Raw genomic sequence first — 97137 nt, 5'->3', positions numbered from 1 at the left:
TCCGACGCCACCACGCTCGACGCCGTGATCGCCGAGATCGCCGCATCCCGCCTCACCGAACGGGGCGCGACCCGCGCCGACGACAAGCTCTCCGAGGCCGCGATGGAAGACCGCAAGCGCGAGGGGTACTTCTAGACATGACCAGCACCACCACCATCCCCGGCCCCACGACCGGCACGGGGCACACCGCCATGCCCGAAGTCGACACCCTGCGCTTCGCGACGGCCGGTTCCGTGGACGACGGCAAGTCCACGCTCGTCGGCCGCCTGCTCCACGACTCCAAGTCGGTCCTCGCCGACCAGCTCGAAGCCGTCGAGCGCGCATCCGCCAGCCGCGGCCAGGACGCCCCCGACCTCGCACTCCTCACCGACGGCCTGCGCGCCGAACGCGAGCAGGGCATCACCATCGACGTGGCCTACCGCTACTTCGCCACGCCCCGGCGCCGGTTCATCCTTGCCGACACCCCCGGCCACGTGCAGTACACCCGCAACATGGTCACCGGCGCATCGACGGCCGAACTGACGGTCATCCTGGTGGACGCCCGCAACGGCGTCGTCGAGCAGACCCGCCGCCACGCCGCCATCGCCGCCCTCCTCCGCGTCCCCCACGTCGTCCTCGCCGTCAACAAGATGGACCTCGTCGACTACGCAGAGCCGGTCTTCACCAAGGTCGCCGCGGAGTTCGTCCAGTACGCGACGGAACTGGGCGTACCCGAGATCACCGCCATCCCGATCTCCGCGCTCGCCGGAGACAACGTCGTCGAACCGTCCGCGAACATGGACTGGTACGGCGGCCCGACCGTCCTCGAACACCTGGAGACGGTGCCGGTCGGCGACGACGCGGCAGCGGCGCCGCCGCGCTTCCCCGTCCAATACGTGATCAGGCACGACGGAGTGCGCTACTACGCGGGCCAGTTGGTCTCGGGCACGCTGCGCGTCGGCGACGAGGTCACGGTGCTGCCGTCCGGACGTACGTCGACGATCACCGCGATCGACGTACTGGGCCGGGAGGCGGCTGCTGCCTGCGCGCCGCAGTCCCTCACCCTGTGCCTCGCGGACGAACTGGACATCGCCCGCGGCGACCTGATCGTGCCGACGGCCGCCGCGCCGTGCACCACCCAGGACGTCGAGGCGGACGTCTGCCATCTGGCGGACCGGCCGCTGCGGAACGGGGACCGGGTGCTGCTGCGCCACACCACCCGTACCGTCCGGGCGATCGTCAAGGACCTCCACGGTGCCGGGGAGTTCGCGGCCAACGACCTGGGCCGCGTCACGCTCCGCACGGCCGAGCCGCTCGCGCTCGACCCGTACGCCGATGTGCGCCGCACCGGCTCGTTCCTGCTGATCGACCCGGCGGACGGTGCGACCCTGACCGCAGGCATGGCGCGGTGACCTGAATGGCCCGCACGTCTGTAACCAGCACGTCCGTAGCAGACACGGCTGCCGCACCGGCCGTACGACTGGCAGGGGCCACCAAGCGGTTCGGCGACGCGCTGATCCTGGACCGCATCGACCTCGATGTGGCCGAGGGCGAGTTCGTCTGCCTGCTCGGCGCCTCCGGCTGCGGCAAGTCCACGCTGCTCAACCTGGTGGCGGGCCTCGACCGGCCGACCGCGGGCACGGTGACGGCCCGCGCCGCCCGGCCCGCGCTGATGTTCCAGGACCATGCGCTGTTCCCCTGGCTGACGGCCGGCGGAAACGTCGAACTCGCCTTGGAACTAGGCGGGATGGACCGCAGGGAGCGGCGGGCGGAGGCCGAGCGGCTGCTCGCCCTCGTCCGTCTCCAGGGTGCTCACGGCAAACGCATCCACGAGATGTCGGGCGGTATGCGGCAGCGCGTGGCGCTGGCGCGTGCCCTCGCGCAGGGCAGTCGGATCCTGCTGATGGACGAGCCGTTCGCCGCGCTCGACGCGATCACCCGCGACGTCCTGCACGAGGTGCTGACCGACGTCTGGGAACAACGGAAGCTGAGCATCGTCTTCGTCACGCACAACGTCCGGGAGGCGGTCCGGCTGGGACAGCGGGTCGTACTGCTCTCATCCCGGCCCGGCCGGATCGCCCACGAATGGCAGGTCGGCATCCCCTACCCCCGTCGTATCGAGGACCACGACGTCGCCGAACTGTCCCTCGAGATCACCGGACATCTGCGTGAGGAGATCCGCCGTCATGCCCGCCACTGACCTGAAGCCCACCGGCACGTCCTCCCTCGAAGGCGGGGACGACATCTCCTCGGGCCTGGACGCCCTGGAGTCGCCGTCCGCGCCCGCGGCGCGCCGGGCCGCGAAGAAGGCGGTGGCGCCGCTCGCCGCCGTCGTCTTCGTCCTGGTGGTGTGGCAGCTTGCGTACGCCCTGGGCGTCCCGTCCACCCTGCCCGCGCCCGCCTCGGTGGCCGGGGAGCTCGGTGATCTGTGGCGCGACGGCACGTTGCTGCCCGCCCTGGGGCACAGCCTGGAGCGCTGTCTTTTCGGGTTCGCCGCCTCGGTGCTGGTCGGCGCCCCGCTGGGGCTCCTCGTCTACCGTTACGCGCCGGTCCGCACCGTCATCGCGCCCGTCCTGTCCGCCTTCCAGTCGCTGCCCGCGGCCGCGCTGGTACCGCTGGCGGTGATCGCGCTCGGCGAGTCGGAACAGGCCGTGTACGCGGTCGTCCTGCTCGGCGCCGTGCCGTCGGTCTCGATGGGGCTGGTCAGCGCGCTCGACCAGATTCCGCCGTTGCTGCGGCGGGCGGGCGTGACGATGGGGGCGACGGGGGTCCGCGCGGTGCGCAAGGTGCTGCTGCCGGCCGCGCTGCCCGGCCTTGTCACGGCCCTTCGGCAGGGCTGGACCTTCGGCTGGCGGGCTCTGATGACCGCCGAACTGATCACCGCGACGCCCCTGCCGGGGGTCGGGCAGATCCTCAATGCGGGCAAGGAGAGCGAGAGCTTCACGCTGATCGTGGCCGCGGTGGTGGTGATCCTGGCGATCGGGGTCCTGGTGGAGGCGCTGATCTTCCGGCCGGTGGAGCGGCGGGTGCTGCGGGATCGAGGGCTTACGGGGCCCAGGTGAGCCGGCTCACACGGCCAGCGGGCGGTCAGCTCAACAGGGACGTTCGTCACACATACACCTGACCGGAGCCTCTGCTCATACACCCCTTACCATTCATACGGTTGAAAGCAGGACCACATGGACCACCTGCTCCCGAACGGACCCCGCCGTGCACGATTTCCCTGCCCCCGCCCCTGCCAGCTGGCGCATCGCACTGCCGCACTCCGCAGCGGCCGTGCCCGTCGCCCGTGCCCTGGTCCGTACGGCGTTCGCCGACATCGAGTGCTGCGCAGCCGAAAGCGACACCGCCGAGCTGCTCACCGCCGAGCTCGTCGCCAACGCGGTCGAGCACACCGACGGCCACACCCCCATAGAGCTCGTCGTGGAACTGCTGCCCAGCGGCTGCCAGGTCGAGGTGCACGACCCCGACCCCGCGCCGCCCACGCAGCTCACCCAGCCGGAGCCCATCGAACCGCCGGACCCGTGGCAGGAAGGAGGGCGCGGCCTGCTTCTGATCCGCGCCCTGAGCTCCTCCTGCGGTCACCGCCCCACCGCGACCGGCAAGGCGGTCTGGTTCAGGCTCCCCGCGGTGCCTGAGCAGCGGCGGCCTTCTTAGCCCCCGGCGCGTCGGCCTCCGGCTCGTCATCAGCCCCGGCACCGGGCCCGGCCTCCGCCGATGCACCGTCCGCCCGGAACCTCGAGTGACGGCGCCCGTACCCCGCGTACACCAGCACACCCACCGCCAGGAACACGGCGAACTGCACCCAGGTCTCGACCCCGGTGCCGTACATCAGATACACGCAGAAGCCGATGCCGAGCAGCGGGCTGACCGGGTAGAACGGCACCCGGAAGCTGCGCTTCAGCTGCGGGCGGCTGCGGCGCAGCGCGATCACCGCGAAGTTGACGACGGCCATGACGGCGAGCGTGCCGATGGTCGTCAGGTTCATGATCGCGTCGAGCGGTACGACGGCCGCGGGGATCGCGAAGACGACGGCGACGATCCAGGTGCCGGCGACCGGCGTGGACGTCTTCGGGGAGATCCGCTCGAACACGCGCGGGATCAGGCCGTCGCGGGACATCGACATCAGGATGCGGGTCTGCCCGTACATCACGGCGAGCACAACCGAGGCGATCGCCACGACCGCGCCGAAGGCGATGACGGCGCCGCCGACGGTCGAGCCGGTGACCTCGTTGACGATCATCGAGAGCGCCGCAGGCGTGCCGGCCACGCCGTCCGCCGAGAACGCGCCGATCGCGGCGACCGCGACCAGGCAGTACAGCACGGTGACGATGCCGAGGCAGATCAGGATGGCGAGCGGGATGTTGCGCCGCGGGTTCTTGACCTCTTCACCGGCCGTGGTGACGGCGTCGAAGCCGATGTACGAGAAGAAGGCCAGCGAGGCGCCCGAGGTGATGCCCGAGAGTCCGAAGGGCGCGAAGTCGGAGAGGTTGCCCTGCTGGTAGGCGGTGAAGGCGATGCCGCAGAACAGCACCAGGATGGCGATCTTCAGGACGGCCATGGCGGCGGTCGCCCGCGCGCTCTCGCGCATGCCGCGCACCAGGAGCAGCGCGGCGAGCACCATCACGATCACGGCGGGGACGTTCACGACGCCGCCGTCACCGGGCGGGTTCGCGAGGGCTGCGGGCAGCTCCCAGCCGATGAGGCTGTTCAGCAGTTCGTTGAGGTACTGGCCCCAGCCGACGGCGACCGCGGAGGCCGAGACGCCGTACTCGAGGAGCAGGCACCAGCCCACGAGGAACGCCATGCGCTCACCGAGGGTGGCGTAGGCGAAGGAGTAGGAGGACCCGGATACCGGGATCGCGCCGCCCAGCTCGGCGAAGGAGAAGGCCGTGAAGATACAGGTGATCGCGGCCAGCACGAAGGAGATGACGACGGCCGGGCCGGCCTCCGCGACCGTGTCGGACAGGCCGACGAAGATGCCGGTGCCGACGACCGCGCCGACACCGAAGCACACCAGCTGGAACAGCCCCATGGTGCGCCTCAGGCCATGGCCTTCGAGGTCCGCCCCCGATTCGGCGACGAGCAGTTCGGGGGACTTGATGCGGAGTCCGGCTCCTGAGGGGCGTGGACGGGCCATGGGTTGTTCTCGTTTCTGGTGGTGCTGTGCGCGACGGGGTGGGCCGCGCGACGGCGGGGGCACGGGAAGGGTGGTCCGGGCCCGCCGGTGTCACGGGTGGTGCGAAGGGCTCAGGGCAATTACTCAGGCAAGCGTCGCGACGAGCACCGCCTTGATGGTGTGCAGCCGGTTCTCGGCCTCGTCGAAGACGACCGAGTGCTCGGACTCGAAGACCTCGTCGGTGACCTCGAGCGAGTCCAGGCCATGGCGGTCGTGGATCTCGCGGCCGACCTTGGTGCCCAGGTCGTGGAAGGCCGGCAGGCAGTGCAGGAACTTCACATCGGGGTTGCCGGTCGCGCGCAGCACATCCATGGTCACGGCGTACGGCGCGAGCGCGGTGATGCGCTCGTCCCACACCTCCTTGGGCTCCCCCATCGACACCCAGACGTCGGTCGCGACGAAGTCGGCGCCCTGCACGCCCTCGGCGACGTCCTCAGTGAGCGTGATCCGGGCGCCCGAGGTCTCGGCGAGCTTCCGGGCCTCGGTGACGATCTCGTCCGCCGGCCAGTACGACTTCGGGGCGACGATCCGTACGTCCATGCCGAGCAGCGCGCCGGTGACCAGGTAGGAGTTGCCCATGTTGAAGCGGGCGTCGCCGAGGTAGGCGAAGGCGATCCGCTCCAGCGGCTTGCTGGTGTGCTCGGTCATCGTGAGCACGTCGGCCAGCATCTGGGTGGGGTGCCAGTCGTCGGTGAGCCCGTTGTAGACGGGCACGCCCGCGTGGGCGGCGAGATCCTCGACACCGGCCTGGCTGTCGCCCCGGTACTCGATGGCGTCGAACATCCGCCCGAGCACGCGCGCCGTGTCCTTCACCGACTCCTTGTGCCCGATCTGCGAGCCGGACGGGTCCAGATACGTCGTGGAGGCGCCCTGGTCGGCGGCCGCCACCTCGAAGGCGCAGCGCGTACGGGTCGAGGTCTTCTCGAAGATCAGCGCGATGTTCCGGCCGGTCAGGTGCCGGGTCTCGGTCCCCGCCTTCTTGGCCGCCTTGAGCTCGGCGGCCAGGTCGATCAGGCTCCTGAACTCCTCGGCGGTGAAATCCAGCTCCTTGAGGAGGTGGCGGCCGGTGAGACCGGTCGGGACTGTCGCCATGGGAGCTCTCCTGGGTGTACGAATGCGGGAACCATGGAAGTCTATACGATCGTCAACATTTCTATGCGATCTTGCGGTCGGATTGGTGCACGTTCAGCGCGACCACAGGGCCTACCCGGCCACCGCGTCCCGCTCCACCGGACAGCTCATGCAGCGCGGCCCGCCCCGCCCCCGTCCCAGCTCGCTTCCCCGTATCTCTATGACCTCGATGCCCTGTTTGCGCAGGTGGGTGTTTGTCGTGGAGTTCCGCTCGTAGGCGATGACCACGCCCGGCTCGACGGCGAGGACGTTGCAGCCGTCGTCCCACTGCTCGCGCTCGGCGGAGTGCACGTCCTGTGTGGCGGTCAGCACACGGATCTCGCTCAGCCCGAGGGCCGCGGCGATCGCCCGGTGCATGTGCTCCGGCGGATGGTCGGTGACCTTCAGCTCCCTGGCGTCGACGCCCGGCTCGATGGTGTACGAGCGGAGCATGCCGAGCCCGGCGTACTGAGTGAACGTATCGCCGTCGACCATCGTCATGACGGTGTCGAGGTGCATCAGCGCACGCCGCTTGGGCATGTCGAGCGCCACGATGGTCTGCGCGGAGCCAGCGGCGAACAGCTTGTGCGCCAGCATCTCGACGGCCTGCGGCGTGGTGCGCTCGCTCATGCCGATGAGTACGGCGCCGTTGCCGATCACCAGGACGTCGCCGCCCTCGATGGTCGACGGATAGTCGTGCTGCCCCTCCGACCAGATGTGGAACGGTCCGGCCCGGTCGGCGTGGAACAGCGGGTGGTGCCGGTAGATCGCCTCGAAGTGCACGGTCTCGCGCTGCCTGGCGGGCCAGCGCATCGCGTTGATCGACACCCCGTCGTAGATCCAGGCCGAGGTGTCCCGGGTGAAGAGGTGGTTGGGCAGCGGGTGGAGCAGGAAGTCGTCGAGCTCCATGACATGGAAGCGGACGGATGTGGGCTCCGGGTGCCGCTCCAGGAACTCCCGCTTCGTCATCCCCCCGACCAGCGCCTTCGTGAGCTCGGCCGAGCCCATCGTCTCGAACGCCGCCCGCAGATGGTCGGTGGCCAGCGGTCCGTACTCCTTCTCGTCGAAGACCCGGTCCAGTACGAGGTTCCTGGCCGCCGGGACGTCGAGGGTCTCGGTGAGCAGATCGCCGAAGAGGTGGACGGTCACACCGCGGTCGCGGAGCACGTCGGCGAACCCGTCGTGCTCCTGCCGGGCCCGGCGCACCCACAGCACGTCGTCGAAGAGAAGTGCGTCCTTGTTGCTCGGAGTGAGCCGCTTGAGCTCCAGATCGGGGCGGTGCAGGATGACGCGCCGCAGCCGTCCGGCCTCGGAGTCGACATGGAATCCCATGCCCTCATCCTGACCACTCGGCCACCCCTTCACCCCTCGGTTGCAGCGGTCAGCAGTTCGGGGCGGGCCAGTGCGCGCCGGGCGTCGCCGCGGCCGGGGTGCAGCGCGGCCCGGGCGACGATCCAGCCCGCGAGGGTGGCCGGATCGTCGGGGGTGCGCGCCAGCATGTCGGCGTACCGGACAACGGCACCGGCGGGGTCGCCGGCGGCCAGGTACTCGTCGGCTGTGCGGGGCGCGGCGGGCGGCTCGGCGAAGGCGTGGGTGCGGGTGTCGGCCCACGAAAGGGCGCCGGCACGGAGGCGGGGCCGGGCACCGGGGCCGTCGAGGTTGCGCAGCCGCCATTCGGTGCGGTGCAGGGCGGCGGCCGTGCGCGCCCGGGCGAGGGCGGCCGCGTCCACCGGCTCGCGCAGCCACCCGTCGAGGGTCGCGGCGAGCCCGGACACCAGGCGCCGCCCGGGTGCGGTGAGCCGGCCGCTGCCGAGCAGAGTCCGCACGACGACACGGGTCTGGAGCCGGCGCAGCGCGAAGTGGTACGCGGCGGTGGGGCTGCCGGAATCGTCGGCGAGGCGGTCGCGCCAGAAGCCGGTGACGGCCGTGAAGGCGTACGCCCCGTGCAGCAGGCCGGTGAGGTGGCGGGGGTCGGGGCGCCAGGGGGCGTAGTGGCACTCCGCGCGGTCGTCGTCGAGCAGCTCGAAGAGGTGGAGGAGGGCGGCGAGTTTGCTGTGCTGGAACTCGTGGACCAGGGTCTCGGCGAGGGCGACGGCCGTCGCGGGGCGCGAGACCACCATGGCACCGTAGGCGTCGCCGCTGGTGGCGGAGGTGCGGACGAAGGGCGGGGGCGGAGGCGTGCTCGTGGTACGTCCCCAGGGGACGACGACACGGACCGCGGCTGGGACGAGCCGCCCGGGCCCGTACCCGGTGTCGGGCCCGCGCCCGGCGTCCGGCCCGTCCCCGCTACGCGCCCCGAGCAGCACCAGAGCCTCCTCGAACAACCGCTGCCAGGCCGCCGCCTCCTCGTCGTCGAGCCGTTCCGCCGGCACGGGCTCGTCGAGGTCGCGGTAGGGATCGAGGTCGTCGAGCAGTACCGTTCCGCCGCCCGCGGAGGCGGGGAGGGCGAGGGTGCGCAGCGGAAGCCAGTGCGGTCCTGCGCCGGCCGCCACTTCGGGGCTGCCCGCGGGGACGGTGACAGGGCGGCAGCGCACGGCCGGCACGCCGGGGGCACCCGGCACGGTCACCGTCACCTCTCCCCCGCTGACCCGCGCCCGCCCCACCGTGGGGTGAGGTGCCACGCCCGGCACCCGCAGGCGCCCGAGAGCGGGCAGGTGCAGGGCGCCGTCCATGAGGGGGACGAGGAGGTCGGCGGTGGTGCCGGCGTGCACGGCCGCGACGACGGCCAGTGCGCACAGGTGCCCGGCCTCGGCCCACATCGGCGGCCCGGAGGACGTGCCGTGGCTGCGGCGCAGTACGTGGCCGAGCCAGCTGCCCGTCCCCGGTGCGAGCAGCAGCCGCTCCACGGCCTCGGGCGCCACCCCGGCCGCCTCCGTGACGACGGCCCAGGCCCGCGCGGGCGGCGTCAGCGGCGTGGACAGGGCGTCGAGCCGGTCTAGCAGGGTGCGCAGAAGGAGCAGCCGACGCGCGCGCTCACCGCGCTCCAGGAATGCCAGGGCCTCGGCTGAGTGGCCGCCGGTGGCGAGCTGCGCGAAGAGGTGGTCGGGCATCGTGAGCGGCGGATGCGTGGGGCGGTGCGGCTCCGGGCGGTACGGGGGTGCCATGCCGTGCGTGGTCGTACCGTGCTGGTTCATTGCGCGCGGCCTTCGTGAGTGGGCGGGCGAGGGCGGCTACTCGGCGCGGCCGGGTGGATCGCCGCCCCCTCCGCGGATGCTGGAGCGGGCGCGGAGCACCTCCCCGAGCAGGCGGGCCTGTGGCGAGAGGGGGGCGAGTGACTCCACGTCGGTGAGGGGTATCCCCGTGAGGTCCGCCAGCTCCGACTCCCAGGCGGGGGCCCCCGCGGCGTCCGACGTGGGGGACGGATGGATGGCTACGACGTCGGCGTCGTGCCGGGCGGGTGCTGGCTGATCCAAGATCGGTCCCCCTTCACACACGGTGGCACGCAATGCCCCGTCTCCTACCATCATGGCCAAGCGGACCCTCGTCGGAAACCTGTGCGATCAGGCCACATGATCAGGCCGACCGCCCGGGTTCGTCCTGTCTCCGCGTCAACTCCCGCAGCGAGGCGTCGAGTTCGGCGGCCAGTGTCGGGTCGTCGTCGACGGCGACCACGGCGTCGTACAGCTCCTGCAGCGCGGCGGAACCCCGGCGGCGCAGCGCGGTGAGGATGCCGGTGACATCGGTACGCGCCTTGGTGTGCCGGGGCAGCGTTCCGGTGAGAGCGGAGCTGAGCTGCCCGACCACGGTCTGCCGTTCGGCCGGGTCGGCCATCAGCGGATACGCGAGCAGCGCGGCCACGGCGCGCGGCAGCGGGGAACGCGCGGGCAGTTGGGGCGCGGCGGGCACCTGAGGCGTGCCGGGTGGCAGCACCTCGGTCCGCCCAGGGCTGCGCAGCAGGATCTCCGGGTGCTGCGCGGTGCGATGCGCGGCCCGCAGTTCTTCCACCTTGGCGAGTACGGCGGGGAAGAACTCCTCCGGGTCGGGCAGAGCGGGCAAGTCGGCGGCCCGCTCGGCGAGCAGGGCGAGCACGATCTCGGAGAAGAGGCCGGTGGCACGGACGGGGTCGTTGGCGGCCTCCCGGCCACGGCCCGCTGCCCGCAGCACGATCTGACGGTGGGCCAGAGTCCGGTGCCCGCGGGGCAGGGCGTCCGGCGGCAGGGGATCCCGGAAGTCCAGGTCCTCCTCGAACGTCTCGCAGGCGTCGACGATCCACAACTGGTCGGTGAGGGAGGGCACTGCGTCGCTCGTGTACCGGTCGAGCGCCGACTCCAGGTCGATGGCCACCTTGTCGCCGGTCGTGGCGTCGGCGCAGAGCAGGCGGGTGTGGCCGGACCCGTCGAGGACGCCGTGGCCGCCCCACCACACCCACAGCACGTCGCCCTGCGCCGGGGAGAGTTCGTGGACGAGGGTACGTCGGAGGGTGGCGTGGTCGGCGCCCGCGTACGGAATGCCCGGCGCGAAGCCGTCCAACCCGGCCAGGTGAAGCCTGATTTGGGAGTCCGGGACCCCGGCGGAGCGCAGCAGGGCGTGGAAGGCGAGAGCGTCACGGGCAGGTCCCGGCAGGTCCCAGGTGGCCCCCGCGTCGTACCGCTCGATACCGACGATCAGTGCGTGCACCCGGTCGGGGCTGAGGTGGCTCACGGCAGGCGGCCCACGATGTGGCGGTAGACGGCTGGGTTGGTCCAGTACGCGCTGTGCGAGGCGGGGAAGGGCTGGCGGCTGTCGACGGACACGTCCGTGACGCGGCCCGGGAAGAGACCCGCGCCGAGGTAGGCGAGCAGGTCCCGGGGGTCGTACAGATTGAGCCAGTCGGGAACGTGGGGCGGCAGCGGCTGCGGGTGGGTGAGCGAGGGCAGGGAGCCGGACTCGTACAGGAACGGACCCTGAGAACCGGCCGTCACCAGGAGGCGGACCTGGGGCAGCGGCGCGCTGACGAGGGTGTCGAGGGCGATGATGCCGCCAAGGCTGTGCCCGATGAGGACCACGGGTCCGGGCAACTCGCCTATCAGGGCGCGCAGTTCGGCCCGCAGGGGCTCGCCACGGCTGAGGTAGCGCAGGATGTCGCCGGCGGCGGGGTGGGCGGCCTCGGTGAGGGCGCGGCGGCGGCGCAGGGCGGCCCGCGCCGCGGCGCCCGTCGCGATGCGCAGCAGGCGTCCGCGCAGTGTGCGCCCGCTGCCGGCGGGCGGCGCGCCCAGGGTCTCGGAGAGGCTGGCGGCCACGGCGTCGCGGGTGTCGCCGTCGGGGATCAGCGGTGCGTCGGCGTCGAGCGCGGCGGCGACGACACGGGCTGTCAGGGCGCGGGCGAGGAGGACGGCCAGGTCCTCCGGGGACAGGGCGGCGGCAGCCGGTGCGAGCAGCGGGTGGGCGGCCAGCGCGGTCGCGGACTCGGCGAGCCCGGGCCCCAGTTCGGCCGCGGCCGCGTCCCCTTGGGCGGCCAGCTCGCCCAGGCGGGCGCGCACGGCCTGCTCGGGGCGGGCCGCGCCGGGAGGGCGCTCGGCCTTGGGCGGCGCGGCGGCCGCGGCCAGGGCGAGTTCGGCGTCGGGGTCGTCGTAGAGGACTCCCCAGGCGGCGATGTCGTCCCCGTCGCCGGAGGCCAGGGTCCGGGCATGCCCGCTGGACGGCGGCAGACAGGCACCTCCGGCGCCGAGTGTCGCGCCATGGGTGTCGCCCCAGTAGAACGGCACGAACCGCAGCCCGGACCGCTCGGCATCGAGCGAGGCACGGACGCTCTCGGCCAGCGCGGTGAAGCGCGGCTCGCGCACCCCTGTCCCGTGGATGAAGACGACCGTCGTCCCTGTCATACGCGCAACCCCCCGTCGGCGTCATGACCGTGGCGGCACGGCCACGGCCGTCACATGACTGTCACAGCGTCACATCACCAGTGTGGCATGGACGTTCTGGATAGCACCCCGGGCGATGGCACGCGGTGTCACCGCCCCAGGAGCCGGACCTTCTACAGCGGTCTCCTACAGCGGCATCGGCGCAAGGTCGCACTCGATACGCCGGCGCTGCTGGGCCGCCAGCAGCCAGGGATGGTCGCTGCGCACCACGCGGGTGAAGCCCTCCACGGCCCGCCGGCCCACTTCGTCGGCCTCATCGCCCCGGCCCAGCCCCCTCAGGTCCAGGGCGAGGTTGGCGGTGCAGGCGAGGGTCAGCGGGTGGTCCGGGCCGACGGCCTCGGTCAGCAGCGGCAGATTGGCCTCGTCGACCTCGTGGGCGTGCTCGAAGTCCAGGCGGGCGTAGTGGTTGTTGGCCTGGCCGATGGCGACGGTCCGGGTCAGCACGTGGCGCTTGCCGAGGGTCGCCGTGAGGCGCGCCGCGGCCGCGTCGTCGAGTTCCTGCGCCGTGTACACGTCGCCGAGGGCACGCCGGGTGGCCGCCAGGTTGGCCATGGTGATGAGGGTGTGAGCGTGGTCGGTGCCGAGGCGCTGCGTGTTGCGCCGCACGGTCTCCTCTCCCAGGGAGCGCGACCCTTCCAGGTCGCCGACCAGGCGCCGGTCGACGACCACGTTGATCGCCACGGTGAGGGTGGCCGAGTGGTCGTCCCCATAGCGTGCCGTCAGACGGCGCAGCGTCTCCTCGGAGAGCTTCGCGGCCTCGGCCACGGCGCCGTCGCGGCGCCGGAACACGGCGAGGTTGCGAGCGGCGGCCATGGCGGTGGGGTTGCCCTCGCCGACGGCCTCGCGCTGCCTGCGGTACGTCTCCTCCTGGCGGTCCCGCGCCCCGGGGTAGTCGCCGCTCTCGCACATGTCGAGGGCGACGGCGTTGAGGGTGTTGAAGGTCAGGCCGCTGTTCGGGCCGAACAGCAGGTCGCGCAGACGGTACGTCTCCTGGTCGAGGGCGAGCGCCTCCCGGTACTGCCCGCACAGGCGCAGCCCCACACCGAGGGCGTGCGCCGCCTGGAGCGTCGTGGGGTCCTCGGGTCCGAACTGCGACGTGGCCCGGTCGTACGCCTCCTGGGCGAGGTCGCGTGCCTGCGTGAACGCGCCCTGGTAGCGCAGCGCGTCGCACATCTGGGTCATCGAGTCGAGGAGCTCCTCCTCGTCGACACCGCCGCGGCGGGAGACCTCCAGGGCCTGTTCGTTGAGCGGGATCGACTCGGCGACCCGGCCGAGCACACGCAGGCAGAAGGCGAGGAGCTTGGAGATCCGCAGGGCCTGGGCGTCTTCCTCGCCGGAGGTCCGGGTCCAGGTCTCGCGGGCCTGCCGTGCGAGGACGACCGCGTTTTCGTGGTCGCCCCAGTAGTACAGGAAAGACGTCGTGTCGTGGATGAGCTCGCGTACCCAGGTGTCGTTGCTGGCGACCGCCTCGGAGGTGAGGATGTGCGGCAGCAGCGCCAGGTAGGCCGGCCATTCCAGGGACGAGGAGGGCTGACCGGGCTTCGCCGCGGACAGCAGCTGGTGTGCGGCGTCACGGGTCGTCCGGCGCTCGTCCTCGCCGAGCTTGGTCAGCAGCACGTTCTGCAGCAGCCGGTGCATCTGCAGCGTGTCGTTGCGCAGGTCCAGTCTCACCAGCGAGAACTGGCCCAGATCGCGGATGGCCCGGCTGAGCTTGATCGACTCGCGCAGCACCGGGTTGACGTCGGGCGCGATGTCGATGCCGCGGCTACCGCGCAGGAGTGACAGCGGCACGGGCTCGGGGGCCATGCAGGCGCAGATGTCGAGGAGTTTGCGGGCGCCGGGGTTGTTCTCGCCGATCCGGCCGAGCGAGATGTCCCAGGCGGCGGCGACGGAGACCGGATAGTCCGGGTTGGGGTCGAGTTCGTGGATCTCCGGGCTGCGCTGGTCGAGGAGGGCCAGGTACTCGGTGACGAGCATGCCGGTGACCCCCAGCCACGCGCCCGCCTGCTCGACGGCGAGAGGCAGGTCGCCGAGCGCCTCGGCGAGCCGCCCGGCCTCCTCGCGGGACAGGTCGGGAGAGCGCTTCTGCAGCAGCTGGATCGACTCGTCGCGCTCGAAGACGTCCACCGGCAGAGGGGTGGCGACCCGCTCCCAGTCACGGTTGCGCGAGGTGACGATGATCTTGCCCGGGCCGTTCGCCGGGAAATAGCTGCGGACGGTGTCGATGTCCTCCGCGTTGTCGAACACCAGCAGCCAGTTGTCGTACGGAACGCCCGTGCGGAGTGCTTCCAGAGCCGCAGGCACCGCGGTGTTGGCGGCCGGGGCCCCCCGGTTCTCCGCGTCGGCAGGGACGACGCCGAGACGCGCGGCGAGCTGTGAGAGCGCGCCGAGGATGAGACTCTCGCGCTCGGCGGGGATCCAGCAGATCACCTTGTACTGCTGCTGGTGGGTGTAGACGTACTCCAGGGCGAGCTGTGACTTGCCGACACCGCCCAGGCCCTGCAGCGCGTGCGGCAGCACAGCCGCGGCGTCCTGGGCTTCGAGTTGCTCCTCCACTAGGGCCAGCAGCGCCGTACGCCCGACGAACGATGTGTTCCGCAGGGGTACGTTCACCAGAAGGGCGTTCCCTGCGCTGGTGGTGCTGCTGTGCATGGGCGGCTCAGCCTCCGGGGCTTGAGGGTCGGACGTGGCGGGGAGGACCGGAATCGGCACGAGCTCTCCAGAGGGTCTATCGGCGTTCTCCCCCTGGTCAACGCCGTCCGTGACGGACGGTGACGACTCCGGAGAATACCCGGCAGGAACAAGATCGTGTCGATTCATACCATTTTGCGGGGGTTCAATAGTTTGAGGTAGTTCAATGCGGTTGGCCCGGTCGCTGTACATGCTCCCGGAGAGCGCCCGCATGATGGCGAGCTCGGGGCGCCACCAGTCGTCCCACGGATCGGGCAGCGGACGGCCGGCGGGGTCGCGCACCGCGGCCCGCAGCGCCACCCCGCCTCGGCCGGCCGCGGGCAGTTCCCCGAGCAGGCCGACGATGCGGGCGAGTTGAGGGCGGGTCGTCGTGGCGAGCAGGGCCTCGCGCACTCCGTCGGCGAAGTCGGGGCGTCCTTCACTCGCACCGTCCCAGTCGATGAGGCCGCCCATGAAGATCTCCGCGAGATGAGCGGGGACCGTCTCGGGCATGGCGCGTCGGCGCAGTTGGTCGATGAGACCGAAGTCGAGGGGCACGGTGGCCAGATGGGCGGCGAGGCGGCGCGCCGCCGGGGTGGCGAGGGTGCGGAAGCGGCGCACGATGGCGCGGGCGGCGGCGGGCAGGCCGTGGCGCGGGGCGTTCAGGCCGGGTGCGGGTGAGCCCTTGGTGAGCGTGCCCGCCAGTACGACGGGCAGTGCGTGCCGCACTCCCCGTTCGCCGGTCACCAGGTCGGCCCAGGCGGCCAGCGACTGGGGCTTGAGCGAGAGCACCGGCACGGGCACGGTGTCGTCTCCGCCCTCCGGCAGGGGACGTACCGGGTCGGGTCCGCTGGTCGGCGGCCGGTGCAGCAGAACGGGGTTGGGTGCGCCGAAACCGCCCGCCTCGAGGACCGCGGGGTACGGGTAGAGCGACGAGCGGTGCCGTAAGTGGGGTGGCAGCAGATGGACGACCGCGGTGGGTCCGGCGCGGCCGAGGCGGGTCAGGAGCGCGTCTGCGGCCCGCCCCGCCCAGCCGTGCGCGAGGCCGTCGGTGACCACGAGGAAGATCCGGGTGCCGCTGCCGTCGAGGAGTTCGGCGGGGTCGGCGCCGGATGTGGTGTCCCAGCGCAGCGAGGGCGCGCCCTCCGTGGGCAGGACCACCTTGACGGGGCGGACGTCACGGAAGGCCCCGCTGGCCTCCGCCGCGGAGATCAGCCTCGCCAGGTCCTCGTCCCAGATGCGCATCGTGGGCGCGTCGTCCACGAGCAGGACCAGGTCGAACGCGGTGTCCTCGGCGCGCCGGAAGTACGGCAGCCACAGATCGTCGGCGAGAGCCCGCTCGGCGGTGAGGACCTCGTCGAGTTCCAGCGCGGTACGGGAGGGCACCCGGCGGCCGACTCGGTGCAGGGAGCGGGCGAGCAGGGCGGTGCGCCGGGCGGGGGCGGGCCGGTCGGAATCGGGCATGGGCAGCCGCGGCCGGTCCAGGCGCAGGGTCAGCGGGCCTTCGGGGTCGGCGTCCGGCACCGGCGGCGGCACGGTGCCCGTGTCAGGGAGCGGCGGCGTATACGGGATGTCGGGCATCGGCCCCGGCGGCGGCCCGGGCTCCGACGGCGGCAGGGGTGACGGCGCCTCGGCCTCACCGGTGCCGGGGGTGTGGCCTCGGCTGTCCCAGTACGCGGCGAGCCAGACGGCGTCGGCGAGTTCCTGCCAGTGCGGAGCGGACTCCGGCGCGTCGGGCGTGGCGTGGCCCGCGGGTGTGCGGGGTGGATGGGCCGACGGAACCGCCCGGCCGGTGTCGCCCTCGCCTGGACCGGGTGAACGCTCCCTGGGAAAGCCGTTCAATTCAGCGGCCCTTCGCGAGGTCGCGGAGCAACGACTCCACGAGCTTACGCCCGTTACCGTCCGCCTGGAAACCACCCATAGTGGTCAATTGGACAGCGTTGAGTAGTTGGTCGAGGGAATGCGTGCCGCCGCCCTGCACCCGCTGCAGGAACTGGTCGACCAGCGGCTCTGCCTGCTCCTCGTCGGCCTCGAGGTGGCTGCGCACGATCGCCAGGAGCTGCTCCTTGCCCGGCATACGCATATCCAGGGGCAGGCATCGCCTGCGGAACGCGGCCGGAAACTCACGCTCGCCGTTGCTGGTGATCACCACGATCGGGAACTGGCGGCACTCCACCCTGCCCCGCAGGATGTCCGCGCGGCCGCCGAGATCGTCGGTGTGGACGCTCGCCGTGTCGGCGGCGTCGCGGGCCAGCTCCGCGATCTCGTAACTGCCGTTCTCGAGCGCGTGCAACAGGTCGTTGGGCAGGTCGATGTCGCTCTTGTCGAGTTCGTCGACCAGGAGGACGCGGGGGCGGTCGTAGGGCAGCAGCGCGGTGCCGAGCGGGCCGAGGGTGATGAAGTCGCCCAGCCTGGGCGGTCGGTGCTGCGGGTCCACGGGGCCGCCGATGTGCTCCGGTGAGGACTCGGGCGGCGCAGGTGGACGCGGGGAGTCGTCGGGGCCGGCGGCGCGCGACTCGGCCCGCCACGCGGCTATGGCCTGGGCGCGGCCGATGGCGTCGTAGGCGTACAGGCCGTCGCGCAGGGAGGTGCGGCTGACGATGTTCCACGACAGGACGCGGCCCAGGCCGAGTTCACGGGCGATCAGATAGGCCAGAGTCGACTTGCCGACTCCGGGCGGGCCTGTGACGAGCAGCGGCCTGCGCAGCAGGAGGGCCGCGTTGACCGTGTCGACCTCGGACTCGTCGAGGTGCGGGGTGATGTCGACGCGGCCGAGGCGGCGCAGCTCGGCGGCCTCGTCCGCGGGCGGTGCGGGCAGCGCGGGGCCGCCCGCGAACCGGCGCCAGGCCGGTGGCTTCGGCAGGGACGGCGCCTTCCCCTTCGGGGGCACGCCCGTGGCTTGGAACACCCGCCAGGCGTGCGGGTCGCGCTCCTCCTGCGCCGTCATGGCCGTGCCTCCTCACTGTCGGTGCGCGGTTCTCCGCCGGGGTCGGCCGCGCGATCGGGGTGGACAGCGCCGGAGCCGTTGACGGAGCCGGCGGTGCTGGTCTCGTGGAGGTCGCGGCTCTCGTGGGCGCCGAAGCCCGCGCTCTGCCCGGTCGGCCCGCCGAGGGTCTCGTCGACGGTATCGCCGTATACGTCGGCCTCCGCGCCGACGAGCGCGTCCATGGCCGTGTCGGACGCGCCGTGCAGGGTCAGGCCGGCTCCCGCGTCGACGTCTACGAGGCGCGTCGGGTCGTCCCAGAAGAAGGCGATGTGCTTGCCCAGGAGCAGCGGGCCCGCCACGTCGTGCTCGGCCCGGCGCCTCAGCCGCTGGATCGCCAGGGGGATCTGGGTGGACGTCGAGACCGAGGCGAACACGGCACTGACCACTTCCCTGCGCTCGTGCGCGAAAACCCCCCTGCGGTCCCAGACCGCGAGGCCGATGCCCTCCGCGAGCGCCGCCTTGAGCGCCGTGAGGGCCGGCTCGTCGCCTGGCGCGTCGAGGACGACCGCCGTACAGCCGGGCTCGCCCGCGAGTGCGGTCTGCCATTTGGCCAGGTCACCGGGGTCGGGCCCGAGCCAGCTGTGGACCTTCACGCCGTCCCGGCGCAGTGTGCGCCATCGCTCGCGCCAGGCCGCCATGACGACCGGGTCGTCCGTGCGCATGCGGTCCAGGCTGCGTAGGTGCACTGCGTATTTCAGCGCGAGCGACATGGCCGCGCCGTCCCCGAAACGGAGCCTCAGTCCGGCCATGTCGTGGTTGAGCAGCTCGTACGGGAGCATGAACTCGACGTACGCCGCGGGGCGTTCGGGGTCGGGACGTTCGGCGGGTCCGTCGGTGCGCTGGTCGGCCCACAGGCGCGAGGCCCGCCGCAGGGCCCGTTCGAGTGCGGGGGCGAGTCCGTCGAGGGTGGTGTGCTCGGGCTCGGCCGGCTGCGGGTCCCAGCGGCCCGGCCCCGTGTTGAACCAGGACCGTACGACGATGTCTTCGGAGGTGTCCCGGGCGGGGTCCACGGCGACGATCAGGCAGCGCGGAATCTCCGGGTCGAGGACCGCGGTGGCGCGTCCGAGGCGCCGCTGCTCGAGGACGTGGGTCAGGCCGGCGTGCTGCGCCCAGGAGTCTGCCCAGCCGGTGAGGGCCCCGGCATGCTCGGTGCCCACTGCGTGCTCGGCGGCGTGGTCGAGGAGCAGGACGGCCGGCGGCAGACCGTCCGGTTCGACCATGAACTCCGCCAGGTAGCGCAGTAACTGTTTGGGAGTGCGGTGGAGAGGCACCTCGCACACGACGTCGGCGGCGAGGTCGTTGCGCAACCGGTCGGCGGGCAGGACGTCCTCGGCGGCCTCCAGCAGGCCCTGGGCGGTACGGATGTCGTACGCGCTGAGCGGCCCCTGCTGGAGGCTCACCGCAGGTGGCTGCTGGGCCGCCGTGGCGATGAGCCGGTGCAGTTCGGCGGCGGCGTCCGGACCCTCGTAGGCGTGGACGACGTCCGCCAACACGAGTTCACCGTCCGGGACGCTCAGCGCCGTACGCACCAGGGCGACCACGTCCGGGCGCTGTTTTCTGCCCTGCAGGTCTATCGGGCGGCCGAGGTCCTGCCCGAGTGACTGGGCCAGTTCCAGGCGGCTCTGGGCGTCCTCGGTGCAGCCGAGCCGGCACAGGGCATCGGTCAGCAGGTTCACGAGCGCACGCTCGGACGCACGCCTGGCATCGCCCCCGGGCCCACCGCGTCCCGCTCCTGCCTCCACCGACCGTCCCCCATGAGTCGGTACGCCTGTCTGTACCGCCCAGCGAAGTTAGCACGCCAACTCCCGGTTAACCAGGCGGGTTTGAGGCGACAAGCGGGGCGGCAGGGGCGGGCCCGGCTGCCACAGGCGTGGATCCAACGGCTCAGAGCCGAGGGTCCACCGGCTCAGAGCCGAGGGTCCACCGGCTCAGAGCCGAGGGTCCACCGGCTCAGAGCCGAGGGTCCACCGGCTCCGACTCCAGTGCCAGCACCGCGAACACCGCCTCGTGGACCCGCCACAGCGGCTCGCCCGCCGCAAGCCGGTCCAGTGCCTCGAGGCCGAGGCCGTACTCGCGCAGCGCGAGCGAGCGCTTGTGGCCGAGGAAGCGGCCGCGGAGCCGCTCCAGGTTGTCCGGGCGCGTGTACTCGGGACCGTAGATGATCCGCAGGTACTCGCGGCCGCGGCACTTGATGCCCGGCTGCACCAGCCTGCCCTGCCCGTCGCGGACCAGGGCCTCGACGGGCTTGACGACCATGCCCTCGCCGCCGCGGCCGGTCATCTCCAGCCACCAGTCGGTGCCCGCCTGGACGGATGCCGAGTCGCCGGTGTCCACGAAAAGCCTGCGGGTGGTCTGCAGCAGGCCGCTGCCGTCGTGCTCGACCATGCGGTCGATCAGCGACAGCTGCTCGTCGTGCGGCAGCGAGGCCAGGCTCCGACCCTGGACGGCGAGGATCTGGAACGGCGCCAGACGCACGCCCTCCAGACCCTCGGTCGTCCAGCAGTAGCGTCGGTAGGCGTCCGTGAACGCGGCGGCGTCCGCGGCCCGTTCCCTCTGCCTGGCGAGGAGATCGACCACCTCGGCCCCGCGCGCCGCGGCCGCCTCCAGGACGGCGATCGCGTCGGGGAAGACGGCATCGGAGGCGGCGCCCACGGCCGCGTACTGCGTGCGCAGCAGCCCGGACGCCTTGAGCGTCCAGGGCATCAACTCCGCGTCGAGCAGCAGCCAGTCGGTCTCCAGCTCCTCCCACAGACCGGCCTGGGTCACGGCGGCGCGCAGCCGTCCGAGGATCTCCTCGGTGACGCTCGCGTCGTCGAAGAACGGGCGGCCGGTACGGGTGTAGAGGGAGCCGGTCACGCCCGCCTCACCACCCGTGGTGGCCGTCGCGCCGAAGCGCTCGCGCGCCACGTCCGCGTCCCGGCACACCAGCGCCACCGCACGCGAGCCCATGTGCTTCTCCTCGCACACGACCCGCGCGACCCCGTCGGCCGCGTACTGCGCGAAAGCCTCCGCAGGATGCTCCAGGTAGCCCTCGATACGCGAAGTCGCGGTCGGCGCCATCGTCGGCGGCAGGTACGGCATCAGCCTCGGGTCGACGGCGAACCGGCTCATGACCTCCAGCGCCGCGGCCGCGTTCTCCTCGCGCACCGAGACGCGGCCGGCGTACCGGGTCTCCACGACCCGGCGGCCGTGCACGTCGGCAAGGTCCAGCGGCCGGCCCTCGTGCCCGCCGGGCGCCTCGGTCGCCAGCGGCTTGGCCGGTTCGTACCAGACCTTCTCGGCCGGTACGTCGACGAGCTCCCGCTCCGGCCAGCGCAGGGCGGTGAGCTTGCCGCCGAACACCACGCCGGTGTCGAGGCAGATCGTGTTGTTGAGCCAGGTGGCGGTGGGCACGGGTGTGTGGCCGTAGACCACTGCGGCGCGGCCGCGGTAGTCCTCGGCCCACGGGTAGCGCACGGGCAGCCCGAACTCGTCGGTCTCGCCGGTCGTGTCCCCATACAGCGCGTGCGAGCGGACCCGGCCCGACGTACGGCCGTGGTACTTCTCCGGCAAGCCCGCGTGGCAGACAACGAGCCGGCCGCCGTCGAGCACGTAGTGGCTGACGAGCCCGTCGACGAACTCCCCGACCTGCTTCCTGAACTCCTCGCTCTCCCCCTCGAGCTGCTCGACGGTTTCCGCCAGACCGTGCGTGTGCTGGACCTTTCTGCCCTTCAGCCAACGTCCGAGCTTGTTCTCGTGGTTCCCGGGCACGCACAGGGCGTTGCCCGACGCGGTCATGGACATCACGCGCCGCAGCACACCCGGTGTGTCCGGTCCGCGGTCCACGAGGTCGCCGACGAAGACGGCCGTACGGCCCTCGGGGTGGGCGCCGTCGACGTAGCCGAGCTTGCCGAGCAGCGCCTCCAGCTCGGAGCTGCAGCCGTGGATGTCGCCGATGATGTCGAACGGTCCGGTGAGGTGGGTCAGGTCGTTGAGGCGTCGCTCCCTTACCACCTGCGCCGCCTCGACCTGCTCGACGCCGCGCAGGATGTGCACCTTGCGGAAGCCCTCGCGCTCCAGGTGCCTGAGCGATCGGCGCAGTTCGCGGATGTGCCGCTGGATGACGCGGCGCGGCATCCCGGCCCGGTCGGAGCGGGCGGCGTTCCGCTCGGCGCACACCTCCTCGGGCACGTCGAGGACGATGGCGATGGGCAGCACGTCGTACTGCCGGGCCAGCTGGATCAGCTGCTTGCGGCTCTCCTGCTGCACGCTCGTCGCGTCGACGACGGTGAGCCGGCCGGCCGCGAGCCGCTTGCCCGCGATGTAGTGCAGGACATCGAAGGCGTCCTTGCTGGCGCTCTGGTCGTTCTCGTCGTCGGCGACCAGGCCGCGGCAGAAGTCCGAGGAGATGATCTCGGTGGGCCTGAAGTGCTTGCGCGCGAAGGTGGACTTGCCCGATCCGGAGGCTCCGACGAGGACCACGAGGGACAGGTCGGTCACGCCCAGGATGCGGGGGCTGCTGCCGGCGGTGCCGGTGCCCTTCTCGTACTGGTTCGTCATGCGGCCTTCTCCTCCTTCGCTTCCCGAGGGGCGTCCTGTGGGGTGTCCTGTGGGGTGTCCTCGACCGGCTGTGCGGTGTTCTTCGGGGCCTCCGGCCCCGTCTTCAAACGGAACGTGGCCATCTGCGTGGGCGGCCCCACCTCGGGGTCGTCCGGGCCTATGGGAGCGAACTCCACCTCGTACCCGTGCCGCTCGGCCACTCGGCCCGCCCAGCCGCGGAACTCATCCCGAGTCCACTCGAAGCGGTGGTCGCCGTGGCGGGCGTGGCCGGCCGGAAGGGTCTCCCAGCGCACGTTGTACTCGACGTTCGGCGTCGTCACCAGCACGGTCCGCGGGCGTGCCGAGCCGAAGACGGCGTACTCCAGGGCGGGCAGCCGTGCCAGGTCGACGTGCTCGACGACCTCGCAGAGCACCGCCGCGTCGTACCCCTTGAGCCGGGTGTCGGTGTAGGCCAGCGAGCCCTGGAGGAGTGTGACCCGCCCCGCCTGCCGCTCGCCCATCCGCTCCAGCTTCAGCCGCCGCGCGGCCGTGGTGAGCGCCCGCACCGACACGTCGACGCCGACGATCTCCTTGAACCGGCTGTCCTTCAGCAGTTCCTGCACGAGCTGACCCTGCCCGCAGCCAAGATCGAGCACCCGGCCGGCGCCGGCCTCGCGCAGTGCCTCGAGGATCGCCTGGCGTCGCTGCGCGGCCAGCGGTACGGGCCTGTCTTCGGTGTCGGTGGACTCGTCGACGGCGTTGTCGATCTCCTCGACCTCTGTGTCGTCCGCCTCCGCGAGCCGCACCAGCTCCAGCCGCTCCATTGCCGCACGGGTCAGCGACCAGCGCCGCGAGAGATAGCGGTTGGTGATCAGCTTGTGCTCCGGGTGCTCGGCCAGCCAGCCGTCACCGGCCCGCAGCAGCTTGTCGACCTCGTCGGACGCGACCCAGTAGTGCTTGGCGTCGTCGAGCACCGGCAGCAGGACATAGAGGTGCCGCAGCGCCTCCGCCAGCCTCAGCTCCCCCTCCAGTACCAGGCGTACGTAGCGCGAGTCGCCCCACTCGGGGAACTGCTCGTCCAGCGGGACGGCGTCCGCGGTGACCGTCCAGCCGAGCGGTTCGAAGAGCGCACGCACCAGTTCGGCGCCGCCGCGCGCGGGCAGCGCGGGCACCTCGATGCGCAGCGGCAGCGGCTGCCCGGCCCGCTCGGGCCGGGCAGTGCACTGCCCCTTCATCGCGCTGGAGAACACCCTGCTCAGCGCCACGGCGAGCAGCGACGACGCGGCGTACGGGCGGTCGTTCACGTACTGCGCGAGCGCGGCGTCCGGTGCGCCTCCGCGCCCCTTGCCCTTGCCCCGCCGCACCAGTGCCACAGGATCCACCTCCAGCAGCAGCGCCGCCGTGCAGCGCTGCGCGGACGCCTCGGGGTACAGGACGTGCGCGGTGCCGTAGGAGGTCGAGAACGCCTGCGCGTTGTCGGGATGCTTGTGCAGCAGAAACCCGAGGTCGGTCGCGGGGCGCTCTGGGGTTCCGGTGGTACTGATCGTCAGGAACACGTGTACGAGTATGGTCGCGTTCCGTCCGTGCCGACCAAGGAATTTCCGGCCTCCGCCTCGGCAGGTTCCGTGATGGCCGAGGGCGTCCGCGACCGCTGCGGCCTGCCGCCTGCGGCCTGCCGCTACGACAGCTGCGACATCACCTGCGACGAGATCAGCTCCAGGTGGTCCAGGTCGTCCAGATCGAGGATCTGCAGATAGACCCGCTGCGAGCCGATCGCCGCGTACTGCCCGAGCTTTTCCACCACCTCGGCCGGGGACCCGGCGAGGCCGTTGGCCTTGAGCTCGTCCACCTCCCGTCCGATCGCTGCGGCCCTGCGCGCGACCTCACTGTCGTCCTTGCCGACACACACGACCAGCGCGTTGGAGTACACCAGGTCGCTGCCCTTGCGGCCGGCCGCCTCCGCTGCCGCCCGCACCCGGCCGAACTGCCGCTCGCTGTCCTCGATCGAGGCGAACGGCATGTTGAACTCGTCGGCGTACTGGGCGGCGAGCCGCGGCGTGCGCGTCGCGCCGTGTCCGCCGATGAGCACCGGCACCTTGGCCTGCGCCGGCTTCGGCAGCGCCGGCGAGTCGGTCAGCTGGTAGTACTCGCCGTCGTGGCTGAAGGTCTTGCCGACCTCCGTGCCCCACAGACCGGTGACGATCGCCAGCTGCTCCTCGAGCCGGGCGAACTTCTCCTTGGGGAACGGGATGCCGTACGCCTTGTGCTCCTCCTCGAACCAGCCAGCGCCGAGGCCGAGTTCGACGCGGCCGCCCGACATCTGGTCGACCTGCGCCACCTGGATCGCCAGCACGCCGGGCAGCCGGAAGGTGCCGGCCGTCATGAGCGTGCCGAGCCGGATCCGCTTGGTCTCCCGGGCCAGCCCGGCGAGCGTGATCCAGGCGTCGGTGGGACCCGGCAGCCCGTCGACGGACCCCATCCGGAGATAGTGGTCCGACCGGAAGAACGCGTCGAATCCGAGGTCCTCGGTGGCCTTGGCCACGGTCAGAAGAGTGTCGTAGGTAGCCCCCTGCTGGGGCTCGGTGAAGATGCGAAGATCCATACCTCCATCCTGCACGGTGGTGCACCCGACGTGCCATGCGTCCCCTGAGTCCCACCGGCCTCGTCATGCACCGCACGGGGCGGGCGGCGGTCGATCACACGCCTCCCTCCTCCGCCACGCCCTTCGCCCCCTCCGCCCCCGCCCCTACCCGGCCGCCGAATCCGGCTCCGGTTCCGGCACGCTCTGCTCCCGCACCGCGAGCCGGCGCAGCATCTCCAGCACCCGGTCTCGGCACTCGTCAGCCGCGTCGATCGCCTCCATGCACTGCCAGTACGCCCCTTCCTCATCCGCGGAGCAGGCGATACCGACGAGGGCGATGCCGACCTCGCCCAGCAGGGCGCCGAGGCCGAGGAGCGCCCGGCGCGCGTCGCCGATCTCGGTCAGCTGCGCCGCCCGTATCTCCCCGACGCCCAGCGTCGGCGCGCCCAGCGCGCCGCAGCCTCTGCCGCCCACCTCGCTCAGGCCGAGCGCCTCGCCCCGTAATTCGGGCGGCCCGGTGACCGCCAGCCGGCTCCCGATCGCCTGGGCCAGCGCCTGCGCCTGCCATGACTCCACCACGATGTCCGGCACCCCTTGGCTCTGCGCCAGAGCACGCCTGTTCGCTTCGATGAGCCGCACCGCCTCCATCGCCGCCCCCGTCCGTCCCGCACGCGCTGTCGCGCGCTGCCCGCACTCCTGTGTCCACTACCCAGAGTGAGTTGCCAGGAAATGAAAAGCCAGAGGTCGTCCGGAATCTGTGGACAGAAAACAAGATGTGGACAACTCAACCACTCCGGAGAGTGACGAAGGGCGGGTCTCCGCGGCGCATCAGCCCCTAAAGGGGCGGCTCCCGGCGCATTCAAGGGCTTCCAGGCCTCAACGGCCCAGGGCTTCAATGGCTCGGGACTTCAACGGCTCAGGGCTTCAACGCTTCAACGGCTTCACCCGCGTCGAGGGCTTCAAGGGATCGGAAACCGCCGCTCATTGCGGTCGATCTTGGCGTCCAGCGCCGCCAGCGCATCGATCCCGAGCACCTCGCACAGCTGCAGCAGATACGCGAGGACGTCGGCGACCTCGTCCGTCACCCGGTGCGCCGACTCGGGGTGGTCCATCACCGCGGCCGACTCCTCCGGCGTCAGCCACTGGAAGATCTCGACCAGCTCGGACGCCTCCACGCTGAGCGCGGCGGCCAGGTTCTTCGGCGTGTGGTACTGCTGCCAGTTACGGGCGGCCGCGAACTCGGCCAGTCGGCGCTGCAGCCCCGCCACATCAAGTTCTTTCACGGTCCAGGTCTACCACCGTGACACCGTCCGCCTCAGCGGCCCATGACGCGTTCTGTACCGCCCCCACCAGCCGGATGTGCCCACGCTCGCAGGTCAGGACGGCCAGCCTCGCGAGCTCCCGCAACTGCCGCTCGTCCAGGCAGCGGTCGAAACCGTCGACAAGCACCGTGAGGCACTGCAGCGCCTGCGGCACCTCGGCCACCGGATCGACCTCCAGGACGCCCGGCCCGGTGAGCAGCACGAGAGCCAGCGCCAGAAACCGCAGCTCACCGTCGCCGAGCCGCCCCGTGGGAGTGCGCACGCCGTCGCCCCGGTCGAGCACCGCGCGCACCGTCCGGCTGTCCAGCTGCTCCGCCCGTACGTCCGCGACGCTGCCCGCGCAGCCCGCCCGTACCGCCGCGACCAGCTGCGCGTGCCGCTGGCCGCACTCCGACCGGGTGCGCCACAGGACCTCGGCGAGGTTGTCGCAGCCGCCGAGCAGCCGCCCCTCGTCGAGCGGCACCGCGCCGCGCATGCGCCGGGGCAGCGGGTCGCAGGCGAAGACCGACCGCAGCGCGACCACCACCTGTTCCGCCGCGGCGAGCACATGGCGCTGGCCGTCCGTCTTGCCCGCGACACGGAGCGGCAGCAGCGCCGTGCCGAGCCGGTCGTCGGGCAGCGGGGCGCGGGTCACCGGAGAGGTGCCCGCGGTGTACCAGGCGGCCTGGACGGCGCGCCGCCCCGGGTCGCGCAGTGCCGTCTCGAGCAGCGTGAGCCCGCCGGCCGTCAACCGCTCGCCGACGATGCGCAGTTCTGGCTCGGCCTGTACGGCGACGTCGAGCCGTACGGCACCGGCCGGGCCGTCGACCGTACAGCCGAGGCGGAATCCGCGCCGCTGCTGGGCGTCCGGCCTGGCGCGCTCGGGCACGCAGGCGATCGGGTCGGGGAAGACCTCGCCGAGCTCCGCCCCGCCGGCGAGCCGCGCCAGTGCCTCGTACGCCCGCAGGGCACTTGACTTGCCGGTGCCGCTGGGCCCGGCGAAGAAGGTGAGCGGGCCGAGCGGGAAGACGGCGCGGCGGTGTGACGCGAAGGCGGAGAGCCTGAGTTCGGTGATGCTCGGCCGGTCCTGACGCGTCGCGGGCGCCGCCGGGGTCGCGCCTCGGGAGAGCACGGTCATGTCCGGGACCGTAAGCAGCGAAGAATCAGGAGAATCGTTCCGCTGGAGCGGTTTTCCTACGATCGGGGGACCGTCTCTGCAGCGGTGTCGACGTCCGGGCCGGTCCGGGACGGCACGCCGGTCAACGGCCGCGCTTACGCCGCCGGGCCCGGCCCTCGTCCGTCGCAGCCACGGGCCTCACACGCCGCGCCTCCCTGCCCCGGCGACGAGCCCCTGGACCTCGGTCCCGGGCGGAGCCAGCAGGAAGACGTTGCGGTCGACGCGGTGCATGCCGCTGCCGAGGCCGAAGACGACGCCGCTGGCGAAGTCCAAGACGCGCTTGGCGACTTCGGTCTCCGCGCCGGTCAGGTCCAGCAGGACCGGGACCTGCGCCATCAGGGTCTCCGCGACCTTCCGGGCGTCGGCGAACACGTTGACGCGCAGCACCACGAAGCGCCGGTTCGTCTCGGTCTCCGCGTCCGGCAGCGCTCGATGCCCCGGCCAGGACGGCCATTCGTCGCGGTTTCGCAGCGGTACGACCTGGGCGAGCCCTTCCCACTGTTCGTCGGTGACGTCGTGGCTGTTCATGCCCCCACCCCGTCCGGGCTCGTCCTCATTGTCTGCACCGGCCAATTCTTACAAGCAGTCACCCGTTCAGCCCAACAGCGACACGGAGTGAAACGAGAACACTGACCGAACTCCGCGTGCGGGATGGGCGTCATGGACGCCTGCGTCAGTGATGGATGCGCGCCTGGGAGCGATACGGTGCGGGCCTCGGCACGGTGTGGGGCAGGCAGACGGCCCGTCCGCATGCTGCGCGATACCGGATCCGCCGATTCTGCGGTCCGGGAGCGAAGGAGATCCGCTCAAGGTGTACTACATCGCCCGGGCCGGCAAACCGGCACGGGGCGAGGGGCGAGTCCCTGGGACGCCGACCCTGCGGGCACGAGCCTCCGGGACCCTGAGGCCGCTAGCCCTGAGGGCGCAAGCTCTGAGCTGGGAAATCCCCGGAGCGGCTGCCAGGATCGGCCCCCTCCCTGCTGACGATGACGGCGAGCTCGCCCGTCGCCTGACGGAGCGCCAGTTCGAGCGCGGCGGGGGTGTGCAGATCGCCGCTGCCGTCGGGCGGGACAAGCCACTGCAGGGACCGCCCGGACCGGTAGGGGGGCGGCACGGCGACCCAGGAGCCCTTGCCTGCGTAGCGGATACCGGAGCCGATCCAGCGGCAGGCCGGATCCGGCGGCAGGAAGAAGCCGACTCTGTGGGATGCGAAATCCGCGAGTGTGGGCCCGGGCTCGTACTGCGGGGTGCGCAGCAGGGTGTCCAGCGTGAGCAGGCCTAGCTCCTCGGGAACGCTGAGCACGTCCCAGAACCGTCCCGAAGCCAGTACCACCGTCCCGTGTTCGCCGTATTCCCACTCCCGTTTGCATGCCCGGGGATCCTTCGCGGCCGCGGCGAGCCACTCCATGGCTTGCCTCGTGGCCGAATTCCTCATGACCCTCCTCCATCGAAATATCTGGTCTGCATGATCGGACGGGCGATCAACTCACGCCGGGCACAAATCTGTTCGGATTCGTGGACCCGGTCCCGACGCGCTCATGCTGGTAGATATTTCTACGGTGCGGAAGGGGTGGCGAAGCCTGGCGTTTCTTGTAAATGCGTTCGGATGTGGTGACGCATTCACAATCCGCTCACGCCTCAGGCGTTTTGGATTCACCCTTGCGACGGCTGTCCGAATCACCAGTGGGGTCAAAAGGCCGGCACGACTGCGGAGTTGGGGCGCGGAACCGGCTCGCGAGGCGGCACCGCTGCCCCGGACGAATGCGACAACTTCCGCGCCCCCGAGGTGTGTCGAGAGGCGTACTGAGTGTGGCTCCTGGCGTACTCCGTGCCGTAGCAGGTCAGATGCTGTATGCCACAACGGCCTCGACGAACCGGCCCACCTCCTTCTCCGGCAGGTTGCGCGCCAGGTCGGCCTCGCTGATCATGCCGACCAGCCGCTTGTTCTCGTCAATGATCGGAACGCGGCGGATCCGGTGCTCCTCCATCGTCTGCAGCACCTGCTTGATGTCCGCGTCCGCCTTCACCGTGACGGGCTTGCCCTGTGCCAGTTCACCGGCGGTCATCTTCGTCGGGTCACCCCCGGCAGCCAGGCACTTCACCACGATGTCGCGGTCGGTGATGATGCCGTGCAGCTTGTCGTCGTCACCGCAGATCGGCAGCGCGCCCACATCGAGGTCCCGCATGCGTCGCGCCGCGGCGTCCAGCGTGTCGTGCTCGCCCACACAGTCCGCACCGGTATGCATGACGTCTCGCGCATTGGTCATGACAGCCTCCTTGGCAGCGGATCGGCCCCCGGAGGCGCGGAGGGGCGCCACGGCATCCGATCGATGTGCCACGACGCGACTCCCCGGTCGCCTCCTGATGCCTTGGCCCACGTCCATTCTCACTCCGGCGGATCAGCGGTGCATCCGAGGCACTGGGCGGAACATCGGCCTCAGCCGTCCCCATCCGTCCCGCCGTCGTCCGCATCCGACCCGCCGTCGTCCGCATCCGACCCGCCGACGGTCAGCGGGAGCATCCGCCGGCGCTGTTCCGTCAGCCGACGCCGTTCCTCGTCGCCGAGCCCGGCGAACACCTGATCACGCTTCCGGTTGAGTTCGGCGAGCTCCTCCTCGCCGAGCCCGGCAGCCCACTTCCTACGGGCCTCGATCAGCCTGGCGGCCTGCTCCGGTGTCAGCGGTTGGGTCATGGTCGTCATCTCCTCGATCACCTGCAGGAACTGTTCGGTAGACGTCCCGGCCGTCCGGCCGAGCGCGCCGAGCACCCCAAGCAGGCGGGACCGCAGTTCCAGGGTCTGCCGAAGCCGCTCCTCGACCACGTCCAGCTGCCGCCGGACCAGCTCGGCCGGGTCGTGGTCCGGTTCGGCGGCCAGCGTCTCCCGGATCTGGCCCAGCGAGAACCCGAAGCTCCGCAGCGACAGGATGCGGTGCAGCCGCCGGACGTCGCCGCCGGTGTAGCAGCGGTGCCCGCCGGACGTCCGCGCGGACGGCGACAGCAGTCCGAGCTGGTCGTAGTGGCGCAGTGTCCGTACGGTGAGGCCGGTCTCGCGCGCCAGCTCGCCGATCCGCCGAATGCTCTCGTCCCGCTCTGCCATCCGTCTCCTCCCAGGGGTGCGAGGCTCACGCTAGAAGGTGACGTGACGTCAGTTTCAAGGGGATGCGTCCAGCTGCTTCCTGCGGGGCGGGGGCGCCGGCGCGGCCCCCTGGTATCGCCCGCGCGGCCGCCGGGTCACGACACCCAGGTCGTGGCGGTGTCGGAGTAGCGCAGCAACACCCCGACGCCGTCGGCCAGCCGCGGTTCCTCCTGCGGCGGTACGACGACCAGCTCGGCGCCCGTACCGACGGCCGCGCGGATCAGGGCGGCGTCGGCCGGCTGCTCCTCGACGGCGCTCACGCCGAAGGACCGCAGGTCGGCAGGGGAGAGCGCGATGTGCGTCGGCTGAGGTCCGGTCCACACCCGCGTGCTGAACTCCGTACGCTCGTTGATCAGGAGCGACCTCGCCTGGCTTCGCTGCAGCGCGGCGACGGTGGCCGCCATACCCTCCGCCGCACTGCCGTACCGGGCGCGGTGCGCCATGAACGTCTCCGCCTGGGCCCGGTCCCGTACCGCCATGCGTCCACGGAACAGCTCGGCGAGTTCCCCCTCGAGCAGCGCCCGGCCGTCGCCGTCTTCTCCCGTGCCGCCCTCGGCGACGACCGTGCGCTCGCTCAGGCGCCGGGGCAGCCGGTGGAGCAGGACGCCACGCGCCCACACCTCACCGCATACGACGATCACCTCGGCGCCGCCCCGGTCAGCCAGTTCCTCCAGCTCGCCGACGACCTGTGCGACGCCCCTCTGCCAGTCCGCCGCGGGGATGCGCCGACGGGCATGGGTGCCGGGAGTGACCCTGCTGATGGGCCACCTGCCTGTCTCCAGGTCGGCCTGCAGTTCCTCCTCGACGCCGGTCTCGCCTCGCTGGTCGACGCGGTGCACGACGACAGCCGCGTACGGGATGTCCGGTGCATGCTGAACCGCCAGCGGCATGGCATCGGGCAGTGAGGTGAACTCGGCCAGGTCACGGACGGGCGGATCGGGCAGCTCCGCGACCAGAGCCAGCCGTCCGTGCGCCGCGAAGACCGCCTGGCCGTGCCGGCCCGGGACGGCCCTGTCGGTCCCGATCACGGCGGCCACGGCAGCGACGGTGGCGGTGTCGGCGCCCTGTGCGGTCAGGTCGTCGCGCACATGACGTCGTCGCAGGTCGTTGGCGGTTTCCGGGTCCTCGATGTTCCGGGAGGTGTCCACATAGGCGCAGGCATAGGGGCCCGGCCGTGCGTACAGCGGTTCAAGAAAGGACAGCTTCACGGTTGCCTCCTGGCCTCACCCTGTCCAGGGGCCGGCCGCGACCGCGGTGGCTTGGCATGACCATGGAGCACCGTCCATCGAGTCCCCGTTCAGCCTGGTCCGACGGTCTGGCTCCGGTCGGCGCGCCGGCGGGACGCCTCGATCTCGGCGTAGGCCTGGTCGCGGCCTTCCCAGTGGGAGCCCTCGACGGACTTGCCGGGTTCCAGGTCCTTGTAGACCTCGAAGAAGTGGGTGATCTCCAGCCGGTCGAACTCCGGGACGTCACCGATGTCCTGGACGGCGGCGTAGCGCGGGTCGTGGGCGGGCACGCACAGGACCTTCTGGTCCATGCCCTTCTCGTCGCGCATGACGAACATCGCGATCGCCCTGCACTCGATGACGCAGCCCGGGAACGTGGGGTCACCGGTGATGACCAGAGCGTCCAGGGGGTCGCCGTCGCCCCCGAGGGTGCCGTCTATGTATCCGTAGTCGGCCGGGTATTGCGTGGAGGTGAAGAGCATCCGATCCAGACGGATCCGCCCCATCGAGTGATCCATCTCATACTTGTTACGGGACCCCTGCGGGATCTCCACAGTCACATCGAATTCCACGGTGGCCCTCCTTGTCCGCGTCCTCGGCCCGTCCACCGGGACCCGATCGCTCAGGGCGCGGGTCCCGGTGGCGGGCCGAGCATGGTCGCATCACAGGTCGGCCGCTTTCTTGCCGTTCGGCTACCCCTTCGGATCGGCCATGAACGGGATCGGTGCGCGCGTTTTACCTGGATTTCCGCGGTACGTCAGTAGGCACCGAAGACGTTGTCCATCGAGCCGTACCTCTTGGCCGCGTAGTTGCACGCAGCAGTGATGTTGGCGACCGGGTCGAAAATGTCCCACGACGTACCGGGCACGTGATAGGCGCGGAACGTGGGGTCGATCACCTGGAGGAGGCCCTTGGAGGGCGTTCCCTTTGCGGCGTTGGAGTCCCAGTTGTTGACGGCCCGCGGATTGCCCGAGGACTCGCGCATGATGTTCCGGTGGATTCCGTCGTAGGTGCCGGGAATGCCCTGCGCGGCCATGATGTCGAGCGACTGCCTGATCCAGCCGTCGAGGTTGTTGGCGTACGTCTTGGCGGACGCCTGCGTGGCGGCAGCGGTAGTGGTCGACGTCTGCGGTGTGGCTTTCTCACCGAGCGTCAGCTTTAGGCCCGCGTAGATCTTCGACGGGTCGTTGCCGATGACTGCCCGGTTGTCCTCGTACAGCTTCTTCCAGCCGCCCTTCAGGTTTTGCGCGCGTGCGATCTTGGCCAAGGTGTCGCCCTTGACCACGGTGTATGTGGTCGTGGCGGTGTTCAGGGCGGCGGCGGGCGAGAGCGCCGCCGCAGCGGCGGCGGACTGCACCGCCGGTGCCGCTTCGGCTTGGGTCACCGCCGTCAGCGGTACGGCGAATACGGCACCACCCGCGCCCAGGGCGACGAGGCCTCGAGCAAGCGGATTGGCCCTGGGGCGACGGTGCTTTCCCTTTGCACGCATGACAAATTCCTCTCCGTCGCCTGCGAGGTGAGCTGTCGGGTTCGGGCTGGAGATGCCCGGCCGCAGTGTGAATGCGGCTTCACCCCTAGCCGGTCCGGTTTCCGGATCGGCGGCTTACCTGGTTTCCCCGCTCCTGCCATACGTGATTGATCGCGGTTTCCGTGGCGGCGACAGGATTCGGCGGGGCCGCCCGGATTGGCGTGAAACGTAAGCGAGAACGCCCGGGCGGAACAAGGGCCGAATTCACACACGGAAATACACATGGCGAATCCAGCGGGGGCGGGGTGGGCTGCCTGCCGGCCACCCGGCAGCCCAACTCCCTTTACCCGAAGGCCGGATGACACAAGAAGCGAGACAAGCAGAAAACGGGACAGATCATCTCGACGTGAGGCATATCACTGACGAGACGACATTTCTCGCCCCACAACGCTATTCAAAGCACAGAAAGTTGAGCTAATGGAACGGAAGGGAGTTTTAGTAGAAAAGGGGCAAATCGTCCATATGGTCAGCTCTAGCGGCTCTCGCGCCCTGCTCGGTTCCTCGTGAGCCGCTCAACTGACGCGGCATCAAGAGCCCCTGCGGCGAACGGACGTCGACGTCCGCGAGTTGCGTCGCCAGCTCGATCCGCGAGGACGCGGGCGGCCGGCCCTCGGCCAGCTGCATGAGCACCCGGGTCGCCTCGTGGCCCAGCTCCCCGAACGGCTGGCGCACCGCACTCAGCGGCGGACAGGACATGGCGGCCGCCCGGGTGTCGTCGAAGGACATGACCGCCAGGTCGTCCGGCACGCTCAGCCCCTGCTGGCGGGCTGCCTCCAGGACGCCGAGCGCCTGCGCGTCGCTGGCCGCGAAGACGGCCGTGGGCGGGTGGTCGCTGCGCAGGATCCGCAGGCCGGCGACCAGCGCCTCGTCGAAGTCGAAATCGGTCGAGCGCACGAGGTCCGGGTCGCAGGCAATCCCGGCCTCCTCCAGTGCGGCCCGGTAGCCGTGCAGCCGCGCCGACCCGGCCAGGGAGTGCGACCGGCCCGCGACCATGCCGATCCGGGTGTGCCCGGGCCCAGCAGGTGCTGCACCGCGTCCCTGGCTCCGCTCCAGTTCGTCACACCGATGCTCGGGATGTCGAGCGTGGGCGCGCTGAGCGGATCGACCAGCACCACCGGAAGCCGCTGCTCGACGATGCGGCGCTGGTCGTCCTCCGCCAGCATCGAGATGACGATGATCAGCCCCGCCGCGTCGAGCGCCACGCACTGCTCCAGCCACTGGGATATCGAGCGCCTGCCCGTGGTCCCGGTGATGACGTCGACGCCGAGCTCCGCCGCCGCGTCCACGATCCCCCGGACGACCTCCAGCGTGTAGGGGCCGGACAGATCCCGGAACACCGCGATGATCTGCCGCGGGACCGCGGGGTTCCGCTCCCACGGGCGCACGTACCCGTGGCGCGCCAGCAACTCCTCGACACGGGCACGCGTCGCGGCACCGACGTCACGACGCCGGTGCACCACCTTCGACACGTGCTGAGGGACACACCCGCCTCAGCGGCGATGCCCGTCAGCAGACCGTACTGCGCATCCGGGTGCGCCTTGTCCTGCGCCGTCACTCGATGCCCGCCCCTGCCCGCCCCTGTTCCGCCGACACCGATGCGCTGGTCAGCACCGACTCCCTCGCCGGATTCGGACGCAAGGTAACGAGGCGAAGTATCCGGTTGCAAGGCCGAGGCGAGGACGGCGACGAGAGCGCCGTCAGCTCTTCGCCACGAGTTCCCTGAGCGCGATGTTGAGTTCGAGGACGTTCACCCGGGGCTCGCCGATGAAGCCCAGAGTGCGGCCCTCGGTGTGCTCGGCCACGAGCTTCTGGACCCGCGCGACGGACAGGCCGTTCTTCTCCGCGACGCGGTGCACCTGGAGGTCGGCGTACTGCGGGGAGATATCCGGGTCCAGTCCGGAGCCTGAGGACGTCACCGCGTCGGCGGGGACGTCGGAGGGCTTGACCGTGTAGCCGGGCACCGAGTTGTCCTTGACGACCGCGGCCTTGGCGGCCTTGACCCAGTCGACCAGATCCTTGTTGTCGCCGGAGCGGTTGGTGGCACCGGACAGGATCAGCTTGTACTGCGTGTTGACGCTGTTGGTGCCGAGGCCGTTCTGCGGGCGCGCCTGGAACCACTTCAGGTCGGGCTCCGGGGTTTCCTGCCCCTTCTTCAGCGGCAGGTTGTACGCCTGGCCGATGAGCGAGGAGCCGACGACCTTGCCTTGGTACGTGATCTCGGAGCCGTTCGCCTTGCCGTTGAACAGCCCCTGGGCCACGCCGGTGATGACCAGCGGGTAGAGGATGCCCGTCACCACGGTCAGTACGAGGAGGGCCCGCAGGCCCGCCGCGAGCAGCCGGGCGGTGTTGATGACCGAGTTGTTCATGGCGATCAGCCGACTCCGGGGATCAGAGAGATGAGTACGTCGATGATCTTGATGCCGACGAAGGGGGCGATGAGCCCGCCCAGGCCGTAGATCCCGAGGTTGCGGCGGAGCATCCTGTCGGCGCTCACCGGCCGGTACTGCACACCCCGCAGGGCGAGCGGCACGAGCGCGATGATGATCAGCGCGTTGAAGATGACCGCTGACAGGATGGCGGAGTCGGGCGAGGAGAGCTGCATGATGTTCAGCTTGTCCAGGCCCGGGTAGACCGCCGCGAACAGCGCGGGGATGATCGCGAAGTACTTCGCGACGTCGTTGGCGATGGAGAACGTCGTCAACGCGCCTCGGGTGATAAGGAGTTGCTTGCCGATCTCGACGATCTCGATGAGCTTGGTCGGGTTGGAGTCGAGGTCGACCATGTTGCCGGCCTCCTTGGCGGCCGACGTACCGGTGTTCATCGCCACGCCGACGTCCGCCTGGGCCAGCGCGGGCGCGTCGTTCGTACCGTCGCCGGTCATCGCGACGAGCTTGCCGCCCGCCTGCTCGCGCTTGATGAGGGCCATCTTGTCCTCGGGCGTGGCCTCCGCGAGGAAGTCGTCGACACCCGCCTCCTCGGCGATCGCCTTGGCCGTCAGCGGGTTGTCACCCGTGATCATGATCGTCTTGATGCCCATGCGGCGCAGCTCGTCGAACCGCTCCCGCATGCCGTCCTTGACCACGTCCTTGAGGTGGACCACGCCGAGGACCCGTGCGCCGTCAGCGTCCTCGACGGCCACGAGCAGCGGCGTACCGCCCGCTTCCGAGATGCGGTCGGCGATCTCGACCGCATCATCGGCGACCGTGCCGCCCCGCTCCTGGACCCAGGCGACGACCGAACCGACGGCGCCCTTACGGATCCTGTGTCCGTCGACGTCCACGCCGGACATCCGCGTCTGGGCGGTGAAGGCGACCCACTCGGCATGCGCCAACTCGCCCTGCTGACGCTCCCGTAGCCCGTATTCCTCCTTCGCCAGTACGACGACGGAGCGGCCCTCGGGCGTCTCGTCGGCCAGCGAGGAGAGCTGGGCGGCGTCCGCGACCTCGGCGGCCGTCACGCCCCGCACCGGCACGAACTCGGCGGCCTGCCGGTTGCCGAGCGTGATGGTGCCCGTCTTGTCGAGCAGCAGCGTCGACACATCACCGGCGGCCTCGACCGCGCGCCCGGACATGGCGAGCACATTGCGCTGCACCAGCCGGTCCATGCCCGCGATGCCGATCGCCGACAGCAGCGCGCCGATCGTGGTGGGGATCAGGCAGACGAGCAGGGCCACCAGCACGACCATGGTCAGGTGCGTGCCCGCGTAGGCCGCGAACGGCGGCAGCGTGGCGACGGCCAGCAGGAAGACGATCGTGAGCGACGCGAGCAGGATGTTCAGCGCGATCTCGTTCGGGGTCTTCTGCCGGGCCGCGCCCTCTACCAGGTTGATCATCCGGTCGATGAAGGTCTCACCCGGCTTCGTCATGATCCTGATGACGATCCGGTCGGACAGCACCTTCGTACCGCCGGTGACGGCCGACCGGTCGCCGCCGGACTCGCGGATGACGGGCGCCGACTCACCGGTGATCGCCGACTCGTCCACCGAGGCCACACCTTCGACGACATCACCGTCGCCCGGGATGATGTCGCCCGCCTCGCACACGACCAGGTCGCCGACGTGCAGTTCGGTGCCGGGCACCCGCTCCTCGGCGGTGCCGTCCGCCGGCAGCCGGCGCGCGACGGTGTCGGTCTTGGCCTTCCGGAGCGTGTCGGCCTGCGCCTTGCCGCGGCCCTCGGCCACCGCCTCCGCCAGGTTGGCGAAGATCACGGTCAGCCAGAGCCAGGCGCTGATCGCCCAGCCGAACCAGTCGCCCGGGTCCTTGAAGGAGAAGACGGTCGTCAGGACGGACCCGACCAGGACGACGAACATGACGGGCGACTTGACCATCACGCGCGGGTCGAGCTTGCGGAAGGCGTCCGGCAGCGACTTCACCAGCTGCCGGGGGTCGAAGAGGCCCGCCCCGACACGGCTCTCGGTGGTCTTGTGCCCGGTGGGTACGTCGCTGTGCGGCGCCCGGGCCGGAGTGGCGGCGGTGGACATCGAGTCCTCTTGCTTCTCTGTACGGGTGGAAATGCCTGTACGGGTGGAAATGCCTGTACGCGTGGTCATGCCGCCAGCCCCTCGGCGAGCGGGCCCAGCGCGAGGGCCGGGAAGTACGTGAGACCGGTGATGATCAGGATCGCGCCCACCAGCAGGCCGGTGAACAGCGGTTTTTCGGTACGCAGCGTGCCCGCCGTGACCGGCACCGGATTCTGCCCGGCGAGCGAGCCGGCGAGCGCCAGCACGAACACCATCGGCAGGAACCGGCCGAGCAGCATCGCGAGCCCGATCGTGGTGTTGAACCACTGGGTGTCGGCGTTCAGACCGGCGAAGGCCGAGCCGTTGTTGTTGGCGCCGGAGGTGTAGGCGTAGAGGATCTCCGAGAACCCGTGCGCGCCGCTGTTGGTCATCGAGTTGCCCGGGGTGGGCAGCGCCATCGCCGCGGCGGTGAAGACGAGCACCAGCGCCGGGGTGACGAGGATGTAGCACGCGGCCAGCTTGATCTCGCGGGTGCCGATCTTCTTGCCCAGGTACTCGGGCGTACGGCCGACCATCAGACCGGCGATGAACACCGCGATGACCGCCATGATCAGCATGCCGTAGAGGCCGGAGCCGGTACCGCCGGGCGCGATCTCGCCCAGCATCATGCCCAGCAGGGTGATCCCGCCGCCCAGGCCGGTGAAGGAGGAGTGGAAGGAGTCCACCGCACCCGTCGAGGTCAGCGTCGTCGACACCGCGAAGATCGACGAGGAGCCGACGCCGAAGCGGACCTCCTTGCCCTCCATCGCACCGCCGGCGATCTCGAACGCCGGGCCGTGGTGCGCGAACTCGGTCCACATCATCAGGGCCACGAAGCCGACCCAGATGGTCGCCATCGTGGCGAGGATCGCGTAGCCCTGTTTGACCGAACCGACCATGATCCCGAACGTCCGGGTCAGCGCGAACGGGATCACCAGCAGCAGGAAGATCTCGAACAGGTTGGTGAACGGCGTCGGGTTCTCGAACGGGTGGGCCGAGTTGGCGTTGAAGTAGCCGCCGCCGTTGGTGCCGAGCTCCTTGATGGCCTCCTGCGAGGCGACCGCGCCGCCGTTCCACTGCTGCGTGCCGCCGAAGAACTGGCCGACCTCGTGGATGCCGGAGAAGTTCTGGATGGCACCGCAGGCCACGAGGACGATCGCGGCGACGACGGAGATCGGCAGCAGGATGCGGATCACGCCGCGCACCATGTCCGACCAGAAGTTGCCGAGTTCACCACTGCGCGACCGCGCGAAGCCGCGCACCAGCGCCACGGCCACGGCCATGCCGACAGCAGCGGATACGAAGTTCTGCACCGCCAGTCCGGCGGTCTGCACGACGTGGCCCATGGCCTGCTCGCCGTAGTACGACTGCCAGTTGGTGTTCGACACGAAGGACGCCGCGGTGTTGAACGCCTGGTCGGGGTCTATGGAGGAGAAGCCCAGCGAGCCGGGCAGGACGCCCTGGATGCGCTGCAGCAGGTAGAGGAAGAGGACCCCGGCAGCCGAGAAGGCGAGGACACCGCGCAGATAGGCGGGCCAGCGCATCTCGGTTTCCGGGTCGGCGCCGATGCCCTTGTAGATCCACTTCTCGACGCGCCAGTGCTTGTCGGAGGAGTAGACGCGGGCCATGTGGTCGCCGAGGGGGCGGTAGGCGAGCGCCAGAGCCGCTATGAGCGCGAGCAGCTGGAGTACGCCGGCAAGGACGGGACCCATAACGCTGGTCAGAACCTCTCCGGGAAGACGAGGGCGAGGACGAGATAACCCAGCAGGGCGACAGCCACGACCAGGCCGACGATGTTCTCGGCGGTCACAGCTTCGCCACCCCCTTGGCGACGAGAGCCACGAGCGCGAACACCGCGATCGTGGTGAGGACGAAGGCCACATCGGCCATCGCAAGCTCCTGGATGAGGTTCGGAAAAGAATCGGACGACTAGAGGAAAGCGCCTCTCCGGCCGGATGCGACCGCCGTTGACGGCTCCCTTACGGCGGCCCCGACGCCTTTGACGCGTCTCTTACGACTCCCGCTCACCCGACGGGCAAGCGGCTTCAGCGGAACTCGGCCAGCCTGGGCCGGAGCCCGAGGATCGTCAGCGCGCCCGCGGCCAGCAGCAGCCCGCATGCCCAGGGCAGCAGCCCCGTCACGGTGGAGCGACCGGCGCTCACGGAGGCGGCGAAGTGGTGGCGGTTGATGTCGGTGACCCTGTCCAGGGCGTCCATCCACGCCCCGAAGTGGTCGTTGGACATCCCCGGCTCCCAGCTGATGCAGAACTCCACGGCCTCGCGCTGTCTGCCCTCCGCGACCAGCGCGCGGATCCGCCGGTCGTCGCGCTGGTACACGGCGTACGCCTCGACCGTCCTCTCCGCCGCGGCACGCTCTCCGGTGAAGGTGATGTTGTCGAGCTCGCGCCGGAACTCCCCGGTGAACTCCCGGTCCCCGGGGTCGCGCCGGTACGCCCTCCAGGTCCTGTCGAGGCCGTCGTCGTACGTCGAGAGGATCGCCCCCTTCACCCCGTACAGCTGCTGCGACTTGTCCCAGAACGCCCGCTCGTATTGGCTGCGGCGCTGGGGGTCGAGGAGGTAGCGGCTCTCGTCGGCGTTGGCGTCGTAGGCGGTGGCGCGGGCACGGGAGAGGGCGACGACGGAGTCGAACGCGTCGCGGCGGGCGCCGCGCAGGTCCTCGCCGGACGCGTCGAGCATCTGGGCGCCGAGGAGGACGGCGAGGAGCGTGCAGACCGTGGCGGCCAGGACACCCGGGTTGAGGACGCGGCGGAAGGTGCGCGCCAGGTACCACTGGAGGACACCGAGCAGGGCCAGCAGCAGCGCGCCCAGCGTCACGCCGGCGGCCAGCCGCGCGGCGAGAGCCGAGCGTGCGGCCCGGTACTCCTCCTCGAAGGCACGGTTGTTGGAGTCCACCAACTTCCTTGCCTGCGGCAGGAGCCGGTCCTGGAGCAGGTCGGTGGCGGTGCGGTAGTCGGCGATGGCGGCAGCCTTGCCGCCGGGCCGCCCGTCGTTCTCCAGGGCCCGGCCGATCAGCTCCTGGTACTCGGCGAAGTCGTCGGTGAGCGACTCCACGGTCTTCTCGGCGGCGCGGTCGCCCTCCGCGGCCACGGCCAGCGTGCGCAGGTCGTGGCCGATGGCCCGGCGGGCGTCGCCGTAGAACGCGACCGCCTTGCGGTACGGCGTCTTCATCCGCCCTCTGCCCGTGGCGTCGCCGCTGGACAGCAGGATGTTGGCGGCCTGCGCGTCCATGTCGTTGAGGGAGAGGTCGAGGTCGGTGGCGCTGGTGGTGCGCGGCGCGTCGCGCCCGGCGATCGCGTCCCAGGTGCCGGAGACGGCGAGCCCGGAGAGCAGGAGCAGGAGGGCCAGGGCCGTGGTGAGGGAGGCCGTGGCCGCGCGCAGAAGACGCAGCCGCGCGGGGAGAGTCGCCCAGTGGCGGCGACGCAGCGCGTCCCACGCGGCCGCGGGCTCGCGGCGGAGGCGGTGCCCGGGGCCGTCCGGCCGCGGCCCGCCTCGTCGCCGCGGATCCGGACCGCCCGCTGGGTGTGTGGCCTGTCCATGCTGTGTCCGTGCGCCATGCCCTGTCCGTGCGGCGGTTGTGGCTTCCGCCTCAGGACTGCGCGTGGTTCCGGTGGTGATGGTCACGCGCCCTCCGACGTCACACCATGGACGGTCGCCCGTCCTTCGTGCCGCAGAGTCTGCGACCGGTATCGGCCATCGGCTGCGCGTGTTGATGCGCTCCTGACGCGTTCCGGGATCGCTTTGACGGAGGTTTGACGGCGCGGGCGGTCCGGCCGCCGAAGGCACGCTCCTCCGCACGCTCCTCCGTCTCTACCCCGGCACCGTCGTCGGGCCTCGTCCGGGGAGCCGGGTGCACAACCATGACGCTGTGTGTCCGCCCATGACCTGGTAGGTCGCCCGGCCTCCCCTCCCCGTACGACCCAGGCCCCGCCCCTTCTCATCCCGGTACGCCCGTACTACTGACGCGCCCCTGACAACCGACCGGCTGGTCTTAACGCAAGCTTGACGCGCTCGACCGCCTCAACCGAAGGCCCATGCATCACTCTCTGCTTACGCTGGTCCCGCCGTCCGAGTGATGGCCGGATTCCCACGCTGAGCCGCACTTCAGGAGAGCACCTCGATGGCCACCACGGAACACCCGCCTGTGAGCCGATTGCGCACGTGGATGCTGGAAGGCCTCTCCGACATGGCAGGCCACCAGCAGGGCCCGCACGCCGCGCCGGAGCCCGCCCACAAGGGACAGCGGTGGTGGCGGGTGATGTGCCTGACCGGCGTGGACTACTTCTCCACCCTCGGTTACCAGCCGGGCATCGCCGCCCTCGCGGCCGGCCTGCTGTCCCCCATCGCGACCATCGTGCTGGTGATCGTGACGCTGGCGGGCGCGCTGCCGGTGTACCGGCGGGTGGCCGATGAGAGCCCGCACGGACAGGGCTCGATCGCGATGCTGGAGCGGCTGCTGACGTTCTGGAAGGGCAAGCTCTTCGTCCTCACGCTGCTCGGGTTCGCCGCGACCGACTTCCTGATCACCATCACCCTGTCGGCGGCCGACGCCTCCACCCACCTGGTGGAGAACCCCCATCTCACCGACGCTCTGCACGACAAGCAGATGCTGATCACCCTGATCCTCATCGCGCTCCTCGGCGCCGTGTTCCTCAAGGGCTTCCTGGAGGCCATCGGCGTCGCCGTCGCGCTGGTGGGGGTCTATCTCGTGCTCAACGCCGTCGTCGTGGCGGTGGGACTGTGGCACGTGGCCACCGCGGGTCATGTCGTGACCGACTGGTCCTCCGCTCTGACCACCCAGCACGGAAACGTTTTCGTCATGGTCGGCGTGGCCCTGCTGGTCTTCCCGAAGCTGGCGCTCGGTCTGTCCGGCTTCGAGACCGGTGTGGCGGTCATGCCGCACGTCCAGGGCGACCCCGGCGACACGGAGGACAAGCCCGCCGGCCGGATCCGCGGCACGAAGAAACTGCTGACCTGGGCAGCGTTGATCATGAGCGTGTTCCTCATCGCCACGAGCTTCATCACCACGCTGCTCATCCCGGAGAAGCAGTTCGAGTCCGGTGGCGATGCCAACGGCCGCGCGCTCGCCTATCTCGCACACGAGTACCTGGGCAACACCTTCGGCACCGTCTACGACGCCTCGACGATCGCCATCCTGTGGTTCGCCGGCGCCTCCGCCATGGCCGGGCTGCTCAACCTGATGCCCCGCTACCTGCCCCGCTACGGCATGGCCCCGCACTGGGCCCGCGCCGTGCGCCCCATGGTGATCGTCTTCACCCTGATCGGCTTCTTCGTCACCTGGATCTTCGACGCGGACGTCGACGCGCAGGGCGGCGCGTACGCCACCGGTGTGCTGGTCCTGATCAGCTCCGCGGCCATCGCGGTCACCATCGCCGCGCGCAAGGCCGGCCAGAAGGGCTGGACCATCGGCTTCGCCGTCATCTCCGCGGTGTTCCTCTACACGACGGTCCTGAACGTCATCGAGCGCCCCGACGGTGTGAAGATCGGCGCCTGCTTCATCGCCGGGATCATCCTCGTCTCGCTCCTGTCGCGGCTCGCCCGCGCCTTCGAACTCCGCGTCACCCACGTCGCGCTCGACGACATGGCCGGACGGTTCGTCCGCGACATGGCCCACCGCAAGATCCGGTTCATCGCCAACGAGCCCGACCGCCGTGACGTCGCCGAGTACCGCGACAAGATCGAGCAGATCCGTCACGACAACGACCTCCCGGCCCAGGAGGACTTCGTCTTCGTCGAGGTCACCGTCGGCGACCCGTCGGAGTTCGAGGCGGGCCTCACGGTCCGCGGCGAAGTCCTCCACGACCGCTACCGCGTCCTGACCCTGGAGAGCTCCTCCATCCCCAACGCTCTGGCCGCCCTGGTCCTCCACGTCCGCGACACCACCGGCTGCACCCCGCACATCTACTTCGAGTGGACCGAGGGCAACCCCTTCGCCAACTTCCTGCGCTTCTTCCTGTTCGGCCAGGGCGAGGTCGCGCCGGTCACCCGCGAGGTCCTCCGCGAGGCCGAACCCGACCGCTCCCGCCGGCCCCGCGTGCACGTCGGCTGAACCGGCCAGGGGCGTCAGGACTGCGGGCGTCAGGACGGCGTCAAGAACCGGACGTACGGCGTCAGGGCACCGTCAGCGGCAGGCGCGCCCGCACATCGGGCCGCCTACCGTTGCGCCCGTGAATGGGAGCCCGCCCCACCCCACCGGCGACCGGCACTGGCGCGACAGCGCCCGCTTCGCGACCGGCTGCGCTCTTGTCCTGTGCGGCATGACCCTGCTGGTCGACTGGGACGCCGGCACCCTGACGCCGCCCCGCACGGCTCTGTGGTGCTCCCTGTCGGCCATGGCATTCGCCGTCCTGCTTCCGTCCCGCGTCACCGCGGACAACGGCTGGCTGACGGTACGCGGCCCCGTACGCAGGCGCATGGTGTGCACCGACGCACTCGTGGCCGTCCTGCAGTACGGCGACGTGACCTCGCCGCTCGTCCTGCGGGACGCCTACGGACACCGGCTGGAACTCGACCCCCGCGTCCTCATCGCCAACCCCCTGCTGTGGCACGAACTCGACACGGGCGCCCACCGCTCCCGTGAGCGCGGCAGTCTGTGCCAGGGAGGTGACGTGCTGCGGCAACTGGGCCGGCACATCGACGACGAGACCACGCAGGCTGTGCTGAGGGTTTCAGGGCTTTGCTGACGTCCCTGGACCGGTCGGCACCACGGTGCTCCTCCGGCTGCGGCGGTCGGCACCCAGGCGGGCGAAGTAGTCGATGAGGTCGGGGTTGTCGACCGCTGCGGGGTTGACGACCTGCTCGACCCATGCACCTTGGAGGAGGCGTTTGACGGGCACTTCGAGTTTCTTGCCGGTGCGGGTGTGCGGGATGGCGGGGACTTCGAGGATCTCGTCGGGGACGTGGCGGGGTGAGGCGCCGGTGCGGATGGCGTCGCGGATCCGGTCGCGGAGGGCGTCGTCCAGGGTCACTCCGGCCGCGGGGACGACGAACAGCGGCATCCAGTAGCCGCCGTCGGGTTCTTCGGCACCGATGACCAGGGCCTCGGTGATCTCGGGGAGCCGTTCGACGACGTCGTGGATGTCGGCGCTCCCGAGCCGTACGCCGTTGCGGTTGAGGGTGGAGTCGGAGCGGCCGTGCACGATCACCGAGCCGTGGGAGGTGAGGGTGATCCAGTCGCCGTGCCGCCAGGGGTAGGGCGACCAGCGGTGCAGGGCGGCGTAGTCGGAGCCCGTCTCCACACCCCGGTGGCGGGCGGCCCAGCGGGCGAAGTCCGCGATACGGCTGCGCGCGGCGGACTCCGGGTCCGGGGCCCAGAAGGGTTCTGACGAGAATGTGGGGTGCGGCGTGGTCATCGCGTGGTGCTCCTCGACACGGGTGCGGGGGCAGGCTGGTCGGTGGGGACGACGGGACGGGCGGTCCACAGCAGTCGCGCCCAGGCGGCGGTGTCCGTGAAGTCGCTGCCGCCCGACGGGAGTACGTCCAGGACGACGCGGTCGGGGCGCAGCAGGACGGCGTCCGCACGGCCTGCGCGCAGCCAGGCGGCGAGCGTGCCGTCGTCGCCGGTCTCCCGCACGTCGACGACCCGCGCGCCGAGCCCCTCGGTGAGAGCGCGCAGCGAGGGCGTGAGCGGCACCGCGGTCAGGACGGCGAAGGAGTCGCCGAGTACGTCGTCGAGGCGGGCCCGTCCGCCGTCGGCGGTCACCCAGGGCTGCGGGCAGAAGGTACCTCCGAGGCGGCTGCGACCTGTCAGCGGGCCCCGGGACAGGGGGCGGCTGAGGTCGCGGGTCGCCAGGGCCGTCACGCCGGGTATGCGGCAGACCGCGCCCACGGCCGCCCGGCGCAGTGCGGCGGCCCGGTCCTGGCCGCCGGTCATGGCCCAGCCGGTCGCGACCGCGAGGCGGATCACATGGCGGGCGTGGGGCTTGCGTTCGCTCTCGTACGGCGGCCTACTCCGACGAGTCTCAGGGGGACCATCGACAACTGGAAGCACCAGCTGTGGCGCTTCATCTCGATGGACACCGGAGACTTCGTCGTCATGCCTCGCAAGCACCTGCCTGTGGTGGCCGTCGGGCGGTTGATCGGCGGCTACGAGTACCGTGCGAAGGCAGCACCCGGTTTCCGCCATGTGCGGCCCGTCGACTGGGTGCGCCCGGCGGTGGAGCGCGCCGCGATCGGTGGTGACCTCTGGGACAGCATGGGCGCCTTCTCGACCGTCAGCGAACTGTCCCGCCGCGAGGCCGCCGAGCGCGTGCGGTCGCTGGCCGAGACAGGGACCGACCCGGGCTACGAAGGCGGGATCGAGCCTCCCGCCGACATCGGAGGCGCTCACGCGCGACGTCCGGGAGGACGGCACCCGTCAGATGACGGCCCGCGACCTCATCGGCCTGTGGGGCTGGTCCCGTCGCACCACCGACGTCATCGACCTGGTCGATCAGAACCTGACACCTCCGTCGATGTCCGAGCCAACAGGTGGGGCGACGCGCTCCCCCGAGGGCACCCTGGCGTGGTCGCGCAGCCGGCGAAACCGGAGATGGCCCCCACGAGAGTGGCGCCTCAGCGCCCACGTGCACTTCTTATTGCGGGCTCGCGAGGTGCTACTAGACCTTTTCAACCACCACCCGGGAGTGCTCGACCGTAAGCATCTCGACGTCCTCTACATCAGAGGTCAGGATCGTCACCCGACCCGGCTGCGCCAGCGCCGTCGCACACAGCATGGCGTCAATGGCGTACTTGTGCCCGTGCAGCTCGGCACCCCGCAGTAGGGCTGCCGCCGACTGCGCGACAGCCTGGGTGACCGGCTCGACGCGGAGACGGGAAAGGGTCCACTTCAGCGCGGCGTCATTGATCCTCGGGTGGATGACCTCGACCAGTACCGCGGCCGAGGTGATCACAGGGAGATCCGCGTCACGAGCTGCCGTCAGCCACTCGTGAACCTCTTGATCCCGCTGCACGGCCTTCGCCAGCCCCTCGCTGTCCAGAACCAGGGCTCCACTCACGCAGCGGCCCCGGACTCGGACGCAGAGCCGGTGAGCTTGGCCCGCTTGGCAGCCACGGCCTCCGGATCTGCCGGGCCGTGGGCCTTTTCGAAGTCTGCGATGAGCTCGTCCAGGTTGTCGCGCTCGATCTGACGCTGCGCTGCTCGCTCGAGATACGCGGAGATGCCGCGCCTGCCCACCCGCTCGCGGATGGCCTGCAGAGTGCCGGCGGTCAGTGACACGGAGATACCGCTACTCGGACCGTCGCCCGGGAGGAAGTCAGCATCATCAGCCATGGAAGTAGTTTGGCATTGGAAATGCCATAAAGCCAACCGCCTACCGCTCGGCTCCCGGAAACAGCGGACCCGGTCACGCCCGCGGACTCGACCGGGCAATGTGATGGGGTCTCAAAACGTGCGTCGTTCGAGCGTCAGCAGTCCCAGGAATGCGCTGATACCGCTGGCGCAGCAGCCGTCCTCCCTAACTGAATCCGCAGGTCAGACGGTATGAGGCAGGCCATCCCGCGCTTCACCCGTTGGACGGGGGGAAACAGGTCGAGCAGACGGGCCACCCAGGAAGCTGCAGGTCAGTGGCCCTTTTCGGTCGGCTCCAGAATCGCCACGCACTCCACGTGATGCGTCATCGGGATCACGTCGAATCTTCCACATGAGGGAGAAAGTGCAGGTCAGAGGTCATTCTGTGAGCGTCAGCAGAGCGGTTTCAAGATCGGAGCGTCAAACGAGCGTCACGTTTTCCCCCTCCCGACAGCCTCGCATCGATCGCTGGCCCCGAGTCCTTCACCCCCGGATGTCGTCGTGGAGGAGCAGGTCCACGGTGTCCAACAGAAAGGCGACGGGCCGGGGTCCCTTCCGGGCAGGCGTGCCTGACAGTCGAGCCTCAAGGGCTGTCAGCAGATCCCGGAGACGCCCCCTGCTCACTCTTCCTGGTGCCTCGGCGAAGGCTGTCGAGCTGCTCCCTCCTTGACAGCCTTGGCTGAGGCACCCGGGGTTCCGGGTTAGCCTGGATGGGTGAGACAGGAGTGCTACCCGGCATGACCAGCAAGAACACCCCCAGCACCCCAGACCCGAATCCGGCGCCGCGTCCGAAGCGGCGATCGTTCACCGCGGAGTACAAGCTGCGGATCGTCGCGGAGTGGCGATGAACGCCTCCTACTGGTCGAAAGATTGGTGAGCCACTGACGGCCCGGGCCGGACGGCGTAGGCCAGGCTCCGCACGGCGGAGCGCAGCTCAATAGCGCGCCGCCGTGCGACAACAGGACGAACAGCGCACCTGGCACGGCACCGGGCAGGGTCCCCGCCCTCTTCGCCCATGGGAAATACGGGAGCAGGACCGCCCGCTACCACGCGGCCAACAGAGCGTCACCAAAGCATCAGCGCAGCCTTCCCCGGCCCCCAGGTTGAGTACAGCCGGGTCCGGAGCACATACCGGCGCCCTTCGAAGAGCCTCACCTTCAGCCGGCCGTTGCTGTCCTCGCCGCTGTCGTCCACGGCGGTGAAGTACCGCAGTTCGCCGCCGACCTCCTCGAACAGCACCATGACGACATCGCTGTTCCCGAACGTGCCGATCTCGTACATCCGCGTCTCCGACGGGACGATGGCGAAGTCCGACTGCTCACCGGCGGCGAGGGTCAGTTCGACCGACTGGAACGGGTGGAGTTCGGCCGGACTGTCCTCCAGGGGCGGGTACCACCGCCTGACGTACTCCTTGTCGTGCTCGGAGATGACCAGGGGATCCGGAATGCCTTCGCGGTGGTACTTCTCCGGCCGGCGGATCAGGCCGGGAGGGAAGGCGTACTCCATGATCGATTCCGGGTCCCAGTCGGACCCCTCGACCTCGCTGGTGGACAGCTTGCGCAGGATGTTGTGGAAGGTCTGCTCCCGTGACCAGTTGTTCGGAGGGGCGCCGAGGGTGGGGTACACCTTCTCCTCGTCCCACTCGATCCCCGCGAACGGGTTCTGGTGCTCGTGCGAGTCGCCGAACATGTGCCCGATCTCGTGTCGGGCGGTGGCCTTCCCGGGTGCCCGGTCACCTCGCTCCAGAAGCGCGCCAGCTCTTACGCGTTCCTGCAGTCCACCGCCACGTTCGCCACTGTTGCAAGCATGCTGGTGATCTTGTCGGAAGGATCGGGCTGAGGCCAGGCCGTGCGCGGAATTCGGCCGGGGTCGGCCGGGGCCGGACCGGGTCCCGCCCGTCCACGTCCCGGTGCCGACGCACGCGGCCTCGGTCTGGCGGGCGGCATTCCGTCAGCCAGGTCAGGTGTCGCGGGGCGCCCAGCGTGCCGCGCGGGCGGTGCCCTGTTCGATGTCGGTGCGGGGCAGCCCGAGGCCGAGCGCGGTCTCAAGGGCGTGGAAGTACAGCTGGAACTCGTCGGTCACTTCCGGGTGGTCGAGCTCCGCTCGGCGTATGGCCCGGTTGAGGAAGTCCAGCTGGCCGCCACGGCGGTAGGGGGCGCGGCCCAGGTCGTACGAGATGAGCTCCAGGGCGCTGAGGACGTCGTCGGCGACGCAGACCCCGTCGCGCATGTAGTCGAAGGTATAGATCGCCTTGGCGGAGCAGGCGCTGAGCCACACGGACTCGGTGATGCCGAGCCGGTTGTACCGTTCCTCCTGCTCCTTCCGCTCCTTGTCGGAGCAGCCGCGCGGGGGCGTGTCGTGGTACAGCAGGTACGCCCATTCGCCCGCCTGGCCGTAGCAGAACGTCTGCCAGTCCAAAGAGGAACCGGGGTTCCGGCCCTGGGCGAGCAGGGCCGGCAGGTCGGAGAGCCGGACGCCTGCGGCGACGTCGTCCGGGTCGGCGCTGTGGAAGAGAGCGATCTCCTCGGGCTTGACGTTCTCGCCGCGGTAGAACGCGAGGTGGGTGTAGGGGGCCTGCTCCCTCCAACCCCCTGAGACCCAGGCGAAGCCGTCGATCGGGTCGGTCCCGCATGGCTCGACGGTTCCGGTGTCGTCCGTGCCGCCGCTGCGGAAGCGCCTGCCCCACGCCGCGTCGATATGGTCGAGCAGCTCGGCCTGCCGGACCACGGCGCCGGCGCCCCGGCCCGAGGACGCGCCGGCATCGGAATCCTGCCGGGCGAGCGTCCGCGTCACCTCCTCAGCGATGAAGTACAGCACCAGGTCGAGGTCGTCGGAGTCGAAGAGTTCCTCCTCGTCGCCGTTGGATCCGCGTACCGTGCCGTCGTCGGCCAACTCGATGTACAGCTCCTCGGGTTCGAGGCCCGGTGACGCGTGGTCGTAGTCGCCGGCCGCCACGATGGGCGGGAGCATCGCGTCGTCGAGCAGTTCGGAACCGGCGGCCTTCCGGTGCCAGGCCGAAGTGAGGGTCTCCTCTGTGATCCGCATGGACGTCATCGTGCCGCCCGCCACTGACACCGACGCCGCCACTGACACCGACACCGACACCGACCACCGGATCGACTCGCCCCGCGATCCGGTGCCGCGCGACACCCTTCAAAGGACTGGGGAAAAGAACCCTCCCACCCGCCTCGCCGTACCCCGCCTGCGGTGCGTGGGCGGCTGGCGTACGGCTCGCGTGCGGCGAGGCCGTCGGGCCACTCTCAGGGGTGAACTTCCCCGCCCGAACTGACGCGAGGCCACCTCCGTGGTGCAGCGTCAGCCTCGACAACTCAGAGACATGCATCGGCCCTCGCCGGGATTGCCGTCCCGGACGAGGGCCTGATCAGCCGGCGATCAGCCCAGGGACGAACGCGCGTGCCGCGGCGATGAAGTCATAGACCAGCGTGCGCGACTCCTCCCGTGCCGCAGCCAGCTCCTCCCGCGACCTGCCTGAGTGAAGCCGGTCGGCGGCCTTGAGCGCGCAGCGCACGAGAGCCGACAACTCGGCGGAGTCAGTGAGGAGTTCAACCCGGAACATGGCCTCCATCGCAACCGTGCGCAGGCGCTGCGCCTCCCGGGCGAACTCGTGCAGCTCCCCGTCGGTCACGTTCCGGCCGTCGTGCCCGGCGTACCAGTAATCCATCTGCCCCGGCGGTAGTCGGCCGGCGCACCGCCGAACGCGCAGTAGGCGTCTATTCGTTCCTGCCGCAGCCGCTCGTTCCGCGCGAACTGCTCGGACCGCTCGGCGTTCCTCCGCTGGAACACGTAGGTCAGGGCCGAACTCAGAAGGGTGCCCAGGACCGCGATGACACTCGTCGCCACAACCTGCATGGCCCCATGCGAAGCACGCCCCCGCCCGGGCCGGAGGCCGTTCGGCGGGTTGTCGAAGCTCAGCAAGACAACCATTTCCCCTGACGACATGAGGTCAATGCGCCTGCCCGTCGCGGAGGATTTCAGTGGCACGGGTGAGAACGAGCACTTCCGCGTTCATGCCGACAATGATGTCGCGACCGCTGACCACGAGGGTCTCAGCCGGGAGGGGCAGGGCGATTGTCTCCACGAGCCGGTCCCGGGCAAGGTCCCATACCCGGACCGTGCGATCTTTGCCCGCGGATACGACATGAGGACGATCCCCGATTGTGATGCACGCGACCGCTTCAACCGGGCCCTGGTGGCCCTTGAGGCAGGCTTTCTCCTCGCCTGTGGTCAGGTCCCACACTCGCACAGTATGGTCCTGAATTCCTCCGGACACAGCGTGGGGGCGATTGTCGATCTCTGTGCATGACACCGTCGAGATCTCATGTTCATTCCCACGCAAGACCATATCGCTCTTGCGGCGGCGCGAGAGAATCCGCCGTCCGGTCAATGGATCCCAGATCCGGAGTGCGTGTTCAAGGGTATTCCAATCGACCTTCGAATACCCCACGGCGATGATCTTATGTTTCCCATTTACTTCCGTCCAGGCCAGGGAGTCGTCCAATCCGTCGAAGCCGACCAGGACCGCTTTCTCGCGCCGATTATTCAGATCCCATACCCGGATCCTGGGATCTTCTCTCCCCCCACCGAAGGCAGCATAGCTTTGGCCATTGACAACCTTGCAGGCGACAGCATGGACTCCATCTTTCTGTTGGGTCAACCTGATAGGCTTGCTGTCAGGCGCCAGATCCCATACATACGCCGCATGCTGATTTCCATACACCACATGAGGACGTCCGTTGATCTCAGTCCACGCAAGGTCCCAAATCAGTCCATCATGATCTCGGCCAACGTACTCACTTCCTGTACTGACATCCTGGATCGAAATCCGATTGCTGTCCGCGATCGCAACATATGGAATTCCGTCGATCTCGCCACACGTCGTCCGCACCCTGATTCTTGTGGCTGACTCACTGGTCGAAGCTTTGCGATCGGTCAAGTCCCACACTCGGACCGTTCCGTCATGACTGCCGGACACCGCATGTGGGCGACCCTCAATATACGCGCAGGCAACCGCCTCAACCCATTCCTCGTGGCCTGTGAAGGCGGCATGCTCCATACCTGCTGACAGGTTCCACACCCGAATCACCTCGCCAACCGAATACACCACGTGCAGACCGTCGTTGATGGTGGTGAAAGTCAGGTCGCGGCAACCCAGCTCTCGCGGAAAATTCAGGTTTTTTCGCTCTTGGCATTCATGCAAGTCCCATACCTGGAGACAATCGGTCACGACGTGCGGGTGCCCGTCGATCTGCACGCACGCCAACGCGTCCACCCCGGCAACGCAGGAAAAGACAGCATGCTCACGTCTGTTGGTAAGATCCCATACTCGTACCGTTTCGTCCCGGCTGCCGGACACCGCGTACGGGGCGCCTTCGATTTCCGTGCATTCCATTGCCTCGACGCGATCCGTGTGCCCGGTCAGGGTCGCGTACTCGCTCCCGTCGAGCAGATCCCAGACCCGGACCGTGCCATCGTGTCCACATACCGCATGAGGCCGCCCGTCGATTTCCGTACAGGCCACGGACATGACCCATTCTTCCCGGCCGACCTGGCGAACGGAACGACGTTCCATCCCGGTGGTCAGATCCCACACCTGTGCGGAACCATCAAGGAAGCCGAACACAGCATGCGGGCGCCCCTCGATCTCCACACAGGCCACCGCGCTCGTGGACGAGTGGCCCTCTCCAAGAGCGTGGACCATGCTGCTCGTCGTGAGATCCCATACCCGCGCCACGGGCTCCGGGGGGTCGTCTCCCAACGAGTGGTACGTAGCAGCCGACACAACATGCGGCCTGCCGTCGATCACTGTGCACGCGACTGCCTCCACCCACCCGTTGCCGTCGCCGTCGCGCATGGTCGCGGCGTGCGCAGGGTGCACCAGATGTCCCGTCGCCCAGCGGGGGCGCCACGGCCGTTCCCGGGCCAACTCGGCTGCAAGGTCATGCTCTTCGAACCGGGCGGCGTCAATGGCCAGGATGTCCCGGCGGGCCTCCGGACCGGCCGTGGCGTGGACGCCCTCCGACGCCTGGTAGATGCTCCGCCGCAGGCGAGCCGCCTGCGACTTCACCGCCCGTAGGGCGGGCCGCAGGTATCGGGGAGTGGCGTGGACCAAGAAGTCACCGTCCGCGAGCAGGCCGTCCAGGCGTTCCGCGGCTGCGGCATGGGTGGCCAGATGGTCGCGCACATACCAGTGCGCCGCCTGCCAACCTCCGGGCCCGAGTACCGGATTCCTGGGGACGAGCCCCGTCAGGACTTCCGCGATCTTCTCGTGCGCTCTGCTGTCGTCCCGCAGGTAATCGGCCAGCATCTCGTGGCACAGGCGGAAGGTCGACTCGTGCTGATCGGCATGAGGGGCGACCTCGACGATGTACGCTCCGGCCTTCTCCCGTAGCCAGCGCAGATCATCCTGCGAGCAGGGAACCCCCGACAACGCGTGAGCCAGCTCCACCCACATCGCCGACCAGGGAAGCCCTGAACCCTGTGCGTAGGCCAGCGGGCGCAGCAGCCGCTCCACCTTCGCGCGATCGTGACCGAAGCGTTCCAGGTACTGCGCGAACGCCTGACGGGCATCAGTCGGCAGCCTCTGCTCCCAGCCTGGTTCGCCGATGTCGAGAACCGTCGGCCGGTGGACCAGGGCATGAGCCGTCATTCGGGCGACGAGGAAGGAGTTGCCCGCCTGTGCGGCCACTCCGTGAGCGACTTTGGCAGCCAGTTCCTCATGCCCGCGGTAAGGGGAAGGACTCCCGGGATTGTCCTCGTCGAGCAGAAGGGCCCGCACGTAGCCGGCGACATCCGCGTTGTCGGCGTATGCGGGCGCGTCGAGATCCATGGTGACGACGGCCTCCCCCAGGACCTGGAGCAGATGCTTCCGGGTCCCGACGACCAGCCGCACATTCGATTCGTCGGCGAGTGGTTTCAGGAACTCCCTCGCGATGCGCCTGGCCTCGTTCACATCGCCATCAGGACCCGCTTCGTCGAGTGCGTCCACCACGACAACGATCGGACGGTCACGCCGACGTACCCGCTCCTTGATCCCTCCGAGGCTTCGGCCACTCCGGCCACTCCCACCACTCCCACCACTCCGACCGTCGTCCAGCATGACGGCCAGGCTGGACACCAGATCGTCCAGTACCGCATGCCGCGCATGCAGCCCGACTACCTCCATCCCCTCCAAAGCCGCCACCGGCGAAGCGTCGCCTCCCGACTCGCGCCGCCCCTCACGCCCTTCGTGCCCCTCAAGCCCTTCGTGCCCGTCACGCCCGTCGTGCCCCTCACGCCCGTCGGACACAACCTTCGCCCGCATGAGAAAGCGACCCAGCAGGGCGGACTTGCCCACACCGGGAGCACCCGTGACCACACGCATTCGGCGATCAGGGTTCTCAGGCACCGGCCAGGACTCCAACTCCTTCAGCGCATCGGCTCGGCCGACGAAATAATCCCCCGGATCGGTCACATGCTTGACACTTCGCCCGCTCGCGGCGAAATGATTATGGCCGGCCTTGGCGAGCTGGGTGATCCTCTCCAGCGTCAAATCACGGTGCGGAAGCCTCGGTTGATAGCTCAAGTTGTGAAAGAACTTGGCGGTCCCGTAACTGGAGGGAACCGAGTAAAGCGCCGTCTGGCGGATTCTGCCGGCCTTGAATGCCTCATTGACCTGCTCGACGACGCTTCCCATGTCAAGGTATCGCTGCCGAGCGGCCTCCGGCAGGCCCTTCTTCAGGATGGGGAGCAAGGCCGGCACGAAGGCATTCTCGGCGGCGAGTTCCTTGCCCCGTGCCGCAGCCACCAGCCACCGGCTCGCAAGGGCTCGGCTCTTGGAATCGAACTCGTGGGCAAGCGTCGCCATGTTGGTCGCCCCGGCTCCGGCGTAACAGGTGTCGAGGATGACCAGAAGATGCCCGAGCCCACTGTCCAGCAGCGGACGGCACAGGTCCTCACTCGCCAGTGCCGTCCTGGGGCGGTCCGCCCGGCTGTCCGCACAGAGCAGGTAATGCCGATCCGCTCTGCTGACCCCATGGCCGGCGAAGTAGAGGACCACCACGTCCCGCTGGTCGAGCCGCACGCTCTTTTCCCATGCCTCGACACGCCGGTCAAGGTCCCCGAGGGGATTCTCGGACACCTCGGACAGCGCCGGCTCATACCCCATGTGGCCTGTCAGAAGCTCGCGCATCTCCTCGACGTCGCGCCGTACTCCGGGGAGATTCTCGATCTCCGGATCCTGATACTCCCCGACGCCCAGCGCGATCAGGAACCTGCGCCCGCCTGCCGCCATGACTCAGGCCCCAAGCCCTTTCGCCACTGCCACACCTGTGCGGGCGGCGCCCAAGTACCGCTCCACCGCGTGCATCCGCATCCCGTTACTGATCGAAATGTCCTCGACCCGGCTCCCGAACCGGGAAGCCAGCCGATGGGCCAGCGCCACGATGTCACCCCGGTCAGCCACATTGGTCCAGCGCACGACCCCGCCAGGCCATCCGCCCACCCCGTTCACAGGTGGCGGCCGCAGCCGGTCGAACACCACACTCCGCATGCCCAGCGGCGACCCCAGCGTCACGAAATCCGTCACCGGCCACTCCGGATGCGCGCACAACGCCTCGTACGCCACCACCGAACCCAGCGAATGCCCGACCACCACCCGCGTCTCCTCGGTGACCACTTCCGCCAGCCGCGCCTGCGCCGCCTGCTGCAACTCCAGCTCGGTCATGTACCGGCGCACCTGCTTCAATGCGAAGATCAACAAAGGCTCCGACACATGAGCGAAGAACGAGGCACGACTCAGCGCGTCCAGCGCCGCCCGCACCCGGTCCGACAGCAGCAGGCGCGAGGCCCCGTACCCGACCGGCCCCCGGACACCCGCCTCGTCCGGTCCCGCCACCTCCAGATCGACGCGGGCCGCCTGGCCCCACCACGCCTCCAGCAGCTCGGCTTCCAGCCCGCCCTCGACATCCGTCTCGTCCCACCACGGCACATCCATCGACCGCGTGCCCGGCTCGAAGAAGACGTCCCCGTAGAACGCGCACGCCACATCCTGATCCCGCAGGGCGAGTCCCGCCCCAAGCTGTACACCGTCCCGCAGCGCCGGCCCCACAGCCGCCAGCACCTGCAGCGCTCCCGAGAACTGCTGCCCGACACCGTGCACGAAGATCACTCGAGCCACCGATGCACACCTCCTACGGTCTTCCCCGACGATGACGCGATTCCCCTCCCGGACGGCGCGCACCTCCTGCCCGGGGTTCACAGAAGCCCCGCCGGCCCGCAGGAGGGGCTGCTGCTGCTCCGTACCGTATGGGGAACGACCACCCGCCCGACGGGGAAACGTTACGCGGCCCCGAAGTCACCTTCTGGACCGTCCTGGCCGACGACGCAGTGACCGATCAACTATCGGCATTTCCACGGAAGATGGGACCTCGCGCCACAACACCCGACGCCCATCCCCACCGTGGAGCGACCGACCCATGCACGACCGGACCGAGCGGCGGGGCTCCGCAGCCCTCGTACGGCGACCGATCCTGGCGGGTGACGGGCTCCCGCATGGGAGCCATCGGCCCTCCGGCCTGCCGTCATTTCGAGCGTCATATGAGCGTCAAGATTTTGCGCGAGTCGGCCCCCGCACGCGTCTCGGCAGCGGAAAACCGCAGGTGAGAAGGGGTCGCCTGCCCGACCTGTTGGGCATGGGCGAACACGTCAAGAGCCGACCCGGAACAGAGAACCCGCAGGTCAGAGGCCCTTCTTGACCGGCTCGAGGATCGCCACGCACTCCACGTGCGCCGTCATCGGAAACAGATCGAACGCCCGCAGCGTCCGCACCCGGTACCCGCCCTCGCGGAAGTACGCCAGGTCGCGGGCCAGCGCCGCCGGGTCGCAGGCGACGTACGCGATGCGGCGGGCGCCGAGCGAGGAGAGGTGCTGGACGGTCTTCTTGCCCGCGCCTGCGCGGGGCGGGTCGAGGACGATCAGGTCGACATCGGTGATGCCGGTGCGCGGCAGGACGGATTCGACCCTGCCCTGTTCGATGCGGACCCGGTCGAAGCCGGCCAGGTTGTGGCGGGCGTCCTCGACCGCGCGCTTGCCGGACTCGATGCCGAGCACCGCGCCCTTCTCGCCGACCCGGTCCGCGAGGGCTCCCGCGAACAGGCCCACGCCGCAGTAGAGGTCGAGCGCCATCTCGCCCTTGCGCGGCAACAGGCCCTGCATCACGGCCTTGACGAGGGTGTCGGCGGCCTTCGGGTGGACCTGCCAGAACCCGCCGCTGCCGACGCGGTAGGTGCGGTCGTCGGCGCGCTCGCGCACGAAGGGCCGGCCATGGACGCGGTGGACTCCGCCGTCCTTTTCCTCGATCCGCATCACCGACACCGGCTTGTCCAGTTCGACGATCGGCAGGCGGGCACCCGGCTTCGGCGCGAGGATCACCTGGCGGTCCTGGGAGCCGGTCGCGGCGATCGCCTCGATCGACGCCATGCCGGTCCAGTCACGCTGCTCGATGCCCAGCTCGCTGACGCCCTCCGCGGCGATCATGCAGTGCTCGATCGGCTCGACCTCGTGCGAACGGTGGCGCCGCAGCCCGGCCTTCCCGTCCTCGTCCACCGCGTACTGAACGCGCGTACGCCACGCCGGGACCTCCCCCGCGGGGAGCTTGTCGCCCTCGGCGGGCATGACCGTGCCGTCCCAGCCGGCCTCCTCGGGCGTGAGGCCCGCGAGGCGCTTCAGCTGCTCCGCGATGACCTCGCCCTTCAGCCGCCGCTGCGCGCCGGGCTTGGCGTGCTGCCAGTCGCAGCCGCCGCAGCGGCCAGGACCGGCGTAAGGGCAGGGGGTCTCGACGCGGTCCTTGGACGCCTCGAGAATCTGCACAGCGTCCGCGCGCAGAAAGCGGGAGTCCTCCTCGCCCTCCGTGACGCGCGCGACCACCCGCTCACCGGGCAGCGCATGCCGCACGAACAGCACCCGGCCTTCGGCGGTACGGGCGATGCAGTGGCCACCGTGGGCGACGGGGCCGACCTCGACCTCGTACTCCTCCCCCACCAGCGAATTCTTCGGTTCTGCCTGCATGGCGGGGTGACTCCACAACGTAAGGAACGAACGGACGGCGCAAGGGACGAACGGACCGCGTGAGAGCCCACGGGCGGCGTACGTCACAAACGGCCGGACAACAGCCCACCAGTCTACGTGGGTGCCGTCCGGCCGTTCACCACAGGCCGGTCGGGACCGGACTCCGGTCGTGCGCAGAAGCCAGGTCGAAACCGGACTCCGGTCGTGCGCCGAAGCCCGACCGGTGCCGGGTCAGCTCTTGGCGCTCGGCTCCTTGGGCCGCTTCTCCACGGGGCCCCGGCGCACCGAGCCCGGCGCGTTCCACTCCTGGCGCTTGCGGGCCCGCTTCCTCGCCACCTCGGAGGACTCCAGCTGGTAGGGCACGGAGGTCACCATCACGCCTGCGGTGAACAGCAGCCTGCCCTTGAGCCGGAGCGCGCTCTGGTTGTGCAGGAAGTGCTCGTACCAGTGTCCCACCACGTACTCGGGGATGATCACGCTGACCGCGTCGCGCGGCGACTCCCGCCGCAGCCCCTTGACGTACTCGATGATCGGCCGGGTGATCTCGCGGTACGGCGAGTCGAGGACCTTCAGCGGCACGTCTATGCCGCGCCGGTCCCACTCCTCCTTGAGCGCCTTGGTCTCCGCCGGGTCGACGTTGACGCTGAGCGCCTCGAGGGTGTCCGAGCGCAGCAGCTTGGCGTAGGCGACGGCGCGCAGCGTAGGGCGGTGGATCTTGGAGACCAGTACGACGGAGTGGACCCGGGACGGGCGGACCATGTCGTCGGACGGGCCCTCTGGGGCCGCGATCTCCTCGGCCACGCGGTCGTAGTGGCGTCGGATCGCGGTCATCGTCGCGTAGAAGATCACCATGCCGAGCAGGGCGACCCAGGCGCCGTGCGTGAACTTCGTGACGAGGACGACGACGAGGACGAGACCGGTGAAGAAGGCGCCGAAGGTGTTGATCGCGCGGGAGCGGACCATGTGCCGGCGCTTCGCCTGGTCGGTCTCGGTCCGCAGATGGCGGTTCCAGTGCCGGACCATGCCGGTCTGGCTGAGCGTGAAGGAGACGAACACGCCGACGATGTAGAGCTGGATCAGCCGGGTCGAGTCCGCTCCGTAGATCCAGACGAGCAGCACGGCCGCGCCGGCCAGCAGCACGATGCCGTTGGAGAACGCGAGCCGGTCGCCGCGGGTGTGGAGCTGGCGCGGCAGGTAGCGGTCCTGCGCCAGGATCGAGCCGAGCAGCGGGAAGCCGTTGTACGCGGTGTTCGCGGCCAGGAACAGCACGAGTGCGGTGGCCGCGGCGAGCAGGACGAAGAAGAAGGTTCCGTCACCGAAGACGGCGGCCGCGACCTGGGAGATCACCGGGTTCTGGACGTAGTGGTCGCCGACCGGCGCGCCGTTGAGGAACAGGTCCTTGCCCGGGTCCTCGGCCATACGCACATCGGTGGCCATGGCCAGGCCGATGATGCCGCAGAACATGGTGACGGCCAGGATGCCCATCAGCGCGAGCGTGGTCGCCGCGTTCTTGCTCTTGGGCTTGCGGAAGGCGGGCACGCCGTTGCTGATGGCCTCGACGCCGGTGAGCGCGGCACAGCCGGAGGAGAAGGCGCGCAGCAGCAGGAAGACGAGGGCGAAGCCCGCGAGGCCCTGGTGCTCGGGCTTGATCACGAAGTCGGCGGTGGGGGCTTTCATGGTGTCGCCGAGGACCAGCCCGCGGAACGCGCCCCACACGATCATGATGAAGACGCCCGCCACGAAGACGTACGTCGGGATCGCGAAGAGCTTGCCGGACTCCTTCACGCCGCGCAGGTTCATCAGCGTCAGCAGCACGATGATGCCGATCGCGCACAGGACCTTGTGCTCGACGACGAAGGGGATGGCCGAGCCGAGGTTCTCCACGCCCGAGGAGATCGACACGGCCACGGTCAGCACGTAGTCGACGAGCAGGGCGCTGGCGACGGTCAGGCCCGCCTTGGGGCCGAGGTTGGTGGTCGCCACCTCGTAGTCGCCGCCGCCGCTGGGGTAGGCGTGCACGTTCTGCCGGTAGGACGCCACCACCGTGAACATCAGCACCACGACCGCGAGCGCGATCCACGGGCTGAAGTGGTACGCCGACAGGCCCGCGATCGAGAGGACCAGCAGGACTTCTCCGGGCGCGTACGCGACGGAGGAGAGCGGGTCTGAGGCGAAAACGGGGAGTGCGATGCGCTTGGGCAGGAGTGTCTCTCCCAGCCGGTCACTGCGCAGTGCGCGCCCGATCAGAATCCGTTTGGGCACGTCGGTCAGTTTGGACACGCAGAGGATCGTATGCGTTCGAACGGGGGAGCGCCCACCCACCACCCCAGACGTTCGCAGGATGGCCATACCGCGACGACCGACCATGCGTACATCGGCCCTGCAAGGCGCGCACTGCGCCATGATCCAGCACCCCGACGGGCACGCCGCTACGTACTTGGCGACGTGACGTGCGTCATGGGGCGCGCGCGTCCCGCACGGTACGGTGGCGGGCGTTTGTCATGCAATGTCCTGGCACGAGATGTCCGTGCACCTGAAGGAGAGGAGGTCGGGCAGCATGTCCGTCGGCCTCCCGTCCGTCATAGCCGCCACCACCCAGTGGCTGATCCGCGCCTATCCTCCGGCCTCCGGCACCCTCAGTGCCGTACTCGCCGAGGCGCAGGCCCGGCAGGCGGCGACCGTGGCGGCCTGGCTGCGGTACCCGACCGCGCTGGACGCCTCGCTGGTCACACTCGTCGGACCGGGCGGCGCCAGGCGCCTGGACTGGCTCGTCGGAGGCTACACCGGTGAGCTCGAGGCCGATGAACACGCGTGGCGCACCTGGGTCGACGAGGTCGTGGCCAGCTGGGCGGCCTCGCTCCTCACCGACCCGGCGCTGGCGGCCGCGGCCGTGGCCGCGCTGACCGGTTCCGAACACATGGGAGGCTCACCGGTCGAGTTCCGGCGCCTCACGGATCCCGACGCGCACGACAGGGGCGCGGCTCCCCTGCTGCGCCACCCGGACCTCGTACGGCCAGTCGCCGAACTGCACCTGGCGGGGCTCGTCGAACGGCTACAGGCCGACGCCGTGGGCGCCGACTGACGTCACTCCTCGGGCCACCCCGGTGAACGCCGGGCGCGCGGCCGGACGGCGCACTCCGGCGCGCGATCGGTGCTGCCTCTGATCAAACACGTACGCGGATGAGGGCAACGCAAGGGTTGCGTCATAAGCTCGTCAACGGGCAACGCCGTACGCGGTTGCCCGGTTGTTGCCCGGCCCAGTGAGAGAGAAGAGTGAGCAGGTTGTTTTCGCAGGTCAGCAGGGTGACGAGGACTGCGGGGTAAAGGTCAGGTGCACATCGTCATCATGGGCTGCGGACGAGTGGGCTCCGCTCTCGCGCAGACCCTGGAGCAACAGGGGCACACGGTCGCCGTGATCGACCAGGACCCCACGGCCTTCCGCCGTCTGGGCTCCGGGTTCGGTGGCCGCCGCGTCACCGGTATCGGCTTCGACCAGGACACCCTGCGCGAGGCCGGCATCGAGGAGGCGGGCGCCTTCGCCGCCGTCAGCAGCGGCGACAACTCGAACATCATCGCGGCCCGCGTGGCCCGCGAGATGTTCGGCATCGAGAACGTCGCGGCCCGGATCTACGACCCCCGCCGCGCCGAGGTCTACCAGCGCCTGGGCATCCCGACCGTGGCGACGGTCCGCTGGACCGCGGACCAGATGCTGCGGCGTCTGCTGCCGTCCGGCGCCGAGCCGCTGTGGCGCGACCCCACCGGCGGGGTGCAGCTCGCCGAGGTGCACACCTCTCCGGCCTGGGTCGGCCACAGGATCAGCCGGCTCCAGGAGGAGACGGGAGTCCGGGTCGCGTTCCTGACCCGGCTGGGCGAGGCGATTCTGCCGACCTCGCAGACGGTCCTGCAGGAAGGCGACCTCGTTCACGTGATGATGCGGACGGACGACGTCGAGAAGGTCGAAGCGGCGTTCGCCGAAGGTCCTGAGGAGGGCGGTCACTGATGAGGGTCGCCATTGCCGGAGCCGGTGCGGTGGGCCGTTCCATCGCCGGCGAGCTACTGGAGAACGGGCACGAGGTCCTTCTCATCGACAAGGCGCCGACCGCCATCTCGGTCGAGCGCGTACCGCAGGCCGAGTGGCTGCTCGCCGACGCCTGTGAGATCACCTCGCTCGACGAGGCGGCGCTGCAGCGCTGCAACGTGGTCATCGCGGCCACGGGCGACGACAAGGTCAACCTCGTCGTATCGCTGCTCGCGAAGACCGAGTACGGGGTCCCGCGGGTCGTCGCCCGAGTCAACAACCCCAAGAACGAGTGGCTGTTCAACGAGGCGTGGGGCGTCGATGTCGCCGTCTCCACGCCGCGTCTGATGTCGGCCCTGGTAGAGGAGGCGGTGAGCGTCGGCGACCTCGTACGCCTGCTCCGCTTCAGCCACGGCGACGCGAACCTGGTCGAACTGACGCTCCCGCCCGAGTCGGCCCTGGCCGGCACCCAGGTCGGCGACGTCGAGTGGCCCGAGGACACGTCGCTGGTGACGATCATCCGCGGCAACCGCGTCCTAGCCCCCTCCCAGGAGGACTCCCTGGAGGCGGGCGACGAGCTGTTGTTCGTGGCCGCCCAGGCCCGCGAGGAACAACTCGAGGACCTGCTGTCGGTACGCCGGGAGGACGCGGCCAGCTGACGCGAGTCGTTAGTCGCTGTGGGCAATCGCGAGTCGCTAATCGCTGTGGGCAATCGTGCCGCTGGGGCGATGGGGGTACCTCCCATGCCCTTAAGGCAATGGGGGAGGGTGGGCACAGCGGCGGCGGCAACACAGAGGGGGTGCCCGGAATCATTCCCGGGCACCCCCTCTGTCGTTCTGCGGCCGCCGTAACGGCCGTGCGCGGCCGTTACGCGTCGCGCCGGTGCCGCCCCGCCGCCGTCTTGCGGTCGGCGTCCGCCTGCGGCGTGGCGCCCGGCTCCGCCGACTCCTCCGCCTTCCTGGCCTGCTCCTCCGCCTCCATCTCGGCGAAGACGTCGATCGGCGCGGGCGCCTTGGCGAGGAACACCCAGGTGAGCCAGACGGCCAGCAGGAACGGCGGGATCTTCAGCGCCACCAGGACCCAGCCGAACTGGGTGGTGTCGCCCCACCAGTAGAGCGGGAAGAGGATCGCGCACTTGGCGAGAAGGATCAGTCCCCAGGCCCAGCTCGCCTTCGCGTAGGCCTTCTTGCGGCCGGGGTTCCGCTTCCGCCAGGAGAGGTTCTCCTTGAAGACCGGGCCGAGGATGAGGCCGATCAGCGGGACGCCCGCGAGCGTCGTGATGATGTAGGCGAGGCCCAGGCCGAGCGTGTAGAGCATGCCCGGCAGATAGAAGTCCTTGGCGTTGCCGGTCATCATCGCGAAGACCACGCCGAAGGCGACGCCGAAGACACCGCTGAAGGCGTGCTTGACGGTGTCCTTCATGACCAGCCGGACGACGACCAGCAGCAGGGACACGCCGAGGGCCGCGATGGCCGAGGTGTGCAGGTCCTTGTTGACCGTGTAGATCGCCACGAAGAGCAGGCCGGGGAGCACCGTCTCCACCATGCCCCGCACACCGCCGAAGGCCTCGAAGAGCGCGGCCTCGGTCACTGCCCTGGAGTCGGTGGATTCGGCGTCCCCGTCCGTGGTCCGATGGTCGGTCGGCTTGTCGAGGGACGTCACCGGCTACTCCCGTCCGAGCGGTCTGAGTTCGTACTTCGGGTTGAAGAGCACCCGGCGGCCCCGGCTCATCGAGATCCGGCCCGATGCGATCAGCTTGCGCCCCGGTTCGATTCCCACGATGGAGCGCCTGCCGAGCCACACCACGTCCAGCGCCGCGGAGCCATCGAAGAGCTCCGCCTCCAGGGCCGGGACCCCGGCCCGTGGTCGCAGAGTGACCGTGCGCAAGGTACCAGTAACCGTCACGATCTGGCGGTCGTGACAGTCACCTATGCGCGTACAGCCTGCGGTGTCGGCGTCCTCGCGCAGCTCCTCCGACTCCAGGTCCTCCTGGGACGTGGAGAGCCGGTCGAGCATGCGCCGGAACCGGCCCGCCGGCTTTTCGGAACGAGGGACAGCACTCATAACAGGAAGCCTACCGGGGGGCTGTGACACGAGTGGAACAGGTGCTCGTCTGCGCGCTCTCCTGCTCGAGTACCCGGTCGGCCGCCCTCTCGAACCGGCAACCGGTCCCCGGCACCGCGTACCCGGCCCCGTTAGGCACCGCCCCGCCCGGTGCTCACCTCGCTGGTTACCTCTCGAACCGGTACCCCATCCCCGGCTCCGTGATGAAGTGCCGCGGATGCGACGGGTCCGCCTCCAGCTTGCGGCGCAGCTGGGCCATGTAGACGCGCAGATAGTTCGTCTCAGTGCCGTACGAGGGCCCCCAGACCTCCTGGAGCAGCTGCTTCTGGCTGACGAGGCGCCCGGTGTTGCGTACGAGGACCTCCAGCAGGTGCCACTCGGTGGGGGTCAGGCGTACGTCGCGTCCGCCGCGGTTGACCTTCTTGGCGGCCAGGTCGACAGTGAAGTCCTCGGTCTCCACGACGACCTCGTCCTCGCCGGTCCCGACGACGGGCTCCGCGCGGCGGACGGCGGCGCGCAGCCGGGCCAGCAGCTCGTCCATGCCGAACGGCTTGGTGACGTAGTCGTCGGCGCCCGCGTCCAGCGCCTCGACCTTCTCGTCGGAGCTGTGCCGGGCGGAGAGGACAAGGATCGGTACGCGGGTCCAGCCGCGCAGTCCCTTGATCACCTCGACGCCGTCCATGTCGGGCAGTCCCAGGTCGAGCACGACCACGTCGGGGTGGCGGGCGGCGGCGATCCGAAGCGCGCCGGAGCCGTCGGAGGCCGCGTCCACCTCGTACTTGCGCGCCTTGAGGTTGATGACGAGCGCGCGGACGATCTGCGGTTCGTCGTCGACCACGAGCACCCTCGTGGGGGTCTGGGGGTCTCCCCCAGATGAGTGCGGCATGGGGCCTGCCTTTCTTCTGCTGCGGCGGTCGCGGGGGGCCGGAACCTGTCGCACGGCTCGATCCTGCCGCACGGCCGGACACTGCCGCACGGGTTCGTTTCGCGCTGCCGGATCCCACCGCGAGGCGGTGATCGAACCGATGCGGTCGAGCTGACGCGATCAGGGGGGCGCGTTCCTCGCGCATGCCCGGGTCACGAGGCGGCCTCGGCGGGGAGGAAGGGACCGTACTGCGGGCGGACTGCGACCGCCTGGAGGGTGAGCACCATGGTGAGGCCGCCGCCGGGCGTGTCCTCGGCCTCGAGCGTGCCGCCCATCGACTCGGCGAAGCCGCGGGCGACGGCCAGGCCGAGGCCGACGCCGGTGCCGCGCGGTGCGTCGCCGTAGCGCTGGAAGGGCTCGAAGATGCGTTCCTTCGCCTCGTCGGGCACGCCGGGGCCGCGGTCCACCACGCGCAGCTCGACGCGGTCGCCGAGCGCACTGGCCGCCACCAGGACCCGCTGCCGGCCCGAGCTGTACTTCACGGCGTTCTCGACGATGTTGGCGACCGAGCGCTCCAGGAGACCCGGGTCGACGGCCACCATCGGCAGGGTCTCCGGAATGTCCAGGTCCACACTGTCCTCGGGCACGCCGCCCAGCGCCATCGGCACCACCTCGTCGAGGTCGATCTCCCGGATCAGCGGGGTGACCGTGCCGGTCTGCAGCCGGGACATGTCCAGCAGATTGCCCACCAGGTGGTCGAGCCGGTCGGCACCCTCCTCGATGCCCTCGAGCAGCTCCGCCTGGTCCTCGTCGGACCATGCCACGTCGTCGGAGCGGAGCGAGGTGACGGCGGCCTTGATGGCGGCGAGCGGGGTGCGCAGGTCGTGGCTGACGGCGGCCAGCAGCGCGGTGCGGATGCGGTTGCCCTCGGCGAGCGCCCGGGCCTGCTCGGCCTCGGACTCGAGTCGCTGCCTGTCCAGCATCACCGCGGCCTGTGCGGCGAACGCAGCCAGTACCCGGCGGTCCTCGGCCGGCAGGACGCGCCCGGACAGCGCCAGCGCCATGTGGTCGCCGACCGGCACGTCCACGTCCGCCTCCTCCGGCCGCTCGACCAGCGACCGCGGGCCCACACCGCCGGCGCAGGTCCACGGCGCGACGTCGCTCTCCCGCTCCAGCAGCGCCACCGACTCCATGCCGAACGTCTCGCGCACCCGCTCGAGGAGCGCGTCCAGCGTCGTCTCCCCGCGCAGCACACTGCCCGCCAGGAACGAAAGGATCTCCGACTCCGCCCGCAGCCGCGCCGCCTGATGGGTACGGCGGGCCGCCAGATCCACGACGGAGGCGACCGCGACGGCCACTGCGAAGAAGACGCCGATGGCGACGATGTTCCTCGGGTCGGCGATCGTGAGGCGGTGCAGCGGCGGCGTGAAGAACCAGTTCAGCAGGAAGGAGCCGACCGCTGCCGAAGCCAGCGCGGGGAACAGCCCGCCGAGCAGCGCGGCGGCCACCGTGAGCGCCAGGAACAGCAGCATGTCGTTGGCGAGCCCGAGCTCCGCGTCGACATGGGTGAGCAGCAGCGTCAGCAGTACGGGTCCGGCCACGCCCACCAGCCAGCCCCAGATGATCCGGGACCGGCCCAGGCGCGCCCCTCGCGCCACCGGCAGCCCGCGCCCCTTGGCGACCTCGTCGTGCGTGACGATGTGCACGTCAAGGTCGGGACCCGACTCACGGGCGACGAGAGCGCCGACACCGGGCCCGAAGACGTACTGCCACGCCTTGCGGCGCGAGGAGCCGAGGACGATCTGGGTGGCGTTGACGCCGCGGGCGAACTCCAGCAGCGCCGCCGGGATGTCGTCGCCGATGACGTGGTGGAACGTGCCACCGAGGTCCTCGACGAGGGTGCGCTGGGCCGCCAGCTCCTTGGGCGAGGCGGACGTCAGCCCATCGCTGCGGGCGATGTAGACAGCGAGCACCTCGCCGCCCGCGCCCTTCTCGGCCAGGCGGGCGGCGCGCCGGATGAGCGTACGGCCCTCCGGACCCCCCGTCAGACCGACCACGATCCGCTCGCGGGAGCCCCATATCTTCGAGACGTGGTGCTCGCTGCGGTACTCCTGCAGGTACTCGTCGACGCGGTCCGCCACCCACAGCAGCGCCAGCTCGCGCAGGGCGGTGAGGTTGCCGGGGCGGAAGTAGTTCGAGAGGGCCGCGTCGACCTTGTCCGGCTTGTAGATGTTGCCGTGCGCCATACGCCGTCGCAGCGCCTGCGGCGACATGTCGACCAGCTCTATCTGGTCCGCCCTCCGCACCACCTCGTCCGGCACGGTCTCGCGCTGCCGTACGCCGGTTATCGACTCGACGACGTCACCCAGTGACTCGAGGTGCTGGATGTTGACGGTGGAGACGACGTCGATGCCCGCGGCGAGCAGCTCCTCCACGTCCTGCCAGCGCTTGTCGTTGCGCGAGCCGGGCACGTTCGTGTGGGCCAGCTCGTCCACCAGGGCGACGGCCGGGGCGCGCTCCAGGACGGCGTCCACGTCCATCTCGGTGAAGGTCGTGTCGCGGTACGCGAGCTCCTTGCGCGGGATCTGCTCCAGGCCGTGCAGCATCACCTCGGTGCGCGGCCGGCCGTAGTGCTCCACGAAGGCGACCACGCAGTCGGTGCCCCGTTCCACGCGACGGTGCGCCTCGGACAGCATGGCGTACGTCTTGCCCACGCCAGGCGCCGCACCGAGGTATATCCGAAGCTTGCCGCGTCCCATGGCCCCATTGTCTTCCCGTGACGGCCGAGTACCGCCCGGTCAGCGCCCGGGAACGTGCCAGTCAGCCTCGACCCGACGGTACCGCCGGGAATCGCGGTCTACGGGCCGGAACAGCCGGTCAGGGGCGGTCTTTGACGCAACTCTGATGCGGGACCGCGGGCATCACGCCTCGCGCCCGCCAGCAATGTGGGCCCGGACGGGGCCATCGCGAGTGCCGGTCCGACCGGGAAGCGGCGGGCCGAAACTGCCCAGGACGTGGTCGCGCACGCCAAAGGGGGAAACCAACCAGCCGTCAGCAGCCCCAAGCTCCTCGACCCCGTACGAGACGGCGCGCACACCAGCCCACTGCGGCCCGGGCAGCCGTAAGCCCGCGACAGCGGATGCGTTCTCGCGTCGGAACGTCGATGGGCCGCACCCCGGTGCAGGGGCGCGGCCCATCGGCCGAGCGCTTTTAAACGCCGGTGCGAAGCGTCACCGCACCTCGGTGATCTCGGGCCCGCGCGAGAGCTGGCCCATGCCGCCGGAGAAGCGGGAGCCGCTCTGCTCCTCCTGCTGAACTCCTTCGGGCACCATCTGTGCGTCGTCCGGCAGCTTCAGGACGATCGGGTCGCGGGGCGCCATGGGGCCCTCCCCGCGGACGACCACGGTGTCCCGGAAGATCTGCTCCAGCAGACCGGCCCTCTGCGGCTGCACCGCGCCCTGCCCGGAGATCACTCCGCGCAGGAACCAGCGGGGCCCGTCCACACCGACGAACCGGACCACCTGGAAACCGCCCGTGCCGTCCGGCAGCTGCACCGGCACCTGAGCACGCAGCTCCCAGCCGAGGGGACCCTCGATCTCGTCGATCACGCCGCCCTGCTTGGTGATGCCGGAAGCGATCTCCTCACGGACCTCGCGCCAGATGCCCTCGCGCTTGGGGGCTGCGAAAGCCTGCAGCTGGATGGCGCTGTCCTGCAGCACCACGGTCGCGGCGACGATCGCGTCGCCCGCGACCTCCACACGCAGCTCCATGCCCTCGACGCCCGGGATGAAGAGGCCGCCGAGGTCCACGCGGCCCTCGGCCGGATCCCGAACCTCGGAGCTGTCCCAGGGGCCATCGGGGCGCGGCTCGGGCTCGAGCCGAACGCGCTCCGCCTCCGCCTCGTCCGCCGCGTCGACGTCGACGACCTGCTCGGCCTCGCTCGCCGCGTCCGCCGCGTCCTCGGCGGAACCCCTCTTCTTGCGACGTCCGAACACGTCACTGTCCTTCCCGGTCGGATACGACCGAAGCGTATCGATTCCCGCCCACGTGCCCATCAGCGCCGCCCACGCCGGCGTGACCGCCGGTGGACCCGAAGCCCCCTTCGGCCCGCGCCGAATCGGGAAGATCCGCCACCTCGTGGAAGCGCACCTTCTCGACCTGCTGGACGACCAGTTGGGCAACCCGGTCGAAGCGCTCGAACCGCACGGACTCGCGCGGGTCGAGGTTTACCACGATCACCTTGATCTCCCCACGGTACCCGGCATCCACCGTCCCTGGGGCATTCACCAGCGCCACACCGAGGCGGGCGGCAAGACCGGACCGCGGGTGCACGAAGGCGGCGTACCCCTCGGGGAGCGCCACCGCCACTCCGGTGGGCAGGACGGCCCGCTCGCCGGGGGCGAGTTCGCACGGCTCGGTGGTCCGCAGATCGGCCCCGGCGTCACCCGGGTGTGCGTACTCGGGAAGCGGAACGTCCGGGTCGATACGCCGGATCTGTACGACGAGCGGCTCGCGGGCGGGAGGGGTCACGGGTTCACCTCGAAGGCGCGGACGCGGCGGACCTGGTCCGGGTCGTTCATGGCGGCCTGGATCTCCTCGGGGCGGCCGTTCTCGATGAAGTGGTCGACCTTGACCTCGATGAAGACGGCATCGGCGCGGACCGCGACCGGCCCGTCGGGGCCGCCGATCCGGCCGATGGCCGTGGAGTAGATCTTCCGGCCGGCCAGGGCGGTGACCTCGGCCTCCAGATACAGCACCGTGTCGACGGGCACGGGGAGCAGGAAGTCGGTCTCCAGCCTGCCCGTCACGGAGATGACGCGCAGCAGCCAGTTCAGCGAGCCCAGCGTCTCGTCCAGCGCGGTGGCCAGCACACCGCCGTGTGCGAGGCCCGGAGCGCCCTGGTGGGCGGTCCGTACGGTGAACTCGGCGGTGACGCTCACGCCGTCGCCCGCGCGGGCCTCCAGCTGCAGTCCGTGCGGCTGCTCGCCGCCACAGCCGAAACACTGTCCGTAGTGCGCCCCGAGCAGCTCTCCGGGAGCCGGCGCGTCGGGGTGCCGCACGGGCGCCACGGCGTCGGCCGGGGGCGTCAGGCCTGCAGATGTACCACTACCACTCACAGGCGCAGACCTTACCCGGAGTATCCCGCCCCGACCGCCCCGCCCTGGCCTCGGTCCGCCTCCGTCACCGTGCCAAGCTTGACCGCATGGAGCATTCCGCATCTGCCGCATCGCCTTACGAAGAACGCCTGACCGCACCCCGTTCCTGGTGGGTCGTCTCCGTCCTGGTCGGGATCGCGATGGCGCTCATCCTGCTCCCGTTCGGCACGCTGCCGCTGCTGGGCGGGCTCGTCGGCGGGACGGCGGTCGCCGCGGTGGTGGTGAGCTCGTACGGCTCCGTCCGCATCCGGGTGGTCGGGGGCCTGCTGGTCGCCGGGGACGCGAAGATCCCCGTGTCGGCCCTGGGCGGGACGGAGATCCTGGACGAGTCCGAGGCCCGGGCCTGGCGGACCCACAAGGCCGACGTCCGCGCCTTCATGCTCCTGCGCAGCTACATCCCGACCGCCCTCCGCGTCGAGGTCACCGACCCCGAGGACCCGACGCCGTACCTGTACCTGTCGACCCGCCACCCGAAGCGCCTGGCATCGGCCCTGGCGGCGGTACGAGCCTCGTAAGCCGGCCCCGCAGCCGGGTGGCAGCACTGTCGGCGACCCCTTCGTTACTGCGCGGCAGCGGACACGTGCGGCACGACCCGCGTGGCCGCAAGGCGACGACTCCACGCGTTCGACCCGAATCGCTTCGGCCGCTCCACGCGCCCCCAACCGCGTCATCGCAAGGCGACGACTCCACGCGTGAGCCGCGGTCTATGGCCGGAAGCAGCGCCGCCCGCGCCCCCGACCTCGTCGTAACGCAGCGGCGCGGCCCGCGAGCCCCGCGCCACTGCGAGACAGCACCTCTGCACGCTGGCGTCCGCGCGTTCAGCCCGAATCGCTTCGACGCCTCCACGCGCCCCGCGTCGCAACCCTGCCCTCGGATCCGCGTCGTCGAAGAGTGGCGGCTCTGCGCATGCGACCCGAAGCGCCTGGGCGGCTCCGCGCGCCCCACACCGTGCTGCGAGGCAGCCTCGCGGCGCGTCCGGCCGGGCCCGCGCCCCCACGTCGCGTGCGGGCGCTCTGCGCGCGGATCTCGCGTCGTCGAAAGGTGGCGGCTCCGCACATGGACGGCGCGTCGTAACGAGGTGGCAGTAGCAGCTCCGCGCGCGTCTGCGTAGGAGCATGTCGGCGGCTCTGTGCGCGAATCCCGGCGTCGCCGGGAGGGGAGGGACGGGCACCAGGGCGCGGCACCGCGTCAGCGGGTGCCGGTGCGGTGGCCAGGGGACTGCGCGGCCCTCGCCCGCGCGCGGGCCCGCAGGGTCCTCAATGGTCGAGCTGCTCCGGAAGCTCACCCAACTTGATGGCATCGGCCGGCTTCTCCAGCGGCGGCAGCTGCGAGAGCTCCTCCCAGGGCACCTGACGCTTACGGAGGTCGCTGCGGATGTGGTCGGCCAGCCTTCTGGTGCCACGGCGGTTCATGAGCGCCCCGACGGCCGCGCCGACCATGAACGGCATCAGGCTCGGAAGGTTTCTGACCATCCGCTTCATGATCTGCTGGCGCAGCTGGAGTTTCATGGGGCCGCCGAAGGCGGCACTGAGCGTCGCCGGCTTCTTCACGTCGACGTCGCGCTCCTCCGTCCACGACGTCAGATACGCGGCGCTGCGCTCCCTGAGGTTGCCGGGCGGGCGCACGCCGTACACCTCGTACAGCTCGGCGATCAGCTTCAGTTCGATCGCCGCGACGCCGGTGATCTCGGCTGCCAGCTCCGTGGGCATCGCGGGTGGTACGGGCAGCATCGCCGCCGCACCGACTCCCGCACCCACGGTGGAGGACGCCTTGGACGCTCCGGCGACCAGCTTGTCCGCGAGCTCCTCGGGGGTCAGACCGGGGAACTGCTTCCGGAGAGTCGCAAGGTCGCGCACCGGCACGCGCGGGGCGATGTCGATGATCCGGTCCGCGAGATGGCCCAGGCCGGCCTTGGCCAGGGCACCGCCCTTCCGTATGCCCAGCTTGACGCCGCCCGTGACGGCGGTCGCGCGGCGCCTGGCCAGGGACGCCTCAACTTCCGCCGCCGAGACGTCGTCGGCCCTCTCCAGGGCGCCCGTCGAGCCGTCGGCGTGGCGCGCTTCGAGCGAGGCCGAGGCCTCGCGGCCTCGCTCGTCGTCACGCACGCCGTCAGACGGGCCACCATCCGCTTCCGCAGGGCGGAAGCGGCGCTTCCAGGGCGGGGTCGAGCCTGTCACGGCCGAGCCTGCTCAGTCGCAGTCGCGGCAGATCGGCTGGCCGTTCTTCTCGCGCGCCAGCTGGCTGCGGTGGTGGACCAGGAAGCAGCTCATGCAGGTGAACTCGTCCTGCTGCTTCGGCAGGACCCGGACGGCCAACTCCTCGTTCGAGAGGTCCGCTCCGGGCAGCTCGAGGCCTTCAGCGGCCTCGAACTCGTCTACGTCGACCGCCGATGTCGACTTGTCGTTCCTCCGGGCCTTCAGCTCTTCAAGGCTGTCGGAGTCGACGTCGTCGTCGGTCTTGCGTGGGGTGTCGTAATCCGTTGCCATTTCGCTCTCCCCCTCTGGGTGTCTGTGGTGTCTCCAGCGCACTAACGCGTGAGAGGCCGGACTTGTGCCCGACCCGAGGCGGAGATTTTGCCTCACATCAAGGTCTGTTACTCAATCGACACCCAACCGGACTCCGCACGAGTGATCGGCTTGGATGGCGATGGTGACCGTACACGGTCCGAATGTCGCACTTCACGGGCACCACCCCGTGTACTTCCCGTGATCAGGACCTCCGAAAACCCGCACGTAAGCGGCTTTCCGACCGAATTCTTGATCACGGAGAGTATATGGCCGGAAATCTGCTCCTGTGATCGATCACACACGATCCGCATGGATTCAGGTCCCGAAAATTCCGCGCAAAGCGAACAGGCCCCGGCGTGTCGCCACGGCGCGTTCATTCCGCGTGTCGCGGCGGCACTCGCGGGCCCTTCGGAACCTCTCAGGCGGGGAGCGTGACCCTCATCACGAGCCCACCTCCCTCGCGGGGCTCCGCGATGATGCGGCCGCCGTGGGCGCGCGCCACCGACCGCGCGATCGACAGGCCGAGCCCCACACCCTTGTCGCTGCCCGTCCGCTCCGTACGCAGCCGCCGGAACGGCTCGAAGAGGTTGTCGATCTCGTACGCGGGCACGACCGGGCCCGTGTTGGAGACCACGAGGACCGCCTGGCCGTGCTGCGCCTCCGTCGTGACCTCGACCCAGCCGTCCTCGGGGACGTTGTAGCGCACGGCGTTCTGGACGAGGTTGAGCGCGATCCGCTCCAGCAGGACGCCGTTGCCCTGGACGACGGCCGGTGCGCGTTCTCCGCGGATCTCGACCCCTCCCGCGGCGGCCTCCTCCCGCACCTGCTCTATGGCGCGCGACGCGACCTCGGCGAGGTCGACCGGCTTGCGCTCCACGATCTGGTTGTCGCTGCGGGCCAGCAGTAGCAGGCCCTCCACGAGCTGCTCGCTGCGCTCGTTCGTCGCCAGCAGCGTCTTGCCGAGCTGCTGCAGCTCCGGCGGCGCGCTCGGATCGGAGAGCTGCACCTCGAGCAGGGTGCGGTTGATCGCCAGCGGCGTGCGCAGCTCGTGCGACGCGTTGCCGACGAAGCGCTGCTGCGCGCTGAAGGCCCGCTCCAGGCGCTCCAGCATGTCGTCGAAGGTGTCAGCGAGCTCCTTCAGCTCGTCGTCCGGACCGTCCAGCTCGATCCGACGGGACAGGTCGGAGCCTGCCACCTGACGGGCGGTACGGGTGATCCGGCCGAGCGGCGAGAGCACGCGGCCCGCCATCGCGTACCCGAAGGCGAAGGCGATCACGGCGAGACCGAGCAGCGCGAGCAGCGAGCGGCTGAGGAGGTTGTCCAGGGCGACCTGGCGCTGGTGGTCGATGCACTCGCCGATCGCGGAGTTGAAATCGTCCAGCGTCAGCTTGACGCCGGCCACCTCAGGACACAACTGGCTCGAGACCTTGATGTTGTCACCGGAAATGATCTTGAACGTAGGTTCGTTGCCGACGTTCAGCGCCTGGGCCGCGAGCAGATAGATGATCGACAGCAGCAGGATGCCGGCGATCAGGAACATCCCGCCGTAGAGCAGCGTGAGCCGTATACGGATGGTCGGGCGCAGCCACGGGAAGGGGGTTTCGGGACGTCGGGGGTCCCAGGTGGGCTTCGGTGGCGCCGCGGGCGGCGCAGGCGTAGTGGCCATGGAAGGCATCAGATCCGGTAACCGGAGCCGGGGACGGTGACGATGACGGCGGGCTCGCCGAGCTTTCGGCGCAGCGTCATCACGGTGACCCGCACGACGTTGGTGAAGGGGTCGGTGTTCTCGTCCCACGCCTTCTCCAGCAGCTGTTCGGCGGAGACGACCGCGCCCTCGCTGCGCATCAGCACCTCCAGCACCGCGAACTCCTTGGGCGCCAGCTGGACCTCCTTGCCGTCGCGGAAGACCTCGCGGCGGTTGGGGTCGAGCTTGATGCCGGCGCGCTCCAGGACGGGCGGCAGCGGGACGCTCGTACGACGTCCGAGGGCACGCACACGCGCGGTGAGCTCACTGAACGCGAACGGCTTGGGCAGATAGTCGTCCGCGCCGATCTCCAGGCCCTCTACGCGGTCGCTGACGTCGCCGGAGGCCGTGAGCATCAGGACGCGGGTCGGGATGCCGAGCTCGACGATCTTGCGGCACACGTCGTCGCCGTGGACGAGCGGCAGGTCGCGGTCGAGGACGACCACGTCATAGTCGTTGACTCCGATGCGCTCCAGGGCGGCCGCACCGTCGTACACGACGTCGACGGCCATGGCCTCCCGGCGCAGTCCGGTGGCCACCGCATCGGCGAGCAGTTGCTCGTCCTCGACGACGAGTACGCGCACGTCGCTTGTCCTTCCTGTGTCACCCGCAAGGCCCAAGGGCGCACGCGGGCACGGTCCGTCGTGGGATGAGGCCTCCATCCTGCCTCTTTAGGCCGTAAACCGGCTGTAAGACGGGTGTGCTCACAGGAATGCGCGAATTTTTTCGCGTGACGGAGGTTTCCCCGGAAGTCCGCGGGGGGTAGGACGACCTCACACCCGCGATCACTCTTTGCATGTGGCGTGCCACCGATCGCTTTCCGCAGAGCGACAAAGAGACGTGATCGCCCCTTCCAAGGGCACACCCCCGTGCCACCGACCCACGACCCAGGACGAGGGGCGCAGCATGGACGCTTTCACCACGGGACTTCTGCAGCGCATAAGGGCGACCGAGTCCGATCTGACCCGGGCTCGCGAGACGGGCGACGACTTCCTTGCGGAGGTCGAGCAGGGCGAGCTGGACGACCTGCGCCGCCTGGCCGCCGAGCACGGCGTGGAGGTCGGCGCCTCACGCGCCTGAACCGCTCGCAGGAGAGGGCCCCGGCAGTTGCTGCCGGGGCCCTCTCGCGTACGGGGAGCGACCGCCGTCGTGGGTTGTGCCCACCCTCCCCCTGCGGGATGTGCGCCCGCAGCGGCTGGCGCACATCCCGGGGCTCGACCGACGACGTACGGTTCGGCGCCAGACCGAGGACGTACATCCCGCCGCGTCCCCGACCCACCCACCGACAGGTGGCGAACCGGAGCGGACCCGCAGCCGCACACGCCTGAGCCCCCGCCACGCAGGCGGCAAACCTGCGAACCAGCGCCCCGCGGCGCTGAGCCCGGCTCAGTCGTGCCAGGCGCCCAGTTCGTCCAGGCGGCCCTGGAGCAGCTCGAAAAGGCCGGGTGGGGCCGCGATCGTGAGGTCGGTCGAGGGAGCGTCGCCGGGGCGGCCGCCGGTGAGGGCGCCGGCCTCGCGGGCGATCAGCTCGCCGGCCGCGTAGTCCCAGGGGTTGAGCCCGCGCTCGTAGTACGCGTCGAGCCGGCCCGCCGCGACGTCGCACAGGTCGATCGCCGCCGAGCCGCCCCGGCGTATGTCCCGCACCTGCGGGATGAGCTGCCGGACCACCTCGGCCTGCTGGGTGCGGCGCTCGACGCGGTAGCCGAAGCCCGTGCCGACCAGGGCGAGCTCGAGGGCGGGGGCGGGCCGCACGTGCACGGGACTGTCGTTGAGGTACGCGCCCTCGCCCAGCACCGCCCGGCAGGTCTCGCCGCGCATAGGGGCGTGCACGACGCCGACGAGCGTCTCGCCGTCCTTGCACGCGGCGATCGACACCGCCCAACTCGGCAGCCCGTAGAGATAGTTGACGGTTCCGTCGAGGGGGTCGATGACCCACTGAACACCGCTGGTGCCCTCGATGCTGGCGCCCTCCTCACCGAGCACGCCGTCGTCAGGACGGCGGTCGGTCAGCAGGCCCGCGATCAGCTTCTCGGACGCGATGTCCATCTCGGTGACCACGTCGACGGCACTGGACTTGGTGGCGGCGACACCGAGGTCCGCGGGGCGTCCGTCACGCAGGAGCTCGCCGGCCCGTAGGGCGGCCTCCAGCGCGAGCTCCAGCAGTTCGGCCTTCAGCTGGTCGGTCAACGGATCTCCTTGAGCTGGGTCGTCACCGGCGTATGCGCGGGCGTATCCACGGTCTGGGTCGTCATCACTGGGCTTGCACCAGCCGGTCTGTCACGCGTACGGGCTGTCGGCGCCCGCGGCCGCGGGCTTCGGCGCGCGGGCCGGGCAGCAGCCCACCGGGCACAGGTCGTGGCTCGGGCCCAGCGCACCGAGGGCGCAGCGCTCCACGGAGCGCCCGCTCTCGACGGCGGCGCGTTCCAGGACGAGCTCACGCACCGCGGCCGCGAACCGCGGGTCCGCTCCGACGGTGGCGGAGCGGCGGACCGGCAGGCCCAGCTCCTCGGCCTTGGCCTTGGCCTCGGTGTCAAGGTCGTACATGACCTCCATGTGGTCGGAGACGAACCCGATGGGGGCCATCACGACGGCCGGGGTCCCCGCCCCGTGCAGCTCCTCCAGGTGGTCGCAGATGTCCGGTTCCAGCCAGGGGATGTGCGGGGCGCCGGAACGCGACTGGTAGACGAGCTGCCAGGGGTGGTCGATGCCGGTCTCCTCGCGCACCGCGTCCGCGATCAGCCGGGCGACGTCCAGGTGCTGCCTGACGTACGCACCGCCGTCGCCATGGTCCTCGACGGGCCCGGAGGCGTCCGCGGCCGAGTTCGGGATGGAGTGCGTCGTGAAGGCGATGTGCGCCCCGTCGCGCACGTCCTCGGGCAGCTCTGCGAGGGACCTCAGGACGCCCTCGACCATGGGCTGCACGAACCCGGGGTGGTTGAAGTAGTGCCGCAGCTTGTCGATCTTCGGCAGCTCCAGGCCCTCCGCCTCCAGGGTGGCGAGGGCGTCGGCGAGGTTCTCGCGGTACTGGCGGCAGCCCGAGTACGACGCATAGGCGCTGGTCGCCAGGACGAGGATGCGGCGGCGGCCGTCGGCGACCATCTCGCGCAGGGTGTCGGTCAGATACGGCGCCCAGTTGCGGTTGCCCCAGTACACCGGTAGGTCCAGGCCGTGGTCGGCGAAGTCCTTGCGCAGGGCGTCGAGCAGGGCGCGGTTCTGGTCGTTGATCGGGCTGACCCCGCCGAACAGGAAGTAGTGCTGCCCGACCTCCTTCAGGCGCTCCTTGGGGATGCCGCGGCCGCGCGTCACGTTCTCCAGGAACGGGACGACGTCGTCGGGGCCCTCGGGGCCGCCGAACGACAGCAGCAGCAGGGCGTCATAAGGGGCGGGATCCAGCACTCGTGACATGCCTCCGATCCTGCCACCCGCCACTGACAGCCGGAAAACGGGCTTGTGAACGGCGGGCACAGCGGCACACAGCCCCGCTACTGCACCGTCATCGCACGCGTAATCTGTATCAGCCAGTTATGCGCCTTACCGATGCCCGCCGGAGTCCTCGTTGCCCAGCCCCTACCGCGCTCTCTTCGCCGCCCCCGGCACCAAGGGGTTCTCGGCCGCAGGCCTCCTCGGACGGATGCCGCTGTCGATGATGGGCATCGGCGTCGTGACGATGATCTCGCAGCTCACCGGGCGGTACGGCCTCGCGGGCGCGCTGTCGGCGACCATCGCGCTGTCGGCCGCCGTGATCGGCCCGCAGATATCCCGGCTCGTCGACCGGCACGGGCAGCGCCGGGTGCTGCGGCCCGCGACGCTGGTGGCGCTGGCCGCATCGGCCGGACTGCTGCTCTCCGCCCACTTCGAACTCCCGGACTGGCTGCTGTTCGCCTTCGCGGCCGGCATCGGGTGCGTACCGAGCGTCGGATCGATGATCCGGGCGCGCTGGGCGGCCCTCTACGCGGGCACTCCGCAGCTCCACACCGCGTACTCGTTCGAGTCGGTGGTGGACGAGATCTGCTTCATCTTCGGGCCGATCATCTCGATCGGGCTGTCCACGGTGTGGTTCCCGGAGGCGGGGCCCCTCCTTGCCGCCGCGTTCCTCGCCGCCGGCGTCTTCTGGCTGACGGCCCAGCGCGCCACCGAACCCGCACCGCATCCCCGCGAGCACCACACCCGCGGCTCCGCCCTCCGCTCCAAGGGCCTCCAGGTCCTTGTCGCCACGTTCGTCGCGACCGGCGCGATCTTCGGCTCGGTCGACGTGGTGACCGTCGCCTTCGCGGAGGAACAGGGCCACAAGGCCGCGGCGAGCCTGGTACTCGCGGTGTACGCGGCGGGCTCGTGCCTCGCGGGAGCCGTCTTCGGGCTGCTGCACTTCGCCGGCCGTCCGGCCAGGAGGTGGCTGCTGGGCGTATGTGCGATGGCGGTGAGTATGATCCCCCTCCTACTGGTCGGGAACTTGCCGTTTCTGGCCGCGGCGCTGTTTGTCGCGGGCCTGTCCATCGCACCCACGATGATCACGACGATGGCCCTCGTCGAGCAGCACGTACCACGCGCACAACTGACCGAGGGCATGACCTGGGTGAGCACAGGGCTTGCGGTCGGCGTCGCGCTCGGCTCCTCCGTGGCCGGCTGGGTGATCGACGCCGCCGGTGCGGACGCCGGGTACGGGGTTCCGGCGGTGTCCGGAGCCGTCGCGGCCGCGGTCGGTTTCCTGGGGTACCGCCGGCTCAGTCAGCCGGTGCCTGTGCGGGGAGGGGCCCAGCGGCATGGCGAACGGGAAGAGCGGCACGTGGCGTAACTGGGCGGGGAATGTCAACGCCCGTCCGGTACGGGAGGCCACTCCCGCCTCGGTGGAGGAGCTCTCCGACGCCATACGCAAGGCCGCCGAGGACGGCCTGAAGGTGAAGGCGGTCGGCAGCGGCCACTCCTTCACCGCGACCGCCGCGACCGACGGCGTGCTGATCCGTCCCGAACTGCTCACCGGCATACGCAGGATCGACCGCGAGGCCGGCACCGTCACCGTGGAGGCGGGCACTCCGCTGAAGCGGCTGAACGCGGCCCTGGCCCGGGAGGGCCTGTCGCTCACGAACATGGGCGACATCATGGAGCAGACCGTCTCGGGCGCGACCAGCACGGGAACCCACGGCACGGGCCGCGAGTCGGCCTCGATCGCCGCACAGATACGCGCCCTCGAACTGGTGACGGCCGACGGCTCGGTCCTGAGCTGCTCCGAGACGGAGAATCCGGACGTGTTCGCGGCGGCCCGAATAGGCCTGGGCGCGCTCGGCGTCGTCAGCGCGATCACCTTCGCCGTGGAGCCGCTCTTCCTGCTCACCGCGCGCGAGGAGCCGATGGCCTTCGACGAGGTCACGTCCCGCTTCGACGAACTCCACGCGGAGAACGAGCACTTCGAGTTCTACTGGTTCCCGCACACCGGCAACTGCAACACCAAGCGGAACAACCGCAGCGCCGGCCCGGTCGCCCCGGTCGGCCGGCTCAACGGCTGGTTCGAGGACGAGTTCCTCTCCAACGGCCTCTTTCAGGCGGTGAATTGGCTGGGGCGGGCCGCCCCCGCGACCATCCCATCGGTAGCGAAGATCTCCAGCCGCGCCCTGTCCGCCCGGACGTACACGGACATTCCCTACAAGGTCTTCACAAGTCCCCGCCGCGTGCGCTTCGTCGAGATGGAATACGCCGTCCCGCGCGAGGCCCTCGTCGAGACGCTCCGTGAACTGAAGGCCATGGTCGACCGCTCGGATCTGCGGATCAGTTTTCCCGTCGAGGTACGCACGGCGCCCGCGGACGACATCGCGCTCTCCACGGCGTCGGGCCGCGAAAGCGCCTATATCGCCGTACACATGTACAGAGGCACGCCTTATCAGGCGTACTTCACGGCCGCAGAGCGGATCTTCACGGCGCACGACGGACGGCCGCACTGGGGCAAACTCCACACCCGTGACGCCGAGTACTTCGCCGCGGCATACCCGCGGTTCGGGGAGTTCACAGCGCTGCGCGACCGCCTGGACCCCGAACGGCGCTTCGGAAACGACTATCTGAGGCGGGTCCTGGGCGACTGAGCAATTAGGCCCATTTCCGGGGACTTTGTGAAGTGCGCCACGCGCAGCGCCCGCGAACCCGCCATCCTGCGCCCAACTACCGCCCACTGATAGAAGTTGGCTGGCGTGCCGCTCCACCCGAGTGGCCCGAATGGAGTACTGTTGCGAGCCCTGGGTCCGGTCTCCCGCCAGGGTGCCCGGGTCCATCCAGGACCGCCGGGAGGGGGCTCGTTGCACAGGGTGACCAATTTGGTCACTGAGCGTTGCGAATAGATAACCGTGCCATAACGGCGATCCAGGGCCCGCGCCCGACACGCCGGGCAACTCGGCAAGGTTGTGGCAGGCTGCACCCGGGCAGGCCACACTCGACTAGCGGAAGCAGCGACGCACGTGACGTCGGCAGGCACCACCCGGGAGGTCCCCATGCCCGAACTGCGTGTCGTGGCCGTCTCCAATGACGGCACACGGCTGGTGCTGAAGGCTGCGGACAGCACGGAGTACACGCTTCCGATTGACGAGCGTCTGCGCGCCGCCGTCCGCGGCGATCGTCCCCGCCTCGGCCAGATCGAGATCGAGGTGGAGAGCCATCTCCGCCCCCGCGACATCCAGGCGCGGATACGTGCCGGTGCCACCGCGGAGGAAGTCGCCCAGCTCGCCGGCATCCCCGTCGACCGCGTCCGGCGCTTCGAGGGTCCCGTGCTGGCCGAGCGCGCCTTCATGGCCGAGCGGGCCCGCAAGACCCCGGTGCGGCGCCCCGGTGAGAACGCGGGCCCCCCGCTCGGCGAGGCCGTCCAGGAGCGGCTGTTGCTCCGCGGCGCCGAGAAGGACACCGTCCAGTGGGACTCGTGGCGCCGCGACGACGGCACCTGGGAGGTCCTGCTCGTCTACCGGGTCGCGGGCGAACCGCACTCGGCGAGCTGGACGTACGACCCGCCGCGGCGGCTCGTACAGGCCGTCGACGACGAGGCGCGCTCGCTGATCGGCGAGTCCGACGACCTCGCCGCGCCGGAGCCCAGCTTTCCGTTCGTGCCGCGCATCGCCCGGCTGCCGCGCGACCGGCCGTTGGACCGCGCCCTGGAGAGGCCGACCCTGCCGTCGCAGGCGCCCGAACCGCCCCAGGAGAGCCTCAGCGGCGACCAGGGCCGCGACTCGCTGACCAGCCTGCTCGAGGCGGTGCCTAGCTTCCGTGGCGACATGGTCGTGCCGGAACGTCCCTCGACGGCACCCGAGCATCCCACCGAGGAGCCCGCGCAGGAGCCCGAGGCGGAGGAGCCGCCGGCACCCGCGGCCTCGGCTGGATCGGCCGGTTCCGCCTATGCGGACGTGCTCATGCCGCGCTCGGTGACCAGCCACCGCGACCGTCTCGTCGGCGCCACCGACCGCCAGGCCGAGGCGGACGGCGTCCGGCCGGGCCGCCGCGCGGCGGTCCCGAGTTGGGACGAGATCGTGTTCGGTACGAGAAGGAAGAAGCAGGAGTAGGCGGCCCGGAGCAGCGCAGCGTCGGCGTACGCCGACGTCGCTCCCGTCGTCGTCACGCCGAGGGACCCGTACCGGGCAGGTGCGGGTCCCCTCGGCGTACATGCCCCTCGGGGCAGGCCCCCGGGCATTACGCGGGTCCCCCGGCGCTCATGCCCATCGCGGCGCGCCAGGCGAACGCGCGGCACCCGGCGCCCATACCCATCGCGGCACGCGCCAGGCGAACGCGGCTCTCCCAGCGCTCATGCCCATCGCGGCACGCGCCAGGCGAACGCGGCTCTCCCAGCGCTCATGCCCGTCGCCGCACGCGCCAGGCACACGCCGGGACGGGCCCTCCGCGTACTGCCCAGCTGGGCAACAGCTTCGGCGTAGAGCCTGTGTCAGCCCGTCTCCGGCCCCGTCGCCACCGGTCGTGACGCATCCGACGACCACTCCGACCAGGAGCCCGCATACAGCGAGGCCGGGATTCCGGCGACTGCCAGGGCCAGTACCTCATGGGCCGCCGAGACACCGGAGCCGCAGTACACGCCGACGTCGGAAGTCCCGGAGGCGCCCCGGGACTTGAAGCGGGCGGCCAGCTCCTCGGCCGGCAGCAGGCGCCCGTCCTCCGCGACGTTCTCCGTGGTCGGCGCGGAGACGGCGCCGGGGATATGACCGCCGACCGGGTCGATCGGCTCGACGTCACCGCGGTAGCGCTCGGCGGCGCGGGCGTCCAGGAGCAAGCCCGTACGGGCCAGCGCGGCGGCGCCCTCCGCGTCGAGCAAACCCATCGCGCCGGGCACGGGCTCGAACGTCCCCGGCTCCGACTGAGTAGTCCCGGTCTCGAGCGGCCCTTCCCATGCGGCGAGTCCGCCGTCGAGGACCCGCACCGAAGGATGGCCGGTCCAGCGCAGCAGCCACCACGCGCGCGACGCAGCCCAGCCCTGCCCGCCGTCGTACGCGACGACTGGGGTGTCGGCCGAGACGCCCGCCCGGCGCATCACCGCACCGAACTCGGCCACGTCGGGCAGCGGATGGCGCCCGCCCTTGCCGGGCGGTCCCGCCAGCTCGGTGTCGAGATCGACGAAGACCGCCCCGGGGATGTGCCCGGCCTCGTATACGGCCCTGCCGTCGAAGGGGGCGGCGCTCTTGGCCGTGGTCAACTGCCAGCGGACGTCGAGCAGCACCGGCGGGTGACCACTCGCCAGCTCTTGCGCCAGCTCGGAGGCGGAGATGATGGCATTCATGGCTCCATCCTTGCGCACGGGGTGGCCGTAACGCCCGGGTCCGGCTAACGTGCTCCGCCGGGAGGGTCCGACCACGCCCAGTGCGGGTCCGGACACGCGCTGTACAGCTGATCGACATCGCGCGGCCACGGCCCTGGAACCGGTGAGCAACGAGAACACGGGCATCCTCACGCCACAAGCCCCTCCGACACGGCGCGGCCGGGGCACAGGCCGCGGCAGGGAGTGCGAGCATCTGCCTGACGCGGCGGCGTCCGCAGGGTGGGCGCGGGGCGCGTACGCGGAGCGTCGGCACGTACGTGAAGCGCGGCAGCGAGCACGACCGACGGCAGCAGGTGACGGGCTATCAGGTGACGGTTGCGGATGACCGGCGAGGACGTCATCCGGCATCCGGCTCCACCGAAGGGGTCGAGGAGAGCGTGACGATGACCGAGGCGCGGGGGCCCGAGGACCGGCAGGAGGACTCCGGTCGCGCACGGCGCACACTCGGTGAACCTTGCTGGGTGAGTCTGATGGTGCACAACATGGAGGCGACCCAGCGGTTCTACGGGGAACTGTTCGGCTGGGAGTTCCGTCCCGGCCCTCAGCAACTGGGGCCGTACGTCCGCGCCCTGCTCGACGGCAAGGAGGTGGCCGGCGTCGGCCGGATGCCCGAGGGCCGGCGCCTGCCCGTCGCCTGGACTCCGTATCTGGCCGCGGACGACGCGGACGCGACGGCTGCGACCGTGCGCCACTGCGGCGGCACTGTCGGGGTCGGCCCACTGGACGCGGCGGACGCGGGCCGCATGGCCATCGCATCGGACCCGGCGGGTGCGGTGTTCGGCATCTGGCAGGCCGCCGCCCATCTGGGCATGGCGGTGAGCGGAGTGCCCGGCGCGCCCGCCTGGAACGAACTCATGACGCAGGACACCGCGAGCGTCGCCAGGTTCTACCAGTCCGTGTTCGGTTACAAGGAAGAGGCGGTCGTCTCGGCCGACTTCGACTATGTGACGCTGCATCTGGACGGCCGCCCGGTGGCGTCCATCCACGGCGTGGGGCGTGCGCTGCCGCGGGACCGCGGCGCTCACTGGATGACGTACTTCGAGGTCGCGGACGTCGACGAGGCGGCGGAGCGCCTGACCGACCTGGGCGGACATGTGTTGCAGCCGCCACACGACGGGGACAGGGGTCGGACGGCGACGGTGGCTGATCCGGAGGGCGCGGTGTTCACGCTCGTAACGACGGCGCGCTGAGAAGAGACGCAGCGCGAACCGCTTGCGTAGGCAAGCAATCCGGCAGATTTTGCGTAGTCGATTCAGCAGATCTACTGATGCCCTGTCCCCGCTCCGCGAGGAAGGATGACCTGCGGCCTGGATGCGTGGCCACCGGCAGACCAGCAGGATCGAGGCCACGAGGATCAGGACCATCGAGCCGGACTGCAGTGCCGCGAAGAAGGGGAGAGAGCCGAGGACACCGAGCCCGGCGCCCCACGCGTATACGGTGCCGCGGCTGTAGCGGTCGGCGAGGTAGGCGAAGACGGGAATGGTGAGGATGGCCGCGGCGCCCACCACGAGGTTGATCTCGAGCATGCTGTCGCGGTCCAGGCCGAACTCTGCGGTGCCATAGCTCACACGGAAGGTGGTCACGCCGTAGAAGGTGAAGAGTTCGACTCCGCAGGCCGATGATGGCGAAGAATCCGGCGGGGTGGGCCTTCATCGCGGCGAGCAGTGGCAGCCGCTGACGCTGGTCCACGGGGCGGGCGGCGACCTGCTCGGTGAAGACGGCGGACTCCTCGACGGTGACGCGCACGACGAGGCCGACGATGACGATGGCGGCGCTGAGGAGGAACGGGACGCGCCAGCCCCAGTCGCGGAAGTCCGCTTCGGGCAGGCGCCCGGACACGATCTTGATGGCCGCGTTGGCCAGCAGCAGCCCCACCGAGGCGCCGACCTGGACGCCGCTGCTGTAGAGGCTGCGCCACTTGCGGGGAGCGTTCTCCACCGCCATCAGGGCGGCGCCGCCCCACTCACCGCCGACGAAGCCCTGGGCGGCGCGCAGGACGACGAGCAGGACCGGGGCCCAGATGCCGGCTTGGTCGTAGGTGGGCAGGACGCCTAAGGCCGAATTGGCCCCAGGACGTCAGTCCCAGATGTCGGTCCCAGATCGTCAGTCGCAGGACGTCAGTTGCAGGACGCCATGCCCAGAGCTCGGTGCCTGGCCGTCCGCAGCCTCAGGGGCACCCGTCACATGCACTCGGACAGCGCATCGGAGCGCGTCTCGGCCATCGCGGCCGTCATCCGGCGGCGGTGATGCCGGCGGCACAGGACCTCGTACCCGGCCTGGCCCGCAGAGCGGTCCACGTCGCCGATCAGGACCTGTTCACCCTCGACCACCATGACTCCGTCCACCGTGCGGGCGTTGTGCGTGGCGCGGGCGCCGCACCAGCACAACGCCTCGACCTGCAGCGTCTCGACACGGTCGGCCAGTTCCATCAGGCGCTGGGAGCCGGGGAACAGGGCAGTGCGGAAGTCCGTCGTGATGCCGAAGGCGTAGACGTCCATGCCCAACTCGTCAACCACATCGGCGAGTTGGTCCACCTGATCGCGGGTGAGGAACTGTGCCTCGTCGACGATGACGTAGTCCACCCGCTTGCCGGACTCCAGGTGGTCCACCAGGTAGGCGCTCAGGTCCATTCCGTCGGCGACCTCGACCGCCTCCGTCACCAGCCCGAGGCGCGAGGACAGTCGGCCCTCGCCCGCCCGGTCGCCCTTGGTGAAGACGACCCCGACCAGACCACGAGCCGACCGGTTGTGCCCTATCTGCAGGGCCAGCGTGCTCTTTCCGCAATCCATGGTGCCCGAGAAGAAGACCAGTTCGGGCATGGGGATTCGCAGACCTTTCGGCAGGGGGATCGTGAGATGGAGGGCGGGGGTGGGAGGAAGGCGCTCAGGTGCGCACTTCGAGGAGCGGCACCAACTGCTCGACGGCGGTCATCGAACCGTGGTTGCCGACCATGGCCGACTCCTTCGGTTCGCGCTGCGACGCGATGATCAGTACGTCGTCACGGGCTGCGGCGACCACATCCCCGATGCGGGCGTACACGCGCTCGTCGATGTGCGGGCCGAACCATCCGGCCTCGATCGCCTCGTCCCGGCCGGCCACCCAGAACTGCTCGCCGAGCACCTCGCGCCAGACGGTCAGGACATCTGCCTCGGCGCCCGGCACCGCGTAGACGTGGCGGGCCCGGCCCTCGCCGCCGAGGAGGGCGACTCCGGCGCGCAGTTCCCAGTCCTCGTCGAAGTCGATGCGGTGCTGCTCGTCGAAGGGGATGTCGATCATGCCGTGGTCCGCGGTGACGTACAGGGCGGTGCGCGGCGGAAGCTGCTCGGCGAGGCGCTGGACGAGCCGGTCGACGTACATGAGCTGGCCGCGCCAGGGGTCGGAGTCGACGCCGAACCGGTGGCCCTTGCCGTCCACCTCGGCGTAGTACGTGTAGACCAACGACCGGTCCCCCGCCGCCAGTTGCTCGGCGGCGAGGTCCATGCGGTCCTCGCCGGAGAGGCGGCCGAGGAACGTTCCGCCGCTCAGCGCGATCTTCGTCAGCGGGGTCTGTTCGAACGTCGGGGACGAGACCTGGGCGGTGTGCACGCCCGCCGCGTCCGCGAGCTGGAAGACGGTGGGGTACGGCTGCCAGGCGCGCGGTTCGGTCCAGGGGTTCCAGCGGAGCTGGTTCATCAGCTCGCCGGTGGCCGGGTTGCGCGCCGTGTAACCGGGCAGGCCGTGGGCGCCGGGCGGCAGGCCGGTGCCGACCGAGGCCAGCGAGGTCGCCGTGGTGGCCGGGTAGCCCGCCGTGATGGGACGCCCCGTGCCGCCCCGGGAGCTCTCCAGCAGGGAGGTCATGAACGGGGCCTCGTCCGGGTGGGCCTTCAGCTGCTCCCAGCCCAGGCCGTCGATCAGGAAGACGCAGTTCCGGTCGGCGGGGGTGAGCTCGGGTATCGCGGCGGCGGTCCCGGGTACGCCGAGGCCCGCGGCCAGCGTCGGCAGCAGGTCGGCCAGCGAGCCGGAACCGTACTCGGGGACGGGCGCGGAGGCGACGGGCAGCGGCTCCGGGTGGTCCCAGGCAGTAGCGGGAGGGGCGGCCGCCGAGCGCCCTCCGTCATGGGCGGCGGGGGTGTGGGACATCAGCGGGCGGTCGCCACGGTGGCTTCGGAGAGCGCCTGGGCGAAGGCCAGCGTCTGGCGGACGGCGTCCGGGCCGTCCCCGGCCTCGCTGACGCGTAGGCTGAGGTCGTCCGCGGTCGAGTTGCCGGTGTACCCGTGGTCCGCCTCGCAGTTCGGGTCGCCGCAGGCGGCGGGCTCGAGATCGATGCGGGAGACGGCGCCCCAGCCGATGGTCAGGACGACCTCGCGGGGCAGGGTGCCCGGCACGTACTTCTCGGGGTTGGCGACGACGCGGCTGAGGACGACCGACGAGATCCGGCCGAGCTTGACGGACTCGGTGGACGTCGTTGCGTACGGTGTCGGAGACGTGTTGTCCGCGGCCTGCTCGTCGGTGTGGCTGACGATGAAGCGCGTGCCGGTGAGGACCAGGACCGTCACATGGCGGCGGACCTCGTTCGCGTCGAACGTCGTCTCCTGGTGGACCAGGTACGACCCGATGGCCTCGCCGCCGACAGCGGCCTCCACCGCCTCGGCCACGAGGGCCGGGTAATAGCCGCTGCGCTCGATCGCCGCTCGCAGCCCCTGGGTCGTCGTACTGGTCTTGGCCATGCGGACCATCCTACGGCCCTGGGACTGGCCCGATGTGCGTCAGGAGGCGTCTCGGGCGGCGTCTCAGTAAGCGGGCAGGGTGCGGGGGCCGAGGTCGCTGCGGGCGGGCGGCGGTGCGAGCCGCACCGACGCGCCGAGGACCGAGAGCCCGTGTGTGGCGACGACCACGGGCTCCAGCGAGACGGCGGCGACCTCCGGGTGATCGTCGACGAGCCGGGAGACCCGCTGGAGCAGCTCTTCGAGTGCGGCCGTGTCGACGGGTGCCGCACCGCGCCAGCCGAACAGGACGGGCGCGGTCCGGATCGACCGGACCACGGACTGCGCGTCCCGGTCCGTCACCGGGATCAGCCGGTGCGCCGTGTCGCCGAGCAGCTCAGACGCGGCTCCGGCAAGCCCGAAGGACAGCACGGCTCCGGCGGCTGGGTCGATGACCGCACGGACGACGGTGTCCACCCCGCGCGGCGCCATGGCCTGCACGACCGGACGCAGCTCCTCCGGCTTGCCCAGGGCCTCGGTCAACTCGGCGTAGGCGCGACGCAGTTGCTCCTCGTCGGCCAGGTCGAGGCGTACGCCGCCGAGATCGGGGCGGTGCCGCAGATGCGGGGCCGTGGTCTTCAGCGCGACGGGGTAGCCGAGCCGCCCGGCCGCCTGCACGGCTTCGTCGGGGCCGGGCGCGGGCAGGGCGACGCGTACGTGGATGCCGTACCGGCCGAGCAGCTCCTGGGCCTCTTCCGCGGTGAGGCTCATGCCGCGCGGGTCGCCGTCGCCGCGGGCCAGCAGCCCGTCGATCATCTCTGCCACGCCGCTCTCGTCGATGTCCTCGTACTCGTGGACCTTCCCGGGCTCAGCGGCCTCCCGCCGCCACTGCCCGTACTTGACGGCCTCGGCAAGCGCCCGCACGGCCCGCTCGGCGGCGGGGTAGGCGGGGATACGGGGGAGCTCGGCGGGCGGAACCGTAGTGGGCGGCGTCTCGGCGGCTCCCGTGGTGGGCAGGCGTTCCGCAGGGCGGAACGGGTGGGCACCACCCACGACGGCGGTGCCGCTTCCGTCGTACCTGCCCGGCTTGGTGCTACGCGCAGCAGACAACGCCGCGGCGAGCCCCCCAAGCTCGACATGGACGACCAGCACCGGCTTAGCCGGCCCCGCCGCCACAGCCTCCCGCAGCGCCCCCGCAAGTGCGACATCATCCTCCCCGTCCTCCCCCAGCGCGGGGATCGCCGTGACGACCACCGCGTCACAGTGATCGTCAGCCAGCGCAGCGCCCAGCGCACCCCGGAAGTCCTCCGCCGTCGCCGCCGTCGTCAGATCGCGCGGCCGCAACGGCCGCAGCCCCTCGGACAGGCACGCGTCGTACGTGAGCAGACCGAGCGACTCGGAGTTGCCGAGGATGGCCACCCGGGGACCGGTCGGCAGCGGCTGCCCGGCAAGCAGCAGCCCCGCGTCGACCAGCTCCGTGATCGTGTCCACGCGGATGACGCCCGCCTGCCGCAGCAGCGCGGAAACCGTGGCGTGCGGCAGGCGCGTGCCCTGCACCGCATGCCCGAGCGGCGCGACCCCGCTATGCCGGGCGCCCTGCACCACGACGAGCGGCTTCGCGGCCGCGGTACGCCGGGCGAGCCTCGTGAACTTGCGCGGGTTGCCGATGGATTCGAGGTACATGAGTACGACGTCGGTGTCCGGGTCGTCGTACCAGTACTGCAGCATGTCGTTGCCCGACACGTCCGAACGGTTGCCGGCGGACACGAAGGTCGAGGCGCCGGTGACGCCGGTGACCCCGCCGCCGCGCCGGTGGAGCCGGGACAGCAGCGCGATGCCGATCGCGCCGGACTGCGTGAACAGACCTATGCGGCCGCGCCGGGGCACCTCAGGGGCGAGTGAGGCGTTGAGCAGTGTGTCCGGCGCCGTGTTGATGACGCCGAAGGCGTTGGGGCCGATGAGGCGCATGCCGTACGAGCGTGCTTGGCGGACGAGTTCGCGCTGCCGCTCGCGGCCTTCGGCGCCGCTCTCCGCGTATCCGGCGGAGACCACGACGAGTCCCTGGACGCCGTGCTCGCCGCATTCGGCGACGGCGTCCGGCACATGGGCCGCGGGTACGGCGACGACGGCGAGGTCGACGGGTTCGGCGATGTCGCGTACGGAGCGGTGGGCGGGCACGCCGTCTAGCTCGGTCTGCTCCTGCGGGAACGCCTTGTTCACGGCGTACAGGCGGCCCGTGAACCCGGCATCGAGGAGGTTGTTCAGCACGCTGCGGCCCACGCCGCCCGGCGCGCGCCCGGCGCCGATGACGGCGACCGAACCGGGCCTGAGCAGCCGCTGGACGGAGCGGGCCTCGGCACGCTGTTCGCGGGCGCGCTGCACGGCGAGCGAGCGGTCCGTCGGCTCGAGGTCGAACTCGAGGCGTACGACGCCGTCCTCGAAGCTGCGCTGCTGGGTGTAGCCCGCGTCCGTGAACACCTTGATCATCTTGGTGTTGGCGGGCAGCACCTCGGCGGCGAAGCGGCGGATGCCGCGCTCGCGGGCCACGGCGCCGATGTGTTCGAGGAGCGCGGAGGCGACGCCGCGGCCCTGGTGGGCGTCCTGGACGAGGAAGGCGACCTCGGCTTCGTCGGCGGGCGCGGAGGCCGGCATGCCGTGGGCGTTGATCCGGTCGTAGCGCACCGTCGCGATGAACTCGCCGCCCACCGTGGCCGCGAGGCCCACCCGGTCCACGTAGTCGTGGTGGGTGAAGCGGTGGACGTCCTTGGCGGAGAGCCGGGGGTAGGGGGCGAAGAAGCGGTAGTACTTCGACTCGTCGGAGACCTGCTCGTAGAAGCTGACCAGCCGGTCGGCGTCCTCGATGGTGATCGGCCGGATCCGCGCGGTGCCGCCGTCGCGCAGCACCACGTCGGCCTCCCAGTGAGCGGGGTATGCGTGCTGCTCCGACGGGGGCTGCGACGGGGTGTGCATGGGGCCAGCGTACGGGGCACCGGGGACACTCGGAGCAGGACGGGCTTAGGCTTTCCGTTCGACCAGACGGGTACGTTCCGGGAGAACTGGAGCAGCTGGGTGCGGGACGACGAACCGTTCCCGGCCGTTTCCGGTCGTTCCTGACGGTTCCGGGACCGTTCCCGACCGTTCCGGGCACGTCCCCGGTATGGAACACTGGTCTAGACAACCCTGAGATAATCCTGAAGGGCAGCATCACATGGCTGAGCGCCGCGTCAACGTCGGCTGGGCCGAGGGTCTCCACGCCCGCCCCGCCTCCATCTTCGTCCGTGCGGCCACAGCCGCGGGCGTCCCCGTGACGATCGCCAAGGCTGACGGCACCCCGGTCAACGCGGCGTCGATGCTCGCGGTGCTGGGCCTCGGCGCCCAGGGCGGCGAGGAGATCGTTCTCGCGTCCGAAGCCGACGGGGCGGATGCCGCCCTCGACCGGCTGGCGAAGCTGGTCTCCGAGGGTCTCGAGGAGCTTCCCGAGACCGTCTGACGACAACAGGCGAATTGCGGCGGAGCCGCGTCTGCTTCCTTTTCGGAGGCGGCGCGGCTCCGCTGTTTTTTGGCGCCACACTCCGGGCCGCGCGCCATACCTTCCGAAGCCCGACCGGGAATTCCGCGCACCCCGATAAATGGGCAGCAAAAAGAGACCCCCACCGAATATCTCTCTTTGTATACGGCGCGTCTGTTAATGCCGCGGGCTCACAGTGTTTACGGCATGTTGCGAACCCCTCACACGGTCCCCGCGGTCGGGAAATCGCAGCCGATGGGCGACAGTGGACCGTTCCGTGTGCAGCGTCGTGAGCGACCGGGCCCGCTCCGCGTCGCCGCGGGCCACGGCGTCGACGATCGCGCCGTGCTCCGCCCACGCCTCCACGGGATGGGCGGGCGTCTCGACGGTGTACATCCAGGCGATCTTGTGCCGGAGCTGGGTGAGCAGCGACGTCAGCCCCGGGCTGCCCGAGGCCTGCGCCAGCGTCTCGTGAAACCAGCCGCCCAGCGACCGCAGATCCTCGCTGTGGCCCCGCCTGGCGCGTTCCTGCCCCAGCCTGACCAGGCCCCGCAGCACCTTCAGGTGCGCCTCGGTACGGCGCTGCGCCGCGCGGGCCGCGCCCAGCGGCTCGAGCAGCATGCGGATCTCCAGCACGTCGGCGGCCTCCTGTTCGGTGGGCTCGGCGACGCAGGCGCCCGCGTGCCTGCGCGTCACGACGAAGCCCTCGGCCTCCAGCGTGCGCAGGGCCTCGCGCACCGGGACACGGGACACCCCGTACCGGCGCGCGAGCAGTTCCTCGGTGAGCCGGCTTCCGCGCTCGTAGACACCCGCGACGATGTCGTCGCGGATTGCCGTGCATACCGAGTGCGCGGGAATCTGCATGACCGGACCTCCGCCTTAATCCCCGCGAAACGCGGTCGATTGACGCCTGTTGACTGACTCTATTGCAACGTGCGGGAATTTCCGACGGCGGGCCGGAATCCATGGATATTTTTTGGACAAATCGGCGCTCGGGAACGACGAAAGCCCCGGCTCGATGAGCCAGGGCTTCCATGAAGCCGAGCTTCGGTGAAGCGGGGCCTCCGAGAAACGAGTCCGGTCTGCCCCGATCCGCTCCCGGACCGGACCGTCACCGGAACCGCTCTCGCGTCAGATCTTCACGCCGTGCGAGCGCAGATAGGCGAGGGGGTTGATGTCGGAGCCGTACTCCTCGGTGGTCCGGGCCTCGAAGTGCAGGTGCGGCCCGGTGACGTTGCCGGTCGCGCCGGATAGGGCTATCTGCTGCCCAGGCGTGACCTTCTGGCCGACGGAGACGGCGATGGACGACAGATGGCCGTACTGGGTGTACGTGCCGTCGTTCATCTTGATCACGATCTGGTTCCCGTAGGAACCGCCCCAGCCGGCGGTGACGACGGTGCCGGAGCCGACGGAGTGGACGGGAGTGCCGGACGCGGCGTGGAAGTCGACGCCGGTGTGGCTGCCGGACGACCACAGAGAGCCGCCGGTCTTGTAGCCGGTGGAGACATAGGAACCGGTGATCGGCAGCACGAAGGCGTTGAGGCGCCTGCGCTCGGCCTCGCGCGCGGCGCGCTCCTTGGCCGCACGCTCCTTGGCCTCGCGCTCCTTCTTGGCCTTCGCCTCGGCCTTGCGCTTCTCCTCGGCGGCCTTCTTCTTGGCGGCGGCCTCTTCGGCTGCCTGCTGCTGCGCGGCGGCCTGAGCGTCGATCTTCTCGGCGATGGACTCGCCGAGGGTGACGGCCTGCGTCAGGCCGGTCTGCTCGGCGGTCGTGTCGGCTGCCATGGCGGGGGCGGCGAGGGTGCCCATGACGCCGGTGGTGGTGAGGGCCGCGATACCCGCCGCGCTTGCGGTCCTGCGGGTGAGGCGGCTCGGACGACGATGCTTCCCGGTGGCGCGGGTGAACGCCATGTAGTGGCTGGTCCTTTCCTTCCTTCTCGCCTACCGGGTTAGCTGACGGGTTCGGAGCAGGAAGGTCTCCTACGGGCCCCTCGACACGGTCAAGGACCCCGATTCACCCCAGGGGACTGCGATGGGTCCCCGGCTCCCCTGGCTCACACCGTCCGGGGACTCGGCGATGACTGTCCGGTGCCGCGGGCGCGGCGCACTGCCTGACGAACAGCCGGACCGACGCTAAACGGGACATCTTTCAATCAACAAACGCAGCATGTGATTTGTAGTGCATGCCACAGGGCAGACAGGCAGGCTCTCCAACAATTCGGACAAACGAGAACCCCGGTGGCTCTGCAGCCACCGGGGTCCCTCCGGGCCTGTGCGGCGCCCGCCCGGATGCCGGGCGGGCGGTACCGCGTCCGGACTAGCCCGTGACGACCGTCACTTCACCGATTCCGAGTGCCCTGACGGGTTCCTCGATCTTGGACGCGTCACCCACGAGGACGGTCACCAGACGGTCCACCGGGAAGGCGCTGACCGCCGCGGCCGTGGCCTCGACTGTGCCGGTCGCGGCGAGCTGCTGGTACAGCTCCGCCTGGAAGTCGTCCGGGAGATGCTGCTCGACCTGGTCGGCCAGCGTGCCCGCAACGGCCGCCGCCGTCTCGTACTTGAGCGGCGCGACACCCACCAGGTTGTGCACCGCGGCGTCGCGCTCGGCGTCCGTGAGGCCCTCGGCGGCGAGCGTACGCAGCACCTTCCACAGGTCGTCGAGCGCCGGGCCGGTGTTCGGGGTGTCCACCGAGCCGCTGATGGCGAGCATCGCGGCGCCGCTGCCGTCCGGCGCGGAGCGCAGTACCTGGCCGAACGCCCTTACGCCGTAGGTGTATCCCTTCTCCTCGCGCAGGACGCGGTCCAGGCGCGAGGTGAGGGTGCCGCCCAGGCAGTAGGTGCCGAGCACCTGGGCGGGCCAGACGCGGTCGTGGCGGTCCGGGCCGATCCGGCCGATGAGCAGCTGCGTCTGGACCGCGCCGGGGCGGTCGACGATGACGACGCGGCCGGTGTCGTCGGCCGTCACCGGCGGCACGGGGCGGGGCTCGGCGGGCGAGCCGGTCCAGGCGCCGAGTGTGTCCGCGAGGAGCGCGTCCAGGTCGGTGCCGGAGAGGTCGCCCACGACGACGGCGGTGGCCGTGGCGGGACGTACGTGCTTCTCGTAGAAGGCGCGCACGGCCGACGAGTCGATGCCCGCGACCGTCTCCTCGGTGCCCTGCCGGGGGCGGGACGTGCGCGAGTCCGCCGGGAACAGCTCCTTGGAGAGCTCCTTGGCGGCGCGGCGGGCCGGGTTGGCGGTCTCGTGCGGGATCTCGTCGAGCCGGTTGCGTACGAGCCGCTCGATCTCGCTGTCCGCGAACGCGGGCGCCCTGAGCGCGTCGGCGAGCAGGCCGAGGGCCTTCGGCAGCCGGGAGACGGGGACTTCGAGCGAGAGCCGTACGCCGGGGTGGTCGGCGTGCGAGTCGAGCGTGGCGCCGCAGCGCTCCAGCTCGGCGGCGAACTCCTCCGCCGAGTGCTTGTCGGTGCCCTCGGAGAAGGCCCGGGCCATGATCGTGGCGACGCCGTCCAGGCCGGCCGGCTCCGCGTCCAGCGGGCTGTCGAGAAGGATCTCGACGGCGACGACCTGCTGGCCGGGGCGGTGGCAGCGCAGCACCGTGAGGCCGTTGTCCAGCGTGCCGCGGTCGGGTGCGGGGAAGGCCCAAGGCTTGGCGGGGCCTGCCTGGGGCTGCGGGTGGAATTCCATGATCACAGTGTTTTCAGCCTCGGTCACTTCGCCGCCTCCTCGTCTGCGGTGTCGTCGGTGTCCTCGGCGGCCTCGGGGTGCGCGAGGGGCTCGTAGACGAGCACCGCGCGGTTGTCCGGCCGCAGGCGGGCCCTGGCCATGTCCCGCACCTCCTCCGGCGTGACCTCGAGCACCCGCTTGACGGCGGTCAGGGCGAGCTGCGGGTCGCCGAACAGGACGGCGTACCGGCAGAGTTCGTCGGCGCGGCCCGCGACCGTGCCGAGCCGGTCCAGCCACTCGCGCTCCAACTGCGCCTGCGCGCGCTCCATCTCCTCCGGCGTGGGGCCCTCCTCGGCGAACCGGGCGAGCTCCTCGTCGACGGCGGCCTCGATGACCGGGACCTCCACATCGCCGGACGTCTTCACGTCCAGCCAGCCGAGCGACGGGGCTCCGGCCAGCCTGAGCAGCCCGAATCCGGCCACGACGGCGGTGCGGTCGCGGCGGACGAGGCGGTTGTAGAGGCGGGACGACTCGCCGCCGCCGAGGACGGTGAGCGCCAGGTCGGCCGCGTCGCACGCACGCGTGCCGTCCTCCGGCAGCCGGTAGGCGGCCATCAGGGCGCGGGCCGGGACCTCCTCCTCGATTACCTCGCGCAGCTGTTCGCCGATGATCTCCGGGAGGCTTCCGTCGCGCGGGGCGGGCTTGCCATCGTGCGACGGGATGGAGCCGAAGTACTTCTCGATCCAGGCGAGCGTCTGCTCCGGGTCGATATCGCCCACGACCGACAGGACGGCGTTGTTCGGCGCGTAGTACGTGCGGAAGAAGGTCCGCGCGTCCTCGAGCGTCGCCGCGTCCAGGTCGGTCATCGAGCCGATCGGCGTGTGGTGGTAGGGGTGGCCGTCCGGGTACGACAGGGCGGTCAGCTTCTCGAAGGCCGTGCCGTACGGCACGTTGTCGTAGCGCTGGCGGCGCTCGTTCTTGACGACGTCCCGCTGGTTCTCCATGGACTCCTCGTCGAGGGCGGCGAGGAGGGAGCCCATACGGTCGGCCTCCAGCCAGAGCGCGAGCTCCAGCTGGTGCGCGGGCATCGTCTCGAAGTAGTTGGTGCGCTCGAAGCTCGTGGTGCCGTTCAGCGAGCCGCCGGCGCCCTGGACCAGCTCGAAGTGGCCGTTGCCCGTCACCTGGGCCGAGCCCTGGAACATCAGGTGCTCGAAGAGGTGGGCAAGGCCGGTGCGACCCTTGACCTCGTGGCGCGAGCCGACGTCATACCAGAGGCAGACCGCGGCGACCGGGGTCAGGTGGTCCTCGGAGAGCACGACGCGCAGGCCGTTGGCCAGCCGGTGCTCGGTCGCTGTCAGGCCGCCGGAACCGGCCTGAGCTGTGGCCGTGTGACCCATGGGCATGTACGTCCCTTCGATCGCGAAACTGAAAGGTTCTGCAGCTCCTGCCACTGTATGCAAGCACGCTGACACCTGGCGAAGTTCCAGCGGGCCTGCCGCGGCCGCTCCCGTTGTGGGCAATCGTTCCGCACGTCTGGGGCGCCTCCTGCCGGGGGCGCCCCAGACGTGGTCAGGCGGCCCGCCGCCGCCGTTGTCAGTGGCCCGGTCCACAGTTGTCCGTGGGGCGGTCCACAATGGTCCGCAGCAGATCCGTTCATGGCCCTGAGCCCGATGGCCCGGCAGACAGTGTGAAGGAGCCGCAGCAGCGATGGCCCGCCGCAGCACGAAGACCCCGCCGCCCGACGACTTCGAGGAGAAGATCCTCGACATCGACGTCGTCGACGAGATGCAGGGCTCCTTCCTCGAGTACGCCTACTCGGTGATCTACTCCCGGGCCCTGCCGGACGCCCGGGACGGCCTGAAGCCCGTGCACCGCCGCATCGTCTATCAGATGAACGAGATGGGCCTGCGCCCCGACCGCAGCTATGTGAAGTGCGCCCGCGTCGTCGGCGAGGTCATGGGTAAGTTGCACCCGCACGGCGACGCGTCGATCTACGACGCCCTGGTGCGGATGGCCCAGCC

81 protein-coding genes, 3 pseudogenes and 2 riboswitches (1 of these 86 cut by a window edge) are annotated in these 97137 nt (G+C 70.4%); of the genes and pseudogenes, 20 read left to right on the top strand and 64 right to left on the bottom strand.

Going from position 1 to position 97137, the window contains the following annotated elements; genetic code table 11:
- The 5 genes and pseudogenes from ABT009_RS27480 to ABT009_RS27460 all read left to right on the top strand — a co-directional run.
- Positions 1 to 135: pseudogene (locus ABT009_RS27480) on the top strand (sulfate adenylyltransferase subunit CysD); the annotation flags it as partial.
- Positions 136 to 137: 2 nt separating this feature from the next.
- A complete protein-coding gene (locus tag ABT009_RS27475) occupies positions 138 to 1391 on the top strand; it encodes a sulfate adenylyltransferase subunit 1 (protein ID WP_502989963.1) in 1254 nt (417 codons plus the stop codon).
- Between the two features lie 5 nt (positions 1392 to 1396).
- Positions 1397 to 2179: an ABC transporter ATP-binding protein gene (locus ABT009_RS27470; protein WP_351300338.1), complete on the top strand. Its 783-nt coding sequence runs from the start codon at positions 1397 to 1399 to the stop codon at positions 2177 to 2179.
- On the top strand, positions 2166 to 3041 hold the full coding sequence (locus ABT009_RS27465; RefSeq protein ID WP_351300335.1) for an ABC transporter permease: 876 nt from the start codon (positions 2166 to 2168) through the stop codon (positions 3039 to 3041). Before ABT009_RS27470 ends, ABT009_RS27465 begins: the two co-directional genes overlap by 14 nt.
- Positions 3042 to 3189: 148 nt before the next feature.
- Positions 3190 to 3636 (top strand): ATP-binding protein, encoded by a 447-nt coding sequence (locus tag ABT009_RS27460; protein ID WP_351300332.1) that lies wholly within the window; start codon positions 3190 to 3192, stop codon positions 3634 to 3636.
- Here ABT009_RS27460 and ABT009_RS27455 read toward each other — a convergent pair.
- The 24 genes from ABT009_RS27455 to ABT009_RS27340 all read right to left on the bottom strand — a co-directional run bounded on the left by ABT009_RS27455 (position 3596) and on the right by ABT009_RS27340 (position 34224).
- On the bottom strand, positions 3596 to 5119 hold the full coding sequence (locus ABT009_RS27455; protein ID WP_351300329.1) for an amino acid permease: 1524 nt from the start codon (positions 5117 to 5119) through the stop codon (positions 3596 to 3598). The two genes, ABT009_RS27460 and ABT009_RS27455, sit on opposite strands and share 41 nt — an antisense overlap.
- A gap of 123 nt (positions 5120 to 5242) precedes the next feature.
- Entirely contained in the window at positions 5243 to 6250 is a 1008-nt protein-coding gene (gene argF, locus ABT009_RS27450; RefSeq protein WP_351300326.1) for an ornithine carbamoyltransferase, read from the bottom strand.
- 111 nt (positions 6251 to 6361) lie between these two features.
- On the bottom strand, positions 6362 to 7600 hold the full coding sequence (locus ABT009_RS27445) for an arginine deiminase (RefSeq protein WP_351300323.1): 1239 nt from the start codon (positions 7598 to 7600) through the stop codon (positions 6362 to 6364).
- Between the two features lie 29 nt (positions 7601 to 7629).
- Positions 7630 to 9402 carry an aKG-HExxH-type peptide beta-hydroxylase gene (locus tag ABT009_RS27440; RefSeq protein WP_351300320.1) on the bottom strand — a complete coding sequence of 591 codons (1773 nt, stop codon included), beginning with the start codon at positions 9400 to 9402 and terminating at the stop codon, positions 7630 to 7632.
- A gap of 36 nt (positions 9403 to 9438) precedes the next feature.
- Positions 9439 to 9681 (bottom strand): hypothetical protein, encoded by a 243-nt coding sequence (locus ABT009_RS27435; RefSeq protein ID WP_351300317.1) that lies wholly within the window; start codon positions 9679 to 9681, stop codon positions 9439 to 9441.
- A gap of 100 nt (positions 9682 to 9781) precedes the next feature.
- The gene (locus ABT009_RS27430) at positions 9782 to 10909 is read right to left on the bottom strand and encodes an effector-associated domain 2-containing protein (protein WP_351300314.1); all 1128 of its coding nucleotides are present in this window, start codon (positions 10907 to 10909) and stop codon (positions 9782 to 9784) included.
- Positions 10906 to 12069, bottom strand: a complete 1164-nt coding sequence (locus tag ABT009_RS27425; protein ID WP_351300311.1) for an alpha/beta fold hydrolase — start codon at positions 12067 to 12069, stop codon at positions 10906 to 10908. The genes ABT009_RS27430 and ABT009_RS27425 overlap by 4 nt, the downstream gene beginning before the upstream one ends.
- A gap of 165 nt (positions 12070 to 12234) precedes the next feature.
- A complete protein-coding gene (fxsT, locus tag ABT009_RS27420; RefSeq protein ID WP_351300309.1) occupies positions 12235 to 16620 on the bottom strand; it encodes an FxSxx-COOH system tetratricopeptide repeat protein in 4386 nt (1461 codons plus the stop codon).
- Position 16621: 1 nt separating this feature from the next.
- Complete coding sequence (locus tag ABT009_RS27415) at positions 16622 to 17725, bottom strand: AAA family ATPase (protein ID WP_351300306.1); 1104 nt, start codon at positions 17723 to 17725, stop codon at positions 16622 to 16624.
- Complete coding sequence (locus ABT009_RS27410; protein ID WP_351300304.1) at positions 17722 to 19440, bottom strand: VMAP-C domain-containing protein; 1719 nt, start codon at positions 19438 to 19440, stop codon at positions 17722 to 17724. The genes ABT009_RS27415 and ABT009_RS27410 overlap by 4 nt, the downstream gene beginning before the upstream one ends.
- Positions 19441 to 19714: 274 nt before the next feature.
- On the bottom strand, positions 19715 to 22303 hold the full coding sequence (locus tag ABT009_RS27405; protein WP_351300301.1) for a polynucleotide kinase-phosphatase: 2589 nt from the start codon (positions 22301 to 22303) through the stop codon (positions 19715 to 19717).
- Positions 22300 to 23838 (bottom strand): 3' terminal RNA ribose 2'-O-methyltransferase Hen1, encoded by a 1539-nt coding sequence (locus ABT009_RS27400; RefSeq protein WP_351300298.1) that lies wholly within the window; start codon positions 23836 to 23838, stop codon positions 22300 to 22302. Before ABT009_RS27400 ends, ABT009_RS27405 begins: the two co-directional genes overlap by 4 nt.
- Positions 23839 to 23960: 122 nt before the next feature.
- A complete protein-coding gene (locus tag ABT009_RS27395) occupies positions 23961 to 24884 on the bottom strand; it encodes an LLM class F420-dependent oxidoreductase (RefSeq protein ID WP_351300295.1) in 924 nt (307 codons plus the stop codon).
- A gap of 144 nt (positions 24885 to 25028) precedes the next feature.
- Positions 25029 to 25511: a DUF6099 family protein gene (locus ABT009_RS27390; protein WP_351300293.1), complete on the bottom strand. Its 483-nt coding sequence runs from the start codon at positions 25509 to 25511 to the stop codon at positions 25029 to 25031.
- A 311-nt stretch (positions 25512 to 25822) separates the two neighbouring features.
- The gene (locus ABT009_RS27385; RefSeq protein ID WP_351300290.1) at positions 25823 to 26146 is read right to left on the bottom strand and encodes a nucleotide pyrophosphohydrolase; all 324 of its coding nucleotides are present in this window, start codon (positions 26144 to 26146) and stop codon (positions 25823 to 25825) included.
- Positions 26133 to 27302, bottom strand: coding sequence for an AAA family ATPase (locus ABT009_RS27380; protein ID WP_351300287.1), 1170 nt, complete (start codon positions 27300 to 27302; stop codon positions 26133 to 26135). Before ABT009_RS27380 ends, ABT009_RS27385 begins: the two co-directional genes overlap by 14 nt.
- Positions 27303 to 27479: 177 nt before the next feature.
- On the bottom strand, positions 27480 to 27869 hold the full coding sequence (locus ABT009_RS27375) for a cell division protein SepF (protein WP_351300284.1): 390 nt from the start codon (positions 27867 to 27869) through the stop codon (positions 27480 to 27482).
- Between the two features lie 382 nt (positions 27870 to 28251).
- Positions 28252 to 28776 carry a hypothetical protein gene (locus tag ABT009_RS27370; RefSeq protein WP_351300281.1) on the bottom strand — a complete coding sequence of 175 codons (525 nt, stop codon included), beginning with the start codon at positions 28774 to 28776 and terminating at the stop codon, positions 28252 to 28254.
- A 406-nt stretch (positions 28777 to 29182) separates the two neighbouring features.
- Positions 29183 to 29608 (bottom strand): CBS domain-containing protein, encoded by a 426-nt coding sequence (locus ABT009_RS27365; protein ID WP_351300278.1) that lies wholly within the window; start codon positions 29606 to 29608, stop codon positions 29183 to 29185.
- A 170-nt stretch (positions 29609 to 29778) separates the two neighbouring features.
- Positions 29779 to 30438 (bottom strand): MerR family transcriptional regulator, encoded by a 660-nt coding sequence (locus ABT009_RS27360; protein ID WP_351300275.1) that lies wholly within the window; start codon positions 30436 to 30438, stop codon positions 29779 to 29781.
- 134 nt (positions 30439 to 30572) lie between these two features.
- Positions 30573 to 31685 carry a baeRF2 domain-containing protein gene (locus ABT009_RS27355; RefSeq protein WP_351300272.1) on the bottom strand — a complete coding sequence of 371 codons (1113 nt, stop codon included), beginning with the start codon at positions 31683 to 31685 and terminating at the stop codon, positions 30573 to 30575.
- An 89-nt stretch (positions 31686 to 31774) separates the two neighbouring features.
- Entirely contained in the window at positions 31775 to 32275 is a 501-nt protein-coding gene (locus ABT009_RS27350; RefSeq protein ID WP_351300269.1) for an inorganic diphosphatase, read from the bottom strand.
- Between the two features lie 185 nt (positions 32276 to 32460).
- Complete coding sequence (locus ABT009_RS27345; RefSeq protein WP_351300266.1) at positions 32461 to 33192, bottom strand: LysM peptidoglycan-binding domain-containing protein; 732 nt, start codon at positions 33190 to 33192, stop codon at positions 32461 to 32463.
- Positions 33193 to 33194: 2 nt separating this feature from the next.
- Positions 33195 to 33355, bottom strand: a riboswitch (cyclic di-AMP (ydaO/yuaA leader).
- Between the two features lie 311 nt (positions 33356 to 33666).
- A complete protein-coding gene (locus ABT009_RS27340) occupies positions 33667 to 34224 on the bottom strand; it encodes a substrate-binding domain-containing protein (RefSeq protein ID WP_351300263.1) in 558 nt (185 codons plus the stop codon).
- Positions 34225 to 34305: 81 nt separating this feature from the next.
- On the opposite strand from ABT009_RS27340, the gene ABT009_RS27335 reads away from it, so the two are divergent.
- The gene (locus ABT009_RS27335; protein ID WP_351300260.1) at positions 34306 to 34545 is read left to right on the top strand and encodes a hypothetical protein; all 240 of its coding nucleotides are present in this window, start codon (positions 34306 to 34308) and stop codon (positions 34543 to 34545) included.
- Between the two features lie 383 nt (positions 34546 to 34928).
- Here the strand turns inward: ABT009_RS27335 and ABT009_RS27330 are convergent, their stop codons facing one another.
- The 5 genes from ABT009_RS27330 to ABT009_RS27310 all read right to left on the bottom strand — a co-directional run bounded on the left by ABT009_RS27330 (position 34929) and on the right by ABT009_RS27310 (position 41370).
- A complete protein-coding gene (locus ABT009_RS27330; RefSeq protein WP_351300257.1) occupies positions 34929 to 35597 on the bottom strand; it encodes a potassium-transporting ATPase subunit C in 669 nt (222 codons plus the stop codon).
- Positions 35598 to 35602: 5 nt separating this feature from the next.
- On the bottom strand, positions 35603 to 37711 hold the full coding sequence (kdpB, locus tag ABT009_RS27325; RefSeq protein WP_351300254.1) for a potassium-transporting ATPase subunit KdpB: 2109 nt from the start codon (positions 37709 to 37711) through the stop codon (positions 35603 to 35605).
- Positions 37712 to 37776: 65 nt separating this feature from the next.
- The gene (gene kdpA, locus ABT009_RS27320) at positions 37777 to 39441 is read right to left on the bottom strand and encodes a potassium-transporting ATPase subunit KdpA (protein WP_351300251.1); all 1665 of its coding nucleotides are present in this window, start codon (positions 39439 to 39441) and stop codon (positions 37777 to 37779) included.
- An 8-nt stretch (positions 39442 to 39449) separates the two neighbouring features.
- Positions 39450 to 39539: a K(+)-transporting ATPase subunit F gene (gene kdpF, locus ABT009_RS27315; RefSeq protein ID WP_033264828.1), complete on the bottom strand. Its 90-nt coding sequence runs from the start codon at positions 39537 to 39539 to the stop codon at positions 39450 to 39452.
- Between the two features lie 235 nt (positions 39540 to 39774).
- Positions 39775 to 41370: a GlnX family signal transduction membrane protein gene (locus tag ABT009_RS27310; RefSeq protein WP_351300248.1), complete on the bottom strand. Its 1596-nt coding sequence runs from the start codon at positions 41368 to 41370 to the stop codon at positions 39775 to 39777.
- A 496-nt stretch (positions 41371 to 41866) separates the two neighbouring features.
- On the opposite strand from ABT009_RS27310, the gene ABT009_RS27305 reads away from it, so the two are divergent.
- Together ABT009_RS27305 and ABT009_RS27300 are read left to right on the top strand one after the other, a co-directional pair.
- Entirely contained in the window at positions 41867 to 43816 is a 1950-nt protein-coding gene (locus ABT009_RS27305; protein WP_351300245.1) for an APC family permease, read from the top strand.
- Between the two features lie 118 nt (positions 43817 to 43934).
- Entirely contained in the window at positions 43935 to 44450 is a 516-nt protein-coding gene (locus tag ABT009_RS27300; RefSeq protein ID WP_351300242.1) for a hypothetical protein, read from the top strand.
- Here the strand turns inward: ABT009_RS27300 and ABT009_RS27295 are convergent.
- Both ABT009_RS27295 and ABT009_RS27290 read right to left on the bottom strand, forming a co-directional pair.
- Positions 44436 to 44966 (bottom strand): annotated as a pseudogene (locus tag ABT009_RS27295) (AMP-binding enzyme); the annotation flags it as partial. The gene ABT009_RS27300 and the pseudogene ABT009_RS27295 sit on opposite strands and share 15 nt — an antisense overlap.
- Before the next feature lie 149 nt (positions 44967 to 45115).
- Positions 45116 to 45706: pseudogene (locus ABT009_RS27290) on the bottom strand (bifunctional 3-(3-hydroxy-phenyl)propionate/3-hydroxycinnamic acid hydroxylase MhpA); the annotation flags it as partial.
- On the opposite strand from ABT009_RS27290, the gene ABT009_RS47465 reads away from it, so the two are divergent.
- Positions 45674 to 46405, top strand: coding sequence for a DUF8426 domain-containing protein (locus tag ABT009_RS47465; protein ID WP_502989962.1), 732 nt, complete (start codon positions 45674 to 45676; stop codon positions 46403 to 46405). The pseudogene ABT009_RS27290 and the gene ABT009_RS47465 sit on opposite strands and share 33 nt — an antisense overlap.
- Here ABT009_RS47465 and ABT009_RS27285 read toward each other — a convergent pair.
- The 10 genes from ABT009_RS27285 to ABT009_RS27240 form a co-directional block, all read right to left on the bottom strand.
- Positions 46365 to 46763, bottom strand: coding sequence for a PIN domain-containing protein (locus tag ABT009_RS27285; protein ID WP_351300239.1), 399 nt, complete (start codon positions 46761 to 46763; stop codon positions 46365 to 46367). The genes ABT009_RS47465 and ABT009_RS27285 overlap by 41 nt on opposite strands.
- Positions 46760 to 47038 carry a hypothetical protein gene (locus ABT009_RS27280; RefSeq protein ID WP_351300236.1) on the bottom strand — a complete coding sequence of 93 codons (279 nt, stop codon included), beginning with the start codon at positions 47036 to 47038 and terminating at the stop codon, positions 46760 to 46762. The genes ABT009_RS27285 and ABT009_RS27280 overlap by 4 nt, the downstream gene beginning before the upstream one ends.
- Positions 47039 to 48121: 1083 nt before the next feature.
- Positions 48122 to 48745 carry a zinc metalloprotease gene (locus ABT009_RS27275; protein WP_351300232.1) on the bottom strand — a complete coding sequence of 208 codons (624 nt, stop codon included), beginning with the start codon at positions 48743 to 48745 and terminating at the stop codon, positions 48122 to 48124.
- A 270-nt stretch (positions 48746 to 49015) separates the two neighbouring features.
- The gene (locus ABT009_RS27270; protein WP_351300229.1) at positions 49016 to 50101 is read right to left on the bottom strand and encodes a hypothetical protein; all 1086 of its coding nucleotides are present in this window, start codon (positions 50099 to 50101) and stop codon (positions 49016 to 49018) included.
- Between the two features lie 337 nt (positions 50102 to 50438).
- Complete coding sequence (gene kilB, locus ABT009_RS27265) at positions 50439 to 50702, bottom strand: plasmid transfer protein KilB (protein WP_351300226.1); 264 nt, start codon at positions 50700 to 50702, stop codon at positions 50439 to 50441.
- Positions 50699 to 50926: a hypothetical protein gene (locus ABT009_RS27260; protein WP_351300223.1), complete on the bottom strand. Its 228-nt coding sequence runs from the start codon at positions 50924 to 50926 to the stop codon at positions 50699 to 50701. The genes kilB and ABT009_RS27260 overlap by 4 nt, the downstream gene beginning before the upstream one ends.
- A 94-nt stretch (positions 50927 to 51020) precedes the next feature.
- On the bottom strand, positions 51021 to 55346 hold the full coding sequence (locus ABT009_RS27255) for a caspase family protein (protein ID WP_351300220.1): 4326 nt from the start codon (positions 55344 to 55346) through the stop codon (positions 51021 to 51023).
- 3 nt (positions 55347 to 55349) lie between these two features.
- The gene (locus ABT009_RS27250) at positions 55350 to 56231 is read right to left on the bottom strand and encodes an antibiotic ABC transporter ATP-binding protein (RefSeq protein ID WP_351300217.1); all 882 of its coding nucleotides are present in this window, start codon (positions 56229 to 56231) and stop codon (positions 55350 to 55352) included.
- Between the two features lie 560 nt (positions 56232 to 56791).
- Positions 56792 to 58120, bottom strand: a complete 1329-nt coding sequence (locus ABT009_RS27245) for a class I SAM-dependent RNA methyltransferase (RefSeq protein WP_351300214.1) — start codon at positions 58118 to 58120, stop codon at positions 56792 to 56794.
- A 231-nt stretch (positions 58121 to 58351) separates the two neighbouring features.
- On the bottom strand, positions 58352 to 60400 hold the full coding sequence (locus ABT009_RS27240; RefSeq protein WP_351300211.1) for an APC family permease: 2049 nt from the start codon (positions 60398 to 60400) through the stop codon (positions 58352 to 58354).
- A gap of 277 nt (positions 60401 to 60677) precedes the next feature.
- Between ABT009_RS27240 and ABT009_RS27235 the strand changes: the two genes are divergently transcribed.
- The 3 genes from ABT009_RS27235 to ABT009_RS27225 all read left to right on the top strand — a co-directional run bounded on the left by ABT009_RS27235 (position 60678) and on the right by ABT009_RS27225 (position 62797).
- Positions 60678 to 61202 (top strand): hypothetical protein, encoded by a 525-nt coding sequence (locus ABT009_RS27235; protein WP_351300208.1) that lies wholly within the window; start codon positions 60678 to 60680, stop codon positions 61200 to 61202.
- A gap of 249 nt (positions 61203 to 61451) precedes the next feature.
- Complete coding sequence (locus ABT009_RS27230; RefSeq protein WP_181662412.1) at positions 61452 to 62120, top strand: potassium channel family protein; 669 nt, start codon at positions 61452 to 61454, stop codon at positions 62118 to 62120.
- Complete coding sequence (locus ABT009_RS27225; protein WP_067270353.1) at positions 62120 to 62797, top strand: potassium channel family protein; 678 nt, start codon at positions 62120 to 62122, stop codon at positions 62795 to 62797. Before ABT009_RS27230 ends, ABT009_RS27225 begins: the two co-directional genes overlap by 1 nt.
- Before the next feature lie 208 nt (positions 62798 to 63005).
- Here ABT009_RS27225 and ABT009_RS27220 read toward each other — a convergent pair whose 3' ends face one another.
- The 7 genes from ABT009_RS27220 to ABT009_RS27190 form a co-directional block, all read right to left on the bottom strand.
- The gene (locus ABT009_RS27220) at positions 63006 to 63800 is read right to left on the bottom strand and encodes a DUF3159 domain-containing protein (protein ID WP_351300203.1); all 795 of its coding nucleotides are present in this window, start codon (positions 63798 to 63800) and stop codon (positions 63006 to 63008) included.
- A 3-nt stretch (positions 63801 to 63803) separates the two neighbouring features.
- Positions 63804 to 64202, bottom strand: a complete 399-nt coding sequence (locus ABT009_RS27215) for an OB-fold nucleic acid binding domain-containing protein (protein ID WP_351300200.1) — start codon at positions 64200 to 64202, stop codon at positions 63804 to 63806.
- A gap of 166 nt (positions 64203 to 64368) precedes the next feature.
- The gene (locus ABT009_RS27210; protein ID WP_351300197.1) at positions 64369 to 65088 is read right to left on the bottom strand and encodes a response regulator; all 720 of its coding nucleotides are present in this window, start codon (positions 65086 to 65088) and stop codon (positions 64369 to 64371) included.
- A 191-nt stretch (positions 65089 to 65279) separates the two neighbouring features.
- Entirely contained in the window at positions 65280 to 67826 is a 2547-nt protein-coding gene (locus ABT009_RS27205) for a DUF4118 domain-containing protein (protein WP_351300194.1), read from the bottom strand.
- Between the two features lie 471 nt (positions 67827 to 68297).
- Positions 68298 to 69062 carry a DUF3710 domain-containing protein gene (locus ABT009_RS27200; RefSeq protein WP_351300191.1) on the bottom strand — a complete coding sequence of 255 codons (765 nt, stop codon included), beginning with the start codon at positions 69060 to 69062 and terminating at the stop codon, positions 68298 to 68300.
- Between the two features lies 1 nt (position 69063).
- On the bottom strand, positions 69064 to 69597 hold the full coding sequence (dut, locus tag ABT009_RS27195) for a dUTP diphosphatase (protein WP_351300188.1): 534 nt from the start codon (positions 69595 to 69597) through the stop codon (positions 69064 to 69066).
- A complete protein-coding gene (locus tag ABT009_RS27190) occupies positions 69594 to 70127 on the bottom strand; it encodes a PaaI family thioesterase (RefSeq protein ID WP_502989965.1) in 534 nt (177 codons plus the stop codon). The genes dut and ABT009_RS27190 overlap by 4 nt, the downstream gene beginning before the upstream one ends.
- A 143-nt stretch (positions 70128 to 70270) precedes the next feature.
- On the opposite strand from ABT009_RS27190, the gene ABT009_RS27185 reads away from it, so the two are divergent.
- A complete protein-coding gene (locus tag ABT009_RS27185) occupies positions 70271 to 70738 on the top strand; it encodes a DUF3093 domain-containing protein (RefSeq protein ID WP_351300182.1) in 468 nt (155 codons plus the stop codon).
- Positions 70739 to 71479: 741 nt separating this feature from the next.
- Here ABT009_RS27185 and ABT009_RS27180 read toward each other — a convergent pair.
- From ABT009_RS27180 to ABT009_RS27165, 4 genes are all read right to left on the bottom strand, one after another.
- Complete coding sequence (locus tag ABT009_RS27180; RefSeq protein WP_351300179.1) at positions 71480 to 72400, bottom strand: hypothetical protein; 921 nt, start codon at positions 72398 to 72400, stop codon at positions 71480 to 71482.
- Between the two features lie 12 nt (positions 72401 to 72412).
- Positions 72413 to 72709, bottom strand: coding sequence for a DUF4193 domain-containing protein (locus tag ABT009_RS27175; RefSeq protein ID WP_005481602.1), 297 nt, complete (start codon positions 72707 to 72709; stop codon positions 72413 to 72415).
- Positions 72710 to 73148: 439 nt separating this feature from the next.
- Entirely contained in the window at positions 73149 to 74396 is a 1248-nt protein-coding gene (locus ABT009_RS27170) for a sensor histidine kinase (RefSeq protein ID WP_351300176.1), read from the bottom strand.
- Positions 74397 to 74404: 8 nt separating this feature from the next.
- Positions 74405 to 75058, bottom strand: a complete 654-nt coding sequence (locus ABT009_RS27165; protein WP_351300173.1) for a response regulator transcription factor — start codon at positions 75056 to 75058, stop codon at positions 74405 to 74407.
- A gap of 322 nt (positions 75059 to 75380) precedes the next feature.
- Here ABT009_RS27165 and ABT009_RS27160 point away from each other — a divergent pair, with 322 nt between their 5' ends.
- Positions 75381 to 75554, top strand: coding sequence for a hypothetical protein (locus ABT009_RS27160; protein WP_351300170.1), 174 nt, complete (start codon positions 75381 to 75383; stop codon positions 75552 to 75554).
- Between the two features lie 306 nt (positions 75555 to 75860).
- Here the strand turns inward: ABT009_RS27160 and ABT009_RS27155 are convergent, their stop codons facing one another.
- Together ABT009_RS27155 and ABT009_RS27150 are read right to left on the bottom strand one after the other, a co-directional pair.
- A complete protein-coding gene (locus ABT009_RS27155; protein WP_351300167.1) occupies positions 75861 to 76661 on the bottom strand; it encodes an inositol monophosphatase family protein in 801 nt (266 codons plus the stop codon).
- Between the two features lie 90 nt (positions 76662 to 76751).
- Entirely contained in the window at positions 76752 to 77879 is a 1128-nt protein-coding gene (locus tag ABT009_RS27150) for a ferrochelatase (protein ID WP_351300164.1), read from the bottom strand.
- A gap of 151 nt (positions 77880 to 78030) precedes the next feature.
- On the opposite strand from ABT009_RS27150, the gene ABT009_RS27145 reads away from it, so the two are divergent.
- The 3 genes from ABT009_RS27145 to sepH all read left to right on the top strand — a co-directional run bounded on the left by ABT009_RS27145 (position 78031) and on the right by sepH (position 82003).
- Complete coding sequence (locus ABT009_RS27145; RefSeq protein WP_351300161.1) at positions 78031 to 79266, top strand: MFS transporter; 1236 nt, start codon at positions 78031 to 78033, stop codon at positions 79264 to 79266.
- Positions 79235 to 80545 (top strand): D-arabinono-1,4-lactone oxidase, encoded by a 1311-nt coding sequence (locus ABT009_RS27140; RefSeq protein ID WP_351300158.1) that lies wholly within the window; start codon positions 79235 to 79237, stop codon positions 80543 to 80545. Before ABT009_RS27145 ends, ABT009_RS27140 begins: the two co-directional genes overlap by 32 nt.
- A gap of 402 nt (positions 80546 to 80947) precedes the next feature.
- A complete protein-coding gene (gene sepH / locus ABT009_RS27135) occupies positions 80948 to 82003 on the top strand; it encodes a septation protein SepH (protein ID WP_351300155.1) in 1056 nt (351 codons plus the stop codon).
- Between the two features lie 377 nt (positions 82004 to 82380).
- On the opposite strand, the gene ABT009_RS27130 is transcribed toward sepH, so the two are convergent.
- Positions 82381 to 83226 carry a sulfurtransferase gene (locus ABT009_RS27130; protein WP_351300152.1) on the bottom strand — a complete coding sequence of 282 codons (846 nt, stop codon included), beginning with the start codon at positions 83224 to 83226 and terminating at the stop codon, positions 82381 to 82383.
- A gap of 422 nt (positions 83227 to 83648) precedes the next feature.
- On the opposite strand from ABT009_RS27130, the gene ABT009_RS27125 reads away from it, so the two are divergent.
- Positions 83649 to 84455 (top strand): VOC family protein, encoded by an 807-nt coding sequence (locus ABT009_RS27125; protein WP_351300149.1) that lies wholly within the window; start codon positions 83649 to 83651, stop codon positions 84453 to 84455.
- Here the strand turns inward: ABT009_RS27125 and ABT009_RS27120 are convergent.
- The 5 genes from ABT009_RS27120 to ABT009_RS27100 all read right to left on the bottom strand — a co-directional run bounded on the left by ABT009_RS27120 (position 84430) and on the right by ABT009_RS27100 (position 90917).
- Entirely contained in the window at positions 84430 to 85260 is an 831-nt protein-coding gene (locus tag ABT009_RS27120) for an MFS transporter (protein WP_351300362.1), read from the bottom strand. The genes ABT009_RS27125 and ABT009_RS27120 overlap by 26 nt on opposite strands.
- Before the next feature lie 185 nt (positions 85261 to 85445).
- Positions 85446 to 86084: a thymidine kinase gene (locus ABT009_RS27115; RefSeq protein WP_351300146.1), complete on the bottom strand. Its 639-nt coding sequence runs from the start codon at positions 86082 to 86084 to the stop codon at positions 85446 to 85448.
- A gap of 64 nt (positions 86085 to 86148) precedes the next feature.
- The gene (locus tag ABT009_RS27110) at positions 86149 to 87384 is read right to left on the bottom strand and encodes an alkaline phosphatase family protein (protein ID WP_351300143.1); all 1236 of its coding nucleotides are present in this window, start codon (positions 87382 to 87384) and stop codon (positions 86149 to 86151) included.
- Positions 87384 to 87971 carry a DUF5998 family protein gene (locus ABT009_RS27105; protein WP_351300140.1) on the bottom strand — a complete coding sequence of 196 codons (588 nt, stop codon included), beginning with the start codon at positions 87969 to 87971 and terminating at the stop codon, positions 87384 to 87386. The genes ABT009_RS27110 and ABT009_RS27105 overlap by 1 nt, the downstream gene beginning before the upstream one ends.
- A gap of 63 nt (positions 87972 to 88034) precedes the next feature.
- A complete protein-coding gene (locus ABT009_RS27100) occupies positions 88035 to 90917 on the bottom strand; it encodes a bifunctional acetate--CoA ligase family protein/GNAT family N-acetyltransferase (RefSeq protein WP_351300137.1) in 2883 nt (960 codons plus the stop codon).
- A 238-nt stretch (positions 90918 to 91155) separates the two neighbouring features.
- Here ABT009_RS27100 and ABT009_RS27095 point away from each other — a divergent pair, with 238 nt between their 5' ends.
- A complete protein-coding gene (locus ABT009_RS27095; RefSeq protein ID WP_351300134.1) occupies positions 91156 to 91437 on the top strand; it encodes an HPr family phosphocarrier protein in 282 nt (93 codons plus the stop codon).
- A gap of 195 nt (positions 91438 to 91632) precedes the next feature.
- Here the strand turns inward: ABT009_RS27095 and ABT009_RS27090 are convergent, their stop codons facing one another.
- The 4 genes from ABT009_RS27090 to ABT009_RS27075 all read right to left on the bottom strand — a co-directional run bounded on the left by ABT009_RS27090 (position 91633) and on the right by ABT009_RS27075 (position 96519).
- A complete protein-coding gene (locus ABT009_RS27090) occupies positions 91633 to 92319 on the bottom strand; it encodes a GntR family transcriptional regulator (RefSeq protein ID WP_351300131.1) in 687 nt (228 codons plus the stop codon).
- 267 nt (positions 92320 to 92586) lie between these two features.
- Positions 92587 to 93363: a M23 family metallopeptidase gene (locus ABT009_RS27085; RefSeq protein WP_351300128.1), complete on the bottom strand. Its 777-nt coding sequence runs from the start codon at positions 93361 to 93363 to the stop codon at positions 92587 to 92589.
- Between the two features lie 12 nt (positions 93364 to 93375).
- Positions 93376 to 93539: riboswitch (cyclic di-AMP (ydaO/yuaA leader) on the bottom strand.
- Between the two features lie 230 nt (positions 93540 to 93769).
- Positions 93770 to 95137, bottom strand: coding sequence for a M16 family metallopeptidase (locus ABT009_RS27080; RefSeq protein WP_351300359.1), 1368 nt, complete (start codon positions 95135 to 95137; stop codon positions 93770 to 93772).
- A 23-nt stretch (positions 95138 to 95160) separates the two neighbouring features.
- Complete coding sequence (locus tag ABT009_RS27075) at positions 95161 to 96519, bottom strand: M16 family metallopeptidase (RefSeq protein ID WP_351300125.1); 1359 nt, start codon at positions 96517 to 96519, stop codon at positions 95161 to 95163.
- A gap of 304 nt (positions 96520 to 96823) precedes the next feature.
- Between ABT009_RS27075 and ABT009_RS27070 the strand changes: the two genes are divergently transcribed.
- Positions 96824 to 97137: the 5' end (the start) of a DNA gyrase/topoisomerase IV subunit A gene (locus tag ABT009_RS27070; RefSeq protein ID WP_351300122.1), read on the top strand. Its footprint extends 2140 nt past the window's final position; only the first 314 of its 2454 coding nucleotides appear in the window; its start codon is at positions 96824 to 96826; the stop codon falls past the right edge of the window.

Source organism: Streptomyces sp. NPDC002896 (assembly GCF_040295225.1).
Classification (GTDB): domain Bacteria; phylum Actinomycetota; class Actinomycetes; order Streptomycetales; family Streptomycetaceae; genus Streptomyces.
This window is presented reverse-complemented; position numbering and strand designations above follow the sequence as displayed.

Coding starts and splice junctions, on each gene's coding strand:
- ABT009_RS27475 (WP_502989963.1), top strand. CDS start 138: ATGACCAGCACCACCACCATCCCCGGCCCCACGACCGGCACGGGGCAC.
- ABT009_RS27470 (WP_351300338.1), top strand. CDS start 1,397: ATGGCCCGCACGTCTGTAACCAGCACGTCCGTAGCAGACACGGCTGCC.
- ABT009_RS27465 (WP_351300335.1), top strand. CDS start 2,166: ATGCCCGCCACTGACCTGAAGCCCACCGGCACGTCCTCCCTCGAAGGC.
- ABT009_RS27455 (WP_351300329.1), bottom strand. CDS start 5,119: ATGGCCCGTCCACGCCCCTCAGGAGCCGGACTCCGCATCAAGTCCCCC.
- argF (WP_351300326.1), bottom strand. CDS start 6,250: ATGGCGACAGTCCCGACCGGTCTCACCGGCCGCCACCTCCTCAAGGAG.
- ABT009_RS27445 (WP_351300323.1), bottom strand. CDS start 7,600: ATGGGATTCCATGTCGACTCCGAGGCCGGACGGCTGCGGCGCGTCATC.
- ABT009_RS27440 (WP_351300320.1), bottom strand. CDS start 9,402: ATGAACCAGCACGGTACGACCACGCACGGCATGGCACCCCCGTACCGC.
- ABT009_RS27425 (WP_351300311.1), bottom strand. CDS start 12,069: ATGACAGGGACGACGGTCGTCTTCATCCACGGGACAGGGGTGCGCGAG.
- ABT009_RS27415 (WP_351300306.1), bottom strand. CDS start 17,725: ATGACGGCGCAGGAGGAGCGCGACCCGCACGCCTGGCGGGTGTTCCAA.
- ABT009_RS27405 (WP_351300301.1), bottom strand. CDS start 22,303: ATGACGAACCAGTACGAGAAGGGCACCGGCACCGCCGGCAGCAGCCCC.
- ABT009_RS27395 (WP_351300295.1), bottom strand. CDS start 24,884: ATGGATCTTCGCATCTTCACCGAGCCCCAGCAGGGGGCTACCTACGAC.
- ABT009_RS27390 (WP_351300293.1), bottom strand. CDS start 25,511: ATGGAGGCGGTGCGGCTCATCGAAGCGAACAGGCGTGCTCTGGCGCAG.
- ABT009_RS27380 (WP_351300287.1), bottom strand. CDS start 27,302: ATGACCGTGCTCTCCCGAGGCGCGACCCCGGCGGCGCCCGCGACGCGT.
- ABT009_RS27375 (WP_351300284.1), bottom strand. CDS start 27,869: ATGAACAGCCACGACGTCACCGACGAACAGTGGGAAGGGCTCGCCCAG.
- ABT009_RS27370 (WP_351300281.1), bottom strand. CDS start 28,776: ATGAGGAATTCGGCCACGAGGCAAGCCATGGAGTGGCTCGCCGCGGCC.
- ABT009_RS27365 (WP_351300278.1), bottom strand. CDS start 29,608: ATGACCAATGCGCGAGACGTCATGCATACCGGTGCGGACTGTGTGGGC.
- ABT009_RS27360 (WP_351300275.1), bottom strand. CDS start 30,438: ATGGCAGAGCGGGACGAGAGCATTCGGCGGATCGGCGAGCTGGCGCGC.
- ABT009_RS27345 (WP_351300266.1), bottom strand. CDS start 33,192: ATGCGTGCAAAGGGAAAGCACCGTCGCCCCAGGGCCAATCCGCTTGCT.
- ABT009_RS27340 (WP_351300263.1), bottom strand. CDS start 34,224: ATGGTCGCGGGCCGGTCGCACTCCCTGGCCGGGTCGGCGCGGCTGCAC.
- ABT009_RS27335 (WP_351300260.1), top strand. CDS start 34,306: ATGTCGAGCGTGGGCGCGCTGAGCGGATCGACCAGCACCACCGGAAGC.
- ABT009_RS27330 (WP_351300257.1), bottom strand. CDS start 35,597: ATGAACAACTCGGTCATCAACACCGCCCGGCTGCTCGCGGCGGGCCTG.
- kdpB (WP_351300254.1), bottom strand. CDS start 37,711: ATGTCCACCGCCGCCACTCCGGCCCGGGCGCCGCACAGCGACGTACCC.
- kdpA (WP_351300251.1), bottom strand. CDS start 39,441: ATGGGTCCCGTCCTTGCCGGCGTACTCCAGCTGCTCGCGCTCATAGCG.
- ABT009_RS27305 (WP_351300245.1), top strand. CDS start 41,867: ATGGCCACCACGGAACACCCGCCTGTGAGCCGATTGCGCACGTGGATG.
- ABT009_RS47465 (WP_502989962.1), top strand. CDS start 45,674: ATGGCGGGCGTGGGGCTTGCGTTCGCTCTCGTACGGCGGCCTACTCCG.
- ABT009_RS27280 (WP_351300236.1), bottom strand. CDS start 47,038: ATGGCTGATGATGCTGACTTCCTCCCGGGCGACGGTCCGAGTAGCGGT.
- ABT009_RS27275 (WP_351300232.1), bottom strand. CDS start 48,745: ATGTTCGGCGACTCGCACGAGCACCAGAACCCGTTCGCGGGGATCGAG.
- ABT009_RS27270 (WP_351300229.1), bottom strand. CDS start 50,101: ATGCGGATCACAGAGGAGACCCTCACTTCGGCCTGGCACCGGAAGGCC.
- ABT009_RS27260 (WP_351300223.1), bottom strand. CDS start 50,926: ATGCAGGTTGTGGCGACGAGTGTCATCGCGGTCCTGGGCACCCTTCTG.
- ABT009_RS27255 (WP_351300220.1), bottom strand. CDS start 55,346: ATGGCGGCAGGCGGGCGCAGGTTCCTGATCGCGCTGGGCGTCGGGGAG.
- ABT009_RS27245 (WP_351300214.1), bottom strand. CDS start 58,120: ATGCAGGCAGAACCGAAGAATTCGCTGGTGGGGGAGGAGTACGAGGTC.
- ABT009_RS27235 (WP_351300208.1), top strand. CDS start 60,678: ATGTCCGTCGGCCTCCCGTCCGTCATAGCCGCCACCACCCAGTGGCTG.
- ABT009_RS27225 (WP_067270353.1), top strand. CDS start 62,120: ATGAGGGTCGCCATTGCCGGAGCCGGTGCGGTGGGCCGTTCCATCGCC.
- ABT009_RS27215 (WP_351300200.1), bottom strand. CDS start 64,202: ATGAGTGCTGTCCCTCGTTCCGAAAAGCCGGCGGGCCGGTTCCGGCGC.
- ABT009_RS27210 (WP_351300197.1), bottom strand. CDS start 65,088: ATGCCGCACTCATCTGGGGGAGACCCCCAGACCCCCACGAGGGTGCTC.
- ABT009_RS27205 (WP_351300194.1), bottom strand. CDS start 67,826: ATGGGACGCGGCAAGCTTCGGATATACCTCGGTGCGGCGCCTGGCGTG.
- ABT009_RS27185 (WP_351300182.1), top strand. CDS start 70,271: ATGGAGCATTCCGCATCTGCCGCATCGCCTTACGAAGAACGCCTGACC.
- ABT009_RS27175 (WP_005481602.1), bottom strand. CDS start 72,709: ATGGCAACGGATTACGACACCCCACGCAAGACCGACGACGACGTCGAC.
- ABT009_RS27170 (WP_351300176.1), bottom strand. CDS start 74,396: ATGGCCACTACGCCTGCGCCGCCCGCGGCGCCACCGAAGCCCACCTGG.
- ABT009_RS27160 (WP_351300170.1), top strand. CDS start 75,381: ATGGACGCTTTCACCACGGGACTTCTGCAGCGCATAAGGGCGACCGAG.
- ABT009_RS27150 (WP_351300164.1), bottom strand. CDS start 77,879: ATGTCACGAGTGCTGGATCCCGCCCCTTATGACGCCCTGCTGCTGCTG.
- ABT009_RS27140 (WP_351300158.1), top strand. CDS start 79,235: ATGGCGAACGGGAAGAGCGGCACGTGGCGTAACTGGGCGGGGAATGTC.
- sepH (WP_351300155.1), top strand. CDS start 80,948: ATGCCCGAACTGCGTGTCGTGGCCGTCTCCAATGACGGCACACGGCTG.
- ABT009_RS27130 (WP_351300152.1), bottom strand. CDS start 83,226: ATGAATGCCATCATCTCCGCCTCCGAGCTGGCGCAAGAGCTGGCGAGT.
- ABT009_RS27125 (WP_351300149.1), top strand. CDS start 83,649: ATGACCGAGGCGCGGGGGCCCGAGGACCGGCAGGAGGACTCCGGTCGC.
- ABT009_RS27115 (WP_351300146.1), bottom strand. CDS start 86,084: ATGCCCGAACTGGTCTTCTTCTCGGGCACCATGGATTGCGGAAAGAGC.
- ABT009_RS27110 (WP_351300143.1), bottom strand. CDS start 87,384: ATGTCCCACACCCCCGCCGCCCATGACGGAGGGCGCTCGGCGGCCGCC.
- ABT009_RS27105 (WP_351300140.1), bottom strand. CDS start 87,971: ATGGCCAAGACCAGTACGACGACCCAGGGGCTGCGAGCGGCGATCGAG.
- ABT009_RS27100 (WP_351300137.1), bottom strand. CDS start 90,917: ATGCACACCCCGTCGCAGCCCCCGTCGGAGCAGCACGCATACCCCGCT.
- ABT009_RS27095 (WP_351300134.1), top strand. CDS start 91,156: ATGGCTGAGCGCCGCGTCAACGTCGGCTGGGCCGAGGGTCTCCACGCC.
- ABT009_RS27090 (WP_351300131.1), bottom strand. CDS start 92,319: ATGCAGATTCCCGCGCACTCGGTATGCACGGCAATCCGCGACGACATC.
- ABT009_RS27085 (WP_351300128.1), bottom strand. CDS start 93,363: ATGGCGTTCACCCGCGCCACCGGGAAGCATCGTCGTCCGAGCCGCCTC.
- ABT009_RS27080 (WP_351300359.1), bottom strand. CDS start 95,137: ATGGAATTCCACCCGCAGCCCCAGGCAGGCCCCGCCAAGCCTTGGGCC.
- ABT009_RS27075 (WP_351300125.1), bottom strand. CDS start 96,519: ATGCCCATGGGTCACACGGCCACAGCTCAGGCCGGTTCCGGCGGCCTG.